This is a genomic window from Paenarthrobacter sp. FR1 (genome assembly GCF_051106045.1).
In the GTDB taxonomy this organism is placed as follows: Bacteria; Actinomycetota; Actinomycetes; order Actinomycetales; family Micrococcaceae; genus Arthrobacter; species Arthrobacter nitroguajacolicus_A.
Genome location: NZ_JBPFSF010000002.1, coordinates 343,807 through 459,149 on the forward strand (window position 1 = coordinate 343,807; position 115,343 = coordinate 459,149).

Sequence of the window (115,343 nt, forward strand, 5' to 3'; positions counted from 1 at the left end):
AAAGGGCGTCGTACCGGACCTCCCCTGGCTCTCCGCGGGCTGGGAGCTCACGGTGGTCCACCAGTGATTCCGGTGTGCGCGCCGGAGTTCCGGGGTCGTCGAAGTAGATCAGCTCTCGGCTGTCCGCAAGGCGGGTGCTGGTGATACGACTCATAAAGCCATCATCCCACAAGTGACCAAAAGCGCATAGTTTCTAACAAAAACAAACATTGTTTTCCGGTATGTGGGTGCTCATGAAGTACGGTAATGCCATGCCTGCCTCCCCATCATTCGCTGCTGATCAATCCGAGACCCGCCGGTTCGCCACCGGCCGCCAATTTGAGCTTCGCAGGGATGATGCGCTCGCCGTTATCACCGAACTAGCGGCCGGCCTGCGGCTCTACTCGCGTGCTGGTGTCCAGCTGACGGAAAGCTTCGGCGATGACGACATATCGCCCGGCGCCACCGGCATCACCCTGGCGCCGTGGGCCAACAGGGTGGAGGACGGGATCTGGTACCTCGACGGCAAAAAACAGCAGTTGGACATCACCGAGGCCTCGCGCAACAACGCCAGTCATGGACTCCTGCGGAATGCCGGGTACACGCTGGTGGACGAATCCGAGTTCTCCGTGACGCTCGAGGCCACCATCTTCCCCCAACACGGCTACCCGTTCCTGCTGCGTCACCGCGTCAGGTACGAACTGGATCAAGCGCTGGACCTCCGCGTCTCGCAGACACTGGTCAACGACTCCCAGGGCGCCGCACCCTTCGTCTTGGGCGCCCACCCCTACTTGCGCATCGGCGACGTAGCTCCCGAGGACTTGGTCCTGACGGTGCGGGCAAGCACACGTCTGGTGGCCGATGACCGTTTGATTCCACGCAGCACCGCTGCTGTGGCGGGGGACTACGACTTTTCAGCCGGCGCCGCGGTGGGCAGCCTGCTGGTGGATGTCGCCCTGACGGACCTCTCGTTCGACGGCGGTGTGGCCCGCCAGACGCTGACAGCACCCGATGGACGCAGCGTCAGCCTGGTACAGGACGAGAACTGCCAGTATGTCCATGTCTTCGTCACTGACACGTTCCCGGGCCGCTCCAAGGCAGTAGCCATCGAACCGATGACTGGCCCGGCCAACGCATTCAACAGTGGCGATGGCCTCCGCTGGCTGGCACCCGGCGAGGCCTTCACCATGAACTGGGGCATCACCGCATCCCTGTAGCCCCACGCGGCTGAAGTGAGAGCCGGTTTCCCATACGGCGCGGGCTACGGAATTATGGGTTCATGACGCCAACACCGGACGCCAAAACACGTTCAGACCGCCAAATTGCCGAGGACATCCCCTACGGGGTTCGTATTGCCGCCGCGTGGTCATGGCGGGCGGGTCTGATCCTGCTCATGATCGGCGCGCTTGTATGGCTGCTGGGCAAGGTCAGCTTCCTCATCATTCCAGTGATGGTGGCTGCCCTCCTGGCGGGACTGCTGTACCCGGTGGTGGCTTGGCTGCGCAACCGAAAGGTTCCCAATGGCGCCTCCGTAGCCATTACGGTGATCGGCTTCATCGGCGTGATCGCCGGTGCGCTGGCCTTGGTGGGCAGGCAGCTGGTCTCGGGCTTCGGGGAGCTCTGGCAAGAGGCGCTGGCCGGGATCCAGCAGATTCAGACCTGGCTGGCCGACGGGCCGCTCCACCTGACCGCGGACCAGATCGACCAATACATTGCGGACGGCGCCAATGCCCTCCAGAACAACAGCAGCAGCATCCTCAGCGGCGCCCTGTCCTTTGGCAGCACTGCCGGGCACTTCGCTGCGGGCCTGGTCCTTGCCCTGTTCATCCTCATCTTCTTCCTTCTGGAGGGAAGCCGGATTTGGGCATTCCTGGTCCGCCTCCTGCCCAAGACTGCGCGCAGGGCCACCGATGGTGCAGGTCGTCGTGGATGGACATCAATGGTCAGCTACGTGCGGATCCAAATGTTCGTTGCGTTCGTCGATGCTGTGGGCATTGGTGTCGGCGCTGCCATCATCCAAGTTCCCCTCGCTCTTCCGCTGGCCGTCCTGGTCTTCATCGGCTCGTTCATCCCCGTGGTGGGCGCACTCGTCACAGGCGCCATTGCGGTTCTCTTAGCCCTGGTTGCCAACGGACCGGTCAACGCCCTGATCATGCTGGCCATCGTCCTCTTGGTCCAGCAGCTTGAAAGCCACATCCTGCAGCCCCTGGTGATGGGCAAAGCCGTGGCACTGCACCCGGTGGCCGTGATCCTGTCTGTAGCTGCGGGCTCCTACCTGGCCGGCATCCCCGGTGCGCTGTTCGCGGTGCCATTGCTCGCCGTAGTAAACACGGCAGTTCGCTACATTGCCGGCCGGACGTGGGAACATGATGAAGGATTGGGTGGTGCGGTGCTCCAGCCGGCAGCTGGCTCGGCGGAGCCCAGTGGAGATGCGAACTTCAAGGAAGTCCACCTCCCACGGCCCGAATCCCGCCTTGGCAAAGGCACTACCAGCAAGAACAAGGCTTCGGGGAGCACCTCTGTTGAGGGCCCGGATGCCGACACCAATAAAGGAGAATAGTCAGTGAATACCCTCGAAACCCTGCCCGTCACGCTGGACGATGTCCTCAAGGCGCAGGAGCTGCTCGAGGGCATTATTACCAAGACTCCGGTGGAGTCGTCCCGTGCGCTGGGCAGCCTCGTGGGCGGCAACGTCTTTTTCAAATGTGAGAACCTGCAGCGCGCAGGGTCATTCAAGGTCCGCGGCGCCTATGTGCGGATGGCTCGGCTGACGGAGGACGAGAAAAAGCGCGGAGTAGTGGCGGCATCGGCCGGCAATCACGCCCAAGGCGTGGCAGTGGCTGCCAAAAGCCTGGGCATCAATGCGCGCATCTACATGCCACTCGGCGTGGCGCTCCCCAAGTTGGCAGCCACGCGCAGCCACGGCGCTGAAGTGATCCTCCATGGCCACAACGTGGATGAAGCATTGGCGGAGGCCCAGCGGTATGCCAACGAAACCGGCGCCGTCTTTGTGCACCCCTTTGACAATGTGGACGTCGTTGCCGGGCAGGGCACCATTGGACTTGAAATCCTGGACCAGATCCCCAACGTCGACACCATCCTCATGGGCGTCGGTGGAGGTGGTCTGCTGGCCGGTGTAGCCGTGGCCATCAAGGCCAAGGCCAAGGAACTAGGCCGCGAAATCCGGGTCATTGGAGTCCAGGCAGAAAACGCCGCCGCCTATCCGCCATCCCTGGCAGCAGATGCGTTGGTGCCGCTGAAGAAGGTCACCACCATGGCTGACGGCATCGCGGTTGGACGGCCTGGGCAGTTGCCCTTCAGCATCATCCGTGAGCTCGTGGACGATGTTGTGACAGTCAGCGAAGACTCGCTCGCGCGCGCACTGATCTTCCTCCTCGAGCGGGCCAAGATGGTGGTGGAGCCCGCTGGCGCCGTGGGAGTAGCCGCGCTGATGGATGGCAAGATCGAAAACCCGGGGAACACCGCCGTCGTGCTGTCGGGCGGCAACATCGATCCCATGCTCATGCTGAAAGTCATCCAGCGCGGCCTCTCCGCCGCAGGCCGTTTCATGACCGTGCGCATGATGCTGGACGACCGCCCAGGTTCGCTGGCTACCATTGCACGCATCATCGCTGAAAACGACGCCAACGTCACCGGCTTGGACCACACCCGCCTGGGTGGTTCCATCAGCATGGGCGACGTCTCCATCACCATCAACTTGGAAACAAAGGGCCACGAACACGGCGAACAAGTCCTCGGTGCACTGCGGGCCGAGGGCTTCCAGCCCATCGTGGTGCACTGACGGGAGGGCACATGGTGCTTGGAACGCCTGACGATTCAAAGGCCGAGGCCAAGGAATCGCTGGCCGGGCGGGCTAAGGGCGGCCTGCTGTTCATGGGCGGCTTCGTCATCCTGCTCTACGTCATCGAGTTCCTGAATACCCTCATGCGGCACGGTCTGAACTTCACGTTCGGCCTGCGCCCCCGCAGCATGGACGGCGTCCTGGATATCCTGACGTTTCCGCTGCTGCACGCGAATTTCAACCATTTGCTCTCCAACACGTTGCCGCTGGTCATCTTCGGCTTCCTGGCGTTCATGTCCGGCTTCAGGGTGTTCATCACGGCGTTGGCGTTCAGTTGGCTGGGCTCCGGGCTCGCGGTGTGGCTTATTGGCGGGGGAGGTGTGACGGTGGGCGCTTCCGGACTGGTGTTTGGCTTCTTCGCGTTCCTGCTGGTGCGGGGCTTCTTCAACCGTAACTGGTGGCAGATCCTGCTCTCGGTTGTCCTCTTCATGGCCTACGGCAGCATCCTCTTTGGAGTGCTGCCTACGGTGATGGGGTACGTCTCCTGGCAGGCGCACTTGGGTGGGGCTGTCGGCGGGGTCCTTGCTGCCCTCCTGCTCCGGCCAAAGCCCGCCATCTCCGGCCAAAGCCCGCCATCACCACCTGACCCAAGTGCGGGACGGCACGTGTCCCAATGAGACTCCATAGCGACCTTTGCTGTCCCCCGGTTGGGTGAGCCAGGCACGAAAAAACGCCGGCCCCCTCCACGAAGGAAGGGGCCGGCGTCGTGTATTTCAGGCCGGTAAGCCGCTGTTTAGGCGACGTAGGGCTTGGCGGAGACGATCTCCACCGGAATTTCCTTGCCGTTGGGGGCGACGTAGCTCAGCTTGTCGCCTTCCTTGTGGCCGATAATGGCGGCACCCAGGGGGGACTTCTCGCTGAAGACGTCGAGATCGGAGTCTCCGGCAATTTCGCGGGAGCCGAGCAGGAACTTCTCTTCGTCGCCGGCGATGCGGGCAACAACAAGCATGCCGGGCTCGACGATTCCGTCATCGGCCGGTGCTTCGCCTACCTGGGCATCGCGAAGGAGTGCCGTGAGCTGGCGGATGCGGGCCTCGATCTTGCCCTGCTCTTCCTTGGCTGCGTGGTAGCCGCCGTTCTCCTTGAGGTCGCCTTCCTGGCGGGCAGCTTCGATCTTCTGGACGATTTCCGCCCGGCCAGCGCCGGAAAGGTGGTCCAGCTCAGCCTTCAAGCGGTCGAAAGCTTCCTGGGTGAGCCAAGCCGCAGTGGCGCTGTTGGTGGTAGACACGGATTTCTCCTCTAGATCTGACAATGCAAAAGACCCCGCCGAGGTGGCCACTCGTAAAACTCAGTAACCAACTTAACGGGGTGAAGGTTTCATCCATTGTAGTAAATCCTTTGGACGAACCCAAACCGGTTGAGTCGTGGGTCACACGATTGTTATTTACCGCTGTCCACAATCCAGCAGCTGTCCACGACGCCGGACACGGCCGGCGATTCGGTTCGCAGGACGGTTCGCTGGGCAGTAGTGCTTCCCCCGTCGGCGCTTTCCTCGGGCTGGTTGGGACCGATCTCCACAACTTTCCAGCCCACCACCGCGAACTTGGAGTCCATGGCTTTAATGGCACATTTGGCGGTGGCCCCGGGGTATTTGGTGACTTGGTAGTCCACCTCTGCCTGGGTGCCATCCACCGTGCTGTATCCAATGTCCTTGAAGGTAACAGGGGCCTGGGCCGAGGACGTTGCCACCCAGGCTGCGAACGCAATCCCGACTACCAGCGCTGCCATGATGATGTTCCGCTTGGTTTTGCGGGTCATGGCGCGCTTTTGACCGCCGTAGCGATTGGCTAGGCTGGTGCTTGCCGGTACTTGGGTGGCCGATAGGTCCTCTGAAGTCACCCATCCAGTTTAGTGCCGATCCCGGCGCCCCATCACCGCCCCAGAGCTCGAACCATGAAAGAGGAGCCGTCACGTGACAGCGTCCAGCAGTTCCGACCAGCAGCTGCGGCTGCTCGCCGTCCACGCCCACCCGGACGATGAGTCCAGCAAGGGTGCAGCAACCATGGCGATGTACGCCGCTGCGGGAGTGGACGTCATGGTCGCCACATGCACGGATGGATCCCGCGGCGACATCCAGAACCCAGCCATGGAGGATGCCCCGCATCCCAAGCGGGACATGGCAGGAGCACGGCGACGTGAGATGGCGAATGCGGCTGCGGTCCTCGGAATCCAGCAACGTTGGCTCGGGTTCGTGGACTCGGGCCTGCCGGAGGGTGATCCCCTTCCGCCGCTGCCGCCGGGTTGCTTCGCGCTGCAGCCGTTGGAGCGCGCCACTGCGCCCCTGGTTCGGCTGGTTCGCAGCTTCAAGCCACACGTGATTCTCAGCTATGACGAGAATGGTGGCTACCCGCACCCGGACCACATCATGGCCCATAAGGTGGCAGTGGAAGCGTTCGAGGCCGCAGGCGATGCCGACCGATACCCCGGCATGGGTGACCCATGGGCACCAAGCAAGCTCTACTACGACCGTGCCTTCAGCCCTGAGCGGTTCCGGGCGCTGCATTTCGCCCTCGAAGAAGCAGGGTTGCAGTCTCCCTACGCCGAGCGCCTGGCAGCGTGGCTTGAAGCTGATGCAGAGGGCCACACCCCGGTTCCTCCGGGGCACCAGACCACAACACAGGTTGATTGCGGCGACTTCTTCGAGGCCCGCGACGATGCACTGAGGGCACACCGCACACAGATCGATCCCCTCGGGTTCTTCTTCGCGGTCTCGCCCGAGCTGCAGCGAACGGCGTGGCCGTGGGAGGACTACACGCTGGTCCAGTCACGGGTTCCTTCCAAGCTGCCGGAAAAGGACCTCTTCGCGGGGATAAGATAGGAACGCCGGTAGTTTCTATCGCTCGTAGAAATCGCCGGGTGGCCTGCCAGCATGCCGGCCACGCGCTGCCAGCCGGCACGCATCAGCTCCCACAGAAGGTTTGAACGTGCACCACTTGATTCTCGCCCTGACCGTCACTCCGTCGCCCAACCCCACGGGCACGCTGCGGCCTGGCCTGTCCGAGGATCAGGTGACGCCGGGCACCTGGGGCTTCGTCCTCACCGCCTTCATCGTGATCCTCACAACCTTCTTGATCGTGGACATGGTCCGCCGTATTCGCCGAGTCCGCTACCGGGCTCAGGTTGAGGAAGCGCGCCTGGCCGCGGAGGCGGGCGAACCTGCCGAGGCAGGCAGCTCAGTAGACGAGAATGGCGATGCCGGTTCCGGAACCCGCTGAGCACGGCGTCACCAGCTGGCCCGGGGCAAGCAACACCCTGGGGTCGGAACCTTCTGCCTATTTGCGGCAGCACGCGGACAATCCCGTCTTTTGGCGTCCCTTCGGTGATGAGGCCTTTGCCTTCGCCGCGGAGCGTGACGTTCCTGTTTTCCTCTCCATCGGCTACGCGGCGTGCCACTGGTGCCACGTCATGGCGCACGAGTCCTTCGAAGACCAAGAGACCGCCGACTACCTGAATGCGCACTTCGTGCCGGTCAAGGTGGACCGCGAAGAACGCCCGGACGTGGATTCGGTGTACATGGCGGCGACGCAAGCCATCAGCGGTGAGGGCGGCTGGCCGATGTCCGTCTTCCTGACGCCTGACGGCCTGGCCTTCCACGCAGGCACCTACTTTCCACCCGTTCCGCTGCCCGGCAGGCCGTCGTTCCGCAACATTCTCGAAGCTGTCCATGAGGCCTGGGTGGAGCGCCGCGACGGGGTGGAACAGAATGCCAGGGGCCTGGCGGCCAACATGGCCGACGCCCAGCTGTCCGGGGCAGTGCGGCTCGACGGTCCGCCGGAGGTCCTGGACGCCGCGCTGCTTCCGGACGCCCTGATGCTTCTTGCCCGCTCTGAAGACCCCGACGCCGGTGGTTTCGGGGACGCTCCCAAGTTTCCGCCGTCGGCGGTTCTTGAGTTCCTCATCCGGCACGCCGCGGTGCCGTCGGATACGGCCGATGCCGCACGCGACATGGCAGGCCGCGCGTTGGCGGGCATGGCCCGCTCGGCTCTGCGCGACCAGCTCGACGGCGGGTTTGCCCGCTACTCCGTGACGGCCGACTGGTCCGTGCCCCATTTCGAGAAGATGTTGTATGACAATGCGCAGTTGCTGCGGGTGTATTCGCATTGGGTACGGCTTGGGGGCAACGAGGTCTTCCCTGCCTTCGAGGCGGCCGCTGTCGCGTCGAGGTGTGCCGATTGGATGCTGGAGTCCTTGACGCTGCCCGACGGCGGGCTGGCATCCTCCCTCGACGCCGACACCGTGGTGGACGGTGTGCATCACGAGGGCGCCACCTATCTGTGGACTCCGGGATCGCTGCGTGATGCCCTTGGTCCGGGTGACGCCGAAGCGGTGGCTCGCATGATGAACGTAGGTGCCAAGGGGACGGTGTCCCACCTTGGATCGCCATTGCATCCCGCCCGTGAGTTGTCCGACGCCGAAGGCAGGCTCTGGGAGCGCGTCCGGCCGGAACTGCTAGCCGAGCGCAACCAGCGGAACCAGCCCGCCAGGGACCACAAAGTGGTGGCCGGATGGAACGGGCTCGCCGTGTCCGCCCTCGCTGAGGCCGGGGCCATATTGGATCGTCCGGACCTGGTTACGGCCGCAGAAACCGTGGCCGGGTACCTCGCCGTCGTTCACTGGGACAGCGGTTCGCGGTTGTTGGTGCGGGTTTCGCACGATGCCCGGGCGCGAGGCATTGGCGGTCTCCTGGAGGACTATGCGTTCTGCGCCGACGGTTTCCTGGCGCTGTATGCCGTGACGGGAACCAAACGCTGGTATTACCTTGCCGAGGAACTCATCGAAGCCGCGTGTTCGCGTTTCGTCGAGAACGGACACCTCGCCGACTCGACGGGGGAGTCCGCGCAAGTGTTCAACGCCCAGGGCCAGCACGCGGCTCTGGACCCCTTCGACAATGCGACACCCAGCGGCGCCGCCGGATTCGCCGGAGCCCTCTTGTCATACGCTGCCTATTCCGGCTCGCACGAACACCGACTCATGGCGGGCAACATCCTTGGCTTGCTCCCGCCTCTGGCCACACGCGCTCCGCGCGTCGCCGGGTGGCTTTTGGCCACCGCTCAAGCGGGCTTGGCTGGGCCGGTGGAGGCCGCCGTCGCAGGACCCGATTCGCCCTTGCGGCGCGAACTGCACCGTGCGCTGTTGATGTCGCCCAGTCCCGGGCTGGTAGTTGCGTTGCAGTCGGACGACGACGGCGGGTCCCCGGCCGATATGGACGAGGTGCCGCTCCTGCTCCACAGGTCGGGCGCGCCTGACGGCTCACCGCAGGTCTACTTATGCCGCGACATGGTGTGCGAGAGGCCTCTTGGCGAGGTTTCCCAGGTACAGTCCCGCTTGGTCGGGATGGCTTCGGGAGGCTGAGCCGTCCTCCGGGGCTAGCTCAGCACCGCCATCATGATCGCCACGAAGTGCGCCGCGAAGGCCAGCACCGTGAAAGCGTGAAAGAGCTCGTGGAAGCCGAAGTGCTGCACGCTGAAGTTTGGCTTCTTGATGGCATAGAACACGGCGCCGGTGATGTACAGGGCGCCCCCGACACAAATGAGGATCGCTGCGGGTGCGTTGGCGGCGAAGAACTGCGGCAGGTAGAACAATGCCCCGCAACCCAGGGCGATGTAGACAGGAACATACAGCCAGCGCGGAGCGTGGGTCCATAGGATCCGGAACAGGACGCCGACGATCGCCCCGGACCAAACAAGCCACAGCAGGGTGACAGCCTCGGAGCGTTCCAACAGTGACCACGCCAAGGGCGTATAACTTCCGGCGATCACCAGCATGATGTTGGTGTGGTCCAGCCGCTTGAGGACCATTCGGACCTTCGGCGACCAGTTGCCGCGGTGGTAGACGGCGCTCACGCCGAACAACAACACGCCCGTCAGTGCGTAGATGGCGGAGGTGATTCTGCGGTCGGTGGTGGGGGCAACAGTCACCAGGACGATTCCCGCCGCGAGTGCGAAAGGCGCTGCGACGGCGTGGATCCATCCCCGCCAGAGGGGCTTGGTTTCGAGGAGCTCAGCCATGGTTCAAGAATAACTTACGTTCCGGTAAGTTACCGTCGAGTAACAACGGGTGAATGGATTTTGACCGGCGACTGCACCGGCTCGGCAGCTCGGGAAGGTAGCCTTGGATGTGCGTCGTCGTCGTACAAGTAAGGAAGTCAGGTGAGAGTCCGGTGGAACTGCCCGGTTTCCTCTATGGCTTTTATGAGCGAAAACTCCTGCGCTCCCTCAAGCAGGACCAGATCCCGCGGCACATCGGCGTCATGGTGGACGGCAACCGTCGCTGGGCACGGCAGTTCAACGCGCCCACCAGCCAGGGTCACCAGGCCGGCGCGGACAAGATTCACGAGTTCCTGGGCTGGTGTCAGGAGCTCGGTGTCAAAGTAGTGACGCTCTACATGCTCTCCACGGACAACATGAACCGCTCCGGAGAAGAGCTGGACTTGCTGATGGGCATCATCGCCAACACCATGGACCGTCTGGACGAAGACGCGGACGTGTCAGTCCATGCCATGGGTGCCCCTGAACTCCTCCCGGACTACCTGGCCGAGCGACTCAACAAACTGACCGCACGTACCCCTGTCCACGAAAAAATCCATGTCAACGTTGCTGTGGGCTATGGCGGCCGCCGTGAAATCGTTGACGCCGTGCGGGAACTCCTCCACGATGCCGTCGCCAAGGGACGAAACATGTCCGACGTCGCAGATGAACTTTCGGTGGACGACATCTCCCGGTTCCTCTACACCCGCGGCCAGCCGGATCCGGACCTCGTCATCCGCACCTCAGGCGAGCAGCGGCTCTCAGGCTTCCTGATGTGGCAGAGCGCCTACAGCGAGTTCTACTTCTGTGAAGCCCTCTGGCCTGCCTTCCGCAAGGTCGATTTCCTCCGGGCGCTCAGAGATTATGCCGGGCGCCAGCGCCGCTACGGAACCTAGCTTCGGCGCGGTTCACCGAAAATTAACGAGCCCGACATGCGACTTGCCGACGACGGATTGCGGAAATGAATGTGTCGGGGATTACGTTAATCCCATCAGCAGGCAAAACCGCCCGCTGATCGGGGAGGCCAGTATATGGAGCGGAACATCGCACCAGTTACATGGGAGGCCACGCCCGGCCTTCCGGCCGAGCCGCTTCACCATTAGGCCGGGCGACCGCCCGGGGCTGGAGTCGATGTGGCTATTTCTGAGCAACTGCCCGCTATGGTTTCCGACGGGGAAAGTGCAGCTACCTCTCGCACCAAGCGGGTCTCACAAAAAGCGCGGACAGCAACGTCCGCCACAGGCCGCAGCTATGTGATCGATACATCCGTCCTGCTATCCGATCCCCACGCGCTGCTGCGCTTCGCCGAGCACGAAGTCATCGTCCCCATCGTGGTCATCAGTGAATTGGAAGGAAAACGCCACGATCCCGAACTGGGCTACTTCGCCCGGAAGGCACTGCGACTCCTCGACGATCTGCGGATCGAACACGGCGGATTGGACCACGCCATCCCGATCGGAAAAGATGGCGGGCTCCTTCGTGTGGAAATGAACCACATCTCCCCGGATGTGCTTCCCGCAGGATTCCGTGGCGGCGACAACGACAGCCGCATCCTGGCAGTCGCCAAGAACCTGGCCAACGAAGGCCACAACGTCACGGTGGTCTCCAAGGACCTGCCTATGCGCGTCAAAGCCTCCGCCATGGGCCTCCAGGCCGATGAGTACCGCAACGAACTCGTCAAAGACTCCGGCTGGACCGGAATGGCCGAAGTGGAAGCCAACGACGACGAGATCACCAGCCTCTACGGCCACGAACCGGTCTTCATCCCGGCAGCCGCCGAACTGCCCGTCAACACCGGGCTGGTCCTCCTGTCCAACCGGGGCTCCGCCCTGGGCCGGGTTGGCGCCGACAAGCAAGTCCGCTTGGTCAAAGGCGACCGTGACGTGTTCGGACTTCATGGCCGCTCGGCTGAACAACGGCTCGCCATCGACATGCTCATGGACCCTTCCGTGGGCATCGTCTCCATCGGTGGTCGGGCGGGCACGGGAAAGTCCGCGCTTGCCCTCTGTGCGGGCTTGGAAGCCGTCCTGGAACGCCGGGAACACCGCAAGGTAGTTGTGTTCCGACCCCTGTACGCCGTGGGCGGCCAGGAGCTCGGCTACCTTCCCGGATCCGAATCCGAAAAGATGAACCCTTGGGCGCAGGCAGTGTTCGACACCCTCGGCGCACTGGTGAGCCAAGAGGTTGTGGAAGAGGTCATGGACCGGGGCATGCTGGAAGTCCTGCCATTGACGCACATCCGCGGGCGTTCGTTGCACGATGCATTCGTCATTGTGGACGAGGCCCAGTCGCTCGAGAAGAACGTCCTCCTCACCGTCATGAGCCGCATCGGGCAGAACTCCAAGATCGTCCTCACCCACGATGTCGCCCAGCGGGACAACCTCCGGGTGGGGCGGCACGACGGCGTGGCGGCGGTGGTGGAGACGCTCAAGGGACACCCGCTGTTCGGACACATCACGCTGACCCGGTCCGAGCGGTCGCCGATTGCTGCTCTGGTTACTGAGTTGCTCGAAGGGGCTGAGATCTAAGCTCGTTGCTGCACGGTGGTCACCGCCGCGCGTCAACGGCCTCCCGCCGTCGCTTAGACACAACGCAAATGGACCCCGACGGTCGCTGGGCGACCTTCGGGGTCCGATGCGTTGCGATGCGCTCCTTTCCGGGAGACCGCAGCCGCGCTACTGCCTGAGTGCCGTTAGAGCTTCAGATACGTTCTCAGCTCTTCGTGGCCTTGGACCTTAAGGGTCCAGTCGGGGCGTTTGAAGGTGGTGGGGGTGAGGCGGACTCTTTGGACTTCCTGGACCGTGTCGCCCCAGCCGTCGCGGAAGATGCCATTGAGTTCGTAGCCCAGGCTGGCGGAGACGCCCAGCGACTTCCGGTTCCAGACGGCGGCGTCGGATTCGGCCACTTCGGCGCCAAGGTAGTCGAAGGCGTAGCTGACGACGGCGGCGCGCATCTCTTTGCCGAAGCCCTGGCCTTGCGCGGACTGCTTGAGCCAGGAACCCGTGCCTACTGTTTTGAGCGTCGCGAAGTTCTGGGCACCGATGTCCTGGACGCCGAGGAATTCTTCGTGGTGCCAAACGGCCAAGAGGAGCGTCCAGGAGTCCGGCGTGAAATTGGCGCGGCAACGCCAGTACCACTGGGCCATGTTGGGTGCGAGTTCATCATCCGGCAGTTCGGCCCACGGCATGCTGAAGGGGCTCTTGCCGGGTTCGTGGATGCCGGAGCGGGCGGCAGCTACGGCGGAGGGGATGTCTTCGTCGAAAACAGGACGGATGGTCAGCCTCGGGGTGGTGAGGGTTAGTCCGAACGGGGGCCATATTTCTGCCAGCGATGTCATCGCCGTAGCTTAGCCCGAATGTGGCCGTTGCTCAGGCAGCGGGCCCTATGTCCCAGGAGATGTGCCGCCGGACGTCCGTGAGGTTCATGGACTCTGCCAGGAAAAGGTCGTCCAGCATGTACTCGTCGACCGCAAGGATCTTCAACCAGTGGCCCTTGCCGGAGGTGTCCCCGTCGAGGCTCTGGCTGGCAACGCACACCCCGGTGCCGGCGTCGATCCGTATCAAAGTCCTGCCGGGGTGGGCCAAAGGCTCGGCCGGATCGGAGGGTTTATAGGTCCTGCTGGGGGTCACCACGGTTTCCAGGGCCGGCCGGCCCTCGTGGTCCACCTCCCGCGGCTCCTCCAGGAAGACCCGGTTGGTATCCGGGAATTCGAGGGGAACGGGTGCGTTGCCTGCCAGCTCCACGGGATCGAGTGCGGCGGCGAGCCGGCCGTTACCAAAGGAGGGCTCACCGTAGGCGGCCTCCGGTCGCCGGCGGACCAATCCGGCGTCGTCATAAACGGGGGTGACCAGATGGGCGGGAAGCAACCACGAACGGCGTGTGGCGGACACGTACAGATCGTCCCGGGAATCGTTGATACCGGTGGTGCTATGCAGTAACTGGCCATCCGGTGTCTCCAGGCGAAGCGCGCCCGGGCGCCGCAGCCAGGCACGGACCATGGTGGCGCCGGTCCCGGGCCGCTCCAGGTACTCGAAGCGGAGGCTTGTCCATTTCCACGGTGAAGAACGGCAAAGGTTCCTGAATGTGGAGGACATGTCGAAACCTGATCCAGCTGCACTGTAGCGCCCCATATCCACAGTTTACCTAGGCGTTCAAGCAGGGCTCTCAGCGAAACCGGGATAGCATCCGAGGGTGATCCGACGACTCTCCGAACTCTGGGATGCCAGCCCACTGGGCTTCTGGCTCGTGGTGGCCGCGGCCCTCTACTTCTTGGTGATGGCTGTCAGGCTCACGGTGATCGACGTCCGGAGCCACCTGTTGCCGAACCGCATTGTGTTCCCGTCGTACGCAGTGGCCGGGGTGCTCCTGGTGGCTGCGGCCGTGGTGGCGTTCTTAGCTGACGCGGGCCCGGACGCCGGCGGCGTGTTGTTCGGGGTGCCGGGTCTTGGACCAATCGCCGGAGGCGCTGTCCTTTGGCTGTTCTACTTCCTGTTGCGAGTCATCCACCCGCCCGGCATGGGCTTCGGCGACGTCAAACTCGCTGGTGTGTTGGGCCTGTACCTGGGCTACTTGGGGTGGAGCCATGTGTTCGCAGGGACATTCGCTGCTTTCATCCTGGGCGGCCTGTGGAGCTTGGTCATCCTGGTGTCGCGCCGTGGCACACTGAGCTCGGCCATTCCCTTTGGGCCGTTCATGCTGGCCGGAGCTGCCGCCGCAATGGTGCTGCTGCCCGCTTGAGGCTAGCCTGTCAGCAAGGCTGCAAGCGCGGCAGGATCGATCATTCTTGTGAGGAACGCTGAACCATGGGTGCACCGGATTTTGTGCTCAAACTGCGGGAAAAGATTGGCAATGACCCGCTGTGGCTGCCTGCCGTGCGGGGAGTGGTCTTCGATGATGACGGCAGGGTGCTGCTGGGCCAACGTGCCGACAACGGCCATTGGGCGCTCATCACCGGAATGCTGGAGCCCGGGGAGCATCCTGCGCCTGGGCTGGTGCGGGAAATCTTCGAAGAAACAGCGGTGGTGGCCGAGACCGAGCGCATCATCGGCGTCGGAGTTGTTGGGCCTGTGACCTTCCCCAATGGCGACGTCTGCGACTTCCTGGACATCACCTTCCGTTGCCGCTATGTGTCGGGTGAAGCCCGGGTCAATGACGACGAATCACTCGACGTGGGATGGTTCGCATTGGACGACCTCCCGGACATGAGCGCCGGCAACCTTGAGGCAATCAGGCTCGCCACGGAGCCCGAAGGCCCCGTGGCGTACCAGTTGGAAGACTAGCTACTGACGTCCCGCGGAGGCCGTGGGGCGGTCCTTATCGAGCTCGTCCGAGGCTGACGCGTCGGCTTCCAGGTGCTCGGTCTCAAGACGCTCGGCTTCACGCCTTTCAGCCTCAAGCCTGTCCGCTTCCTCGCCGCCCACAGCTTCGCCCCGAGCCACCATGCCGGCGGTGTCGGAGAGTGGGATCTGCTTCAGGGTGATGGCCAGGATCAAGGCGATGGCGATGAAGGGGACCAGGTACCAGAACACCGGTGCCAGAGAGTTGGCGTAGGCGTTCACGATGGCGTCCCGCAGCTGTTCAGGCAGCTGTGCCAAGGCTTGGGGGTCAAGCGTGCTGGTGGACTGCGAAGCCTGCTCAGCCGAAGCGCCGGCGCCGGTGAAGGCCTCGGTCAGCGATTCGGCCAGGCGGTTGGTGAAGATCGCACCGAACACGGCGACACCCAGCGATGCACCTACCTCACGGAAGTAGTTGTTGGTGCTGGTCGCCGTACCGATCTGGTCAGCCGGAACAGAGTTCTGCACCACCAGGACGATCACCTGCATAATGAGGCCCAGGCCAGCGCCGAAGATGAAGAGCTGCACACAGATGACCCAGATAGGCGTTGCGGCCGTGAGCGTGGTCAGCCAGAGCATCGCGGCGATGGTCAACGCCGCACCCAGGATCGGGAACATCTTGTACTTGCCGGTCTTGGAAATGCGGATACCCGAGTAGATGGACGTACCCATCAGGCCCACCATCATCGGAAGCATCAACAGTCCGGATTCCGCTGCGGAAGTCCCGGAGGACATCTGCAGGAACGTAGGAACGAAGGCGATGGCAGCGAACATGCCCAAGCCCAGCGTGAAGCCGATGGCTGTTGCATTGATGAAGATCGGGTTCTTGAACAGGCTCAGCGGAATGATGGGGTCCTCGGCACGCCGTTCAACCATCACGAAGGCGAATGCTGCCAGGACCATGCCGGCACCAAAGGCCCAGGTGAGGGGCGAATCCCAGCCCTCGTCCTTCTTGCCGCCGAAGTCGGTGAAGAAGATGAGGCAGGTGGTAGCCGCGGAGAGGAAGACGACACCCAGAATGTCGATCTTCTTTTCGGCCTTCTTATTGGGAAGCGTCAGGGTGAACCACGCGGTAATAAAGGCCGCGATGCCAATGGGGATGTTGATGTAGAAGGCCCATTCCCAGGTGAGGTGGTCCACGAAGAACCCACCCAGAAGCGGTCCGGCTACGGCAGAGAGCCCGAAGATGGCGCCCAACGGGCCCATGTACTTGCCGCGTTCCTTGGCGGGAACAATGTCCGCGATGATGGCCTGCGAGAGGATCATGAGGCCGCCGCCGCCCAGGCCCTGAACGGCGCGGAAGATCACGAAGCCCCAGAAATCAGTGGCGAAGGCGCAGCCCACGGACGCGAGCGTAAACAAGGCGATGGCAACGAGGAACAAGTTGCGACGCCCCAGGATGTCACCGAACTTGCCGTAGATGGGCATCACGATGGTGGTGGCAAGGAGGTAGGCCGTGGTGATCCAGGCCTGGTGCTCTACGCCGCCCAGTTTGCCCACAATGGTGGGCATGGCGGTGGAGACGATGGTCTGGTCGAGGCTGGACAGGAGCATGCCTGCGATCAGCGCCGAGAAGATGATCCAGATCCGTTTCTGGGTCAGCAGCAGTGGTTCTGCCGCCTTCGAGAGTGTACTCATGCGGGGTCCTTCGGTGTCTGTGCAGGAGTGGTGTCCAGCGGTTGCGATAAGAGTTTCCGGGCTGCGGCAAGGTTCTGGTCCAGGAGCTCGCGGTAAGGCCGCGTGTTGTCCTCCGAGAAGAACTGATGGGATGTCTTCTTGGAAACAGCGCCGAACACGGCTGAGGCCATGATGATCTCCGGATGTCCGGGGGAGAGGCCCTCACGGGCGGCGATCAGTTCCATGAACTGCCGCTCCCGGGCTTCGCCTTCAAGGGTCATGCGGCCCAGGAGCTGGGGCTCAGCCTTGATGGCAGCAATCAGTTGCTGGATCTCGGTACGGCTGATGGTGGAACGCTCCACGATGTCCACGGTGAGGTGGTACAGGGCAGCGAGCAACGTGGCGGAGATGCCGTCTGGCAGCCGTTCAGGATCCCGGTTGAAGTTATCCAGCGAATCCTGGGGCAGGTCATCGGAGAATGCTCCGATGACTGCGTCTTCCTTGGAGTGGAAGTAGTTGAAGAAGGTCCGGCGGGAGATGCCCGCCTCTTCGCACACCTCTTCCACGGTGTAGCCATTCAGGCCGCGTTCGGCGGTCAGGGTTCGTGCGACTGCCGTGATGGCCAGCCGCGTGGCGGCGCGCTTGCGCTCGCGGAGGCCGCCCTCAGAGTTTGCACTATTACTCACAAAGTAAAGTTTTGCACTTATCGCCGTAGAGTGCAAAATCTCGCCCGGAGGTTTTGTGCACCTGATGCCGCTAAGGAGGTTTCTTGAGGGCACCTGCTGTACAAAAACTCCCGGGTACGACGACGGCCGGTACCTTCCGTGGGAAGGTACCGGCCGTCGTCGTGCTGTGAGTATTAAGCCTTGTGGGCCGGGGACGTCATGGTGGTGACGTCCAGGGCCTTGTCGAGTTCAGCCTCGGTGACCTTGCCTTCGCCCTCACCGACGAAGCCGAGCTTCTCGGTGGCCTGGCGGATGGTCAGGCCTTCCTTGACAGCGATCTTGGCGATCTTGGCGGCATTCTCGTAACCGATGAACTTGTTCAGGGGCGTCACGATGGACGGGGAAGCCTCGGCCAGGAAGCGGGCGCGCTCCACGTTGGCGGTGATGCCGTCAATCATCTTGTCGGCCATGACGCGGCTGGTGTTGGCCAGCAAGCGGATGGATTCGAGAAGGTTGGCGGCCATAACGGGGATGCCGACGTTGAGTTCGAACGCACCGTTGGTGCCGGACCAGGCAATGGCGGTGTCGTTGCCGATGACCTGGGCGCAGACCATGATGGATGCTTCACAGATGACCGGGTTGACCTTACCCGGCATGATCGAGGAGCCCGGCTGAAGGTCGGGGATGGCGATCTCGCCGAGGCCCGTGTTGGGGCCGGAGCCCATCCAGCGGAGGTCGTTGTTGATCTTCATGAAGGAGATCGCAATGTTGCGGAGCTGGCTGGAGCCTTCGATCAGGCCGTCGCGGTTAGCCTGTGCCTCGAAGTGGTCGCGAGCCTCGGTCAGCGGCAGGCCGGTGTCCGCTGCGAGCAGTTCGATGACGCGCTCCGGGAAGCCGGCAGGGGTGTTGATGCCGGTGCCGACGGCGGTGCCGCCCAGGGGAACTTCGGCAACGCGGGGGAGGGCGGCGTTGATGCGTTCGATGCCGTAACGGACCTGTGCTGCGTAACCACCGAACTCCTGGCCAAGCATGACCGGGGTGGCATCCATAAGGTGCGTGCGGCCGGACTTGACGACGTCCTTGAACTCCACGGCCTTGCGGTCCAGGGAAGCTGCCAGGTACTCAAGGGCCGGGATCAGGTCGTTGATCAGGGCGGAGGTGGCCGCAACGTGCACGGACGTCGGGAACACATCGTTGGAGGACTGTGAGGCGTTGACGTGGTCGTTCGGGTGGACAACCTTGTCGCTCCCGGCAGCGGCGAGGGCGCGCGAGGCGAGCTCGGCGATGACCTCGTTGGTGTTCATGTTGGAGGACGTACCCGAGCCGGTCTGGAAGACGTCAATCGGGAAGTCGCCGTCGTACTTTCCGGTGGCAACCTCATCGGCAGCGGCGGCGATAGCCTCGGCGAGCTCGCCATCGAGCACCCCCAGTTCGGCGTTCGCCAGTGCAGCAGCCTTCTTCACGCGGGCCAGGGCCTCAATGTGGGTGCGCTCAAGCGTCTTGCCGGAGATCGGGAAGTTCTCCACAGCACGCTGCGTCTGGGCGCGGTACAGGGCGTTCACGGGGACGCGAACTTCGCCCATCGTGTCATGTTCAATACGGAACTCAGTGGTGGAAGTCATGGGGCTAGCTTAGGGCGATTGGTCGCCTCACAGAAAACCCGAAGGGGAGTGCTACGTGCTCCGGCTCAGGGGCCGGAGCACGACCTCCTAGAGCTTGCCGATCCCGGAAACGAGGGCCGCGCGGCCCTCATCGAGCTTGTAGGACAGGCCGATCACAGCAACGCGGCCGTCGTCGATCGCGTCGGAAATCACACGTGAGCTGTCAGCCAGGCGGGCAGCGGTTTGCTTCACGTGCTCCACCACCATGTCGTTGACATCGTCCTGGTTATTGCGCCTGGCCGTCAGGACGGACGGTGTAATGCGCTCGACGAGGTCGCGGATGAAGCCCGGAGGCATTTCACCCGTTTCCACTGCTGCCTTGGTGGCCTTCACGGCACCGCAGCTGTCGTGGCCCAGAATGACGATCAGCGGAACGCGGAGTTCGCTGATGCTGTATTCGAGGGAGCCGAGAACGGCGTCATCGATGACCTGGCCCGCGGTACGGACCACGAAGGCGTCGCCGAGGCCGAGGTCGAAGATGATTTCTGCAGCAAGCCGCGAATCCGAGCAGCCGAAGATCACGGCAAACGGATTCTGGTTCTCAATGAGGGAGGATCGTCGCGAAGCATCCTGGTTGGGGTGCAGGGATTCGCCGGAAACAAAACGTTCGTTGCCCTCGCGGAGACGGCGCCACGCCAGGGCTGGAGTCAGGTAAGTAGGCACGAGCCTTACTTTACGATGCGGACGGGCCAGTCCGTGAAACTGTTGCGCCGCTATGCCGTTAAGCGGACGGGGTGGCGGACGCTGACGGTGCGGCGCCCTCGTCAGCAGACGTCACGACGGCGGCGGCGAGCTTTGCGAACTCATCCAAGCTTGCGGTGCCGCTCAGGATGAGCGTGGTACCGCGGTATTCCAGCACCATGCTGCGCTTTTCCTTGCCTGAGTCACGCAGCTCCCAGTCCTGGCCCCCCGCATTGCGTGTGCCGGTAACTGGAAGGTTCCCGGTCTGCTGCAGAACCCAGGTGGGGTTGGCTTGGCTGGTCTGGGTGAGGCCAATGAAGGCTTCCTTGGGAGTCAGGAAACCAATCTCCCAGGTGGGCACGCCGGATCCGGTACCTGAGTCCCATCGGGCATAGTTCGGAGTGAATGTGTCGCCGGTATCAGGGGTGACGGGTGTGAATCCCGCCACACCTTCGGCGTTCCTGGCGGCGGAAGACACATCGACTGCCGGCCTGAACCCCTCACCCTTGGGGGCTGGGTTCATCAAGACGATGGGAAGGAAAGCCAACACGCAAACCAGCAAGGCAATGACCATGCCGATGACGGATGCGTTGGCCCGCTTGGCGGCTTTCGCCGCAATGACGGGCTTGTAGGGGGCCTCCGGGGCACTGGTTTGGTGGGCCGCGGCAGCATCCGGTTGGTGGCCGGCGGCGGGCTTGTCCTGCGTTTCACTCACCCTTCCATGATCCCTTATCGCGGCAGGGAACACACATCGGCCAACCTCGCCGCCGGTATGGCGGCCTGTGGTCATTCAACGACTCTCAGTGGACGCGGCGACTATGATCGTTGGTAGAGGAACCACGGGTTGCCACGTGCAACCATGTCCGGTCCCGTGAATCGTCACTCGAAGAAGAGGTTCAAGTGTCTCCTGCACCAATGACCCAGCAGTATTCCACGATTTCGCCGTCGCTCGCCGTCGGCATCGACGAACCCGACCGCAACCTTGCGCTTGAACTCGTCCGTGTCACCGAAGCCGCGGCAATTGCCGGTGGCCACTGGGTAGGTTTCGGCGACAAGAACAAGGCAGACGGCGCCGCCGTCGACGCCATGCGTTCGTTCCTTCACACTGTCCACTTCAATGGCGTCGTGGTGATTGGTGAAGGCGAAAAAGATGAAGCCCCCATGCTGTTCAACGGCGAGCAGGTTGGTGACGGCACCGGTCCCGAGTGCGACGTCGCCGTCGATCCCATCGACGGAACCCGCCTGACCGCACTCGGTATCAACAACGCCCTCGCCGTGCTTGCAGTCGCTGAGCGCGGCTCCATGTTCGACCCCTCAGCTGTCTTCTACATGGAGAAGCTCGTCACCGGCCCCGAAGCCGCGGACATGGTGGACCTTCGCCTGCCCGTCAAGCAGAACCTGCACCTCATCGCCAAGGCCAAGGGCGTCAAGGTCAACCAGCTCAACGTCATGATCCTTGATCGCGATCGCCACCGTCCCCTCGTGGAAGAAATCCGCGAAGCCGGTGCCCGCACCAAGTTCATCATGGACGGCGACGTCGCCGGCGCCATTGCGGCGGCCCGGTCCGGCACCGGAGTTGACGCCCTCATGGGTATCGGCGGCACGCCCGAAGGCATCGTTGCAGCCTGCGCCATCAAGTCCCTTGGTGGCGTCATCCAGGGCCGTCTGTGGCCGACGTCGGACGAAGAGAAGCAGAAGGCCATCGACGCCGGACACGACCTCGACCGCGTCCTCTCCACCAACGACCTCGTCACCTCCGACAACTGCTACTTCGCAGCAACGGGCATTACCGACGGCGACCTCCTCCACGGCGTGCGCTACCAGAAGGACCGGGTCCTTACCCAGTCCATCGTGATGCGCTCGAAGTCCGGCACCGTTCGCTTCGTTGACGCTGAGCACCACGCATCCAAGTGGGAGACGTACGCGCGCAAGCCGTAACCTCCGCAGCTCACAGAAGGACGGCGAGCATCGCTCGGCGGCTATCTCCTCGTACCTCGTCGATTTGATGCCGCTGTCGCGATACCCGTCGTCCTTCTCTGTGTCCGGCCGGCTTCCGCTTCGCGCTGTTGTGGGGTGTGCCGGGCGCGGGTGGAGCGGGGAAAGGCTTAGCGGAGTTTGTCGCGGAGCTTCCTGGCCAGCTGGTAGGCGCCGTAGCGGAGTTTGTTGACCGGGAGGTCCCAGGTGCCGGGGTAGGAGACTTCGCGGCCTCCGAAGGATTTCTTGAACGCCGTGAAGCCCGCCCATTTGTGGTCTGGCTGGTCCTCGGGTGCGACGCCCCAGAGGTCCACGTGCTTGAGGCCCTTTTCCTTGGCGTCTGCCATGAGGGTTACCAGGAGGGGGATGCCTGCGCTGAGCTTGCGGTGCGTGTCATCGAGTGCCGCGTGCGCGTAGACCCGGGTGTCTGCCGAATCGTAGGCGAAGGCGGCCGCGATGGGCTCACCTTCCAGTTCGGCGATGAACAAGGTTCCGGCCCCTGCAGGCAGCAATGACGCCGCAACCTGGGTCAGGTATTCGTCGCTTTGCGGCTTGAAGCCGTTGCGGGCCGCAGTCAGATGCAGGAAGTGCAGGAGTACCGAGACATCGGCGGGATCCTGTGAAGCCCGGAAGGTCACGCCTTTCTTGTGGATGTTCCTGTAGAGGTTTCGGTTGGTCGGCTTCATTCCGGCGAGGACATCCTTGAAGTCCCCGTCCAGATCCACAATCCAGCTCAGCTCCGGCTGCTGGTTGACCGGCGCAGGCCGTAAGCCGCGCGCGCGAAGGAGGGGACCGGCGTCGGCCGCTGTGAATCCTGCCGCAGCGGGCTCCATCCGGACGAAGACCGCACGCTCCTCCTTGGCCAAGGCCACCAAAGCCGCAGTGGCGGCGTCGAACGCTTCCACGGAGTCCGCCACCGGCCCGTAGGGGGCGTAGATGACCTTGCCGGCCGGATTCTTCTCCTCAATGGCCAGGAAGCTCCAGCCCGGGCCCGCCTTCTGGTGGACACGACGGCCCAGGGAACGCTGGACATCGGCCCACGCAGGGGTCTGCAGGAAGAACTCCATGGATCAGTTCCCCAAGCCGGTGGTCACTGCGAAGGCGATGCTGGTGTCAGTGGCACCCTGGACAGGATGGACGTTCACAGGAGCCTCGGCGTCCGGGATGAAAGCTGCGGCGCCGCGCTTGAGCAAGAGGTCGCTCTTGGGGGAGTCGAGCATGACCGCACCGGACACCACCACGACGACGGCTGGCCCGGTTTGTGCCAACGGAACCGGTTCGGCGCCCGGGCCAAGTTCGATGCGCTGGAGTTGGAATTCCCTGAACGGCGGGCGGTACAGTTCCTGGCCGAACTCCGTCCCGCTCGCCTCGACGCGGGGGACCCCAAGTGCTTCAAAGCGGACAGTCTTCAGTAGCTCGGGCACGTCGACGTGCTTGGGTGTAAGCCCACCGCGGAGAACGTTGTCAGAGGAAGCCATGACTTCCACGCCCAGCCCGTGGAGGTAGGCGTGGATGTTGCCGGCAGGCAGGTACACAACGTCGCCGGGTTCCAAGGACAGGTGGTTGAGGAGCAGGGAGATGAGGACGCCCGGGTCGCCGGGGAAGGCTTCGTTGATATCCAGCATGGCCGTGAGCGCTTCGCGGTGCGGTTCCAGTGGAGCGCCGGCTGACAGAACGGCCACAATCTCGGCGATGGCATCGGAAACCTCGCCACCCCCCTGGATCAGCCGGCTGAAGGCAGCCCTCAGCGCTACAGGCTGATCGGCCTGGTCCAGATCGGAGATGACGTCCTTGACGACGGCGGGGACATCGACCGCCGCGGAATCGAGGACGTGCGCCAGATGCTCGAAGATGCTGCGGGACGCCGACGGAGAACGGAAGCCGCACAAGGCCTTGAACGGCGTGAGGGCGAAGATCATCTCCGGCTTGTGGTTGTCGTCCCGGTAATTGCGTTCGGGGGCGTCTGCGGGAAGTCCCGCTGCGTTCTCCCGGGCAAAGCCAACCCGTGCCTGGTCAAGGCTGGGGTGGACTTGCAGCGACAGGGGCTGCTCGGCTGCCAGCAGCTTGGTGAGGAAGGGCAACCGCGGCCCGAATTCAGCGAGGCTGTCGGAACCGAGGAAATGCAAGGGATCGGACTCGATCAGGGCGTCGAGAGGCTGCGTGACACCGTTGGGATGAACGGCTGTGGAAGGAGAGTCCGGGTGCGCCCCGATCCACATTTCCGCTTCAGGCCCGCCCGAGGCCGGCCGCCCCAGCAACCCGGCAATCGCCGTCGTCGAACCCCACGCGTAGGGTCGCAAAACATTCTCAATCTGGTACACGAAAGAAAGTCCTTATCGTTGCGCTGAACGGGATGGGCCGGAAAGGCAGTTTACAGCGGTGCGCACTGTCCATTGGTGGCCACGAGGTCACGGATGCCTTGCTCGTCACCCTGGGCCTTGAGGCCATTCAGCAGTTCGACGGTGATCGGTGTGCCGTCCGGCGTGGTGGTGACCGGCGTGAAATCGGCAGAGGGCGAGGGCAGGTTGCTCGCGGGGACGGCCCCGGCAGCCGGACCAGCGGCCATGACGGCACCGGCGGCGGCTCCGTCGTAGGAGACGACGGCGTCACTTGCCTTGGGCGTGTTGGACGACGCCAGGACTTCCTGGACCTTGGAGTGGATCAGGTCGAAGTCCGGAACTGTGGAGAAGGAGGCATCAAAGTCCGGCGGGCCGATGGTGAGGCGCTTGACGGGCTGGTTCTTGGACTTCAAGGCCAGATCAACAAAGCTGCCCAGTTGGTTGGAAGAAATATTGGAATCCACCACCTTGGTGCCGGCGTTCGCGATGTCCTCGAACTTGGTCAGGAGGGTGGCTGGGTCCAGTTGCTTGAGCATGGCCTGCTGGACGCACTGCTGGCGCGCAATGCGGGCATAGTCGTCCACGAACTCGCGGGAACGGCCATACCAAAGGGCATGGAAGCCATCCAAGTGCTGGTCGCCTGCGGCGATCCAGCCGTCAGGCATACCGTGGATGCCGTTGGCCTCGTCAGTGACGGGACCGCTGATGGGCACCCAGCCGCCGGCCTTGATCCGGATGCCACCCATGGCGTCGATGAGCTTGGCGAATCCATCCATGTCCACCAGGACATATGCCTGGACGGTGATGCCCAACGTGCCGGACACCGCTTCCAACGTGGCTTGGGCGCCGGGATCGGCAACACCCGGGTACAGGTCCTGGTAGTTGTTGGTGACTTCGGTGTTCACGGCGTTGATGAGGCATTCGTCGCCGCAGTTGTAACCCTCGGGGTAGACCTCGCGCATCGGCGAGCCCTCGCTGAACTGGGCATTCTGAAGATTGCGGGGGACGGAGATGATGGCGCTTTCACCGGTTTTCGCATCGACGCTGATGACCGACAAGCTGTCCGGGCGGCGGCCCGTCCTGTCATCTCCGGCGTCGCCACCCATCATGAGGAAGTTGTAGCGCCCGTCCACAGGATCGATGGCCGGACCGGCGTTGAAGATGCTGCCGATCGCGTTGCGGCTCACGTTGAGGACGTAGGCGATGTACCCCAGGGATCCGCTGGCCAGGATGGTGGAGACCGCCACCACCACGGCAATGATGGGCCGCATGCCGGGTGCCAGGAGTGCTGGCCGGATGATCCGCAGGGTGTTCAGGAACAGGTAAGCCCAGCCCAAAGCCAGGGCCACCAGGACCACGATGATGACCAGGGAACCCACAGGGTGGGTGAAAATGCTCAGCAGCATGGTCCGGTTCAGCAACGCAATGAGCAGAGTGACCAGCACCAACGCCCACACCGTGAGCGTGACGCGCAGCGCCACTCTGCCAAGTTTGCGGTCTCCGGCCACGATTTGGGCACTGCCGGGGATGAAGAGGGTGAGGAGGACCAGCACAAAGGCGCGTTTGGTCCGCACCGGAGCGCTGGCCCCGGACGGATAGCGGACGGGATCAGTCAGGGCGGAACCGGGCTGAGTCTGGGTCTTGTGCATGGTGGTCAACCGCTGCCTTCCTAGCGGGAGCTCCGCGCTGAAGCGTTGGCAGGGGAGAAGACTTCCTCCACTTTGTGGCGCAGGTTTTCGCCCTTCTTGGTGGCCACGTCGTTCAGCTCCTGCGCAAAGGCGAGGAGGTCGTCGCGGAGCTTCGCGGCAAGTTCGTCGGTTCCCGATGCCAGCATCCGGACGGCAAGGAGTCCTGCATTGCGGGCGCCTGCGATCGACACCGTGGCGACCGGGACGCCAGCGGGCATCTGGACGATCGACAGCAAGGAATCCATGCCGTCCAGCGTCTTCAGGGGAACCGGAACACCGATCACCGGGAGCGGCGTCACCGACGCCAGCATGCCGGGGAGGTGGGCTGCACCTCCGGCGCCGGCGATGATGACGCGCAGGCCGCGTTCGTGGGCGGTCTGGCCATAGCGGATCATCTCCGTGGGCATGCGGTGCGCGGAAACAACGTCGGCCTCGAACGGGATGCCAAACTCGGCCAAAGCGTCAGCAGCGGCCTCCATGACCGGCCAATCCGAATCCGAACCCATCACGAGCCCTACGAGCGGGGCTGTTGATTCTGGCGTCATGCGGTCTCCTCAAGGGTGGTCTGCTCCGGCTTGCGGCCGTCACGGATGATGTTGGCCACAACAGTGGCGCGCTGGCGCACGGAGTCAACGTCGGAAACCGAGCTCCCAACGAGGTTTACGTGCCCGATTTTCCGACCGGGCCGGACGGACTTGCCGTAGGAGTGAACTTTCGCGGCCGGCTCGTAGGCCAAGGCCAAGGGGAAGGCCTTGAAAAGATCCTGGTTGTCTCCGCCCAGGAAGTTCTTCATGACCGTCACCGGGGCCAATGCATCGGTAGCGCCCAGAGGAAGGTCCAGGACCGCGCGCAGGTGCTGCTCGAATTGGCTCGTGATGGAGCCGTCCTGAGTCCAGTGACCGGTGTTATGCGGGCGCATGGCGAGCTCGTTGATGAGGAAGCCCGCTCCCACTCCGGGGGTTTCGAACAGCTCGGCGGCCATGACGCCCGTGACGCCCAGCTCATTGGCGATGCGAAGCGCGGCTTCTTCCGCGGCAGCAGCCACTTCCACGGGAATGTTCTGTGCAGGTGCAATGACTTCGTCGCACACACCATCCACCTGGATGGTGTGGACAACGGGCCAGGCTCGGGATTCGCCGCTGGGGGTGCGGGCAACCAAGGCCGAGAGTTCGCGGCTGAACTCCACCTTCGCCTCAGCCAACAGCGGGCTCATCGCCTGGAACCAGTCCTCGGTTTCCAAGGCATCGTCCGCGGAATCGACGATCCTCACGCCTTTGCCGTCGTAGCCACCGCGAGGCGTCTTCAGAACAACGGGCCAGCCAATCTGGTCGCCAAAAGCGACGAGCTCGTCGACAGTGTGTACTGCGGACCACTCCGGGTTGGGGAGACCGAGGCGGTCGATCGCAGCCCGCATGACCAACTTGTCCTGCGCATTTACCAAGGCATCGGGTCCAGGCTGGACGTTGACGCCGGCATCCAACAGCGCCTGCAGGTGTCCGGTGGGGACGTGCTCATGGTCGAACGTCAGCACGTCCAGGCCTTTGGAAAATTCAAGGAGGGCGTCCAGGTCCTTGTAATCGCCGATCGGGGCAGTGGCCACCGCGGCCACGGCCGAAACGTCCTCACCCTCAGCCAAAACGCGGAGTTCGAAGCCCAAGGCGGTAGCGGGCGGAGCCATCATTCGTGCGAGTTGGCCGCCGCCAACAACGCCAATTACTGGAAAAGTCACAATGTTCAGCCTACCGAACCGGCGGCACGTTGACTGATTTGCCGCTCTTTCGGTGCCGTCTTATAGGATCTGAAGATGCCCGATAACGGCTGAACCGGTCGCAGTATCGGCGTTCTCACAGCCTTCTACGGGGCAACGCTTGGAAATCGGCGCTAAAATGGGTTTGGCCCATCGGCCCATTTTTCAACGGCCATGGAGGGTCATGATCACCACACTTGCAGATCGCATCCGCGGACTCGCGTCGCTTTTCTGGCGTGAGGTAGCCAAATTCGGCGCCGTCGGCGGTGTCGCCTTTGTTATTGACTCGGCTGTCTTCATCTGGCTCTTCTCGGGCCCTATGCATGGCAGCGAGGTCTGGGCGAAGGCTCTTGCGACGATCGTGGCAAGTGTGTTCTCGTGGGTGGCCAACCGCTTCTGGACATTCCGCCACCGCAAGCAGGCCAACGTGGTTCGTGAAGCAGTGTTGTTCGGCGTGATGAACGTCATCGGGCTCCTGATTGCCTCGGGCTGTGTTTGGTTCGCGAAGTACATCCTTGAACTCAATGACAAGCCGTCGCTCTTCATCGCTGGAAGCGTCGTCGGCCTCATCCTGGGCACCATCTTCCGCTTCTTTGCTTACCGCTTCTGGGTCTTCAATGAAGAACTGGATGCCGAGCCGGCCTACTCCCACGACCACGAGATCCTGGAAGTGCACCACAAGCACAAGACTGTCGCGGAAGCCGCTTCCGCCAACCCGGCAACCGGCGAGGTCCCGTCCATCAAGAACGTCTGATCTCCCTGGCTTCCGGCGCTAGGGTCGGCTGACGCGCTCGTTCTCCAGGAGATGCTCGGTGACCTCAAGGTCCGGATGCACCAGCACCACCGAACCGTCTCCTTTCCATGCTCCCAAGGACGCGGACAGGCAGGATTCCAATCCGTCGGCAGCGCGCACCAGCAGCCTGACGCCGGGTTCCTGGGCTGAGGCAAAGCCTTCAATGAGGGCTTCATGGGAGAGTGCCGAGGCGCCCCTCACAGCCGGCAGTTCCGCGTCTGGTTCGTTATGGGCCATGAAGACGTCGCCATGGGAGCGGACTTCGGCCGCATAATCCACGACGCCGGATGGCAGCTCACCCGGCCAGCGCATCGCAAGTGCCGCGAGGGGTACGGCGACCACCGCGTCAAAGCCGGCCCCGGCGTCGTCGGGCTTGTCCGTGACCAGAAGGTCCGCGGGGGTTTCGTCGAAGACGACCTCCATCCCAAGCTGCCACGCCGCCAAAGCCCACACGAAGGACTTCCAGTGCGCGGGAAGGTCCAGTCGTACGGCCATCCCCGGCTCGGCGTCCAGCTCGTCCTGCAGCAGGTTGCTGGTTTTGGCCACCCAGTTGTCCAGCACCCGCCCTGAGAGTTCCACGCGTTCGGAGTCGGGGCCGTACCAGGTCAGTCGTGGTGACGTTGAATGTCCTGACCTCAAGGCGGTCATCAGGGTCGCTGCCGGGATGCTCATGGCTCAATCTTGCCACGGGGCCCCTGCCTGGTCGCGGTGGAATGTGAATTGGCTCACACTGCCGTTACTCCATACGGTGGACGTCGTGGGACGGGTTTACGAATTCCGCGGAAATTCAATGAAAGTTCATGTAAATCGATGCGTGACTACCGGTTGCCGCGGGCGCTGGCGGGGGCACGTCCAAAAATGATGGGCGTGGCGCGTCCCACTTTTCTACAGTTTCTTGATTATTATCCCGGCGCGGCTTGACTGGTGGGTAGTTACACGCGTGTAATTAGTAATCAACGCCGCTGCACAGATGACCGGAACGCCACCGGGAATCGGAAATTCATCCAAGCAGCAGCTGCAAACTCAGGAGGGACGCCATGGGGCAAGCGTTGCGTATCCAGGAAGATGCAGTCGTCGCAGAACATGCGTCGGTGAAATACCGTTCGCGGGAAGTACCGGGGGACTGGTACGTAGACCCAGCGGATCCGGAAGCGGCAGACCGCTACAACCAGAATGTGCAGGAGTCTTTGGAGGATCAGGCAACTGCCCTCCTGGCGGCGCACGAAGCATTGATCGGCGACCTGCCTGCCGGGTCGGACGACGACGTGGACGACCCTCCCATGGAGCTGCGCCGTCCGCTTGAAAATCCGGGGCAGCCCGTCTGGATCGGCCTTCCCAGCCAGGGGGACTTCGATGACGAAGGTGAACTCGGTTGGCAGACGGACGCGCTGTGCGCGCAGACGGACCCGGAAGCATTCTTCCCTGAAAAGGGTGGATCAACGCGGGACGCCAAGAAGGTCTGCGGGGCGTGCAACGTGCGTTCGCAGTGCTTGGAGTACGCCCTCGCCAATGACGAGCGGTTCGGTATTTGGGGCGGACTCTCTGAGCGGGAACGTCGTCGGCTAAGGAAGCGAGCGGTCTAATTCTCAAGGAAGTGCACGTTACCGCCGTCGTGGTTTCCCACGACGGCGGCAACTATCTCCCCAGGACATTGGCGGCATTGTCGGACCAGACGCGTTCGGCAGATGCCGCCATTGGCATTGATACAGGTTCCACGGACAACTCATTGGACTTGCTCCGCGAGGCCTTTGGCCAGGGCAATGTCACCACCTTCCACCACGCGAAGTCCGGCTTCGGTGCAGCTGTGCAAGCAGGCCTGCAGGAACTGGCTCCGGCCAAGGCGGCGATTGACGACACCGCCAAGGAAGGCAGTAACGCCCGGGAAGCCGACTCCGTCAGGTGGATCTGGCTCCTGCATGATGACGCAGCTCCGGCGCCCGACGCGTTGGCGGAGCTTCTTCATGCCGTTGAACGTGCCCCTTCGGTTACCGTGGCCGGCTGCAAGCAGCTCGGGTGGAACAACAAACGGCATTTGGTGGACGTGGGGCTCTCGACCAGCCGCTGGGCCGAGCGCTTGACGTTGATTGACGCCGACGAAGTGGACCAGGGCCAATACGATGCCCGCACAGACACTTTCGCCGTGAATTCTGCCGGCATGTTGATTCGCCGGGACGTTTGGGAACAGCTGCAGGGCTTCGACCCCGCGCTGCCCGGCAGCGGCGATGACGTCGACTTCTGCTGGCGCAACTGGCTTTCAGGCAATCGCGTGGTGGTTGTCCCTAGCGCGAAGATGTTCCACGTGGAGCACCGACCCCACGGTCTGGGCACCTCCTCGGCCGCGCGCAAAGCCCAGATCCATATGCGGCTCAAGCACACACCCTGGTGGAATGTTCCGTTTCAAGCCGTTGGTGCTCTGTTCGGGGCCGTAGTTCGCTTGTTGCTGAGCATCCTGGTCAAGGAACCGGGCTACGGCTTCTCCCAATTCACATCCACCGTCGCTGCGTTGGCCCGCCCCCGGGCCATAGCGAAGGGCCGCCGGGTTGCCGCCAGGACGCGTCGTGTCCACCGGTCCGTGGTTCGTGGCCTGCAAACGCCCACCCGTGAGGTCCGCGCCAACAGGCGGTCCTTGTTGGAGGCAATCCGCCCCAGTGACGAAACCCCGGCTGTTTCGGACCTGCTGGCGCCCGAACCCAGCGGCGATGCTGCTGACGACTTCGCGGCGCTGGCCACCAACGAACGTGGCTGGGTAGGAACCGGCGCTGTTGCGGCAGCCTTGGTAGCCCTCGCCGCAGCACTCGTGGGCTTGCTGGGCCTGCTTCGCTCCGGCATTGTGGCCGGCGGGGGGCTCCTTCCTTTGTCCACATCACCCGGTGACATTTGGTCCAACGCTTCGACCTGGTGGATTTCCCTCGGCGCAGGACTTCCCGGGCATGGCGACCCCTTCGGCTACGTCCTCTGGCTGTTGTCGCTCTTCGGTGGCGGCGACGGCAATGCGGCCATGGCATGGCTCCTGATCCTGGCCATGCCCCTGTCCGGCATAGGGGCATGGTTCGCCGCCGGTGCCCTGACCACCAAGCGACGCTTCCGTACCGTAGCCGCCTTGGCATGGGCCGGCGCGCCTGCACTCCTTATCTCCATCAACGAAGGCCGCGTCGGTGCCTTGGTGGCACACATGATGATGCCGCTGCTTCTTCTGGCCCTGTTGCGTGCCTCCGGATCCGCCATAGGGCAGGGGCATTCGCCTGCCGGCACGGCATTGAGCAGGCGGCCCACGCCGATTACGGGCAAGCCGGGCATCAATGGAACACCGTCGTGGACGGCCGCCGCTGCTGCCGGCCTGGCGATGGCCGTTGTCACAGCCTCTGCACCATCGTTGCTGGGCCCAATCGCCGTTGCCGTGATTCTCGCCGCGGTTGTCCTGGGACAACGGGGCAAAACACTGTGGTGGTCGCTTTTGCCCACTGTTGCCTTGTTCCTACCTTTCGGGCTCTCCGTACTCGACAGGCCGCGCTCGTTGCTCGCCGACCCGGGACTGCCACTCACCTTTGCGGCGGCGCCGTTGTGGCAGCAGCTTCTCGGTCAGCCGTTGGCGTTCGACATCGACGGCGGCATCACCGGTCTGCCGTTCTTTGGCCCTGGCGCTGTGCCCTGGGCTTTGTTGCTGGCTCTGCTGGTCAGCGCTCCAGTCCTGATCCTCGCCATAACGGCCTTGTTCCTGCCCGGGAGGCGCACCGCACTGGCCAGGGTCTTCTGGCTGGCCGCGTTGGCCACCCTGGCGAGTGGCTGGTTGGTGGGGCATGTGGCCACAGGGGTCAACAACAACGTGATTGTTGGACCGTTTACCGGCCCGGCCGTCTCGGCAGCAGGCATGGTGCTGCTCGGTGCTGCCGTCATCGGTGCCGACAAGCTATTTGCCGCGCCGCGAAGGACCCCGGATTCCGCCCGTCGGACGCTACCGGTCCGGCATGCCGCGTCTGTAGTGGTCATGACGCTCCTTCTCGGAGGCCCGCTGGCAGGCATGGGTGCCTGGGCAGTCCAGAATGTCCTCCAGCCCTCACCGGCGCCGGGGGCGACCACAGCGCCAAAGGCTACCGAGCCGGCGTCGAGCCTGGGCTCCGAACGCCAGGTCTGGCCGGTGGATTACGGCACCCTGCCTGCCACCGCCGTCGACCGCGGACAGGGCCCCGAGCGCACGCGGACGCTGGTCATCACCAGTGGCGAGCAGGGGGCCTTCACGTCGTCCCTGATGCGGGGCGCCGGTACTACTTTGGACAGCCTGTCCACCATCGCCTCCGCCAGGACCATCATCGGTGCCCCTGGGCGCGAGGAAATCGCCGACGATGACGCTGCCACCGCGTCCCTCCGCAGGGCCGTGGCCACCATCGTGGCAAGCACAGGGGTTGACCCCCGTGCCGACCTGGAACAGCTGGGTGCCGGCTTCGTGGTCCTCAAGGCCGCGGATAGCGCAGCCCAGCTGACTGCCAGCAGGATCGACGCCGTCCCGGGGCTCGTTGCTGTCGGCCAGACCGACGCCGGATGGCTGTGGCGCGTCACGCCGAGGAACCAGCCTGCGGCAACTGCCGCGGATACGACGCACCGTGTGCGGATTGTGGACTCCCAAGGCGCGATGGTGGGTTCGCTGCCCTCCGAGGAGGTCTCCGTGGACGCTGCCGTGCCCGCAGGCGACGATGGCCGCAAGGTGGTCCTGGCCGAGCGGTCCGATCCAGGGTGGGCCGCGTGGGTGGATGGCCGCCAGCTGAAAGCCACCACTTCCGGATGGTCGCAGGCCTTCGAACTCCCAGCCAGTGGAGGCGACCTGGAGATCCGCTACACCAACCCCTGGGCCCTGTGGGTCGGGATCCTGCAGGCCGTGGTGATCGGATTGACGGTCCTGTTGGCCGTTCCGATGCCCGCACGCCGCACGCGCACCGGCATGTCGAGGGACGAAGTCTCCCTCCGTAAGGAGTACAGCAGTGTCTGAGGACCAGAAGCAGCCGCTCGACGCGAAAACGTCCCGCAGCGCCAGCAAAGGCTCCCGGAGCTCCAACAGGGGCGTTATCACGGGGGTCCTCTCCGCCGTGGCAATCCTGGCGGCAGGTGGAGGCGCTGTTGCCGCTGCGTCGATGGTGCCCGAGCCCTCCGGCGGAATAACCATGGACCTACGGCAAGCGGACGTCCCAGCGGGCCGTGCCTTGGGTGTTTGCCCGGAACCGGCGAGGCTGGTGAACGGGACCGTTGTGGGAACTGATGCCGACTTCAGCCCTGTCTCCACAACTGCAGCCAGCGCCCTCAACGCCGTGGTGCTGAGCAACCCGGCGGGTACAGTTCCCGGAAGCAAGGTGACCTCGCTGGGCGGCGATGCGGTGGAAGAAATAGCGAAGGCTCCCACCAGCACCCCCACCCCAACGGCAGGACCACCCGTGCTGGCCGCCGGAGTGGCCTCCGTGAGTCCGGTGACGTCGCCAACAGTGGTGACGGCCGATCCTGTGGGGAACGAACAGGCGTCCCTGGCGGCCAACCTCAGTTACTCCGCCACCGACGGCGACCTCCGCGGACTGGCCTCTGCCCAGTGCCAGCCATCGGGAAATGACGCATGGCTGGTGGGAGCAAACACATCAGTTGGCCGTACCGCCGTGCTGAACCTGAGTAACGCCTCCGAAACTCCAGCCACAGTCAACCTTGAGCTCTTTGGCAGCCAGGGCCAGATTCAGGCGCCCGGTGCACGCGGCCTGTTGGTGGCTCCTGGAACCACCCGATCCGTGAACCTGGCAGGGCTTGCCCCCGGTGAGACACAACTGGCCGTCCACGTGCGCAGCACCGGCGGCCCGGTGGCCGGAACCATCCAACAGAGCGTGCTGCGCGGCCTCGCTCCCGGCGGCGTTGAGTACTTGTCACCCGGTGCCGGGCCGTCCAACCAGCAGGTGATGTCCGGCGTCGATATCCAGGACCCGGCGGCCACCAAGGCACTTGCCGGCAAGTCCGGCTTCTCGGACGCTGTACCAGCCCTCCAAATCGCCGTCCCTGGATCCACCGATGCTGTGGTGCAGGTCAGTCTTTACGGCTCCAATGGTGAACGCAAAATTCCCAACGGGGGAGTGGTGACAGTCAAGGGCGGAACGGTGGCCACCATGAACCTCGATGGCATTCCGGCAGGCAGCTATACGGTCAAGGCCACATCCGACGTGTCGTTCGTGGCATCAACCCGCGTAACCCGTGGAGCCAAGGCTGAGGAGGCAACCGACTTTGCCTGGTCACCGGCCTCGGCCCGCCTCGGCAGCCAACACCTCGTGGCGGTTCCCCGGGACGGCCTAAGGTTCCTGAGCTTCGGCGTACCCGAAGGCCGCGGCACGGTCACCTACGCTCCTGTGACGGCTGATGGGAAAGTCGGCAAAGCCGTGGACGTCGATATGTCCGGAGGGACCACATCCATGATTGAACTTCCGGCAAAATCCGGGGACGCGCTCATAGCGGGCTACGTGGTGTCCGCATCTGGTGATCCGGTGTATGGCGCGCTTGTCCTCGGCAAGGAGGGCCGGGCCGATGTCTCGGTCGTGGCAATCCAGGACGCGGCCGCAGGCCTCGAGAAAGTTCCGGTGTCGGTGGGCTACTAATCCACTGGGGCGGACCGCCCGAGTGGGTTGCCGCCGTCGTTATTGATATCGACGGCGGTACACCGGGTCCAGGGTCTCCGGCGGTACGCCGAGCATTTCGGCGGTGTACTCCACCACGACGTCGTGGACAAGATCCTGCAGTTCCTCGCGAGTCGCGGACCCTTGTTCCACCACCCGACGATAAACCGTGATCATGGGGGCCTCGCCACGACCGCCCGGTGTGTAAGAGCCCATGGGGGCGGCGTTCCCGGCAGCGACGAGTTGCTCCAAGTTGGGCGGAATTTCATCCACGGCAAAGAGGACGCCATCCAACTGCTTGCCCCACATGTCCTGGAGCCGCTCCGCAGAGTCCAGCACCATGTCGTCGAAGCGCTCTGAGCGTGTCCGGAAGCCGGGAAGATTAGGGAGCATCAGTTCTCCGCGCAGTCCGCGTCCGTGCCGATTGCGCCGGCGCCGACGAAAGCCCCGCACGCTCGAATCGGCATGTTGCTCCACCTGATCGCCATCGGCGTCAGTCCACCGGATGGTGAACCCGGGAACATGTGGCTGTGACTGCATATATCGACTTTAGTCGCGAGGAACCGCCAGCGCGACATCTCTGCCGGTACCGCGCCGCGGATGTTGCTGCAGCCGTTGACGCCGCATGTTGTTGGTGGGCCACGGACGCCCAATGCACGAAGTAGGTGCCAAGTGGCGCTAATCTGGGATGTTGTGGGTGCTATTCGTCAGTGTTCAAGGTCAGCCTGCCGCCAGTCTGCGGTGGCCACTTTGACGTACGTGTACGCAGAGTCAACCGCAGTCCTCGGTCCGCTCGCCACGTATGCGGAACCCCATGCCTACGACCTTTGTTCGCAACATGCGGAAAGCCTGACGGTTCCGCGGGGCTGGGAAGTCCTTCGCCTGGCGATGCCCACCACTCCGCCCGAGCCCGGGCCGGATGACCTGCTGGCACTTGCCAATGCCGTCCGTGAGGCAGCCTCCGCTGCGCCGGAGACACCTGCCCGGCACAGCCATGCTCAGATGGAGCCGCCCGCCGGCGTCGAGGGAACCCGCCGCGGCCACTTGCGAATCCTCCGCGAACCGTCGTAGCCAGCCCGTCCGGGAGGCTGCGTTCGGCAGCGGGACGCAAATCGTCGCGGTGATCCAAACGGGATGATGGTGCGCGGTAGGCTGGAATCTGCAGATAAATCCGCCAGCGGCGCCACGCCGGCGCCACCCAGGGAGCATCATTCATGCCAAAGGTCAGTCCTGAACTGTTGTCCATCCTGCGCTGCCCCGTGACGGGTTCACCGCTGGTCCAGGAGGGCGAGGAGCTGGTCTCCACCGCTGCCACTGCGGACGGTGAAAAGCTCCGCTACACGATCGAGGACGGCATTCCGCTGCTCCTGCCTCCGGAACTGCTGGCGGCGGCCAATGCCGCCACCTCCGGCCAGCACGATTCCAAGGCCTAAACACTTCTGTTTCCCAAACTCGCACGGTACTCCTAAGGATTTCCATGACTTTTGACTTCAAAGTGGCCGACATCACCCTTGCGGAGGCAGGCCGCCACCAGATCCGTCTCGCCGAACACGAAATGCCGGGCCTCATGTCGCTCCGGGCAGAGTTCGGCGCCTCGCAGCCGTTGAAGGGCGCGCGGATCGCCGGTTCGCTCCACATGACCGTGCAAACAGCCGTCCTCATCGAAACCCTCACCGCGCTGGGCGCGGAGGTTCGCTGGGCATCCTGCAACATCTTCTCCACCCAGGACGAAGCCGCTGCCGCCGTCGTCGTCGGCAAGGGCACGCCGGAAGACCCGCAGGGTGTGCCGGTCTTCGCCTGGAAGGGCGAAACCCTGGAGGAATATTGGTGGACTGCGGAGCAGATCCTCACCTGGCCCGGCGCCGACGCCAACCCGGAGTTGGGTCCCAACATGATTCTCGACGACGGCGGCGACGCCACGCTGCTGCTGCACAAGGGCGTCGAGTTCGAAGCCGCTGGTGCCGTTCCGGCCGCCACTGAGGAAGATCCCGAGGAGTACGTCCTTATCCTGGACCTCCTGCGCAGGACCCTCGCCGCAGATCCGCAGAAGTGGACGCGACTGGCTGCCCGCATTGAGGGCGTCACGGAGGAAACCACCACGGGTGTCCACCGCCTGTACCAGCTCGCCGAGCAGGGCAAGCTGCTGTTCCCGGCCATCAATGTCAACGACTCCGTCACCAAGAGCAAGTTCGACAACAAGTACGGCATCCGCCATTCCCTGCCGGACGGCATCAACAGGGCCACCGACGTCCTCATGGGCGGCAAGGTCGCCGTCGTCTGTGGTTATGGCGACGTTGGCAAGGGCGCCGCAGAGGCGCTGCGGGGCCAGGGCTCCCGAGTGATCGTCACCGAGATCGACCCCATCTGTGCCCTGCAGGCCGCGATGGACGGTTACCAGGTGGCGAAGCTCGAATCAGTGCTGGCGCAAGGTGACATCTTCGTCACCACCACGGGCAATAAGGACGTCATCATGGCCGAGCACATGCTCGGGATGAAGAACAAGGCGATTGTGGGCAACATCGGGCACTTCGACAACGAGATCGACATCGCAGGGCTCGCGAAGATCCCCGGCGTCCAGAAGGTGGAAATCAAGCCGCAGGTCCACGAGTGGGTCTTTGAAGCCGGCACGGATTCCGAGCGGTCCATCATCGTGCTGTCCGAAGGCCGTTTGCTGAACCTTGGTAATGCCACGGGACACCCGTCGTTTGTGATGAGCAACTCGTTCGCCAACCAGACCATCGCTCAGATCGAGCTCTGGACCAAGAAGGACCAGCCGGCAGGTGAGCGCGAGTACCAGAACGAGGTCTACGTTCTTCCCAAGATATTGGACGAGAAAGTGGCTCGCCTGCACCTGGACGCCCTGGGCGTCGAGCTGACGGAACTGAGCAAGGACCAAGCCGACTATCTGGACCTGGATGTGGCAGGCCCCTACAAGCCGGAGCACTACCGCTACTAGCAGCCCCGCGAAACCCAAAACGATGGCGAAAGGCCGGACGCGCGAGAAGCGTGGCCGGCCTTTCGGCTAGAATTGGGTGTTCAGTATTGCTTGCCGGGGGACAGGAAGACGGGAACCATGACGGAAGTCGCCAAACGGAAGACGGGCAAGATCCTTGCCATCATAGGGATCTGTGCCGCCATTGCCGTGGGCGGAATCGGAGTGGCCACGGTGCCGGGACTCCTCGCCGGCTCCACGCAGAGTGCAACGGAAAACCCGTCACCGGCTCCCACCGTGGAGGCGAAGCCCGTGGAGCTGGGCATCACCCCCCTGGACGGTGCAGTGGAATGGAACCCGGTGGTGGGTCCTCAAATCAAAGCGGTCAACGGCAAAGTCAAGGACGTCGTGCTGACTCCCGTTGGCGGCGGCACGCCCGTTCAAGGCAAGACCAGCCCTGATGGCAGCACGTGGACCACGCTGGAAGTACTGAAGTTCAAGACCCAGTACAACTACTCCTTCACCGTGGTGGATACCGCGGGGAAGGAAACCAAGAAGACCCAGACCTTCACTACAGTTTCTGCCGCCTACGAGGCCGACGCTTCCATTTACCCGCGCAACGGCACCACAGCAGGCTCCGGCCAACCGATCGAGATCAACTTCAGTGAGCCGGTAGTGGACAAGGCCGCCATGGAGAAGCGCGTCGCCATTACCGTGTCTTCCGGCCAGCCGGTGGCCTGGCACTGGTACTCGGACAAGAAGGTCCGGATCCGCCCTGAGGCGTTCTGGGCTTCCGGAACCACCGTCACCGTCGACATGAAGCTCCTGGGCGTCAACTTTGGCAACAACATGATCGGCAACGCGGACGTGGTCTCCACCTTCACCACCGGTCCCCAGCGCGTGGCTGTGGTGGACGACAACACCAAGACCATGAACGTGTACTCCGATGGCCAACTGGTGCACACTGCGCCTGTGTCACTCGGCGGCGAAGACTGGCTTTCGCCGACGGGCTACGCAGTGATCATGGAGCAGGAACGGCATTCCAACTTCAACGCCGGGACCATTGGGCTCAAGCCTGGCGACAAAGGATATTACCCGCCCCTGGTGGTTGAGTACGCCAACCGTTTGACGTGGTCCGGCGTGTACGTGCATCAGGCCCTTGAAGCTGCCTGGAGTTCCATTGGCGTGGCCAACGTTTCCCACGGCTGCGTAGGCCTGCTCCCGAAGGACGCCGCCTGGTTCTTCAACAACATGAAAACCGGCGACGTTGTCCAGATCCTGAACACAGGCGCCCCTCCCGTAGAACCTTTGGAGGGCTTCGGGGATTGGAACATCCCCTGGGCGAGCTACGCCCAGCGGTAGTCCTGCTGTTAAGATCGTTGCAGTGATTATTTCCTGCGCGCTTTGACCCAAACCCTGTGTGCTGACCCTGCGTTGGCCCTCCATTTTGTGCTGCCATCTTTGGTGATTCCGGGTGTCCCGCCGGGGAACCCGCTGACGGGTTCCCCGGCTCCTTCCACCGGACCCTCTTTCATCACCTGGAGCACACATGACCATTTCACCCACCCTTCGCCCGGACTGCGGCAACTGTTTTGCCCTTTGCTGCACCGCCCTCGGATTCGCCCGCTCGGTTGACTTCGCGATCGACAAACCGGCAGCCACGCCCTGCCCGAACATGGCCGAGGACTTTTCCTGCGCCATCCACCAAAGCCTGAGGCCCCGTGGTTTTCGAGGCTGCACGGACTTTGACTGCTTCGGCGCGGGCCAAGTGGTGTCCCAACACACCTTCGAAGGAACCAGCTGGACTCAGGACCCCTCGACGAAGTCCTCGATGTTCGCCGTGTTCAAGATGGTGAGGCAACTCCACGAGATGCTCTGGTATTTGGTCGAAGCCCAGCAACGCACCTTCGATCCTGACCTCGCAGTGGCCGCGGGGCACCTGTCCGATCACATAGCAGCCACCGCCCAAGGTGACGCCTCCGCAATTCTGGGTGCCGACGTCGAAACCTTGCACAGCGAGGTCCGGCACCTCCTGATGGAGGTCAGCGAAGAACTGCGAGCCTCCTATGGAGCCGAGGACCAGCAGACTCCCGACGGCGGCCCCCGGGACGGCGAACTGAGTGGCGCCGACCTCATGGGTGCCGACCTTGCGAACCGCCGACTGTGCGGAGTCGACCTCCGCGGTGCCTACTTGATCGGAGCGCGGCTGAGGGGCAGCGACCTTACCGCGGCGGACCTCCTGGGCGCCGACCTCCGAGGAGCACAACTCCACGGTGCGGACCTTTCAAGGGCCCTCTATTTGACCAATTCCCAGGTCAACTCCGCCGAAGGCGACCCCAACACACTCCTGCCCCCGCGTATAGCGAGGCCGTCTCATTGGACGTAGAACGGGGAGGTTGGTGCGAGGTTCAGGCCTCGGTAAACGGCAACTTCCGCAACCGTTCGCCGACGGTCGCGTTCCTCTGCTCCGCCTGCCGCAGGCGGGCGAGTTCGCGGTTGCGCCGTTCCCCGAGGACGGCACCGATGTAATCCTCGGGGATAGTCCACGCCGGCGGGGGAGGGGCCACGTACCGGGCGAGTTCCGATGCCAGGGAAGCAGCCATGTTGACGCGCGACGCCGGCGCCATGAGATAGGCCTGCTGCACGAAGGTTCCTGCCCGGCGGGCGGTGGCGTCCGGGACCCTGCCGATGTCTGCCATAGCCACCCATGATTGCAGATAGTGGGGTGCCACCGGCATGATGCGGGGCTTTGACGGTACGCGTTGGCGGAGTGAATAGGTGCCGGCAACGATGTCGCCGAGGCGTTTGGACTTGTCGTTGAACAGCGCTACGCCGATCGCCAGGCCGCCGAAGGTCATGTAGATCTCCAGGAAACCGATGAGTCCGCGGATGACGGCATGCCGGAAGCGGATGGAACCGCCGTCGTCGCGCACAATGCGCAATCCTGTGGCGAGCTTGCCCAGGGACCGTCCGCGGGTGAGTGTCTCGACGGTTACGGGAACGATGACGACGGAGAAAACGATGCTGCTGAGGACGAGGGCCTGGATGGCGGAATCGTCAAGGTCGCGGGAGGCGGCGCTGATCAGGATGATGAGGAGGATGGCGAGGAGAACCTGGGAGATGACGTCGAGGATGAGCCCCAGTGCCCGGGCCGCAAAAGACGCGGGGCGCAGCTCAAGGACCACTGCCTCGCCTGTGATGATCGAACTCATGCCAGCCCCCATGCTTCGCAAACTCCGCGGGCGTTCGGCGGGCCCGCACCAACGAGTCTAGCGGCGGTTCAGGCCCCGCGGGTGGAGACAAGCGCTAGGGTGGTGGCGTGGACATCGATGCCTTCTCGGCCGTACATGGGGACAAATGGTCGCGGCTGCACTTCCTGGCGCACAAGCGCCGACTCACGGGAGCCGAGGCGGACGAACTGCTGCGCCTGTACCAAGCGGTGTCCGGTCATTTGTCCTTGATCCGTTCGGTGGCTCCGGAAAGTGGGATGTCGGCCTCCCTGTCCGCGGCGTTGGCCCAGGCCCGGACCAGGTTCACCGGGGCACGTTCGAACTTCATGGAGGATTTGGCGCGGTTCTTCGTCATTTCCCTGCCAGCCGCCTTTTATCGCATCCGATGGTTGACCCTGTGGTGTGGGCTGGCTTTCGTCGTGGTGGCTGGAGCGTATGCCCTGTGGATCGGTACCTCACCGGAGGCGCTACGGGCGGTGGCCAGCGAAGCCAAAGTGCAGCAGTACGTGGAGGAAGACTTCATTGACTACTACTCGGAGAATCCTGCGGCCTCGTTCGCTGGTGCCGTATGGACCAACAACGCCTGGATTTCTGCCCAAGCCGTGGCGTTCGGCATCACCGGATTCTGGGTACCGTTCATCCTCTTCATGAACGCGCAGAGCTTGGGGCTGGCAGCAGGTCTATTCCTTGCCACAGGGAAGATGGATGTTTTCTTCAGCTACATCCTCCCTCACGGCCTGATGGAGCTCACCGCCGTGTTTATTGCCTGCGCGGCGGGGCTGAAGATTTTTTGGGCCATGGTTCGGCCTGGTCCGCGAACCCGGCTGCAGGCGGTGGCTGATGAAGGGCGTTCCCTGATCACGGTTGCCTTGGGGCTGGTGCTGGTCCTGCTCATCTCGGGGATTGTGGAAGGCTTCGTGACACCCAGCCAGCTACCCGTGTGGGCCAAGATCACGATAGGTGCCTTGGTGTTGGCCGCTTACTGGGCCTATACATTGATTCTCGGTGGCAGGGCGGCCCGCGCCGGAGTCACTGGGGACCTGGATGCCAACGACGCCGGATACCGCAGCATCGCGGCCTAGAGCTTACAGTTGCGTTTCGATCTGGTCGCAGCCGGGGTGGCACCGCGTGTCTGCGTAAAGCCGGGCGGTAGGCTCGAATGCAGACAAGAGAGCCGGCAGCAAGCAATCGCCGGTGGATGCCTACGGAAGTGAACCCGCTGTGAGCGACAAGAGCCCAAAACCACAAGAACCGGACACGGATCTCCACGAGGACCCCAACGAACCGGCCTTCGACTGGATGAAGCCTAAGACGTCCAGCGGTGCTTCTGCGGCTACGCCTGCCACTAGCGCTACGCCTGCCACTACCGCTACGCCTGCCACGGGCCAGCCGGAAAGCCGCGCCGACCGGAAGGCCGCCGAAGCAGCCGACGTCGAGGCCGAGCCGCCGCTGTTCGCTGACACACTCGCAGGCGCTTCGACGGACAAGCAGCCCTCACACTATTCGGAACCCCTGCCGACGTCGGCGCTTCAGGTCCGTCCGCCCGAAGACGAAGTAGCCCGCCGCAATGCAGAACGCGAGCAAGCAGCCAAGGTAAAACCGATCGGTCCCCGGATCTTCCAGGTAATGTTGGCCGTTTTCTACCCGGTGATCCTCTTGGTGCTGGCCGTTCGTGCGGTGACCAGTCCGCTGTTCCTTTGGGTGGAATACAACCGTCCGGGTTTCCCCGGCGACGGTTACGGTTTCAATACCGATGACCGCATGACCTACGGTTCCTACGCTGTGGACTACCTGAGCAACTGGGCAGGTCCCCGATACCTGGGCGGCTTGGTCAATCAGGACGGGGCCAAGCTGTTCAAAGACAGCGAAGTCTCGCACATGGCCGACGTCAAGCTCGTCATTCTGTCGTCATTCGGCGCCGGGCTGCTGCTCATCATCCTCAGCATCATCGCCATCATGTACCTGCGTAAGCGGAGCAACGGCGGAGTACGTCGCGGTCTTTTTGCCGGCTCCATCGTGACGCTGTTGATCATCATTGGCCTCGCCGTCCTGGCAGTACTGAGCTGGCAGCAGTTCTTCACCGAGTTCCACCGGATCTTCTTTGCCAACGGCACGTGGACGTTCTCACTGGAGGACACTCTCATCCGACTCTTCCCGGGGCAATTCTGGGTTGATGCGGGCATCGTGATCGGCGCCCTGGTGTTCCTCGCAGCGACTGTGACGTTCATCCTCACCTGGCCCACGCGGAAGCGCCGGGGGCTGGCGTCCCAGCAGGAGCCCGAGCAGGCTGAAACGTCCGCGAAGCAAGCCGACGAGGAGCCCGAAGCGGCTGACATCCGCCAAGAGGCGACCGAATCCCGCCGTTAGGACACGGCCGAACGGACACGAAGCCGCGTATCTCGGCCTGTGTCCGTTCCGGGGTTACTGAGCCATCGCGAAGGCCATTTTGATCCTGAAGTGGCGAAGGCCGAATCCTGCGGAGTAGACGGGGGACTTGGCCGGGATAGTGAGCAAGGACAAGGCCGCCAGCATGGCGACTTGAAAGCTCCAGATCCCCAGGAACAGCGCGATGCCCGTGTGGAGCGAAACGCCAAGAGCAAACCAGAGCAGCCGGTACCTGACAGGCGTCAGCAACGTCACTGCCAGGAGCAGCTCGATCAGGAGTGCACCCCACGACATGGCGAGGGATATCACCGGGTTATCCGTCAGCAGGGCAAAGGCATCCTTGAGGGCTCCGGAGGGGCCGAAGAAACCCGAGCCGATGTAGTAGAGGGCCGAGCCCTCTGCCCACTCGGTCTGAAACATCTTTCCGGTCATGGAGTAGAAATACAACACCGAGACTTGGATTTTCAGGGCGGCCAGGGAAACAACAGCAATGCCGGCCCGGTGTTGCAGGCACCAGGATCCGGCCCTGGCCCGCGACCAGTGGTTCAGTCGTGGATCCGTGAGGCAGATCGGAACCAACAGCAGTGCCAGGTTTGACGTAATCTGGTCCCCGCCGTCCGGGATTGAGATACCCGTTGCCACGCTGAAGGCCACCCACGCATGCAGGACCCCCGTGAGCTGGGGCAAGACCCCGGAAATCACCAGCAACAGGATGACAACGCCGAGTGCCTTGGCGAGGCCGAGCTGCTCATGCGGAATGACACAGAACAGGCCGAACGATTCAACTCCGCGGCAGAGTGGATAGTTGCCTACGCCAAGAACTGGCCGGAATAGTGCGTCGTTGCTCGTGAAAATCAACGTCAGCAGGGTGCCTACAGCCAGAACGCTCCGCATCATGCCCATGAAGGGCGACCAGACCACGGACAGCGTGATTCGCGGAATCACCACGATGGTTGAGAGCTTATTGGCCATTGCAGTCCACACGCAGCTTGATGACCTTGTCTGCCTTTTCCCTCATTGGCGTTTGGTGCCTGAATGACCAGGGCACGGGAGTGGTCTGTACGAGTACGACATCACCGCAAAGCGTGGGGGAGGCAACGGTATTGGTAACGACCGCCGAGGGTGTGTCATGCACGAGTTCCGCGCATTCCTGTAGGACCGGACTGGAGCAATCCATCCAATTCCCGGCCCCGGACCCACCGGATATCAAGGCGACCTCAACGCCTTGGGCGCGGCCTTCCCGGCTGACACCAAAGAGGTTCTCCACCCGGGTAGTTGGAAGTTTGCTCAGCGACGTAAAGGAGCCGTTGGCATTTTCGCGGTACGGAGCAACGGAAGGATCGCGGGGCGACTTGGAAAAGAAGGCCCACCCTTGAGGCATGGCTGACACGGCGTTTGGTTTCACTTGGTCAAAGTAGGGCAGCGTCAGGATCGTTGAAGGAATTGACGACAAAATGGAGTACGTCCCCAGGACCAGGAGGCCAACTACGGGGGCCAGCACATGAAGGGGGCTTACTTGCGGTCCCTTTGAGGGTGTCCATCCAGCAGCGGGGACACCCTCAACGGTGTGTACGGAGGTCATGTATGGGGCCGGGATCAATCCTGCGACAGGGCCGCTGTGAACTGGGAGATGCTGTTCTCGCTCTCCAGTTGTGAACCCGCGGTGCCCGCGGAGGGCCAGAAGGCCACTTTGGCGTACACCACCACGACGGCGGCAGCGGCAACAGAGACGTTGACGCCCACTGCGTAGTTGACGGCCGCGGCGACATCCCATACTGCTGCGGCCCAAATGAAGACAGGGACGGCCGCCAAGGGGTTTGCGGTGTCTGACTTTGCCAGTGCCGTAACCTGCTGCGGTTCAGACTTCAGGAGGTCCGTCATGATCTTCTGAACTTGCTTGAATTTCGCATCAACCCGCAGGACATCGCCACTGGTGAGGGCTGCGTGGAAGGTGGCGAAGAATTGAGGACTCTTGGCTTCGATGGCAGACACCACCGCGTCTGCTGCCTGGACTTGTCCCTCTTGGTTGGCTGCGGACTGCGCGAATTCTTCGTAGGAACCATCGTTCAGCTTTTCCCGGACTTCAGCTACCTGTGGTCCGACGCCAAAGTAGATTGCCTTGAAAAGCCCTTTGCCTTCGGACGTGGCATCCTTCACTACATGCCGCGTGACGGCGTGGGTTTGCGGGGGTGCTGCCGAGGCGACTCCGCTTGAGCCCAAGGCGATGGCCGCGGTCAGTGCCACAGCTCCTGCTGACAGGGGCCAGGTTCGTTTCGACAATTGGTTCTCCTCTTTTAGTGGTTTGCTTCGGTCAGAACACGAATGAGCTGTTCAGGGCGGTCCGTGCTGGCGATGACGGTCTTACCGCTTTTCATCTCGATATTGATCTCGGGACCGCCGACGAGGTACCCGACCATGCCGGGCCCCATGTATCGGAATCCGTACCCACTGGGACCGGCCGCGTTGTCCGTGGTCAACGTCGCGATTTCATCCCTGGGCAATGTCCGTTTGAAGATGTCGCAGAAGGCGATCACGACGTTCTGCGAGTCGACCTTGACGGTGACAGTCATGAAGGCGATGAATGAACCAGCTGCGGTGGTGACCAGCGGTGCGAAGAGCACTTCCGGTGTGTTCTTCAGGACGATCAGCACGAACAGCACCGGGCCCAGCGCAACCATCGTGAAACCCGCAATTCGCGGTATCAAGGTAGCCCGGACACGCGAGTAGTAGAGAGCCGGTGTCGGTATGCCTGATGGTGTTGCCATGAGTTCCCCTTTGAACGTGTGGTTCGTGAGGAAAACGCTACGTGGACAACAACGGCACCTAGGCAGGGACCGGCCTATCTAGGTGGTGATTATGGCCGAATTAGGTGCTGGATAGGTAGCACTAGGTGGTGATTAGAGGCGGCCTAGGTGGAGGGACTACTTCTCGAAAAGTTTTTCCACAACTGAAGAGAAATCGCCAACCACAGCTGCCCGCTTGAGCTTGAGCGACGGCGTCAGGTGTCCGGATTCGACGCTGAGCTCCGCCGTGATGAAGGCAAACTTCTTGATCGACTCAGCTGCGGAGACGAGCTTGTTGGCCTCATCCACGGCCGACTGGACGGCCGCCCTCACCCGGTCGTCGCCAGCGGCTTCCTTGAGGGTCAGGTCGCCGTACTTGTTCTGCTCGCACCAATCGGCCAAGCCGTCGGGATCGAGGCTCACCAGTGCCGCGACGAAGGGGCGGCCATCGCCCACCACTACTGCCTGACCCACCAAGGGGTGTTCGCGCAGCTTCTCTTCCAACGGACCAGGAGCCACATTCTTGCCCCCGGCTGTCACCAAGAGGTCCTTCTTCCGGCCTGTGATGGTCAGGAAGCCGTCGGCGTCGAGTTCGCCCAGGTCGCCGGTGCGGAAGAACCCGTCCACGAAGGCGGCCTCATTAGCTGCGTCATTGTGGTGATATCCCTTGAAGACGCCGATGCCCTTGACCAGGACCTCGCCATCCTGAGCAACCCGGATGGTGGTTCCGGGGAGGGGAATGCCAACAGTGCCGATGCGGGACATGCTGGGCGTATTGACGGTGCAGGGCGCCGTGGTTTCCGTCAGGCCATAGCCCTCCAGCACGGGGACACCGGCGCCGTGGAAGAAGTGGTTGTCCCGCAGGCTGAGGGGGCTGGCCCCGGAAACCGTGTAGCCCACATTACCGCCGAACACCTCCCGCACCTTGGGATACAGGAGCTTGTTGAACGTGGTGTGCTTGAGTCCCAACAACCAACCCGGACCGGTCCCTTGGCCACGCGCGGCGAGATCCATCGCCGTCGAATATTCCACAGCGGTTGCGGAGGCCGCCGAGAAGAGCGCGGACTTCCCGCTCATGGCCGCTTTGTGGTCGGCTCCTGCGTAGACCTTCTCGAAGATGCGGGGGACCGCCAGAAGGAACGTGGGCTTGAACGAGCCCAGGTCCGCCATCAGTCCGCTGGCGCCCGCACTGTGACCGAGTGTGATGCCTGCGGTGAGGCAAACAACCTGGACCGCCCTGGCAAGGACATGGGCCAGTGGCAGGAACATCAGCGTGCGTGCGCCCTGCTGCATGAGCAGTTCGGGGAGGAACGGGATAACGTTGCGGGCTACGAGGACAAAGTTGCCATGGGTGATTTCGCAGCCCTTGGGCTTGCCAGTGGTTCCAGACGTGTAGACGATCGAGGCGACGTCAGCCAGGTTCGCAGCGCTGCGTTGCCGCTCCAGTTCGGCGTCCATAATGCCGATTCCGACGGCGGAGACGCTGGTCAGGTTGGGGGCGTCGCCGTCGTGTTCCATCCGGACAATAGTCACGGGGTCGTCGCCAAGTTCCGTGGACTGGTCCACCAAGGTATGGACCAGACCGGCCTTCGCAGCGTCCTCCACGAAGATGCGCCTGGCTCCGGAATCGGCCAGGATCCACTCAATCTGGCTCGCGGACGACGTCTCATAGATGGGTACGGTGACACCGCCGGCCATCCAGATGGCGAAATCGACCAGCGTCCATTCGAAGCTTGAACGGGAGAGTACCGCCACCGGATCGCCGGGGTTGAGGCCGCCGGCGATCAGGCCCTTGGCCAAGGCGGTGACGTCGGCAAGGAACCTGGCTGCGGAAACGTTAAGCCAACCGTTGGCCGTCTTGTGGGCATAGAGGATGCCGAACGGATCCTTGGCGCAGCGTTCCAGGAGGAGGTCCGTCACGTTGGTGTTCGGGTCGGCCTCGACCAGAAGCTCCGTGCTTGCTTCCCTCACAACTCGCTCACTTCCTGTACGGCTCTTTTGTTCCTAGATCCACGATGGCATCCACATTCTCATCCGCCACTCCTGGTAGCTGATCACTTCAGCCGTCAGCACCGGATAGAAGAAGGCCGTTGCCAGGACGGCCAGCACCAGGACAAGGCCCACGACGTAGAGACCGGACCGCCTCCGCCACGGTGGATCGCTGCTGCGGCCGAGCACCAACCCCAACACGTAGGTCAGGCCAAGCACCAGGAACGGCTCGAAGGACACCGCGTAAAAGATAAACATGGTGCGTTCCGGGTACATGAACCAAGGAAGATAACCCGCGGCTACTCCGGCCAGAATCGCACCGGCGCGCCAGTCCCTGCGGCCTGCCCACCAGAACAGCAGGATGACCAAAGCGATGGTCCCGCCCCACCACACCACTGGATTTCCCACGGGAAGGATGGCCGAGGAACAGGTCTCTACGACACAGCCGGCGGCGCCCTCTTTGGGGGACTGATAGTAGAACGACGTGGGACGGCCCATGAGCAGCCAGGTCCACGGGCTGGATTCGTAGGGGTGGTCCGAGCTGAGGCCCTGATGGAACTTGTACGCCTCAAGGTGGTAATGCGCCAGGGACCGTACCGAGTTGGGCAGCCAGTCCCAGCCCGGCGCTGGGTTGGTGGCCGCCCATTGACGGTAATAAGCGTCCTTTGAGAGGAACCAGCCTGTCCAAGTGGCGACGTACGTAACAGCGGCAACCGGAATGATGGTCACGAAGGCGGGCAAGCCGTCCTTGATGATGGCCGCGCTGAACCAACTACGGATGCCGGCTACCCGGCGCGCGCTGATGTCCCACAGGACCGTCATGAGGCCGAAGGCGGCCACGAAGAACAACGCTGACCACTTGGTGCCTACAGCCAGGCCAAGGCAGAGGCCTGCCACGAGTCGCCACCATCGCATTCCAAGCCACGGTCCGGCCACCAGTTGGGTGGGTGAGGGGCGGCCTCCCGGGGAAGCAGCCGCTTGAGCGGCGAGCCTGGAAGCAAGACGACGGCGGCCGTCGTCGCGGTCCAACAACAGGGCGCCGAAAGCGGCGAGGATCCACAACGCAAGGAAGACGTCCAACAAGGACGTCCTCGACAACACCAGATGGTGCCCGTCGATGGCGAGCAGCACGCCCGCCACGACACCGAGCGTATGCGAGCGGAACAGTTTCAGGGCGATGAGGGACACCAGGAAGACGGTGAGCGTGCCCGCCAACGCAGCACCGAAGCGCCAGCCGAAGGGATTGTCCCCGCCAAACAGCCACATCCCGAACGCGATCATCCACTTGCCCACGGGAGGGTGGACTACATACTCCGGAGTGTTGAGGAGGACATCCGGGTTGCCGGCATTGAAGGAGTCGTTGGCCTTGGCGGGCCAGCTGCGTTCGTAGCCGCTCACCAGGTAGGAGTAGGCGTCCTTGACGTAATACGTTTCATCGAACACGAGGCTGTGCGGAGCTTCGAGCCGGAAGAACCGGAGAATTCCCCCCAGGATTGCCGTGATGGTGGGGATCAACCAGAACCACAAGCGCAACGATGCCGGGTAGTCGCGCCAGCTCTGGATCCCGCCGATCAGGCGGGTCCTCAGCGCTTCGGCGGTGAAGGCCTCGGCCGGCCGGGCGATCCAACTGTGGCGTTCCAAACCCCGGCCCGGCAGCAGTCCGGAGGCACCTTCATTGCCTGAGTTCCGTCGCGCAAGAGGCCCCATGCCGCTTTTCGGGTCCACGCCCGTCTGCCGGGCGCTGGCATCCGCTGCGTCTACGGCCTCAGCAGGTGCGGGAGACGCCGGAGGATTGCCGGAAGCGGCGGCAGAAACGGGCGACGGGTTCACCCGCCCATGCTACCTGCCGATCTTTGCTGCAGCGTTGAACCCCGCGCGGCATTAGGCTTGGCAGGTGGACGAACAACGCAACACCCAGGACGAGACCTCCTTCAGCGATGACATGGAAGAGGCGACTCCTGCAGGAAGTCCCGATTCCGCCGCCACCACCGGAGTCGGCAGGATCGTGCTGGCGGCCACCCCCATCGGTAACGTGGGCGACGCATCCTCGCGTCTGGTGGAACTGCTGGCGACATCCGACATCGTGGCTGCAGAAGACACCCGCCGGTTGCACCGGCTCGTCACGGCGCTTGGTGTTGAGGTCTCTGGACGCGTCATCAGCTATCACGAACATAATGAGGTAGCCAAGACCGGTGAACTCCTGGACTATGTACGCGCCGGTAAGACCATCCTCATGGTCAGCGATGCGGGAATGCCTGCGGTCTCGGATCCGGGGTTCCGCCTGGTGGAGGGGGCAGTGGCGGCCGGACTGACGGTGACCGCCGTACCCGGCCCGTCCGCAGTCCTGACGGCCCTGGCTCTCTCCGGGTTGCCGACGGACCGTTTTTGTTTTGAAGGGTTCCTGCCGCGCAAATCGGGGGATCGGAACTCACGCCTCGCCGATCTAGCCGGTGAACGCCGCACCATGGTGTTCTTCGAGGCGCCACATCGGCTCGAAGTGATGCTGCGTGCCCTGCATGAGCGCTTCGGTGCCGACCGCCGCGTAGCGGTCTGCCGCGAACTGACCAAGACCTATGAGGAAGTCATCCGCGGTACCCTGCGGGAACTTTTGGAGTGGGCTGAAAACAATGAAGTCCGCGGCGAAATTGCCGTGGTGGTGGGTGGTGCGCCTGAACAGGCACCCGGCAAGCCGGAAGACCATGTGGCGGCGGTGAACGAACTCATTTCGCAAGGCATCCGGTTGAAGGAAGCCGTGGCAGCAGTGGCCGACGACGCCCGTGTCAGCAAGCGGGAGCTGTACTCCGCCGTCCTGGCGGCACGCTGACGGAGGCTGTGCAGGTGCACAAATTGGCGATCACTTGGCAGTGCGTGAAGGCGTAGACACTGCTTCTCGCGGGGCAGTACCGTGGCAGTAATTCAAGCCACTTCCGGCAACGAACCCCAGTGGTGCAATTCTCCAAAGCACCCAAGACGAAGGAGTCGCCATGACTGTCACGGTTGAACGCGAAAGCGAACTGCTGGCTTCCGTCCCCACCGGCCTGCTGATCAACGGTCAGTGGCGCCCGGCCGGATCCGGAAAGACCTTTGATGTTGAGGACCCTGCCACGGGCAAGGTCCTGCTCAGCATCTCCGACGCTGGCGCTGAAGACGGCGCCGCCGCCCTCGACGCCGCCGCTGCCGCCCAGGCTGACTGGGCCCGCACCGCGCCGCGCGAACGTGGCGAAATTCTGCGCCGCGCCTTCGAGCTCGTCACCGAACGCGCCGAAGACTTCGCACTGCTCATGACCCTCGAAATGGGCAAGCCCCTCGCCGAAGCCCGCGGTGAGGTCACCTACGGTGCCGAGTTCCTGCGCTGGTTCTCGGAGGAAGCCGTCCGCGTGTCCGGCCGCTACTCCGCAGCTCCGGACGGCAAGAACCGCCTCCTCGTCCAGAAGAAGCCCGTGGGTCCCTGCCTGCTGATCACCCCGTGGAACTTCCCGCTCGCCATGGCCACCCGCAAGGTAGCCCCCGCCGTCGCCGCTGGTTGCACCATGGTGCTCAAGCCCGCCAACCTGACCCCGCTGACCAGCCTGCTGTTCGCCCAGGTCATGCAGGAAGCAGGCCTCCCCGCTGGTGTCCTGAACGTCATCCAGACCTCCACCGCCGGTGCCGTCACGGGCCCGCTGATCAAGGACGACCGGCTCCGCAAGATCTCCTTCACCGGCTCCACCCCGGTGGGCCAGGCACTGATCCGCGAAGCCGCGGACAAGGTCCTGCGCACCTCCATGGAACTCGGTGGAAACGCCCCGTTCGTCGTCTTCGAAGACGCCGACCTGGACAAGGCCGTTGAAGGCGCCATCGCCGCGAAGATGCGCAACATGGGCGAGGCCTGCACCGCAGCGAACCGCTTCATCGTGCACGAATCCATCGCGGATTCCTTCGCGGAGAAGTTCGCCGCCAAGATCGGTTCCCTCACCACGGCCCGCGGTACCGAGGCAGAATCCAAGGTGGGACCGTTGATCGACGGCAAGGCCCGCGACGGCGTTCACGCCCTGGTCACTGAAGCCGTGGAAGGCGGCGCGACCGCCGTCACCGGTGGTGCGCACGTGGATGGCCCCGGCTACTTCTACCAGCCCACCGTGCTGAAGAACGTCGCCGCCGACGCCCGCATCCTGCAGGAAGAAATCTTCGGACCGGTAGCGCCGATCATCACCTTCTCCACCGAAGACGACGCCGTTCGCCTGGCGAACAACACCGAATACGGCCTGGTTGCCTACGTCTTCACCAAGGACCTCAACCGCGGCCTGCGTATCAGCGAACGCCTCGAGACCGGCATGCTGGGCCTCAACGCAGGCGTCATTTCCAATGCCGCCGCACCGTTCGGTGGCGTCAAGCAGTCCGGCCTGGGCCGCGAAGGCGGCTCGGAAGGCATCGAAGAGTACCTGTACACCCAGTACGTAGGTATCGCGGACCCGTACGCCGACTAGGCTGCGCAGGCTCCAGTCCGCCGCTCTCGCAACAAGAACGGCAGACAAACGCAAGGGCCCGGCTCCGGAACCACAAGTTCCGGAGCCGGGCCCTTCGCTGTCCCCTTAGCGGCGTTGCGGCAGCAACCCTCGGAGCGCCCGCCACCCTCGGGCCACTGCCCGTCCTGCTGTTCTTGCCAATGTTCCAACCGCCCGGAAAGGCGCACCGAGGGCATGGACCCAACGCTGCATCATCGACGGCGGCAACCAGTCCGCACGGAAGCGCACCAGCCAGCGTGCATTATTCCGCAATGCTTCGCGGACGACGGCGATGCGGGCCGCCGCTGCCGGTGCCACCGCTGCTTGGCGACCATAGCGTTGCCGTTCGAAGTCCGAGGTGAGGGAGGCAACCGCGGCGTGAGCGGCGTCGTCGATTCCTCCTATGTCTCCCAAGGCGGTGCTTGAGCGAAGCCTGGCGGAGAAGTGCCGCGGGGTCTCGCTGGGCGCGGACGGTACGCCGTAGTCGGTGGCCAGGTCCTGCAACTCCGCCCACGCCAGCTCCGGGGCAGGATCCGTGAAACCGGGGGCTCCGGGCTCGGCTTCATCCGGCGGTTTCCGGTTCAGGCGGCGCCGCCGCAGGACCGTCCTGCTGAGCCTTGGGGACCAAAGGAATCCAACGAGGAGCAACACCCCGGCTGCCGTGGCACCTATCGCGGGGAGCGGGTTCACGCTGGCGGAACCGGCGGCTGGCGTCTCGACTCCCGGGATCGGTACAGGAGCAGTTGCGGGCGGCGCCGGAGTGGTCAGGACCTCTTTCTCATCCGCGTTGGTGCTCAGGTTGCCGGCTACGGAGCTTTCCGTGGCGTATTCGGGAACAACGCCCCGTGAAGGCGTGGGCTCAAAGGGAACCCAACCGAGCCCTTCAAAGTACAGCTCAGGCCACGCGTGCGCATCACGTGCGTCTACCTCGTACTCCGGGAACGAACCCTGGCCCACCAAGGCAACCGACTCGCCGGTGAGGCGACCTGGGGCATAGCCCACGGCGATTCGGCTGGGGATGCCTTCGGCCCTTGCCATGACGGCCATGGCGGAGGAGAAGTGGACGCAGTAACCGCTCTTCACTGCCAGGAAGTCAGCCAGGACGGAGAGGCCATTGCCGTCGTAGCCATTCTGCACAGGCGCCTGCAGGGAGTATGTGAACTCGGCGGAACGCAGGTATTTCTGGATCGCCAGGGCCTTGGCGTAGTTGCTGCCCGCCGAGGCCGTCACTGTGTCGGCCGTCTGGCGGACGATGTCCGGCAAGCTGCCGGGAATCCTCAGGAAGTCCTCCGAGATGCCGCTCGGGGCGGTCGTGGCTTGGGACAACGCCTGCGCCGTGACCTTGGGAGCGGCAGAGAAGACCACGTACCGCTGGGCACGGGTGGTGGTCTCCGTGCTCATGATGCTCAAGGTGGCCGGATCCCAGGTCCAGCGTCCGTTGAGGCCGTTCACCGATGCTGGCGCGAACGGAGCCGGGAGGTACGGGCTGGTGAACAGCCCCGCATTGACGGACGTGACGGCATTGACCACTTCACCCTGGACGGCGTACCCCGTCTCGATCCTGTCGGCACCTACGCGCCGCTCTGCCGCACGGTCGTCAGGGGCCCAGGTTTCGCCGTCGAAGTGGTCAATGGTCACGGACCTCAAATACACGGGCGCGCTGGAGCTCGTGGCGTAGGTGATGCGGCCTGACCCTGTGGGACTGCGGAGGCTGTTGCCCAACGTGATCATGGGGTTGAGCCCGTTGGAAGTGCCCCACGGACTCAACCGGGAACCCTGCGGGAAGGTTCCGGTCTCGAAGCCTGGAATCGCCAAAGGGACCACCATGGTCAAGGCCAATGCCAGTCCGCCGGTTACCACCGATCGCCGGAACTGGCCGGCGCCCCGCCCGGAGCCGGACTGCAGCCGTGCGTCCGGCGCGAACCAATGGCTGCAGCCGAGAATGAGGAGATAGCCCACGGCCGCGCCAATGAACCCGGCCATTCCGACGCTCTGGGGTTTGATGGTGGCCGGAACCACCATGACGGCAAGGAGCCCAATGCCGCTTGCCGCCGGCATCGCCAGGGGCACGGCCAAAGCGTCGATCAAGATCACCAGTAGGCCCAGGCAGGCGCACATCACGAAGACGATCCCTGCGTTCGGTGCCACCGGGGCGCTCTCGGACACGACTGTTTCTGCCGCCCGCTTGATCAGGCGGCCGACGGCGGTAAAGGTCCCCGTGGTGGGGATGAAGCCCGCCAGGCTGTCCTGGCGGGCGAAGATGAAGCTAAGCACACCCGCGAGAGTGGCAAAGGACCCCAGGGTGGCAAGGAGCGGTTGGGCGCGGACGGCCCTGAGGATGGCCAGCGCCAGCGACACCGCAACTACCGTGGTGATCAGGGGCATGAACCATGCCCAGCCCCTGAGGACGCCGTTCAGGGACAACGCGGCGCCCAGCACCGCCAATGCGATGGATCCCGCCATGACCCATGGGTAGGGCCCTGGTCCTGGCGCTTGCGGGCGCCGGGGACTCTCGGGTTGGTCCCGTGCGGCGCCACCGGCCGCAGCGGTTGCTTCGGGCGTGCCCCGGTGGGATGTAGCGGTCATCGTGGCACCGCCGCTCCGCGCCGTACGTCCATCGCAGCTCCTGCCGCGGCCACGATGCCACCCTCATCGAATGCCGACCAAGCCGCCGTCAGGTGGGTTTTGGACGTCACTGCGGCCACCCGCCAGCCCGCGATGCGGAGGATCTCCAGCACATCATCGTTATTTCGTGAAGCGTCCGTCACCACCAAGGCGAAAGCGTTGGCGCCATAGGCTGCCGCGGGTGCCAAGGCCTTGGCTTCGGCGAGCGTCATGTTTCCCACCAGCGCCAGGAGGGGACCTCGCAAACGGTGAGCCGAGAGCTTATCCATGAGGTGGTCGTCAAAAGCTGAGTCGGCAGTGTCCCCTTGCGCGCCGGGGTCCCGGTGCTCGCCGCCATGTTGCTCGGACCGGTGATGTTCAGCCCTTGCGTGCCGGGGGCCGCTGAGCTCTATGGCGGCCAGTCCTTCTGCGATGGCCTGCAAGCCACCCGCACCGGAGAACTCCTCCGTGTCCGGCTCCGGTGCAGAACGCGACCGGAGGAACGCAGGGTTGCCAAAGGCGTCAAGGACCCGGAGAGAGTAATTCCATTCCGCCAAGTGGGCAGTGACGGACATGGCGGCCGTGACAATCCACTCGAAATTGGGACTGGTCACCAGGTCCGAGTCTTCGTCGTGGCTGCCGAACACTGACCCCGCTCCGGCAGCGAAGGCGGTAAAACGTTGGTCCAGTATGAGGGTGGCTTCCGGCGTGGTCACCGATTCTTCCTGGCGCACCATGAGTTGCCCGTGACGTGCCGTGGCCGCCCAATGTACGCGGCGCATGGGATCTCCGTGCCGGTATTCGCGGGTCATGATGTCGTCATCACTGGGGTTCGCGCGGATGCGCGTTGCCGTCACACCGTCGTTGCCGCGCGCTCCCGCCAGGCCCGTGACGGGAAGTTCGACGGCGGCCGGCGTCACGGTGAGGATGTCGCCGTCGTCGATTGAATGCCGGCGCAGCGACAAACCGAAGGGATCACTGAACTCCGCAGTCACCGGACCAATCCGGAACTGTCCCCGCTTCCCCGAGCGCAAATGGTACTCGTAGCGGCTGGTGCCGCCGGAGGCGGATCGCGCCGGGAAACGGAAAGCGGGTGGCTCGCCAAATCGGGGAGGCAATTGCTCCTCCATGATCACGTGTCCCGTGGAATACGAAGAGCGCGCAACGGCCAAGCGGACAGTGGTGGTACTTGCTGTTTCCACAGTGGACGGATTGAACTCCCGGTACACCTGGAATTTTGGTTTGAGTACGCGGACACCGGCCAGGGAGACCAGTGGCAGGAGGAGCAACAGCACAGCCAGCGTCAGGAGGTCGCGCCTGCCCATGACGTAGGCACACCCCAGGGAAAGCGCCCCGGCCGCCAGCAGTCCCCAGCCACGGTTGGTGAACAAGTGCTTGGGAAGCCGATCCACGAGTGCCATTAGCTGCCTGCCTCCTAAACGGCGTGCCTGTCCCTGCGCCACGCACCGGGCGGTTCCTGGGCAACCGGCAGGGAGGCAAGGATGCCCCGAAGGATGCTCTGCGGGGTATCGCCCGAGCTTGCTGCTTTGCGGTCCAGGATGATGCGGTGGGCGAGCACCGATTCGGCCACGTCCACCACATCATCCGGGAGAACGAAATCACGGCCATCCAGTGCGGCTGTGGCCTTGGCCGCCCGCAACAACTGCAGCAAGGACCGGGGACTTGCGCCCAGGCGGAGCCGTGCGCTGTCGCGGGTGGCACGGCCGATGGCCACCGTGTACTCCTTGATGGCAGTGGACACATATACCTGCTGGACCGTGGAGACCATTGCAGCAACGTCGCTGGCCGTGACCACCGGAGTCACCTTGACCAGTGGCGAGGACGCCTGGTGCGTCTCCAGCATCTCGATCTCGGCGTCCTTGTCCGGGTAGCCCATGGAAATTCTCGCCATGAAACGGTCGCGCTGGGCCTCGGGCAACGGATACGTGCCCTCCATTTCAATGGGGTTCTGGGTCGCTACCACCATGAACGGCAACCCCAGTTGGTACGAATGTCCATCCACCGTGACCTGGTGTTCCTCCATGCATTCAAGGAGGGCGGACTGGGTCTTGGCCGAAGCCCGATTGATTTCATCGCCGATCACGATGTTCGCAAACACTGCTCCGGGGCGGAACTCGAACTGCCGGGAGGACTGGTTGTAGATGGACACACCGGTCACATCGGAGGGCAGCAGGTCCGGGGTGAACTGGATGCGGGAGACCGTACAGTCCACCGTCCTTGCCAGGGTCTTGGCCAGAAGGGTCTTTCCAACGCCGGGAACGTCCTCCAGCAGAAGATGGCCTTGGGCGAGCAGGACGGTGAGCGCGAGCTTGGCAGCCTCCGCTTTCCCGTCGATGACCTTGTTGATGGAACCGAGGATGCGCTCGCTGGCATCATGGAACCGTTCCGCGTCCATAACCTGCGGCTTGTGCCCGTTGAGTCCGGCGCCATCCCGTGGCAGCGCGGTGTAAGCCTCGCCCTGGAGAGGGGAGGGTTCAACGGTGACTTGTCGCTTGGACTCCATGAAATGCCCTTCAGCCGTGGCCACGGTGGCAACAAAACTCCCGGTGTTGGCCGCCTGTCCGTTCCAGACTACCCAGCAATTGGCCCTAGCTGACATAGTGCTCCGGGGAATTTATGTGCCAAGTGGAATTTATCGCGGCCGGGGGAGGACCACGGTCCGAATAAAGTGGAAGCATGTGCAATTCCCTCGCCCCTGCTCCGTACCGTGCGTCATCAGGCGCAACAGAAGAAACAGATTCCCGCAGGGAATACCCGCCGGCACCTGAGCCACTGCCCGTGCCGGTGATGGATAACCACACCCACCTGGACTTCCGGCACGGCCTGCTGGAGGTCTCCGTTCGGGATGCGATGGACTCGGCGGAGGCCGTGGGCGTGCAGGGGGCCGTGCAGGTGGGCTGCGACCTCGAATCCTCCCGTTTCACCGTGCAGGCCGTGGACGCTGATCCGCGACTCCTTGGCGCCGTGGCGATCCACCCCAACGACGCGCCGGTTTATGCAGGCCGCGGGGAGCTGGAATCGGCGCTCGCCGAGATCGAAGAACTGGCAGCCCACCCGCGTATCCGCGCCATCGGCGAAACCGGGTTGGACTTCTTCCGTACCCACGGCGACGGCCTGGTGCATCAGCGATACTCCTTCCGTCGCCACATTGACATCGCCAAGCGGCTGGGGCTGACCTTGCAGATCCACGACCGTGACGCTCACGACGACGTGGTCCAGGTACTGCGGGAAGAGGGAGCGCCCGAGCGCGTCGTTTTTCATTGCTTCTCCGGGGATGAGGAACTGGCCCGGATCTGCAACCGGAATGGTTGGTACATGTCCTTCGCTGGGACCATGACCTTCAAGAACGCGGGAAATCTTCGCGGAGCACTCGCCATCGCCGAGCCTGCCAGGGTCCTGGTGGAAACCGATTCGCCGTTCCTGACGCCGCACCCATACCGTGGCCGGCCGAACGCGAGCTACATGGTTCCCTACACGGTTCGATCCATGGCGGAAGTGACAGGAGACGACCTTTCCGAACTCTGTTCACGACTGGCTGACAACACGCTGCAGGCCTACGGATCCTGGGGCTAGAGAGGCTTTGACGGTTCCCCGGCCGCCCTTGGCGTGGATACCGGGTATGCAGAAATCTTGGTTGGTTTATAACGGATCGGTTACTGTGTTAAACAAGTAGCCGGGGTCGGGGAAGGCCTGCGGACAACTGGTTCGGTTAATTCCGGACCCATCAGTTGAATGTATTTTGGCGGCGCAGATGCCGGCAGCAAGAGTGGGACCAGGCTTTACGGCCTGGCCCCTCAGTTTTGCGGCTGGCATTACCTTTGTGCTTTTCCCCGTGCCCGGATGGTCTGAGAGTTATGGGCAATCGTGATCAAGTTCTTCACAACGGATGGCAAGTTCAGCTTCCTCAAAGTTGGTGCCCAGTTGCTGGTTGTCGCAGCGCTGGTGGTGGGTGTTGTCGCCTTTGTGGGCAACAACAAGACAGTCACCCTCAACGTTGATGGCAAGGTGAGCTCCGTCCAGACCTTTGGCGGCACCGTTGACCAAGTGGTCAAGGCAGCCAAAGTGGAACTGAAGGACTCCGACCGCATTTCGCCCGCCCTCGACGCCCGCGTTGAAAACGGCTCCGTGGTGAACATCAACCTTGCCAAGGCCGTGTCCATCGAGTTGGACGGCGCCCGGAAGACCGTCAACACGACTGCCCCTGACGTAGCCGGCCTGGTGAGTGAACTCGGCGTCGCCAGTTCCTCCGAAGTTTCCCAGCCGAAGGAAGCTTCGCTGGAAGTGACCGGTTCCTTCGTCTCCATCTCCACGCCCAAGACCATCAGCGTGGTGGCCGACGGCAAGGACACCAGCACCACCACGACGGCGGCCGATGTCGCCACCGTCCTCAAGGACGCAGGCATCACCGTGGGCGCCAATGACCGCATCTCCCAGCCCGGGAACGCTCCCGTCATCCAGGACATGGTGATCAAGGTCTCCCGCGTGGACACCAGCAAGACCGCCGAGGCCACTGAAGAAGTGCCGTTCGAAAGCGTCAAGACCGAAACCGCCGAACTCTTCAAGGGCGAAGAGAAGGTAACCCAAAAGGGTGTAGCCGGGTCCTTGGTCAAGAGCTTCAAGCTGGTCCTCGTTGACGGACGCGAAGCTTCCCGCACGCTGGTCTCCAGCAACGTGACCACCAAGCCGGTATCCGAAAAGGTCAGCGTCGGCACTAAGGCACGCCCCGCAGCTACGCCCACCAAGGCAGCTGCAGCGGCCAGCAGCGGCCCCACGGGCGCCCCGAACGAAGCCATGTGGGACAGGATCGCCCAGTGCGAATCGGGTGGAAACTGGTCCATCAACACGGGTAACGGGTACTACGGTGGGCTGCAATTCTCCAGCCCCACCTGGCTCGCCAACGGTGGCGGAGCGTACGCTCCCAACGCCAGCCTCGCCTCCAAAGCACAGCAGATCGATATCGCCAACCGCCTCTACGCCAAGAACGGCCTCCGCGACTGGGGCTGCGCGCACGCAGCCTGACCCCGCACAGGCGATACGATACCTAGGTGACTGAACCGAATTCCGAACCCGCCGCCGTCGCGCCTTTGCTGGGCGCCACAGACATCCGACGGCTTGCCGAGGAAATCGGTGTACGCCCCACGAAGACCTTGGGGCAGAACTTTGTGATTGACGGCAACACGATCCGCAGGATCGTGGCGGCTGCCAATATCGACGCCGGCGAAACCGTCCTGGAGGTCGGTCCGGGGCTGGGTTCCTTGACGCTCGGTTTGCTGGACGCAGCCAAAACCGTGGTGGCGGTGGAGATCGACCCCGTGCTGGCCGAAAAGCTGCCCGAAACCGTGCGTACATGGCGGCCCGAGGCGGAAGACAACTTCCACCTGGTCCTGTCGGACGCCATGAAGGTGACGGAATTGCCTGTGCCTCCCACTGCGTTGGTGGCCAACCTGCCCTACAACGTGGCCGTTCCGGTGGTCCTGCACCTCTTGCAGCATTTCCCCAGCCTCCAGCATGGCCTGGTCATGGTGCAGGATGAGGTGGCCGACCGCCTTGCTGCAACTCCTGGTTCCAAGATCTACGGCGTGCCGTCGGTTAAGGCGGCTTGGTACGGACACATGCGCAAGGCAGGTGTCATTGGCATGAACGTTTTCTGGCCGGCACCGAAGATCCACTCGGGGCTCGTGGCGTTCACCCGCCACGATCCGCCCGAAACCCACGCCACCCGCGAGCAGGTTTTTGCCGTTATCGATGCCGCCTTCGCCCAGCGTCGGAAAACCCTTCGGGCCGCACTGGCCGGTTGGGCCGGAAGCGCTGCAGAGGCCGAGCGGTGCCTTGTTGCTGCAGGCGTCGACCCGACGGCGCGCGGCGAGGTCCTGGACATCTCTGCCTACGTCAAGATCGCCGAAGCCCGCCACCCCGTGGACGCATGAACCCGGGCACCCGCAAGCCAAGCAGCCTCCCCTTCGTGGGGGAGCGCTTTCATGCCCGGACGGTCCGGGTCAAAGCTCCCGGGAAGGTCAACGTCTCCCTGAGCGTCGGGCCGCTCCGGCCTGACGGTTACCACTCGGTGGCCAGCGTCTACCTTGCCGTTTCCCTGTACGAGGAAGTGGCGGCCACCAGCACCGAGGCTGAAGGAATTACCGTCAGCATCAGCCCCGACAGCACGCTGGACCTGGACGGCGTCGACATCCCGTTGGACGAGCGCAACCTCGCCTACAAGGCCGCAGCCATCATGGCGGAGATGTCCGAGAAACCAACCGGGGTGCACCTCGAAATCACCAAGCGCGTGCCGGTGTCCGGCGGCATGGGCGGGGGCTCGGCAGACGCCGCAGCAACCCTGCTTGCCTGCGATGCCCTGTGGAACAGTGGTCTGTCCCGCGAAGAATTAGCTCATCTGGCAGCCGAGCTGGGTGCCGACGTGCCGTTCTCGCTCCTGGGTGGCACCGCCGTCGGGCTTGGCGTGGGTGACAAACTGTCGCCCGCCTTGGCCAAGGCGCAAACGGATTGGGTCCTTGTCTTCGCAGACTACGGACTCTCGACACCCGAAGTCTTCCGCACCCTTGATGGACTCCGTGATTCCGAAGGCGTGGAAATTCCCGAGCCCGTGGACGTGGATCCCACCATCCTCCAGGCACTACGCAACGGCGATCCCGAGACTCTGAGCCGGGTGCTCATCAATGACCTCCAGCGCGCTTCCATCACCTTGGCGCCGCAACTCCGTGACACGATCGGACTTGGCGAAGCGCGGGGCGCCCTGGCCGGCATGGTGTCCGGCTCCGGTCCAACCATCGCGCTGCTGGCCAGGGATTCCGTGGCTGCCAGCGTTCTTGCAGATGAGTTGACGCACCGTGGCCACACAGCCCTGGCGGTGCACGGCCCGGTGCCGGGCGCCCGGATCATCTCCGATACCCTCCTTTAGTACCTCCCGCATTCCAGCCTGAGAAAGTAGTACCCATTGGCCCACCTGCTTGGCGGCGAAAACCTCACCGTTTCGTTCGCGACCCGCACTGTCCTCGACGGCGTTACCCTCGGCTTGGAGGATGGCGACCGCATCGGCATGGTGGGCCGCAATGGCGACGGTAAGTCGACCCTCATGCGCCTCCTGGCCCTCCGGTCCACCCCGGATTCGGGCCGCGTCACCAAACGTGGTGACGTCAACGTCGGCTACTTGGACCAAGGCGACGTACTCGACGGCGACCTGACCGTTGGCGCTGCGATTGTGGGCGACCGCGCGGATCACGAATGGGCGGCCAACGCCAAGATCCGCGAAGTCATGGGTGGCCTTGTGGGCGACGTCGATTGGCACGCCAACGTCCATGCTCTCTCCGGCGGACAGAAACGCCGCGTTGCGCTGGCCAAGCTCCTCATCGAAGACCACGACGTCATCATGCTGGACGAACCCACCAACCACCTCGACGTCGAAGGCGTCGCCTGGCTGGCCCGGCACCTGAAGACACGCTGGCGCGCCAACCAGGGCGCGTTCCTGGTGGTCACCCACGACCGCTGGTTCCTCGATGAAGTCTGCAATTACACCTGGGAAGTCCACGACGCCATGGTGGACATGTTCGACGGCGGATACGCCGCCTACGTCCTGGCGCGCGCCGAGCGGGACCGCATGGCCGCCGTCGTCGAAGGTAAACGCCAGCAGCTGGTCAAAAAGGAACTTGCCTGGCTGAGGCGCGGCGCGCCTGCCCGTACCGCCAAGCCGAAATTCCGCATCGAAGCCGCCAACGACCTCATCGCAGACGTGCCGGATCCTCGTGACTCGGTAGCGCTCAGCAAGATGGCCACGGCCCGGTTGGGCAAGGACGTGCTGGACCTAGAAAACGTGACGTTGGACTTCCAAGGCGGCGAGGACGGCCAAAAGCTGTTCAACAACATCACTCTGCGACTTGCCCCGGGCGAACGACTCGGGCTGGTCGGCGTCAACGGAGCCGGCAAGTCCACCCTCCTGAAACTGCTCAACGGTGAGATCCAGCCGACCTCCGGCAAGGTAAAGCGCGGCAAGACCGTGGTCACCGCCGTGCTCACGCAGGACGTCAAAGAGCTGGACGACGTCTCGGATTTGCGCGTAATCGAAGTCATCGAGCGCGAAAAGCGGTCCTTCAGCGTGGGCGGGAAGGAATTCACCGCCGGACAGCTGGTGGAACAGCTCGGCTTCACCAAGGAAAAGCAGTGGACCCCCGTCAGCGATCTCTCCGGTGGTGAGCGACGCCGACTCCAGCTCTTGCGCCTGCTGGTGGGGGAGCCCAACGTGCTCATGCTCGACGAACCCACCAATGACCTGGATACCGACACCCTTGCCGCCGTCGAAGACGTCCTGGACGGATGGCCCGGGACGCTCGTGGTGGTCAGCCACGACCGCTACCTCCTGGAACGCGTCACAGACAACCAGATGGCTTTGCTCGGCGATGGCAAACTCCGTGGCCTGCCCGGGGGTGTGGACCAGTACCTCGAACTGCGTGAAGCCGCCTTGGCGTCGGGCGCTGTTGGTGGGGGATCCGGTGCGCCGACTTCTGCCAGCGGCTCTTCTTCGCCCGCTGCCGCTCCGTCCGGTGCCAGTGAAGCCGAGAAGCGCGAAGCCCGCAAGGACCTCAACAGGATCGATCGTCAGCTTGGCAAGATCGCGCAGCAGGAGGAGAAACTCCACACGCAGATGGCAGCGAAGTCCGAATCCGGTGACTTCGATGCCCTGGGTGAGCTCAACGCCAAGCTGCAGGAGTTGCTGGAGGAGAAAGAGGGCCTCGAGCTCGAATGGCTGGAGGCCGCCGAAATCCTCGGCGAGTAGGGTAGGGGCTGCCAGCGCCGCTCCGCGACCCCCGGTTCCCGACGCTCTCTCACGTCCCGTCGGTTTTGGGGGTCGCTCTCTCACGTCCCGTCGGTTTTGGGGGTCGCTCTCTCACGTCCCGTCGGTTTTGGGAGTCGCTCTCTCACGTCCCGTCGGTTGACGACGCCGGCTCGTAGCCGATGAGCCAACGCAATCCGTGGCGATCGACTACTTGGCCGTCTGACGCACCCCACGGCTTCGGCTCAAGCGGGTCCAGAATTCGACCGTCGACTGCGAGCTTGTCGAACCATTCGTGGAGGACTGCGGGTTCGGCTGCTCCCAGCAACGAGAGCATGGCGCCTTCGATCTTGACGGCCTCTTCGCCATCCGCGGCATCCGATCCACCCAAGGAGACGATTCCGCTGAGGACTCCATGGGCGATGGCCTCGGGAGGCCCATCGGTACGTCCGAAGTCCCGGTACGAATGCAGTGAAAGTTCGCCTCCGAAGACTTCTGCGTAAAAGCCAAGAGCATCGCGAGCTGTGCCGGGAAAACTGATGTAGATCTGGGGCGCCGTCATGAGCAAAGCATACAAACTGACCGGTGCGTTAGGGATGTGAGCGAGCGTTGGGTGGGTGGGGGTGGGATGTGAGCGAGCGTTGGGTGGGTGGGGGTGGGATGTGAGCGAGCGTTGGATGTCACCCGGGGATTAGCTGTCGGAGCGGAGTTCGGGCTCCTTTTGCAACCCGGTCAGCCCGTTCCACGCCAGATTCACCAGGTGGGCGGCAACGGCCCTCTTGTCCGGCTGGCGGCTGTCGAGCCACCATTGGCCTGTCATCGCCACCATTCCGACGAGCATCTGTGCGTACATGGCACCGTCTGCAGCGCTGAAGCCCCGGCGCGCGAACTCGTCGGAGAGCAGGTGTTCCACCCGGGCAGTGACGTGCGAGAGCAGCGTCGAGAAGGCGCCTTCGGGCTGTGAGGGCGGGGCGTCCCGCATGAGGATCCGGAAGCCATCGGTCCGGTCTTCGATGTAGCCGAGGAGTGCCAAGGCGGCGCGTTCAACCAGGACGCGGGGCTTGGCCTCGGTGCTGAGTGCCTCGGTGATGGAGTCCAGGAGGATCCGGAATTCGGTCTCCACGACCTGCCGGTACAGCCCTTCCTTGGAGCCGAAATGTTCATAGATCACAGGCTTGGAAACCCCGGCAGCGGCGGCGATTTCCTCGATGGTGGTGCCATCCAAACCCCGCGCTGCAAAGAGTGCACGGCCAATGCCGATGAGCTGTGATTTTCGTTGCTGCCCGGTCATCCTGACTCGAGCTGCCGGAGCCGTGGGAGCGTGCTCGACGGGGTTGATGATGGCCGCCGTGCGGAGGAATTCAGTGCGCTTGCTCACATGACCATCATGCCCCAGGTGGCCGCAGGAGCGGGTGTTGGATGGGGGCAGTGGTGCGTCGGGGGACCGGTTCGGGTGGTCAAGTCGCGAAGCACGCAATGGTCATGGCAAACTAGATTCTTGTGTGTGCATCCCGGTGATCCGGGAAACCTTCAGGCCCTGCCGTCTGGGGGTGTGAATCATGCACGGTCCGCTCTGGTGTAATGGCAGCACCCCGGCCTTTGGAGCCGTGGAGTATAGGTTCGAATCCTATGGGCGGAACGGTCGGAAAATGCGCTCCACTCTGTACCTGGCAACGGTTGAAACGGTCCCTGGGTCCATTGATGGATGGCAGTATTCCGAAGCCGGGTTACCCGGGACATACCGAGCAAGGAGAGCCAGTACGTGAGCCCCGAATCCACCGGTCCCGCAGCGGTCATTGTTTTGGCTGCAGGCGCTGGAACGCGCATGAAGTCCCGGACCCCCAAGATTCTCCACGAAATCGGCGGACGCTCCATGGTGGGCCACGCTCTCCTCGCAGCCCGGTCCATCAATCCGTTGAAGCTGGCTCTGGTTGTCCGCCACGAGCGCGACCGGGTGGCCGAGCATGTCACGGCCCTGGACCCGGAAGCACTGATCGTTGACCAGGACGAGGTCCCCGGCACCGGGCGTGCGGTCCAGGTCGCCCTCAACGCGTTGGACGCCGGCGCGGAACTTTCCGGCACCGTGGTTGTTACGTACGGCGATGTCCCGCTGCTGACGGGCGATCTGCTCGGCGAGCTCGTCACCACCCACGAGGCTGAGGGCAACGCCGTCACGGTGCTCACCGCCGTCCTGGATGACGCCACCGGATACGGCCGGATCCTCCGCGCCGAAGACGGCACCGTCACGGGCATCCGCGAGCACAAGGACGCGAGCGAGGCTGAGCGAACCATCCGCGAGGTCAACTCCGGCATTTACGCCTTCGACGCTGCGGTGCTCCGGACCGCGCTGGCGAAGGTGACCACCGATAACGCCCAGGGTGAGATGTACCTGACGGACGTCCTCGGATTGGCGCGCGACGCTGCCGGCCGGGTTGCCGCCGTCGTGACTGAAGACCGCTGGCAGGTTGAAGGCGCCAACGACCGCATCCAGTTGTCGGCCCTCGGCGCCGAACACAACCGGCGCATCATCGAATCCTGGATGCGTGCCGGTGTGACCGTGGTGGACCCTTCCACCACCTGGATCGACTCCACCGTCACCCTTGACGAAGATGTCCGTTTGCTGCCCAACACCCAACTGCACGGTTCAACCACGGTGGCGCGCGACGCCGTCGTGGGTCCGGACACCACGCTGACCGACGTCAACGTGGGCGAGGGCGCCAAGGTGACCCGCACCCACGGTTCCGGTTCCACGATTGGTGCCAAGGCGAGCGTCGGCCCCTTCACGTACCTCCGCCCGGGCACTGTGCTGGGCGAGACCGGCAAGATCGGCGCGTTCTACGAGACCAAGAACGTCACCATCGGCCGCGGTTCCAAGCTCTCCCACCTGGGCTATGCCGGTGACGCCGAAATCGGTGAGGACACCAATATTGGTTGCGGCAACATCACAGCGAACTACGACGGCGAGAAGAAGCACCGTACGGTGATCGGCTCAGGCGTCCGCACCGGTTCCAACACGGTCTTCGTGGCTCCCGTCACCGTGGGCGACGGCGCTTACAGCGGTGCCGGGGCCGTCATCCGCAAGGATGTTCCCGCAGGTGCCCTCGCCCTCAGCCTGGCCGCGCAGCGGAACGTCGAAAGTTGGGTTACGGCCAACCGCCCGGGCACCGCTTCGGCGAAGCTGGCCGAGGCCGCACAGGAACTGGCCTCCGCCTCCACATCCTCACAATCCCCGGCAACCACAGAAGAGGGCAAATAGGCATGAGCGAAATTACCGCACACGGAGAGAAGAAGTTGATTCTCGCCGCCGGACGGGCGCATCCGGAGCTGGCGCAGGAAATCGCGAAGGAGCTGGAGACCGAGCTCCTGCCCATCGACGCCTACGACTTCGCCAATGGGGAAATCTATGTCCGTTCGGCCGAGAGCGTGCGAGGCACCGATGCCTTCGTCATCCAAGCCCACCCGGCCCCGCTGAATAACTGGCTCATGGAGCAGTTGATCATGATCGACTCGCTCAAGCGCGCCTCTGCCAAGAGGATCACGGTTGTTTCGCCGTTCTACCCGTACTCCCGCCAGGACAAGAAGGGCCGTGGCCGCGAGCCGATCTCCGCCCGCCTCGTCGCGGACCTCTACAAGACGGCCGGCGCGGACCGCATCATGTCCGTGGACCTGCACACCTCGCAGATCCAGGGCTTCTTCGATGGCCCGGTTGACCACTTGATGGCTATCCCGCTGCTGGCCGACTACATCCGCACCAAGGTTGAAGCCGACAACATCACGGTGGTTTCCCCCGACACCGGACGTGTCCGCGTTGCCGAGCAGTGGGCTGAGCGCCTGGGCGGTGCCCCGCTGGCGTTCGTGCACAAGAGCCGCGACCTCACCGTGCCCAACCAGGCTGTCTCCAAGACGGTCGTGGGCCAGGTTGAAGGCCGCACGTGTGTTCTGATCGACGACATGATCGATACCGGTGGAACCATCTCCGGCGCCGTCCAGGTGCTGAAGAACGCCGGTGCCAAGGACGTCATCATCGCCTGCACGCACGCCGTCTTCTCCGATCCCGCAGCCCAGCGCCTCGCCGATTCGGGTGCCCGCGAAGTTGTGGTCACCAATACCCTGCCGATCCCGGCCGAGAAGCGCTTCCCGTCACTGACGGTGTTGTCGATCGCACCGCTGATCGCCCGCGCCATCCGTGAAGTGTTCGACGACGGTTCGGTCACCAGCTTGTTCGACGGCAAAGCTTAGCCTCGGACTACTGAAGCGGAACGGGCCATCCGTCGCCTCCGGGCGTGCGGGTGGCCCGTTTTTATTGCCCGTTTTCAGAAACGGCGTGATCCGCTGCTAAACTCTTGGGGATACCTTGGCGAGGGAGAGCACATCCGGTCCGCATCAGTGGACCAGGGTTGCGGGTCTCCGTTATCGACTGGGTCTGCATCTCCTTCAACACAGGCGGAACGGCTGCTTAGCGGCCGCCCTCAGCCGGGCGTAGAAGGTCTCCAGACCTCCGCCCTTGCTGATAGACCAGCCCGGACTTTTCCGGGTGCCACAGTAATCAAGGAGTACACATGTCTGAGCAGAAGCTCACCGCAGAACTGCGCACCGAATTCGGCAAGGGTTTCGCCCGTCGCGCACGCATGGCCGGCCAGATCCCGGCTGTCATCTACGGCCACGGCGCAGAGCCGATCCACATCAACCTGCCGGGCCGCGCCACCACGCTGGCAGTTCGCGTTTCCAACGCCCTGCTCGCCATTGACGTCGACGGCGAGCAGCACCTGACGCTCGTCAAGGACATCCAGCGCGATCCCGTAAAGCAGATCATCGAGCACGTTGACCTCCAGACCGTGAAGGCCGGCGAGAAGGTTACCGTCGACATCGCCATCCACGTTTCCGGTGAAGTTGCTCCGGGTGCTGTTGCCAGCCTCGAAGCCACCACGGTTTCCCTCGAAGCCGAGGCAACCCACGTGCCCACCGCCGTCGAGGTCAACATCGAAGGCCGCAAGGCCGGCGAGAGCATCCACGCTTCCGACCTCGAGCTGCCGAAGGGTTCCACCCTGCTCACCGAAGGCGACACCCTGGTTGTCCGCATCGCTGAAGAGGCCGGCGCTGAAGAAGAAGAGACCACGGAAGCAGCTGCCGAGTAATCTTTTGATTGCTTGAGGCTGACGCCGTTGAGTGGCCGGGTCCCTTTCTGGGTCCCGGCCACTTTCCTTTGCCCCCGCCTCAAAGTCCCCGTTGGATCAACGAAGCCTCCCTAGGATGAGACCATGACTGACACCTGGCTGATCGTCGGCCTTGGCAACCCCGGCAATGAATACAGCAACAACCGCCACAATGTGGGCCAGATGGTGCTGGATGAGTTGGCCTCCCGCATGGGCGGCAAATTCAAGGTCCATAAAGCACGCGCCCAAGTGGTGGAGGGCCGCCTGGGCATTGGGGGTCCCCGTGTGGTGCTGGCCAAGCCCATGACGTACATGAACGTCTCGGGTGGTCCGGTTGCAGGCCTGTGCAAGTTCTTCGATATTGCCCCGGATCACGTGATCGCTGTCCACGACGAGATCGACATTCCATTTAACACAGTCAAGCTAAAAATAGGCGGCGGCGAAGGCGGGCACAACGGCCTGCGGGACATCTCCAAAGCACTTGCCACCAAGGATTACCTGCGCGTTCGGGTGGGAGTCGGACGGCCTCCGAGACGCATGGAGACCGCGGACTACGTCCTCCGGGATTTCGCTGCAGCGGAGAAGAAGGAGCTGCCCTTCCTCCTGGATGAGGCGGCCGACGCCGTGGAACTGTTGATGGCACAGGGCCTGCTGGCCGCGCAGCAGAAACACCACCCCGCCAAAGCTTGAGCAAATCTTGAGGAAAGCCTGATCAAAGCCTGACGGTCCCGAGGACCCTAAGGCCTACAAAGTGTGGGCGCCCGACGGTAGTGTGCATGGTACGCAGGGTAAGCGGTGGGGGACTGTCGCGGATGTGTAGCTAAGGATGCAGATGTCGGCGGAGTTGCTAAACAGGAGCGGTGGAGGCGCAGCGAGGGCTGCGGCTCCTGATCTTGTGGGCGGCCCAACAGATCGGCAAACGTGGTCGCTTCTGGCCCGGAGCCATGATCTGTCCAAAGCGGGCAAGTACCTGGAGTCGCCGGAGTCCTACGGAGTAGTCCTGACCGGCGAACGGGGGATCGGCAAATCCGGCTTGGCGCGTGCCGTGGTGTCGTCGCTTGGTCCCAAAGTGCACAGCCTGCAACTGCGCAATACTGTAGCCGGTGGTCAAACCCCCTACGGATGCCTTGGGTTCCTGTTGGCCCGCTTGCCGTCCGAGGCAGTCAGTTCGCCCACCAACATCCTGCACGCCGTCACCAGTCTGATCAGGACTGAAGCCGCGGGCCGGGAGACGGTGTTCATCGTAGACAACGCCGGCGGCATGGACCCCATGAGCACCGGCGTACTGTTGAACCTCATGGCCACAGGCACCGCGAAGGTGGTAGCTACTGTCCAGCGTGCCAGCGACCTCCCCGCCGATTTCCACCGGCTGGTCCTTGAAGGGGAACTCGGCGAGGTCCACCTCAATACCCTCAGCGAGGAACAGACCAAGCAAGTACTTGGCTCGGTCCTCGGCCACTACGTCTCGTCAACGCTGGTGGGTTCACTGCACTCGGCCGTCGGCGGCAACCCCATGCTCCTGCACGCTCTTCTTGAGGAGCTGAGGCATTCGGGCAACCTGGTCCTGAACGACTCCGTCTGGACACTTCGGGACCGGATCAAACTTGAGGGCGCCACGGTGGTGGAGGACTTCGTCCGTTCCCGTTTGGCGCGGGAGCCGCAGGCCAACAGGACCGTCGTCGAAATCCTGGCGTGCGCGCAGCGGGCCACCCTCACGGAGCTCGCGGCCATCTTTGGCACCGAGGTTCTGGTGGACATGGAAGAATCGGCGCTGCTCACCGTTGATCGGTGCGGGGATCACTGGGTCTCGCTCCGGGACCCCTACGTTGGGGAGGTAGTCCGGGGCTGGCTGAGCACCCGCCGCATGCGGGAATTACGGCTGATGCTGCACGGACCCGATGAGCCGGAGTTGGATGCCCTGGCTCCGCAGGACCTGCTGAGCTATGCAGCGTGGATGCATGCCTCGGAGGACGAGCCCACGCCGTCGCCTGCCCATGCACTCGCGGCCGGTCGTGCGGCGTTGGATGACTATGACCCCACTTTCGCCATCCAGTGCACGCAGTCCCTGGATCAGAAAGACGGCGAATGGGTACCCGGGCAGCGCCTGAAGGCCGCCGCCTACCTCATGCTTGACTTGCCGCTGCACGCCGCGCAGGCGTTGGACGAGGTGTCCGAGCCGCAGATGGCCTCCTTGGACCCGATGGAGTTCGCCGAAGTCACTGCGGCAAAATGCCAGGCCATGACGTGGATAGACGGCCGGTCGGCCATGGTGCCGGGAGTGATCTCCGACGGACTGGAGGTGCTCGACGCCATGGACGGGGCCCACCCGGCAGAGACGATGACCAAGGCACGCAATCGTCTCCTTCTTTGCAGCTATGAGTACAACACCTACATGGGCGAGTACGCCTCCATGATCGACGCCTTGGAAGAGGAAGTGACCAAGGACCCGACCGAGGACCGCGAGCACTGGCTCAGGTCCTCTTTCTTCCTGATGGAGGCCCGCTGCATTTTGGGCAGGGAGCTTGAGGCGCAACAGCTTGCGCGGACAGTTTCGCGGCACTTGGGGGATGCGGACCGGCCGGCGCAAATGGAGGAAGCCTTCGCCAGGCATGCTTTCCTGGTCCTGTTGTTGTCGGGACAATGGCGGAAATGCATCGAACTCATGCGCCGTACGCCCTCGAGGTCATCACGCTTGCAGTACCGGGGCGCGCTGACTGAACTGGGTATAGGGCTGGCCTACGCCTACGCCGGCAAGCCAGCCAGCGCACTTGAACCCCTGCGGTCGGCCGTTGCGCAGCTCGAATTGCGTCCGGCCATGAACATGAACAAGGTTGCCTACGCCGCTACCGCCTTCGCCTACGCCCAATTGGGCAATGCCGTTGAGGCAGGCCGGTATCTGGACCTCTACCGGACCTGCAGGGGAGTGGGTACGTATTTCTCCGAATCCGTTGCCGAGTTCTGTGCTGAGATGGCCGGACGGTGGATGGGCGATCGGGAAGTGAAGCAGCGACTCATCGTCCGGGTCCGCAGCGACATGGACAAGCAGCGTTTCACCACTGCGGGGATTTGCCTCTTCGGGGCCACCGTGGAAGGGACGGATGAGGAATACCGGCTGCTGGAAGAGATCGCCGGCCATCGCCAAGGGCAACTCGCCGAGATTTCAGGCAACCTCGCGCGCGGCGCACGGAACAAGAGCTCCCGGTCACTGCTGGCCGCCGCTGATGCTGCAGCGGCCCTGGACCTGCTGGTGGTTGAAGCCAGGTGCGTGGCAATGGCACTGGACTTTGCCCGGGACGCCGGCGAGACCACGGCGGCCAGGACAGCCCAGCTCAGGCTGGAGCGGCTGGAGCATTCGGTCTCGGCGTTGCCCATCCAACCACGCAGCGATGCGCCGGTATTGACCGAGCGGGAACGCCAAATTGCTAAACTCGCGGGGAAGGGTGTCAGCAATCGTGAAATCGCGATGGATATTGGGGTGTCTGTGCGAACTGTGGAGGGCCATCTGTACCAGGTGTTCACCAAGCTGGGTGTTTCGTCTCGAGGCGAGCTCAATGGGCTCCTATGAGGCTGTACCCGCTACATCCGTAAAGCCGGCGCGGGTTGCCCATGCGGGCTGAGCACCTTGTAGGCCGGGATGCCGAACTGGACCTGGCCACGGAGATACTGCGACAGGAAGGCGCGGGGGCCGTTCTCCTGTTGGCGGACCCCGGCATCGGCAAAACTGCATTGGCGGCCGAAATTGCTGCCCGCCTGGCAGGAGAGATGGTGGTGATGCGGGTCCATGGCAGCCCCGCTCTGTCCACTGTGCCCTATGGGGTGTTGGCGCCCTATTTGTTGGACCTCCCTGTGGAGCAAGCGACGTCGCCTGTTGCCATCCTCCGGGAGTTCTGGTCCCAATTCGAGAAGCGGCGGGGCGGGGAGGGTGCGCGCCTGCTGTTGATCGTGGACGACGCCCACGATCTCGATGAAGGCAGCACCCAGATCCTGGCGGAGCTGGTGACGGCTGGCTGGGCGCGGCTGGTGGCCACCAGCAGGCCGAGGCCCGGCCTGCCCCCGGCCTTGCTTCAGCTGTGGTACGACGGACTGGCGGAGCGGTTGGAGCTCCACCCGCTGGACAAGGAAACTGTCACCGAGCTCGCGGAGAAGACCCTTGGCGGGACGGTAATGGCCAGCGTCGCCGACGTCCTGCATTCTGTGTCCGAGGGAAATCCCTTGCTGCTTCGTTGCCTCCTGGACGACTCGAGGGCGGACGGGAACCTGGTCCGTCGTAACGGTGTGTGGTTCTTGACCCGAGCCTTGTCCGGCAGCGGCGAAGGTTTGGCGGAAGTAGTGCGGAACAGGGTCCTCCGGACCAGTGAGGCTGAGCGGGAGGCGTTGTACGTCATTGCCTTATCCGAGCCCGTTCCTGCAGCCGTGCTGGACACGCAGGTAGGCAGGGACACAGTACGGGCATTGATGGACAGCCGGCTGGTGCTCTCTACCAACGGACCGGGCAGTCCCCTCAAAATGTGGCACCCCATGTACAGCGAAGCTCTACGCCAAATTGTTTCGCCTGCCCGGAGCCTGCAGATCCGCCAACGCATGGTGGCGCATTTGCTTGCAGAGCCGCCAACAGCTGAGGGACTCCTCCGAAGGGTGAGCTGGGCACTGGACTGCGGTGCCGACGTCGACGATGAACAACTGCTGCAGGCAGCGTTCCTGGCCGCCAAGCTGCTCCAGAATCCCTTTGCGATGGCCGCCGCCGGCAAGGTCCGCTCGGACGCACTGCGGCCCCGCGCCCGCGCCGTCATGGCTATGGTCAAGTACAACGACGGCGACTTCCGCAGTGCAGTGCGGCTGCTCGAGGAAGACTCCGTGTTCCTGGACGCCGACCCGTCCGGCCCAGTAGGAGCGGGCTTGTTATGGGCGGCTGTGCGGTCGGCTTTAGGGGACTCGTCGGCGGACATAGCAGCCGATGCCCAGGCGGCAGCGTCTGCCTTGATTGGCAGCCGACCCACGACTGACCCCTTTGTCCGTCTTGTCAGCAGGCACGCCCGGGCCATCGGGCTGCACGCCCTGGCCCACGAGGGCCATTATGACGATCTGCGCAAGGGCCTGGAACGGTTTGCGGAGGGCTCCGGTACTGATGAACCGGACAACGTCATGAGCCGCGTCTTCCTGCTGGCCATGCAGTGCGAGCTCCAGACAGTCGAGGGCCAGGCCGTGCAAGCGCTCGAAGCAGGCCGGGAAGCCTTGGCCCTGCTGGATGAGACCGGCAACGACCTCCTGTATTATCCGGATTTCGTGCTGGTCCGTTACGCGCTGGCCGCCTTGGAGTCGGGCGACTGGGTAGCCGCCGGTGACGCACTGGACCGGTATGCTGCCAGCTCGGCCATGGGACTTATCGTCTTTGGCGGTGACATCGAGACGCTGCGAGGCTTGTCGCTGTTACGGCAGGGGCGCCTGGAGCAGGCCACTGCCTTGCTGACGCCTGCCGTCGAGGCGCTCAGCGTCAAGGACCCGCAACGGCTTCGACGCTTGGGCAACTCCCTGGCGTTCTACGCCGCGGCCAAGTCCGGCGCCCTGGACCTGGCTCAGCGCCTTGCCGGCGAGCAGGACGTGGATGCAGCCGGGGGAGCCTACATCGACGCCCTCGCGGAGCTCTATACGCTGGCGGGCAAGGAGCTCCTGGATAAAGGGGCAGGTTTGCCGAAGCTTCGGGACCTCCCGGAATCCGTCCCCGTGCATGCCTTGCCGGGTGTGTTGCTCCAGAACTTGGTCCTTCGGGCGGAGCTTGGAGACCTGGAGTCCATGGAGTCCATCAAGGAAACGGCATCGTCCATGGCCGGAGCCTGGGCAGCGGGCTGGCAGTCGCTGGCTGCGGCACAGTTGGGCGGCGCGGGCCAAGGCTTCGTGAACGCGGGCAACCTGTTGGCTGCTGCCGGAATGCCTGGTCCCGCAGCGGTCGCCTTCGACAAGGCTGCCGTCACGTTCGACGCCGAAGGCAAGCGCCCGGAGGCCCGGCAGGCTGCGGTTCTCCGGGATGTCAGTGAGGCAAGCCTGGGCGACGCCTTGGTCCATGACCCACAGGCGGACGCCGATCGATCCGTGGCGCTAACCCGACGCGAACAGGACATCGTGGCGTTGGCGGTGTCAGGACTGACCGACCGGCAAATCGCCGAGAAGCTCATGGTCTCGGTGCGCACCGTGGAAGGCCACTTGTACCGCAGCTACGCAAAGCTGGGTATCCGCCGGCGTGAAGATCTCGGAGCCGCTGTCCGTCATTGACGGTGCCGGCTTTTGAGTACCTGCAACACCTCCTTGGGCCACTTGTTCCCGGAATCCCGCGGGATTTAACCATTCACTGGAGTAATGCGCGGGTGTTACGCCACCAAACCAAGTAGTGCCCCGTCCGGGGACTGAGTACAACAAAGTATCGGGGCCCCAAAAGCCACCAACTATTCGAGTACCAACTACTGATGTACGCCCTTCGCCACCCCGGCAGTATTGATCTTGGAAGAACGGTTCAGCCCCAAGCATCCCCGGGATTCCGAAAGTCGCATCATCCGCATCGGTGGTCTCTTTGAGCCGATGCACCGGCCACCGCAAGGTGGTTCGGCCCTGGACGAAGCCGGCGGCGACAGAGTCTTCTGAGACCGAGACTCTCCCCCCAGCCGCCGCCGGCTTCTAGGCCAGGGACCCCGCGAATCGCGGAAATCCAAACTTCCCGGACCAAGGGACTGCTGCTATTGGAGTGTGCATGTTGCCGGATCCCTGGCTGGACGAAGACACCGTCACAGTCGGGCTGAGGCCATCACCGTTCCCGGACCGGACGCAGTTGCTGGAGATTATCCTTTCCGCAGTACCGTCACCCACCACCAGCGGCATCGTAGTGGCAGGAGACAGAGGATCCGGAAAGAGCCACCTGTTGCTCTCCGTCAAAGCCGGTCTTCCCGACACCATGGATGTCCGCTCGTTCGCCGGGACGCCGGAACTCAAGGAAATCCGTTACGGTGCCTTGGGCGCGGTTTCCGATCCCGACGGCGATGGGACAATGCCGCCGGGACTTCACGTCCTCCGCGCCCTGACCAGTACCTTGGGCGAAGCCGGATACCGTTACGTACCAGTTCCGGGACGACGCAGGAACAAGCGCACCGCGCAACAGGCGCGGCCCCCGCTGGTCCTGTTGGTGGACGACATCCACAACCTGGATCCGGAATCGTTGGCTATCCTGCTCCAGCTCATTCCCGGCTTCGGGGCAACGCTGGTGGCCACGGCCGACAGCCGCCAACCCCTCCCTCAGGACCTCTACCAGCTCTGGGAGGATGGTTTCCTGGAGCAGTACCTGCTTCCACCGTTCACGTTCAGTGAGGCACACGCCTTGTGTGAGGCCCTGCTTGGAGGGAAGGTCCAACGGCGCACCAGCAGCCTCTTCGCAGCCATGAGCGGCTTCAACGTGGGGTTGCTGTGCCTCGCCCTCGACGACGCCCGCAGCGCCCGGCTCCTGGTACAGCGGGACGGCTTCTGGACCATCGATGTCAGGGCACACTGTGATTGGCCCGGCGTGGTTTCGCAGGTCAGGGCCGACAACGCCTCCAGACCACCGGAAGAACGCCAGGCACTGGAACTCATCGCGCTCGCAGAGCCTGTGTCCCTTGAGGTGGTGGAGCGCCACTTTGGCCAGCGGGCCGTTGAGCAGCTTCTGGCCAACCACCACATCAGGTTGCTGGCCGGCCGGACACCGCTGGTCCGCACGAGTTCCTGGCTGCGGGGGGAAGCCACCCGTCTCTCCGTGCCGCAAGCCACCAGTCGTGCCCTGCGACTGGGAGTCGAAGGGCCGGTGCTCACCCGCGAAACAGCGCCCGCGATGCTGCGATGGGTGACGTGGACACTCGACTCCGGCCTGACCCTCTCCGATGAGCTTCTCCTGGCCGTGGCGCCCGCTGCCGACAGGCCATCAACCGCTGACCTGGCCATGAGGGCTGCCGCAGCGGTGACGGAGCCGGGCCGCCGGGACGAGGCCAGGTTGCTTAAGGCCAGGGCGTTGGTGGCCGAAGGCCAACTCCGAGAAGCTGCTCCGGAACTGACGGAATTGGCAACCGCCGGCAAGTCCCCGGATGTGCAAGCCGACGCCGCGCACCGCCTCCTGGCGTTGGGGCTCCTGGGCGCGGCTCCGCTTGGCGCCACCGCCGGCGGGAATCCTGCCGACCCGTCGTCCATGCTGGTCCAGGATGTCATGGAGGCCGAACATCTGTTGGTCTCCGGTGCCGCTCCCGAGGCGTTGCAGAGGTCCTCGGCGGCGATGTCGGCGATCGGTGCAGACCCCGCCCTGGAGATGTTCCGGCCCGGGGCGCTGTTGCGACACGTCGTGTGCCTGAGGAACAACCTGCAATGGACCCAGGTTGATTCGCTGTTGGAGTGTCCTGCGGCGTACGCCCTGCCCCTGCACTTGGCTGTGTGTTTGGATGTCGCCCGTGGATACGCCCAGCTGAGCCAAGGACTTCCGCGGGCAGCGCGCGGAACGCTGGAACCCGCACTGGCAGAACTGTCCGACGCCGGCCTGCCGCCCGTATTCTCGCTGGCTGCGGCCATGCTGGCCTACTCAGAAGCGCTGTGCGGCAACGCAGTGCAAGCCATGGAGAGGGTCCAGCAGAGCCTGGCGGCTACGGCCCTCGCATACCCGGCTCCGGATCCGGCGGAACTGCTGCCCCAGCTCAGCGCCCTGTACATCGCAGCGGCCCAGGACCAAGCGTCCGGTAAGCCGTACCACTTGATCGAGCTGGCAGATCGCTTCCATGCACAGAGCGGCACGCTGATGGAGGCTGAGGCCTTGTCCCTCCTGGCGCTCAACCAAAGCAGCGCCGCCGTCGACGATCTTGTGATCCTGCGCCGTCTTGCGGGCCTGGCGACAGGCATCCACGGTGCACGTGGCGCATCGTTGGCGGCCTTTGCGTCAGCCGTGCGCGACAACGAGCCGAAGTCGCTGGAGGCGGCAGGACGGAGCTTGTCAGCAGACCGGCAGTTCGCCCATGCGGCCCTGTGTTTTTCAAGGGCGGCCACTGGGTATGAGGTAAGGACCCGCAGTGCAGCGAGTCGTCGGGCAGCGTTGCTTGTTGAACGGCTGCGCAATGCTTTCGACAGCGAGGTGGTTCCGCCGCTGGGATGGGTGCCGGGGAAGGCTGGCAGTTGACGTGCTGTATGGCACACCGCCCGTTGGGGTCCTCCGTGGGATAATTAGGAGTCCCTGAAGGATTTCCAAGGAGCGCCCCTTGACTGCCGTATCAACTCCCGCCTCACTGCAACAGTCCGTGCATGCCATGGACAACGCGGAGGTGTTGCGGATCCGGAATGATTTCCCGGTGCTGGACCAGCTGGTCAATGGCAAACCCTTGATCTATCTCGACTCCGGCGCCACGTCGCAGAACCCGCTCAGTGTTATCGAAGCCGAGCAGGAGTTCTACGAGCAACGCAACGCCGCCGTGCATCGCGGTGCCCACCACTTGGCCGTGGAAGCCACGGAAGTCTTCGAGGACGCGCGCCAAACCGTAGCTGACTTCGTGGGTGCGCAGTATGAGGAAACCGTCTGGACCTCCAACGCCACCGAGGGCCTCAACCTGATCAGTTATGCACTCTCCAACGCGGCACTGTGGGCCGCGCAAGGAAGGGGAAGTTCCGCGCTGAACGCGCTGGCCATTGGTCCCGGCGACGAGATCGTGGTCACGGAGATGGAACACCATGCCAACCTGATCCCTTGGCAGGAACTCGCCTTCCGGACAGGTGCCACACTCAAGTACATCCCCATCACGGACGACGGCTCCTTGCGACTCGACGCCGCAGCGGACATCGTGGGGGAGCGGACCAAACTCCTGGCTTTCACGCACGCATCGAACGTCCTGGGCACCATCAACCCCGTGGCTGAACTTGTGGCCCTTGCCCGCCGTGTGGGCGCCCTGGTGGTTCTGGACGCCTGCCAGTCGGTTCCGCATATGGCCGTCAACGTCAAGGAACTGGATGTCGACTTCGCTGTGTTCTCAGGGCACAAGATGCTGGCGCCAACGGGGGTCGGCGTGCTGTACGGCAAGCAGGAGCTCCTGGATGTCTTGCCTCCGTTCCTGACGGGCGGTTCCATGATCACCACCGTCACCATGGAGAGGGCTGAGTACCTGCCCGCGCCACAGCGCTTTGAAGCCGGAACGCAGCGCATTTCGCAGGCCGTGGCCTTGGCAACGGCTGTGAACTACCTGGCGGAGACCGGCATCGACCGCATCCACGCCTGGGAAGCCACGCTGGGACAGCGACTGGTGAAGGGTCTGGAGAGCATCGACGGCATCCGCGTTGTCGGTCCCGCAGCCGGGTCCGAACGGATCGGCCTGGCGGCGTTCGACGTTGCCGGTGTCCACGCCCACGACGTCGGGCAGTTCCTCGACGACCGTGGCATCGCCGTTCGCGTTGGGCACCACTGTGCCCAACCGCTTCACCGCCGCCTGGGGCTTACGGCAACCACCCGGGCCAGCACGTATCTCTACAACACGACGGACGACGTCGATGCTTTCCTTGACGCCGTGTCCGGCGTGCGGGCCTACTTCCAGGCCTGATATCAGGCACCTTTTGGCCGGACAGCCGGCCACCGACGAATTTTCTCAGAACGGGCACCAAGCATCATGAGTCTTGACCAGCTGTACCAGCAGATCATCCTGGACCACTCCAAGCAGCGGCACGGCAGCGGGCTCGCTGAAACGGCTGCTCCCGCAGGGGCGGCCACCGGCCAATCACACCAGCTGAACCCGGTTTGTGGGGACGAAGTCACTCTGCGGCTGGCTGTGTCGGACGGAACTGTCCAGCAGATCAGCTGGGACGGTGCCGGCTGCTCCATCTCGATGGCCTCGGCCTCAGTGCTCAGCGAGCTGGGTGAGGGAATGTCCGTGGAAGAGCTGCACTCCGTGATCGACAACTTCCGCGAGGTTCTCCGATCACGGGGAAAGGTCCAGGCCGACCCGGAAATCCTCGGTGACGCCGCAGCGTTCGAGGGAGTGGCCCGTTATGCGGCCCGCGTCAAGTGCGCCATGATTTCATGGGTGGCCGCCGAAGACGCCCTCAACCAGGCAACCGCCTAGGCGCTTCGAAGCACCCCAGGATCAGCTGCGGGCAAAGACGTCAGGCACGCCGTCGCCGTCGTCGTCCCGTTCTTCGTCTGCCTGCACCTGGCGGTACCGCCGGTTACGGGCCTTGAGTACGACGGCGGCCAGCAGCGCCGAGATCAGGGAACCTGCCAGGATGGCCACTTTGGCGTGATCGTTATGCGCGGAGCCGGCGCCGAAACTCAGCTCGCCGATCAGCAGCGAGACGGTGAAGCCGATGCCGGCCAGGAGGGCCAGCCCGAAGAGGTCGATCCAGGCAATACCGGAATCCAAGCTGGCGCGCGTGGTTTTGGTGACCAGGAACGTGGTGCCGAAGACGCCCACGGCTTTGCCCACCACCAACGCCGCCACAATGCCCAGCGCCACCGGATCCCGCAGAGCAGCGCCCATGCCGTCCAGCCCGCCCAAGGCAACACCGGCGGAGAAGAACGCGAAGACCGGAACGGCAAACCCTGCCGAGAACGGGCGCAGGCGGTGCTCAAAGTGCTCAGCCAGACCCTCAGCCGGTTCACCCTTCTTACCGCTGGCGAAGACCGGCACGGCGAAGCCCAGCAGGACCCCAGCTACGGTGGCGTGGATCCCGGAGGCGTGGACAAAGCCCCACGTCGCCAGGGCCAGCGGCACCAGGAGGTACCAGCTGCGGACCCGCTTCTGGACAAGGAACGTGAAGAGGGCCAGCGGAACGAGCGCGGCCAGCAGCATGAGCGGCTGGAGCCCCGTGGAGTAGAAGAAGGCGATGATGCCGATGGCGATGAGGTCGTCCACCACGGCAAGGGTCAGGAGGAACGTACGGAGCGCGGCGGGGAGGTGGGTGTTGATGACGGCAAGCACGGCCAGGGCGAAGGCAATGTCCGTGGCCGTGGGGATGGCCCAGCCCTTGAGGGTTTCGGGTGACCCAAGGTTGAAGAGGACGAAGATGAGTGCCGGCACCACCACGCCGCCGATGGCCGCGGCCACGGGGACAACGGCCCGGGCTGGTTTGCGAAGCTCGCCTGCCACGAATTCCCGTTTGAGCTCAAGCCCAGCGAGGAAGAAGAACACCGCCAGCAAGCCGTCTGAGGCCCAATGGCCAAGGCTGAGTTCAAGGTGCCAGGGTTCATAGCCGATTTTGACGTCGCGGAGGGCGAAGTAGCCGTCGGCCGCGGGGGAGTTGGCCCAGATGAGGGCCACCACCGTCGCTGCGAGGAGAAGTGCGCCGCCGACGGTTTCCGTACGAAGGATCGACAGGATTCGCTTGTACTCCGGGTAACTGGAGCGGGTGAAGACCTTGCTGGAGGGCGTTTTGGCGGAGGGTGTTTTGGGCGAACCGGGAGGCAGCTGGGCCACGGAGGGCTCCTAACAGTGAGTGGTCACGGGCGGGTACAGCAAATACACGCCGACCAGACTTCCCGGCACACCACTGTCCATCTTACCCAAGTAGCTGGCAGTAGTGGTTGTTCTGAGGCCTCAGAACAACCACTACTGCCAGTCAGTTGGGTGAACTTAGGCGACGAGGCCCGCGATCCCGATGGCCGCCGTCGCGAGTCCCAGCACCATGGAAATGGTGACCAGCACGACGTGGACCGTGAGGAACTTGGTGGCCTTGCCTGCTGCATCGCGGGCGCGGGGATCCTTCATGACGCGCTTGAGGAACTGCGGCCAGACAACCAAGGACCACACGCCGGCAACGATCAGGACAACCGCCAGGATTCCGGGGATCTGCATATTAGTGGCTTTCGAGCCAGGCCTGCGCCTGCTGCGACTGGATGTTCAGTGCCTTGCCGACCATGGGCTCCGCTGCGTCGGCGATCTTGCCGCCGAGGAACGGAACTGAGGAAGACACCGTGCCTTCGAGTTCGATCCGGGTGCTGGCGCCGTCGGCCACGAGACGCTGGACAGCGGTCACGTCCAGCGGAGCGCCCGAAATCTTGAGGGCAATGTTGCTGGAGCGGGAGCCATCAGCGGCAGGGGCTTCCCACTGCTCCTTCTGGGTCACCGTCAGGGTTTCGCCGACGAACTTGCGGGCAATATCCGGCAGGCGGGTGGTGGGCAGCGTACGAACGGTGGTGGTGCTGAAGGCACCGGCGGTGTCGCCGTCGATCGTGAACGATTCCAGGGAGCCGCCCACCAGTTCGCTCGTGTGACGCAGGAATTCCTCGTCGACAAATACGGCCGCAACGCGGTCGACGCTGTGCGGCAGGGTGGTGGATGCACTCAGGGCCATGGGTCCTCCGTGGATGGTGGTGATGAAGCTGTTTTAGCTCCCAACATCCTACGGGTTGTCCGTGGCCACCCCCGAACCCTGCCGTTGCTCCGCCTCCTGGAGCGCCATGGCGGCTGCCGAAATGTTCCGGGCCATCGACGGGAAGATCACCCCATGGAACGGGTAGACGCCCAGCCAGTAAAGCCTTCCTGCCAAGCCTCGGGGGAAAAAGATGGCGCGCTGCTTGTACAGGCTGCCGCCGCCGTCGGGCTCTACCGCCAACTCAAGCCAGGCGCCGCCGGGGGCCCGCATTTCCGCCCGCAGGCGCAGCAGGTGTCCGCGGTCAATGGCTTCAACCCGCCACCAATCCACCACTTCGCCCGTGTTCAGCGTCTTGGGGTGTCGGCGACCCCTCAGCAGCCCGGCACCTCCCTGCAGCTTGTCCAGCCAGCCGCGGATCCGCCATGCCAAGGGAAGGGAGTACCAGCCGTTCTTGCCGCCGATGCCCTCGATGATGGTCCACACATGCTCCGGCTTGGCCTCGCTGTGGAAGGTCCTCTCGTCGAGGAACACCTTGTAGCCGGCCCAGTCGGGGTCGCTCGGAAGGGGATCGGCGTCGACGCCGGCGGTCGCCCAGGTGGTCTCCACCTGCCCGTCCCTTTCCTTGCCAAGCGCCAGGGCGACGGCTCGCCGGTAAGGCGTCAGGCCGCCGTCGGGCTGCTGAAAGTAGCTGTCGACGTCGTGCTCCCGCGACACCGCGTCGTGCTGCAGTGACTGCACCAATGGCAGGGACATGGACAGGGGAATGGGAGTCACCAGAGCCACCCATAAACCGGCGAGCTTGGGAGCCGGCACAGGAAGTGCGATGACCAACCGCCGGGGCAGACCACGCTCCACTGCATACTCGTTCATCATGTCCTTGTACTTCAGGACGTCGCGCGAACCGATATCAAAGGAGCGGTTCAACTTCTCGGGGAGCGCGGCGGCCGCAACGAGGTAGTGCAGGACGTCGCGGACAGCGATGGCCTCGATCCTGTTATTAACCCAGCTGGGCGCCGGCATCACGGGAAGGGTGTCTGCGAGGTGCCGGATCATCTCAAAGGAAGCAGACCCGGACCCGATCACCACGCCGGCCTGGAAGACTATCGAGTCCACGGGGGATTCAAGGAACACCCGGCCCACGGTCTCTCGTGAACGCATGTGCGTGGAAAGCTCAGTGTCTTCCGGGTGCAGCCCGCCCAGATAGACGATCCTGTCCACACCCGCCTCTGTCGCGGCCTCGGCCACGAGCCGGGCCATGGCTTCTTCCTTGGCCTCGAAGCCACTGCCCGAGGCCATGGAGTGCACCAGGTAATACAGGACGTCCACGTCGTTCAGCGCCTGGGTGAGGCTGCCGGCGTCGGACAGGCTGTTCTCGACGATCTCAACATCATCATGCCAGGGAACATCGGCAATCTTCTGCGGAGTGCGGACCAAGACCTTGACCTTGTGCCCGGCTTCGAGGAGCCGGGGGACCAAACGGCCACCGATGTAACCGGTGGCGCCGGTGACCAGCACTGTCCTGGTGTCCTGCGTGGTGTTGGAATGCGTGGCTTCCGAAGGCTGCAAAGGAACTCCTGTGGCTGGGGGTAGAGGTAGGCTGGAATGACCCGGCATTCATCTGAATTTCCGGGCATTTGTGTTGCCTGCCCTTGGACCCACCCTAGGAGTTTCTGCCATGAGCCTCAACGGTCTGCGCCGCGCACTGGCGGAGGACAAGACTTTCGCGCGCGTTCGTACGGAGGCGCAGCGGTCCTTCAGCGACCGGAACGCCGACTACCAGATCAGCGCCCCCACAGGGATGCGTGCGGTGTTGCTCGCCGAAATGGCAGATGCCTTGGCTGGCGCCGGCGCCGATGGCGCGGGAGCGCCGGTAGTCCTGGCCGTCACCGCCACCGGCCGCGAAGCCGAAGACCTCACCGCGGCGCTCTGCTCCTACCTGCCCTCCGATTCGGTGGCCACCTTCCCCAGTTGGGAAACCCTCCCGCACGAGCGCCTCTCGCCGCGTTCGGACACGGTGGGCCGCCGCCTTTCCGTCCTGCGGCGCCTGACCCACCCGGAAACCTCGACGGCGGCCCCGTTGCGCGTGGTGGTGGCCCCGGTTCGCGCTGTGGTCCAGCCCATTGTGGCCGGCTTGGGCGACCTTGTTCCGGTGACGCTGCAGGTGGGCCAGGAACGCTCCTTCACCGAGGTTGTCCGTGCCCTGTCCGACGCCGCCTACGCCCGCGTTGATATGGTGACGCACCGCGGCGAATTCGCGGTCCGCGGCGGCATCCTCGATGTCTTCCCGCCTACCGAGGACCACCCCATCCGGGTGGAATTCTTCGGCGACGAGGTAGACCAGATGCGCTGGTTCGCCGTCGCAGACCAGCGCTCGCTGTCCGCCCCCGGCGTTCACCACCCCACAGAACTGCATGCCCCTCCGTGCCGGGAAATCCTGATCACTCCCTCAGTGATGTCGCGTGCCTCGAAGCTGAAGGGCGACATGCCTGCCGCGGCCGACATGCTGGAGAAAATCGCCGGCGGCATTGCTGTTGAAGGCATGGAATCCCTGGCCCCGGTCCTGGTGGATGCAATGGTCCCGTTCGTGGACCAGCTCCCGGCCGGTTCGCTGTCCGTAGTCATCGAACCTGAGAAGGTGCGCACCCGCGCGCACGACCTCGCCGCCACCAACGAAGAGTTCCTTGAGGCTGCTTGGTCAACAGCGTCCGACGGCGGCGCGGCGCCCCTCGATTTGTCGTCACAGGCCTCCACGGACTTGCACGCCGCCAGTTTCCGTTCCCTGACCGACACCCGCTCGGCAGCGCTGGAACACGGCGTGTCCTGGTGGTCCATCACCTCGCTCGCAACCGACGAGGACCTGGTCCTGGACATCGATGTCCTCAACATGCGTGCCCGCGAACCACGTGGCTACCAGGGTGACGTTGCCGAAATGCTGGAATTCATTGGCTCACGCGTCCGCGAGCAGTGGCGTGTGGTGGTGGTGACCGACGGTCCAGGGCCAGCGCAGCGCTTAGCCGAGCTGTTCCACGACGCAGACATTCCTTGTTCCCGCGTGGAATCGCTCGATAAGGAACCCCAACCGGGCATCATCGAGGTGACCACCGCCGCCGTCGGGCGTGGTTTTGTCCTGGACGGCCTCAAGCTGGGCTTGTTGACCGAAGCCGATCTGCTGGGTCGTGCCACCGCGAGTTCCACCAAGGACATGCGGCGCATGCCGTCCAAACGGCGGAACGCCGTGGACCCACTGCAACTGCACGCAGGCGACTTCGTGGTGCACGAACAGCATGGCATCGGCCGGTTCGTGGAGCTGATCCAGCGCAAGGTGGCCGGTACGTCGTCGTCGGACGCCGGTTTGCGCGAGTACCTGGTACTGGAGTACGCGGCGTCCAAACGCGGCGCTCCTGGGGACCGGCTTTTCGTACCGACCGACCAACTGGACCAGGTGACCCGCTACGTCGGTGGAGATACCCCCGCCCTCAGCAAGATGGGCGGCGCGGACTGGGCCAGCACCAAGTCCAAAGCACGGAAGGCCGTCAAGGAAATCGCCGGGGAGCTGATCCGGCTCTATTCCGCCCGCATGGCATCCCGTGGCCACGCCTTCGCACCCGACACCCCGTGGCAGCGCGAGCTCGAAGAAGCATTCCCCTATGTGGAAACGCCGGACCAGTTGACGACCATCAACGAGGTCAAGGCCGACATGGAGCGTGAAATCCCCATGGACCGGCTGGTATCCGGCGACGTGGGCTACGGCAAGACCGAAATCGCGGTCCGGGCTGCCTTCAAAGCTGTCCAGGACGGAAAACAAGTAGCAGTCCTGGTGCCCACAACCCTCCTTGCGCAGCAGCACTACGAGACGTTCACCGAGCGCTTCTCCGGGTTCCCCCTGCGTGTCAAGCCGCTTTCAAGGTTCCAGAGCAGCAAGGAAGCCAAGGAAACGGCCGAAGGCGTCAAGAGCGGCGCCGTCGATGTGGTGATCGGTACGCACCGGCTTTTGTCCAAGGACTTCGAGTTCAAAGACCTCGGCCTGGTGATCGTGGATGAGGAACAGCGCTTTGGCGTGGAACACAAGGAAGCGCTCAAGAAGATGCGCACCAACGTGGATGTCCTGGCGATGAGTGCTACGCCGATCCCACGAACCTTGGAAATGTCCCTCACCGGAATTCGGGAAACATCCACGCTGGCCACCCCTCCGGAGGAACGCCACCCGGTGCTGACCTATGTAGGTCCGTACACCAACAAGCAGACCTCGGCGGCGATCCGCCGTGAGCTCATGCGCGAGGGGCAGGTGTTCTTTGTTCACAACCGGGTGTCCTCGATTGAACGTATTGCCGCGCAGATCCGTGAACTGGTCCCCGAAGCCCGGGTGGAAGTGGCGCACGGCCAAATGTCCGAGAGCCGCCTGGAGAAGATCATCGTGGACTTCTGGGAGAAACGCTTCGACGTGCTGGTCTGCACCACCATCATTGAGACAGGCTTGGACATCTCCAACGCCAACACGTTGATTGTGGACGGGGCCGACAAGTATGGATTGTCGCAGCTGCACCAGCTCCGAGGCCGAGTAGGCCGTGGCCGTGAGCGCGCCTACGCCTACTTCCTCTACCCCTCGGAAAAGCCGCTGGGCGAGGTGGCACTGGAACGCCTCAAGGCGGTGGCAGCGCACAACGAGCTCGGCGCCGGCATGCAGCTGGCCATGAAGGACCTCGAAATCCGGGGTGCAGGAAACCTGCTGGGCGGAGAGCAGTCCGGTCACATCCAGGGTGTCGGGTTCGACCTCTACATCCGTTTGGTGGGCGAGGCTGTAGCCGAGTATCGCGGCGAAGCCGAAGAAAAGGCCGCGGAGATGAAGATCGAACTGCCGGTCAACGCGCACCTGCCGCACGACTACGTCCCCGGGGAGAGGTTGCGCCTGGAGGCCTACCGCAAGCTGGCTGCCGCCGTTACCTACGAAGCCATCGACGAAGTCCTTGCAGAACTGGTGGACCGCTACGGGGAGCCACCGCTGCCCGCCCAGAACCTCATAGCCGTGGCGCGCTTCCGGGTGGGTGCCCGCGAAGCCGGCCTGTCCGACGTCGCGCTCCAAGGCAACTTCATCCGCTTCTCGCCCGCGCAACTGCCCGAATCCAAAACCATGCGCATGAACCGCATGTACCCGGGTTCGCAGATTAAGCCAGCGCTGGATGCCGTGTTGATCCCCAAGCCCAAGACGGCCCGAATCGGCGGACGCGACCTCCAGGACGCCGAGATCCTGCAGTGGGCGAACAACGTCATCGAAGCGATTTTCGCTGAAGTCCCCGTAAAGGCGGGCTAACCGAATGATGGGAGGACACCACGCCGCGTCGGGAGCCGCGGCGTGGATAGCTATTGCCTCGACCGGCCCCTACGCCCTGGGCTGGTACCCGCTGGATTCCACGGGAATCCTGATCGGAGCCTTGGCGACGGCGGGCACCGCCTTGGTTTGCGACTGGGACCACCGCCACAGCACCATTGCCAATTCCCTGCCGCCGCTGTCCAACGTGATTGCCGTGGGGATCGAGAAAGCAAGCGGAGGGCACCGGCAAGGGACGCACTCGCTGCTCGGGGCCTCGGCATTCGTGGTGCTCGCAGCCATGGCTGCACAATTCCAAATGGTGACGCCCGTGGGGAAACTGTCTGTGGGCGCAGGGCTGTTGTGCATGTTCATGATCAACCTGGCTGCCAAGGCGTTGAACCTTTTCCCAAAGTCCGGCTGGATTACCAACTGGCTCTTCGCAGTGGTAATGGCCGGCCTGGTGACCTGGTTCGCGCCGGATCAGTGGGGATGGTTGCCGCTGTCCATGCTCACTGGAGTGGTGGTTCACATCGTGGGGGACATGATCACCGTAGGCGGAGTGCCGCTTTTGTGGCCCATCGTCATAAAGCCCCCCAAATTCCTTCGCAAATCCTTCATCAGTGGCATTTGGCGGGCAAACGGCGCCTTTTCCATTCCGCTCCTGGGTCGCGCCGGTTCGCGGCGCGAATGGTTGGTCCTTATTCCTGTCAGTGGATATGCCATGGTGGGCATGGGTGTTGCCGCATGGACGTTGGCCCAGCAGCATTGGCCCGGTGTTTTGGCGGCTCTTGGGGGCGTGGTGCAGTTGCCGTGACGCCACGGCAGGCATAGTATTTGACACAGCAAAGTGCGGATCATGTAACGCGATTGGAATAATTCCAGCGGAACAATACAAGTAGTGCTCCGCTGGGAAAACTGCGTACATTCCCACGGAACCAAGAGACCGTGGCCAACTTTTCGAGTATCGACTACTCGTGCCCTTTGTTCGGAACCACACATAGCTTGGACCTCGACGTCAAATTCTTTGACTAAACGGAGGTTCAGATGGATCTGCTCCACCCGCACAGTATTCATACCGGCATCAGGGGGAGTTTTCAGGCACGGCGACATACTGAGTCAATGCGGCGAACGCAGGTTGATCTCGAAGTCGTCATTCCCGCCTACAACGAAGCTGCAAGAATTCCCAGCACACTTGTCCAGACGGCCGATTTCCTTGCACAACAGCCATGGTCGTCACGCATTGTGGTGGTGGATAACTGCAGTGCGGACGAGACCGGGGCCGTAGTCCGCCAAATTTCCCGCGACAAGGGAACCGCTGTTCCGATTTCCGTAGTGGGCTGCTCCCTCCGCGGCAAAGGAGCCGCGGTCCGCCGTGGGTTGCTGAGCGGTTCCTCGAAGTACACAGGCTTTTTCGACGCCGACCTCGCCACACCGCTGAACACCCTGGTGGCGGCCATGGAGCATCTGGAGCAGGGGGCCTCGGCCGTTATTGCCTCACGCCACGCTCCCGGTTCCACTTTCGTCCAGCCGCAACAACTGGGTCGCCGCGTAGGCGGAACGGCCTTCCGTGTGCTGACGAAATCTAAAGTCAAGGGCATCTTCGATACACAATGCGGTTTCAAATTCTTCGAACGCGACGCCCTCACGGCGGCCATGGTGCAGTGCCGGGCTACGGGCTTTGCCTTCGACGTTGAGCTCCTGCAGCGGCTGCAACACGGCGGTGCCAGGATCATTGAACTCCCGGTTGCCTGGACAGACGGAGCGGCATCGACCTTTCGGCCATTCAAGGACGGAATTTCCAGTTTTGCCTCAGTACTCCAACTCCAAAAGGCGATGCAATGACGGAATCTTTTGTGCCCGGGAACATGCCCGCCCAATTGGCGGGCAAACGGATCCTGGTGCTGAATTGGCGTGACATCAAGCATTCCCAAGCCGGCGGGGCCGAACAGTACATGCACGAAATATCACGCCGCTGGATAGAAAATGGTGCCGAAGTTACATGGTTCACCGGGCGCGAAGAACATCAAGCCGCTGAAGGTGTGGTGGACGGCATTCGGATCATCCGGTCCGGTGGTCCTTTGGCCCTCTACGGCCAGGCCGCCCTTAAGCTGCTGCAGACCCGGAACTGGTTTGACGGGGTGATCGATTGCCAAAATGGGATTCCCTTTTTTGCGCCCCTTTTCCTTCCACGGCAAATGCCGATCGTCCAGTTGATCCACCATGTACACCAGGATCAATTCCGCACCAGGTTTTCGGCGCCAATGGCAGCTGTGGGGCGATTTCTTGAAGGCACGGGAGCAAAGGCCGTTTATGGCAACCGGGCCATAGCTGCAGTCTCTCCCTCCACCCGGTTCGAACTTCGCAAGCTGGGTTTCTCCGGTCCCATCCATGTGGTGCCCAACGGAACCATCGAGGTTCCCCACACCGTCGGTCCCCGCGACCCGGAGCCCACCGTCGTCGTCGTCAGCCGTTTGGTGCCGCACAAGCGGCTGGACCTATTGTTGGGCCAGTTCGCTGTAGCTGCCCGCAGCGTCCCCAAACTGCGCCTGGAGATCGTCGGGGACGGCCCGGAACGCCGTCGGCTGCAGCAGCTTGCCATGGACTTAGGGCTCGACGACATCGTGACATTCCACGGATACCAGCCCAACGAGGTTCGCAACAGCCTCTTGAACCGGGCGTGGTTGACGGTCTCCACCTCAGCGTCAGAAGGTTGGGGCTGTTCCGTGATCGAGGCCGCCGCGTGGGGCGTCCCATGCCTGGCCCTTCGGGTCCCGGGTATCCGCGACTCAGTGGTTGATGGCAGCACGGGGTGGCTGGTGGACACCGCCAAGGACTTCGGGACGGCCATGGTGGACGCCCTGAAGACCCTGTCCCGGCAGGACGTGGCACGTGACATTTCTGCGCAATGCCAGGAGTGGGCCCGGTGCTTCACCTGGGACCGCAGCGCAGCCCTCCTTGCGGGGGTCCTCCTTGAGGAGGAAGCCCTCAGGCGCGGCGGTGACGCACAGGGCATTGCCCGTTCCGACATGTCCACCCTGGTTCACTTCGATTTGCCGGCCGGTGCCAATTTGCAGGCCATCCTGCGGCCAACGGACGAGGTAGCCGAAGACCAAGGGCGTGTGTCGGTGCTGATGAAGGGAAGGGACGAATTCGAAGCCTTCGCTGTCATGAGGCGCATCGGAGTCGTATCGGCAGAGCTGCGGGCCGTGGGTCGCAGCACGCTCCTGGCCGGACCCGGCAGCACGTTCACGCCCGTCGACGCTGTCGATGGACTGTAGCCGCGATTCGGTCGTGGGCGAACACAAGGGGGAACCATGAGCAACACTGTGCGTGAACGCGGGGCAGATTCCAGCGTGGAAGTGAGGGCAGCGGAAGTATCCTCTGAGGCTGGGGGAAAGGTCGCAGAGAACAGCGGCTTCCTGTCCGTGGCCGCCGGGTTGGTAGGCGTGGTCAGCTACGCTTGCTCGTTGCTGATGGCCAACATGCTGGGAACCGCGGACTACACACAGTTCGCGGCCGCGGCGATGCTCCTGGGAGTGGTCGGCATTGTGGCCTCCGCGCTTGTTCCCCTTCCGTTGTCGCATTTCGTGGCCGTCCACCCTGCAGGTTCGGACGGGCGGAGGGATGGAATGGCCTTCTCGGCGTTTGTCTCCTGCCTCGCAGGCATCGCTGCCGCAGCAGTAACCGGGGCCCTGACAATGGCTTTCGCGACGCCGGCCTTGGCCGCCGCCGCAGCGCTGGGCGCGCTGGCTATCTTCCTGGTGGCGGCGCCGTCGGGCTGGCTGCAGGGTGAGCTGCGCTTCAAGTGGTATGCCCTGACAACCATGGGGGAAGTCATCCTTCGGCTGGCTTTCAGCCTCCTGGTGGTCCTTCTCGCGTGGGGCGCAGTGGGGGCGATCCTCGGGTTCGCTCTCGGAGCGCTCGCGCTGGTGGTGGTGCCCTGGTCCTTCTATCGGGATCTACAGTGGCGCCCACATGTTCTGCGGCAAAGGTGGCGGTGGGCCGAGACCGGCGACATCGCCTCAGTCCTGTGCGTGGTCTCAGTCCTCGTGGGCGTTGACGTCGTTATGGTGGCGTTCCTGGACGAAGGGCCCGCCGCGGCAGGCTTCCAGGCCTTGGCCACCATCGCCAAAGGCCCGGTGTACGTAGCTGCGGGGACTGCCTTGGTGGCGTTTCCTTTGCTCCGCCGCCCGGGAGTCAACGTCCGTGCGGTGCTTGGTGCCGCGTTCGCTTCGTTCAGCCAGTTGGCGGTGGTGGCCTTCGCCATCATTGCTACGGCACCCCATGCCTTGGCTGGCGTGATCATTCCTGAGAAGTATCACGGCTCCCTTGAATTGCTGCCGTGGCTTGCGGCCGCCGGATTGGGCTACGCCGTGCTGACGGTCCTTACCACCATTCTGCTCGCCCTGCGGGCGTACCGCCGCTGCCAACTCGGCTTGGCCTGCGCCTGCCTTCTGGTGGTTGCCGGGCTGTGGACAGGATGGCAAGTGAACGCCGTGAGTGGCCTGGCCATCGGATCAGCCGTCGGTGCCGTGGCCGCCGCGACAGTATTGGCCTTCATTTCCTGGCCGGTCCTCTCCGCCGTTGGCCCCGCCAAGGGCGCCGGACGCTCCATGGCCGGTGCAGGCATCCTGCTGTTGGCCCTGGCAGTGGCCAGCCAACTCCAACCCATCGTGTGGCTCGCCTTCGCTACGATCGCCGGCCTCGCAGTGCTGGCCCATCAGCGCGGCTTGCTGCCGCGAACGCTGGGTTGGGGGACCTTCCGACGGCGGTTCGAGGCACCTTCCCGGGGTGCCGGACGGCGTTCGAAGGTCCAGGAGCCTCCCTCCAACCTGCTGGTGGCAGCCCTGATTCGAGTGGTGTCCAGCTCCGCGGCGGCCTTCATTGCGGTGTCGGCGGCGGCATTCGGTGTCCGGGCTTTCGGCTTGGAGCGCGGTTTCGAATTATGGGTGGATGAGCTGCTGTATGTCCGCCTGGGGGAGTCGCTCACCACGGGCCAGGTGCCCACGTTGCCCGATGGGCCGTTCTTCCTGCACCCACCCGGCTTCTTCCTGCTGGAAGCCGGCACCATCAAGCTCCTTGGCATCTCGGGCGACATCGTCGAGGTGGTGTTGCAGCTCCGCTGGCTCAACGCCGCGCTTGGAGCCATCACTGTTGGCTTGGGATTCCTGTTGGTCAGGAAACTGGCAAGCACGACGGCGGCATGGCTCACCGCCCTGGTCCTCGCCTTTGAGCCCTTTATCCTGCGCAATAACAGCCACGCCTTCCTGGAGACGTCGGCCATGGCCTTCGTGCTCGCCGGCTTCCTCGTCCTGTTGGGTACCCGCCAGGTCCTGACGCGTACCCTGCAGCCGAAGCGGAGGTTGCCTGTTATCCTGCGGCTCGTGGCGGCTGGGCTTCTGTTGGGCTATGCCGTCGTGTGCAAGGACTTCTTCGTCATCTGCACGGTTGGTCCGGTTGCAGTCGCCGTGATTTGGAAGAGGACGCTGCCGTGGCGGCAGGCCGCCGTCGTGCTTCTTGCGTCGGCAGTGCCGTACGCGACGTACTTGGCCGTAGCGGCATCCCAAGCGCATCTCCCGGATTGGATCGAGGCGAAGACCAGCGGCCTGCTGCGTGCGTCGGGCCTGGAAAAGAGCACCGGCTTCACGGCGGAAGGGTCACCCAATATCGTCACCCGGCTGATCGAACAGAGCAGCCACTTCGGTAGCAGCTACCTTCTGCTGGCCTTGTGTCCGCTGGCCGGTGCCCTTCTTTGCTTCAGCCATCGCGCGGATCGGCGACTGATCGGTCTGGCTGGCCTCGCCTTGGGTGCCGCAGGTGCTTACAGTGCCGCGTTTGGCACCTTCGAAGAACAATACGGCTACGGCGTGATGATTGCCGGGGTGTTGTGCTCCGTGCTGGTGGTGGTGGAACTGCGGGAGAGATTCGCCAGGGGTCGCACGTTCCTGCTCGTCGCCAGCCTCTGCTTTGTGGTGTTGACCGTGATTCTCGGAGCCCGGACGGCGCTCACAGTGGACAACGGCTTTGTCCAGGCCAAGGACTGGGTGAAGACCACCCTCCCGGCGGATGCACGGATCAGTGTCACCAACAGCACGGGTGAATTCGCCTTCGCCGATGACCCACGATTCGGCGTATGGCCGTCGGCGCCCCTGATGCAGGAGGCCGGGGCCAATTACATCCTGACGCAATCGCACCCCACCAGCCAGGGTTACGGTTACGCTAACCCTGACATGCTCACCTGGCTCAACGAGCATGCGATACCTGTTTTCAGTGCGGAGGGGCCCACCAACGGCTCCACAACGGTCTGGTTGGTGCCACCAGCCGAACTCAGCGTGGGGGCGGCCAACGGAACGGGCAGTCCCTCCAAAACGTACGAGACGGAACGGTAGGGCCAGTGAGGATATTGCATCTGGGGTTTGAGGATCCCCGCATGCCCGGAGCGGGCGGGGGATCGGTCAGGACCCACGAAATAAACCGACGCCTGGAAGCCAACGGTTTCGACGTGACAGTGCTGACCACACGGTACCCGGGTTGGCAGGAACGGATCCAGGACGGTGTCCACTACGTGCCGATCGGTTGGGGAGCAGGGACCAACCGGTGGGTGAGGCTCGCCGGGTACGTGGTCCGGTTGCCGTTCGAGGTGCGCAAGCGCCGAGGCGCCGCCGACTTGGTGGTGGAAGACTTCTTCGCCCCGTTCTCCACCATGGCAGCCCCGCTGTGGACCAGGAAACCCACCATCGGCGTGGTTCAGTGGCTGCACGCCCGCGACAAGGCCAGGCAGTACAAACTCCCGCTCCACTGGGTGGAACGGTTCGGAGTCCGGCGTCATCGGCGGACCATCGCCGTGTCCGAGGGAATCAAGGACCAACTGACGGCCATAAACCCCGGCATCCATGTGGACGTCATCGGCAACGGCGTTGACCCCGAGGCCTGGAAACCGGCGCCCCGGCTTGGCCGGAACGTTCTTTGCCTCGGCAGGCTGGAGTTCACCGGCAAGGGACTGGATTTGCTGCTTGCGGCCTGGGCGGAATGCCACCACCGGATTGACGGCAAACTGTTGATTGCAGGGATAGGGCCGGATGAGGCGCGCTTGCGGTCAGCCATTGAGGCCGCCGGGCTCTCCGACTCGGTGAGCCTCCTGGGATGGCTTTCGGGCGAGGCAAAGTTCCAAGCACTGAGCGAGGCAAGGCTGGCGGTGGTTCCCTCGCGGCAGGAAACCTTCGGCCTCGTAGCCATCGAGGCCCTGGCTGTGGGGACGCCAGTGATCGCTTTCGACATCCCCTGTCTGCGCGAGATTGTGCCACCCGGTGCGGGATGGCTGGTTGAAGCGTTCGACGTCGGCCACCTCGCCACCGCGCTCGCGGAGCACTACTCAGGGGTCGGGCTTGGTGCTGGCGAACAGGGTCGAGCGTTTGCTGCCGGATACAACTGGGATCGGTTGGCGGCGTTGCAGGGTGCGGCATACAGCGCAGCGCTTTCCGAGATCGGTGGGGGCCATCGCGAAACCGCAGTATCCAGCACGCACACAGAAAGGTGATGACACGCTGATGCAGTCCAGACTTGATCGTTCCCTGGCCGGAGATGCGCCATGGCTGTTCCTCTCACCGCACCTCGATGACGCCGTACTTTCCTGCGGCGCACTGATCGAGGCACAGGCCCAAGGGCGCGAGGTGATCGTGGCAACGCTCTTCACGGAAGCTTCGCCAGGACCCCACACACGGGCAGCGACCTCATTCCTCCGCCAGTGCTCCGGAGCCGATGCAGGGAGCTTGTTCGCGGCCCGCCAGGAGGAGGACAACTCCGTGTTGGACCAGATGGGTGTCCAATCCCTCCATCTCGGGCAGGTAGACGCGCTGTTTCGCAGGCGGCGGCCACCCAAGCTGGGAAGCTCGGCGTGGGCCAGGTTGCTGCCCGAGATGACCCACCGCTATCCCACCTACAGGTTCGACATTGCCCTGGGTCGCATCGCCCGCGGGGACCAAGTACTCATCCGGCAACTCCGCACTGACGTGGCTGCGTTGATGGGACTGACGGGGGCGGAGCTGCTGTTCTGCCCTGTGGGTGTGGGTAAGCACGTGGACCACTTGATCACCCGTGAAGCGGGCATGGCCCATCCGGAAAACCTGGTGCTCTACTCCGACTTCCCGTACGACCTGGTGTCTCAACCCGACCAGGCGCGGTTGGCGCGGTTGGGCTATGTCCCATTGAGCTGGGATCAGGGCCTCGAGTCCAAGACTGCCAGAATTCGGCAGTATGGCACCCAGGCGGACGCGCTCTTCCCAACAGGCGATATTCCGGTGAAGGCAGAAACCTATTTCGTCCCCGCTTTTCAGTAGCAGTCGGGCTTCAGCGGCGGGAGCTAGCAGCCTTCCCGGTTATTTGAGACGACGTTGCCCGGAGCCTCGCCGAGCTTCATAGCCCCGCTCTGGCAGACGACGTTGTCCGTCACCGTGATGTTCTTCAGGTCGCCTTGGAAATCCAGCCACGGTCCCGGAGTATCGGTGACGGAGTTGTTCTTCACCACGATGTCGTGAACGGCAGCGTTGCCGTCGTAGTACCCGATTTTCACGCCGTTGGGGGAGCCCCAGAACCGGTTGGCCTCCACCGAGATGTTGCGGATTTCATGCTTTCCCACCGCCAGCTGCATCGCCGAACCGTGAGATCCGCCGCGGACCTTGTTGTTCTTGTAGGTCACGTCATAGACCGGAGCGCCGATGGTTTGAGCCACGAGGCCGTCGTCGCCGTCGTCTCCTTGGCGTTGGTCAACAGTGTTGCCTTCCACTATGCCGCCGTGTGAGTCGGTGATGTGGATGCCGTCCAATTGGTCGTACTTTCCGCTGCTGGTCACCAAAGTGTCATTGTTGCGGATGCAGAAGTTACTGCTGGCGACCACCGCGATGGAGTAGGTGAAGGGGTTCCGCGTTCGGACATCCTCTACCAAGGCATTAGTGGTGTGGCGGACGTCGATCAGGTATTCGGTGAGGCGCCCAGGAGTGTTGCCGTCCAGCTCCTCACCGCTTTGGTCCGCCGTCAAGTGGGAGATGGTGACATTCTGGGCGCCGTTGGTGGTAATCAGCGGGTGGCCACCGAAGGGGCCCTTGGTCTCCAGGAACTCCGGGCCGGCCTTCAGCACGGTGGCTGCTCCGGTTCCCTTGAGGGCAACGTTGCTCTTGAGCACCAAAGGCCGGCCAAGAGTGAAAGTTCCTGCGGGCAGCTGGACGATACCCCCACCGTCTTTGGAGGCTGAATCGATGAGCTGCTGGAGTGATTTTGACGTGTCCTCCGGGTCCAGGTACTGCTGGGTGGTGAACTCCTTGACCTGTGTGGCCTGGCTCCCGGGAGCCCTGCAATAGTCCGTGGCCACCGGCGTCTCCGCACCCGGATTCGCGGCTACCACGGCAACCCCCAGCCCGGCAGCAGCGAGGGCAAGGACCAGGACCGCAACTTTTGGGCCGGCAGACTTCATGGCACCACCCTATCCTCAGGGGGTTTCCGGCAGGTTAAAGAGGAATGGCCCGGGCAGCAGCCCGGGCCATTCCGAAACAAAGGAGGTTTAGCTTTCGCCAGCGGAATCGGAGCGACCAAGAATGGTCTGCGGGATCCAGAACGCGAGGGCGAAGAGGCCAAGGCACACAGCCATGGGCCACGGGTTGTCCAAGCTCAGGAAGGACAGCGAGTAGATGGCGCCCAGGAAGAGCACAATCATGACCAGGAACAGGACAATGCTTGTAACGAGGTTGTTTTCCCGTTCAATGGGGGCACTTGAAGCGTTCTTGGACATTCATTCCTCCTCGGCCCCGCAGGGCTCAAAATTCTTGGGCTGTTGCGGAAGCCTTAGTAGGCAGATGAACCCTGTTCACCTTTGACGATCGCAATTCCGGAACTCGCGCCGATACGTGTTGCACCAGCAGCAATCATAGCCTGTGCGTCGGCCAGGGAGCGCACTCCGCCGGAGGCCTTGACGCCGAGGTCGGGCCCGACGGTCCTGCGCATCAGGGCAACGTCTTCAACCGTGGCGCCGCCGCCGTTGAATCCCGTGGACGTCTTGACGAAATCTGCTCCGGCTTCCACGGCGGCTTCACAGGCTATGACTTTCTGCTCATCCGTCAGCATGGAGGTCTCAATGATGACCTTCAGGATGGCCTCGCCTGCGTGGACTGTCTCGGCCACGGCCCTGATGTCGTCCACCAGTGCACCTTTGTCGCCTGCGCGGCCGGCGGCCATGTTGATCACCATGTCGATCTCGTCGGCGCCATCCAGTACGGCGCCACGGGCTTCGAAGGCCTTGACGTCGCTGGGCGTGGCTCCGAGTGGGAAACCGATCACCGAGCAGGTCAGCACTCCCGAACCCTTGAGTGCCTTGGTGACCGTCTTGACCCAGACGGGATTCACGCACACCGACTTGAACTTGTACTCGACAGCCTCGGCACAGACCTTGAGGACATCAGCCTCGCTGGCTTCCGGCTTCAACAGCGTGTGGTCGATGTAGGAGGCGATGTTTGCAGGGGCGACGGCTTCGTTGCTCATGGGATCCTTCCGTGCAGGGCGTGGCCGGCCCGGTGGCCGCAGGGTTGTCACTGCCCGTCAAAGGACCATCTTGCCACATGCTCTTCGGGTCAGCCGGGGTTGTCCACATAGGCCAAGTAGGGCCTGATGGTGGCTGTTGCTGGCTGGAAGAGTCTGGGTATGGATCGGACTCGGGACGGGCACGCGGGCGCAGACGCAACGGTCGCGCCGGACGGTGTCGTGCGTCGTTGGTCCAGTGCTTCGCCGCCCCGGGTGTCTGGTCTCATCACCCTCCTGCGCTCCGTCCCCCTGGGTATCGGCAGCGGTGAGTTGATTGATCAGGTCCGGGGGGGGTGTAGTTGTGCTCGGCCATAACCAATTCGTAATGCTGGCCGTTCTCGCGGAAGCGCGATGGTTTGTCGAAGATGGAACCCATGCACTGAGTTTAGGCGGGGAATGTCGTGTCCGTTGTGTACGTTTGGGCTGTGGATCAAGAAACGATACGCCTCATTATTACCGCCACTGCGGCACTTCTCGCTGGCTGGGGCGGCTCGGGACTGACCGCCTACATAAACCGCCGCAATACGACCGATACGCTTGCGGCCTCCGAACGCAGTAGGAACGAGCAGTGGGACCGGACGGAAAGCCGCGAGCACGAAGTTTGGGTTCGGGATCAGAAGCAGCAAGCATATGCCGACTTTGTTCTAGAAGCGGACAAGGCTGTTAGCGACGCTAGGAGCATGTGGAAAGGCGGGTTGGATGAGTCCAGCGTGAATATTTCGGGGGCTAGGATGCGGATAAGAATGGTGGGTTCACCAGTGCTTCGCACTGTGGCTTGGGAGGTTGAGCAGGCGCTCAAGAAGTTGCTGGAATATTCACGTCCCGAGGTAGACCAATATGGCATTCCTCGTCAGCGTTCCGGCAGCTATGAAGAACATTCGTTCTTGGCTCTCGAAGTGGAAGCCCTGCTCCAGGACTTCGTAGCGAAAAGCCGCCGGGACCTCGGGACTGCGTCACCAGGCGATAGCTCGGTAAGGGACGGGGTTGGAATTCAGGCTGATGAGGACGAAGACTAGAAGTGGCCCCACAGACGCTGACGCTTACCAGTCAACTGATCACAGGAAGCGTTGCACTGATTGCCGGGCTCGGCGGAGCCGGACTGACGACCTTCGTCAACCGCAAAAATACCAAGGACTCCATGGCGGCGGCGCGCCTCACTGCGGAGGAGCAGTCGATCAAGGCCCAGGAGCAGGAACATGCAGCCTGGCTCCGCGATAAAAAGCAGGAAGCCTACGCGGCGTACCAAGCCGAGGCTGGAACATTGTTCCGTAAAGTGAATGGCTGGTACGGCGATGACGAGCCCGTTCCATCGGTTGATGGCCTTCCTCCTATTCTCGGGCGGGTGCGGCTGATCGGGAGCGAAGATGCTGTACTACTTGCCAACGCCATGAGCGTGTCGGTGAGTTCATCCTGGTCAAACAGGGTGTACGAACGCACGTATCGGAAGGGAGGGAAAACGGAGGAAGCGAAGAAGCAGCGGGACGAGTCGAATCGACTGCGAACGCAGTTTAATGACCTGTTGGCGAAGTACCTCACGGTTGTTCGACGAGAGCTTGGCGCACATGGCTCCAACAGGAACGCCCAACCTTAGCGGTTGTGTACGTTTGGACCATGGATCAACAGACGGCGACCTTGCTCTCCCAAATCATCACTGCCTGCGCAGCGATCGCAGGTGGACTTGGTGGTGCAATGTACACCGCGCACATGAATCGCCGGAACACTGGAGCCACGCTAGAAGCTACGCGCCAGTTAAGTGAGGACAAGTGGAGGAGGGCTCAGGACCAAGAGCATGTCACCTGGCTGCGCGGACAGAAGCAGGAGGCTTATACAGACTTTCTTTCGACGGTTGATTCAGTGGTCAAAGAAATCCTTGGGAACATGACCGAACGAGACACGTTGCTTCCGGGACTCCACGACGTAATCACAAAGCTCACCAGACTACGGCTCGTCGGCAGCGATGACACCAACACCATTGCGAAAGACATAGTCGCATCGATAGGGGATGTCATTGATATTGCGCGTGCAACTCAAAAGGAGCTTCAATCCGGCACACGATCGGAAGCCTCCGAAATGGCTCTCACGGAGGCCATGGTCAACCTGTATAAGCAGGTAGCAGAACTAGTTGGCGCCGCCCGGATGGAGTTCGGCACAGACTTTCTACCCAGTGAATTCGATATAGCGCGAGGCAAGTAGTGGATCAGGAAACAATTAGGCTCGTCGTAACGGCGAGCGTGGCCTTGGTAGCCGGTTTGGGTGGGGCGGGACTTACTGCCTGGATTAACCGGAAGAACACGGTAGAAACGCTCGCCGCTTCCGCGGAACGCGACCATGCTACGTGGCTTCGAACCCATCAGCAGGAGGCCTACGCCGAGTTCCTTGCCAAAGCAGTAGCTGTAATTCACGTAGCGAACTCCAACCCCAACTCACGCATGCCCGCTGCTCCACCGCTCGATGACATGTCCATCGCCCGCGGACGGCTTACGCTCGTGGGCGGCGCCGAAACCATTGACTGGTCAAAGCGGATCGACTTTGAAGCCAGGAGAGCGGTCATAGTGAGGATGCAGATGGACGAGGCGAAAGATCATTCTGCCGAGGAGATGCAGGACTGGATATCGCTCACCAGCGCGAGCAGAGATTTTCATTCTCTCGTCGGCAGATTTGTTGATGCGGCCCGGACGGAACTTGGCACTGGGCCGGCTCCTGAAACAGAGAACGATCCCGGAGAAGACGACTAACCTTTGGGTCGTCCAGCTGCCAGGGCAAGAGCCTCGGCGGGAAAGTGCTAACTACGCTCTGCGGCCACCGTATTGTCATTGGTCTTTCGGCGTGCGCGGAGCTGCATCATGCGGTCTTCACCCTCAGCGGTCAGTTTCCAATACCGCCAACGGTCGTTGACGCCACGCTTCTGTGTTCCCCTCGCAACCAATTTCAGAGCCATCAATTGGATCACAACCTCGTCCAACATGCCTGGCGTAGTAACCTTGGTACCCAAGATTTCGCGAACCTTAACGTCGGGGAGAATCTCCGAAAAAATCTGAACTCCGAGCGACGCCAGATGCGTGTTTAGCGCCCTTTCCAAATCGCGGTCAGAAACTTCATGGAGCATTTTCGGCGCTATGCCGCCGAAAATCTCATTCCAAGTCGCAAGGACCTCGTAGTCGCATTCGTAACCAGCTCCGTCGGCATCATCAAGGTAGTCGATCTGCACGGCGAACTCGACTTTGTCCTCGCCATCTTCAAGGTCCGGGAAAAGGGGCGTTGTCCCAGCCGTTGCGGATTCGTTAGCCTTGGCGCGCAACTCAGCCAGCTCGCCCCGTATCTCAGGTGTCATGGCCAGGTCGCCGCGGACCCACCCTATAGCGGGCTTCTTCTTCTGGAGCGCAACCAGAGACGTGGCAATCTGGGCGGCAAGGTCGTCCTTGCCGTCGAAGTACCGCACAGTGCGCTTGGACTCGGCCTTCTTTCGGAACTCCTCCAGCTTTTCGGCCTTTTTCGGGTCCAGCTCAGTCTTTTGTTTGACCACCGAATCTGGGTCCCGCTTCAGGAAGGCCATGACCGGAGTCTGTGTCTCGATGGCGTAGTCGTACTCCATCTCGGTGTAGCTCACATCAGTCTCGGCGTCTACTGAGCCGTACTTCCCACCCAGAATGAGAATGTAGTAGTCGGAGTCATCAATGACTCCTTTGATGAGGTCCATCTTGTCGTCATCGCCTGCGGGGAATAGCTCCATGCCAGCCGGGAAGCAGTTCAGCTCCAGCAATATTCGTGTAACGGCTTGTCGCTCCTCGACCAGATCAAGGTAGGTGGAGCTTACGAAAACCTGCGGGCGGACGTCCATGAAATTCCCCATTCTGACACTGCAGTAAACCAGCCACCAATCCTATCCGCCGGTAGCGCCCTTTCTGCGCAGGGCGGGCGGTACCCGGCCATCTCGGCTACCGCCTGCCCGCGCTGTTTCAGGCGCCCTGGGGGCGACCTTGAGTCGGACCAAGTAGGCGGCAACAGAGGACAGGACGGCCTTGATGATCAGCACGCCGAAGCCAGCCCAGAACAGGCCGCTGGTAACGTCCTGCTCGACCATGGTCAGGCCAACGCCGAGGGCGCTGACAATGTCGATGCCCACGGCAACCCTGAGGGTGCGGAGCGCCCGTTCGAATGCGTCAGAGTGCCGGGTTACGGCCACGTCAACGGCCACCGCTGGCGCCGCTGGGGGCGTCAAGGCGACACCATCACGAGGCTCGACACCGTCCCGAGACGCACGACGATGGCTGCGCCACCGTGCTTAGGCGCTCAAATACACTCGTCGCGCACGGGTTCCTGCTGACTCACTGCCAAGCTGCAGCTAAGCCGCCATGGGTACCTGCTGGTCCCTGTTCGTCGCCCCCAGCAGCATGCCCGAAGCACACAGCATTGCGGAGGACTCCGCGGAGAGGAGCAGGCCCAACCGGAGTCCGTCGCAGGAGGCGGCATCGCCAATGGCCCAGATCCCAGGAACGGAAGTGGCAAGGTCGCGCCCGACGGCGATGCCGCCATCGGGAGCTGTCAAGAGTCCGGCGCTCTCAGCAAGGTCGTTGCGCGCGGCGCGTTCCTCGGCGATGACCACGAGGTCGCCGTTCATGCTGCTGCCATCCTCGAACAGGATGCCGGTGGCGGGCAGCGAGGAAGCGGGCATCCCGGCGGTGGCAGCGAAAGGAATCACTGCGGCGGGGCGGAGGGTGGTTCGGACGGGGCGTACTCCACGGGCGCGGAGTACGGCTTCTGCCTGGCCGGCCGCGGGTCCGTTGCCCACGAGGATTCCCAGCGGCCGCCGGCCCACCAGCCGGGTGACGTCCTTGACTGCTTCACCGATGTTCGCGGCGTCGTCGATGGTGGAGTAGCTCAGGCTGGATTCAGCGCCGGCTACCGGGGGCAGGACGGGAGCCGAACCCGTTGCGATGACCAACTGATCGTAGGAGAACTCCATGCCGTCAACGGTGGTGACGATTTTGGTGTCGGCATCGATGAAGCTGGCTGCCTGGCCGAAGCGGACGGAGACCTGGGGGAGTTCTGCAAGTTCCAGGAGCGCCTCCGGGCAGTCGTCCCGGTTGCTGAGCACGGTGATGTTTCCATCGAAGGGCCGTTGCCGCGAGCCGGACGTGCCAGCCAGCCGCCGAACCAAAGCCTGAGCCGCGGGACCTGCGCCTGCGATGACGATGTGGAAGGAAGCTGCGGACGGGGTGGCGGACATGGTGGGCCCTTTCGCTGATGACCTGTTTGGTGCTGTTGATCATTAGCGTAGGGGGCCGGTTTTTCGCGGGTGTTTCCCCGCTGTTGCCATCTTTGGCTGTTTCGTAGCGTGGTGTTTACCCGCCGGTAATAACGTGCGTCACACTGTGGTGGACCAACAGCCGGCCGGGGATTCAGTAACGGCGCAGGAGTTCGCGGAACCCGTTTCCAGCGAAGCCCGCCACCGCCGCTGCCCTGTCCACGAAACCGTGGGCGCCCACCGGCTCAATGGAAGCCAAGAGTCCGGCGGCGTCCGCCAGGCTCATAGTGAGTTCCGCAGACAAATCACCGGCCTTCAGCAGTGCAATCCTGGAGTCCGCCCAGGCATCCGGACCGGGGTCGTCCCGCAAGGTGCGCGTCACAGTCAGGTCCTGCCACCCGCCGTCGAGCTTGATCCTGGCACGGTACGCGACGTCGTCACCGTTGGCCTCCACCTGGCCGTTCGCCAGGAACACCCGGCCGAAGCGCGGGTGTTCAAGGTAGCCGGTGACCTGCGGCAGTTCAGGACCGGGTACGGAAGGCATCACGACGGCGGCCCGGAACCGCAGGGGTTCACCGTCCACGACGCCGGTCAGGACGTCGGTGAAACGAACTCCGGGAGCGGGCTCTGTCATGGCGGTGCAGCCGGAATCCTTGGCGACCCCGGCCGGAGTCATTGATTCCAGATACGCGCGGGCATCGCGGTAGCCCATGCCAATCAGCGTGTCGGCGTCGATCCTTCCCAGGTAGAACTCCGGATCCAAAGGAAGCGGATGCTTGGGCCGGACCACGTGCAACACAAACTCACGCCCAGCAGCGGCGGCTGCCTCGAAGTCCGCCAACAACGCACCCATGGCACTCATCTCGATCATGTGCACGTACTGCTCAAGCGGTCCGTCCCCCCAGTAAGGGGAATTGCCGATGCACCAGATCAGCCACACTTCATCGGCACCGCGGCGCAGGGCTTCGGCAACGTTGGCGTCGCGTACCCAGACGGCGTCCGTCCAGATCTTTCCGTCGCGGCGCAGTGGCGTGAGGAAAATAGGCAACGACATACCAGCGGCCATCAACTCAGCGTCGATGCCGGTGGCGTCTATGGCGTGGCACTTCTTGCCGATGAACTCCACCACGTTGAAGGAGCCTTCGACGGCGTCAGGTTCCGCCGCGTGCGCACGGATGGTGGCGTCGTCAATTCCCAAGGTGGGAAAGACTTTGGCGAGGATGCCGTCGGCATCGCCCACCGCGGGGAGTGCCCACGGGCCCTTGACGTAGTCGCCAAGGGGCAGGGCCGATCCGAAGTCCTTGACGTTCACGCCTGACCAGCGCGTGCACATCTCCTCCGGTGATACCCCGGAAAGCAGCATCCCGGCCGTGAGAATGCCGCCAGACGTGCCATCGACGTGGTGAAATTCCAGGCCTTCCTCGGCGAGCGCTTTCATCACACCGGCCTGCCACGCCACGCGCATTCCACCGCCGGCCAGGACCAGGGACCGTTTCACGGCGTGTTTCCTGTGGCCAGCCCGGTGCTGACTGGCTCCGAGCTGGTCCGACGCCAGTAGATGAACAGGAGCACCGCCGTCGCGAGGTCAAAGAAGGCGACCAGCAACGCCAGGGGTGAGAAGACGCCGTTGAGGACCCCTATCCCTACTGCCCCGAACGCCCCTGTTTTCTGTACCCCGGACCACAGCACTACTTCGGGGGAGGGCACGGCGTTGAGGAGGGTGTGGAGGAGCAGTCCGCCTACCACCACCATGAACATGCCCACAGTGCCGAAGAGTTGGCGGGTTTCGGGGGTTGGTTCGGCGCCGAGGAGCTGGAGGATCGGGCCGCCGAAAGGGACCTGTACGGCACCGGTGAGGACGGTGATGATGGCGATAACGGCGAGGACGGCCCGGAGGGGGTCGGCGAGGGCCCACGCCACGGTTCCGGGAGGGTGTGTTTTCTGTGAGCGTGCTGGATGACCCGGTTGGGCTGGCTGCTGGGCGGTCATGCGAAGGACTCCAAGAGGCGCCCGCGGTCCACCAGTAGCCACACCATGGCTGCCCAGGTCAGGGTGGAGACGTAGAAGCGGATGTCGTTGAGCATCATCCATCGCTTCAGCAGGGAACGGAGTTCGGTGTCGTCGGCGAAGTCACCGCCACGGATCCGGACGTTGATGGGGATGATGATGCCTTGGCCCACCCAGGTGAGCACGATGATTCCCACCAGGCAGATGATGGCGGGGATGACTCGGACGGTGCCCCATTCGGACCACACCAGAATGCCGCCGGAGATAAACATGATGGGCACCACGATGGTGAAGAATTTGGTGGCCGCCCGGGTGGGGATGCCGAAGTGCATGTCCACGTTGTCGCGCGCCAAGGATTCCCAAGTGGGGTAGAGGAAGAACTTGAGGACCCACATGGTGCCCACGTACATGGTGGCACCGAACAGGAAATAGAGGGCGTTGATCAGGAGCAGCCAGTTCATTGGGCACCCCCGGAAGCGTGGCCAGTGGCTGTGGCGGCCCCCGGCACGCGGCTACGGTCCGGTGGGGCGAGCCATTCCTGCCCCTGCCCCAGACTGACGACGCTGTCCAGCATGTCCCCGCCCCTGAGGGCCCCGGCCTCGGCTTCCGACGGAGCCGTGAGGAACCAGGCCTCGTAGTGGTCGTCCAGCACGCCGTGCGCCTGTGGCAGCCAGGCAGTGAACACCGGTTTGTCTTCGACCTGCAGTTTCTTCAAAGGTCCGACGCCGGGTGCGTCACCCAGGATGAGACGGGCCTTCGCCTGTGCTCCGAGGGCGATGTCCCCGGTGGCTTCGAAGTAGATGTCCGATTTCCAGAGCATGTTCCGGAAGACGCAGTAGTTGGACGCGGCGAGCTTGAGGGGGAGCGCGAGGGGTTCCGGCCGTTCGATTTCGATGTAGCAGCCCAGCTCACCGTCCTTGTCGTATTGCGCGGACACTGTGGAGTCCGTAACCACGAAGTCGAGGTTGGCTTGGTGTTTGGGCATGCCCCAGATGCCCTTGCCGCCTTTGACGGAGATTTCCGAACTGACGGGCAGGTCCACCACGAACTGGCCGAGTTTGAAGGTCTTCTGGAATATCAGCGGCAGGATGGGTGGGGCTGGCCTGCTGCCGTGGGTGATGGCGATGGCCAGGGAGTATTCGATGTACTTGCCAATGTCCGTGGATTTGTAGTTGACCACCGTGACCACCAGCAGTCCCTTGCCGCCCAGGCTGAACGGCCGCATCTCGGATCCCGGCAATGCCGCCGCAGCGGCGCGTTTGTTGATGGGGAAAGCGGCCATCAGTACAGGGGAATCGTCGGAATTGACGGGCATTACGTACTTGATCCCGTCCGCCAGCGCATGCTGCCCGCGGAGCCGTTCCTGTCTCCGTGGAACCGGCGAAGGGATGAGCTTGAGTAAGGGGGTGACCAGCTCGGTGAGGGTTTTCATGAGTGCAGCTCCTGGTCGGTGGCGGTTTTTTGGGTTCCGTTGAGCTCCTGCACAATGACCGGGAAGGTGTCCTGCCACGCGTGGTCGCCAAAGAAAACGTCCAGGTGGCCGTAACCGGGAATGAGGTGCAGCGAGTCTTTGCCGGGGCGGTGTTGCTGGAAGAACTCGTAGGTTCGTTGCTGGCTTTCGGGAAGGAAACACCGGTTGTCGAGGCCGGCGATAAAGGCGAACCGGGCATCGGTCTGCGGAGCATCGGCTACAAAGTTGTCCGGTAGTTCCGGATGGTCGCCGGCGGCCACCATGTGTCCGGCTTTGATGCTGCGGCCCATCTCCTCGAAGAACGTCACCGGCACCTCCGCGAACTCGCCGCTGAGCCATTGGTGAGTGGCGTCGTCGAGGTTTTCGTGAGCCCACAGGGCCGGCCGACCGCTGCCATAGGTGAAACTGACCATTTTGCAGACGGTGTTGTCGCACTCGTGGTGGGTGGCTTTCACCAGCCCTCGGATGGCACGGGTGAAGTAGCCCTGCGACTTGTAGCCCCACGAGGGCGACAGGTAGGGGGTGAAGGCTTTCACCACGGGTGTCAGGTAGTCGATTTTGAGGCGTGAGAACGCGGGCACCACCGGGTGCAGGGACACCGCGTTGGACACGATGGTGTCCACTTGGGGAAGCAGTCCGGCGACGGCGGACATGGTGAACGACGTGGATCCCTGGCAGTGGATCACGGCTTTCATGGTCTCCGCGTCCGTAGCGTTCAGGACGTGTTCGACGGCGGCGGGATGGTCGTACACGGCGGCGTCCGCGAGCGTCCAGGACAGGGGATCGAGGTCGATGGAGGCGCGCCAGTTCAGCATCCACACGTCCCACCCGTCCTCCAGGAGGACATCGACGATCGTGGTCCGGACGGGGGGCCGGAACAGCTCAGCCCTGACGCCGGAGCCATGGACCAGTATCACCGGTCCTTTGGTGGGCTCCAGGGGTGACGTGACGTGGACCAGGCTCAGTGGTGTGTTGTCCCGGGCACGGATCGGGATGACCTCGGTCCGGTGCTCGGCACGGGTGATGATCATGGTGTGGTGCCTTTCCGTGCGATGGTGATGGGTTCTTCAAGCAGCCGCATGGCGGGCAGGCCGGCTTCCGGAACCAGCCGCGCGCCGTCGTCGTTCTTCGCCAGCCGCCAGTCGCGGCAGACCGTGTCCACCATCAGCGGGTACACCGTGAGGTCGCCGTCGGAGCCGAGGTGCATGCGGAGGAAGCCCTTGTGGTCCTCGATGGCTTGCCCGGACATTTTCCACGACGACACCTCGCCCGTGGGCGTAGCCAGGATGAACAGGGCAAAAGCCTCACTGCCAAGCGCCCACCCGCCCAGATACACCAGCGCAAGCGCCAGGAGCAGGACCACGACGCCGGGCCAGCCGTCCGGCCAGGGAACCAGAATCACGACGGCGGCACTCACCGCGAGCGCGGACAGTTGGTAGAGCAGGCCGCGCATGAACACGACGAGTCCTGCCGTGGCCAGCCCGAGAACCCGGGCGATGATCGCCAGCAGGGCGAGCAGAACGGGCATGGCGAGGATCAGGGCGCCCAGGAGCAAGAGGGTATTCCCTGTCCGCACGCTGCGCAGGCTGTCCACGAACGGCTCCCCGCGGAAGGCACTGAAGACCGTCCACAGAGTGAGGGCCGCGATGACGTGCACGACGCCGAGAGACACCCCTATCCCAGGGTTGCGCACAGGCAACCAATACTGCGAGAAGGGGTTGGCCAGCTGGGGGCCGAGCAGCCGGGAGTCACTTTGGCCGGGGAACGTGGTGGGCATGCGGGTGATGTGCCGGGCTTTGTCGGTGGGCTTTTTGTGGTTGCTCGAGGTAGCCCCCGGAGCTGCGGCGTGGGCGGGAAGGGTGATGTCTTTCGGGAGCCAGTGCGTTTCCGACAGGTAGGCGCCGCCCAGTCCGCAGGTGATCAAGTGGGTGCTGCCCGGACTGGGTGCTGCCTGCGGTTGCTGGCCTGGCTGGCTTGGCTGCGAGTACCGGGAGTAGTGGTGGAGGTCGCCGGTGAGCCAGAGTCGGACGCTGGCGCCGGTGTCTTCGAACAGTTGCGTGTGGGGGTCGAAGCGACGGCGGAGGTAGTCCTGCTCGAAGAAGTTGACCTGGCTGAATTCCTTGCTGCCCTTGACCCAGAAGGGAGCGGCGACGCAGAGGATGATCGCGTCGCCGGGCTGTAGCAGCAAGGTGACGTTCCGGTAGAAGTAGTCCAGTTGTGGCTCGTCGATGTATTGGCCCAGTTGGCTGTCGAGGCCTACCAGCCACCAGCCGGGCGTGCCTGTCCGGCCGTTCCCCGGGGACTGGCCCGTCAGCCGTACGGCGAAGTAGCTGCGCGTCTGGATGGTCCGCCACCCCCCGATGCTCCGTTGCCGCGTGAACATCCGGATGAACGAGGTCAGTCCGTCGTACCAGTCGTGGTTGCCGGGGAGGGCCAGCATGATGGGTTGTTCGTCGGGGCGCAGCGAACGCGCCGGCAACGCCATCCGGTACGGACCCGCCATCCGATCCTCGTACGCAGCCGGAGAGGCTACCGGGTAGACCTCGTCGCCTCCGAGGACCAGTACCTTGCCACGGGGGAGTCTGTGTCCTTCAACGGTGAGCGACTCCTCAGCCAGCAACGAGGCCATAGTGTAGGTGGCGTCAAAGCCGTCGCCGAGGTCAGCCGTGAAATCGAGCCACAACTCGGTGGGAGTTACAGGGGCGTGCCCCTCCAGTTCTCCGGGACGTGGAAGACCGCGACTGCTCACCACCGGTTGCGCCGGTTGGCCCGGGACAGGCAGCTTGTCCAGACGCAGGGGATCCGAAGGGAAGCTGCCCTCCAGCTCACGCTTGTCACCAAAATCGGCGAACACGGTGGCTGCCATCACCTTCAACGCCGTCCTGGCCAACGACCTCGGTGAGAGCCAGCGGACCGCCGCCTGGGGAGTGAAACCCAGGACAGCGTGGTGTTCCGCGAGCTCCCGGGTTTTCATCGCTTCGGCTTGAGCGGGAACGGGACGCGCTTGAGGGCCCGTCCGTAAACCTGCCACAGCTCGCCCCCGAACAGTCTGCCGAAGGTCACCAGACCCGCTGCAGGGGCGGGTCCTTCTGCGCGGAACGTGGTTAGCTGCTTGGCGAAGTCGAGCGGCCGGATGTAGAGGATCCCGGCGCCGACCACCCCGTCCTGCTGTTGTGTCTGCGCTGAATCGGGCGTTGTATCGGCCGTTGCAAGGGCCTTTTCCGGGGGCGGCACGTGTCCCCGCAGGATGGTCGCGTACAGCGTGGTGGTGTCCGGCCACAGGTCAAAGCCGGCCTCGTTGTGGATGAGCTTGTGGCCCGTGAACGTGAACGGCGTCCCGCCCGGGTCCCGCAGCCACAAGCGGTACAGCATGCGCCTTGCCGGCCTGCCGTCGCTGGAGGTATCCGTGACGAACAGGTTGAACCATCCCCGTTCCACCGGCATCCGTCCTCCGAAGTAATCCGCCAGCACGTAGCCTTCCGCCGTGGCAGGGTGGCTCGGATCCGCGGCAAAAGCGTCGATGTCCTCCGCAGTGATGGTCAGCTCGAACATGACCTTCCGCGACCGGTCCCGGCCCAGGCTGCGCCCTTTCTCCGGGTCGGTGACGCCAGGACTGAACCAACCGTGCATCTGCTCGGTGAAGCGAACCGAGGTGGGGTCCTTCGTTGCTGTGGCCGGCATCCCGAGACCTCGGCCGCGCTGCGTCGGTGCATCAACCACGGCGCTCGCAGGCTGCTCCTCCTGCGCGCCCTTACCTTTGGTCGCGTCCGGCGCCAGGGCGCGCGGAGCTGATGCACCGACGTCGACGACGGCGCCAGCAGCCTCCTGCTCCACTGTTACCGCATCGCGGGGACTGATTTCCCTGGTGCTGATTCCCTCGGGGCTGGCGTGGTCGGCCTCCTCCAGAATGTGCGCGCAGGTGCGCTCCGCAAACGCTGCAATGGTCAGGGACGGGTTGGCGCCAACCGGCCCGGGCATCGCGGCGCCGTCGACCACGAACAGGCCGGGATAGCCGAAGACCTCGCCGTAGGAATCGCAGACCGCCTCGCCAGGATGTCGCCCGGAGGGCGCGCCGCCGATGGGATGGACCGTGATGACACGCTTTGCCCACCACAGCGGATTGTCGATGAAGTCGCCGTCCAGGTCCTTGGAGATCGACTCCATCGTTTCGCGGACGCGGCCGAAGTACTCCTTGGACGTGGCCATGGTCCAGGCGATGGCGAGCCTGCCGTCGCGTAGGGTCATGACGCCGTCGGGAATGTCCCGGCCCATCCCGAGCAATGGGACGGAACTGGAGGACAAGCGGCCGTCGCCCAAGGCAGCGGCGAGGTCGGCGGAGACGTTGGACCGGCCGGCGTCGAACAGCCTGTCCTTGAAAAGCTGCCCTGCCACCTTGGCAGTGCGCTTGATGGTGGTTCCCAGCTGGGCCGTTTCGATGAGCCAGTTCATGAAGGCCGGATACCCGGCGTCCTCTACGTAGTAGCCTCGACCATCGCCGTCGTCGTCGTTCGAATCCGGAACCCTGATGGCAGTGGTGATCACCGGCCCCTTACTCCCGGCGAGGGTGCGCACGCCCGGCCGCGAGCCGTTGGCCGGGGGAGTCTTGGCGCCCATGATGAACGTCAGGAGGTCGCCGTTGCCGCTGAAGCGGGTTCCCAGGGCGTCGCTGAGCGCGGGAAGGGAACCACGGTTGCGGAGCAGGAGGAAGTTGGTGCCGAACGTGCCTGCACCGAGGATGAGCCTGCGGCAATGGATGATGCGTTCGGTGAGGAGCTCGCCTTGCAGGTCAGGATGGTGGACCACGTAGCGGACTTCGTAGCCTCCGCCGTCCAGCGGCCGGAGGCCGCGGACATCGTGGAAGGTTCGGACATCCGCACCCTTGAACGCCGCCGCGGACACGTAATTATGGTCCAGGGTGTTTTTGGCGCCTGCGTTGCAGCCGATGTCGCATTCGCCGCTGAGCGTGCACGTGGTCCTGACCGTGGTGGGGCCATGGATGCTGCCGTAACTGGGCAACGGGAGCGCCTGGTTGGTACGCGGTTCTGTGTTTGGCGTGGCCGAGAACGTCACGGCGATGGGCGGCCGGGTGATGGAGAGCCCGAGGTTGGCGGCGGATTTCTCCATGGCCATGGTCTTGGCCGTGTCCTTGTACGGGTACGGAACCGGTTGGAGCATGGCCTCGGCGGCGTCGTAGTAGGGGTCCAGGTCCGCGCGGGTGAACGGCCAGTTCTCGTAGCCACCGCCGGGAATGGGTGACTCGTTGACGAACCACTTCTCGTCCTTGCGCAGCAGCACGTTGGCGTAGATCAGCGAGCCGCCGCCGAGGCCACTGGAAACGAGGCCTTCGGTGCCGCGGAAGGTCCATGCGTCGAAGAGTCCGTACAAACCGCGGTCCGGGTCCCAAAAGTTTCTGCCCATCTCCGACGGGGTACGCGCGAAACTGCCGGGCGGGTACGGCTTGCCGCGCTCCATCAGGACCACGGACTGGCCGGCCTCTGCCAGGCGAAGGGCCGCTACCGAACCGCCGAAGCCGGAACCCACCACCACAGCATCAACCTTTTCGATGCCGGTCGAGCTGCGGCGCGGCGGATCAGAAGCGGGTTCAAAACCTGCATCCCCACTGTTCCCGGTCCCCAGACGACCCATGGCCGTTCCTCTCAGAGGAGAGCTGACAACATAGCTGCTGCAGAGGGTACCGGGCTTGGCCGGGCGATGCCTCCGCGGACTATGGGCCTTATGTTCCCACCGGGCAGGGGATCTGTAAATGAGGTGGAGTAAGCACCCGCAGTCTCAGGGCGCGCTGATCCGGGTGTACACCATGTCAAAGTCGTGTTCCAAGGGGCCGCCAGGGTAGGTTCCCCGTTCCAGCCGGGCGTTGATGGTGTTGCCGTCGGCGCTGAAACGGCCAACGAAGCGCTGGGGCCAGTCCGGTCCGTCCCGGAACAGGGTCCACTCGTTGTCCTTGAGCGTCATGTCGTAGATCCGTGCGACGCCGCGGGAATCGAAATAATGCTGCTGGAAAGCACCGTCCGAGCCGGTGGCGCCGATGATGCTCACCGCGTTGGGGTACTCCGGCCGTTGGACAGTGGAACGCTGGATGAGGAAGCCTCCGTTTTCCAGCCATTCGAAGGTGGTCCGGCCGGGGGCTTCCAATCCCGGGATGGACGTTTCCCACTCGCCGATGAGGATGTTCAGTTGCTCCAACGTGGGTTTTGGATCCCGTGCCATGGCCGCCCTCTCTTCGCGGATGTGAACAGGTTCAGCGTAGGACCCGTCCTATCCCGCGCATAGGGCCGAAGCGTTGCGGATGTGGTGCTCGACCCCGGCGATAACCTTCAGCGATTGAACCTTCCCAGGCAGTGGTTCCTATGCGGCCAGGGACGACGGTGGCAGGATGGGCGCATGAGCCAAGTCACCTGCGATCTGACGGTTTCCCTGGACGGGTTCGTTGCCGGTCCCAACCAGTCCCTCGAGCAGCCGCTGGGCGAGCGCGGCGAAAGCTTGCACCGTTGGCAGTTCGAGGAGCGGGAAACCAACGCCGCAGAGATCGAAGGGATCCTCGCCGCAGGTGCGTTCATCATGGGCCGGAACATGTTCGCGGGCCCCGGCCCCGGCCCCTGGGGTGCCGATTGGCATGGATGGTGGGGAGAAGAACCGCCGTATCACGCACCGGTTTACGTCCTCACTCATCACGAACGTGAGCCGCTGGAGATGCAGGGCGGCACAACTTTCCATTTCGTCACGGACGGAGTCGAAGCTGCACTGGACCGCGCACGGGATTCCGCCGGCGGCAAAGATGTTGCCATCGCAGGTGGAGCGCAGACGGCGCGCCAATTTCTCGCGGCGGGGCTGATCGACGAGCTGCGGCTTCACATCTCACCCATGATTCTCGGTGGCGGTGAGCGGCTGCTGGACGGCGTGGGGGACCTGACGCTTGAGCCTGTGGAAGTGAGCGGCACTGGGCTGGTCACCCACGTGCGGTACCGCGTCCTTCGCTGAGCGGAGCCGCGCAGCAGAGCCACTCCATAGCCTTCCGGTCACGGGGTGCTGCGGCGTTTGATAGCACAGGTGCTGGCCATCGCAGGCCTCGCTGTTCGGAAAGGCATGAACACCTCTTCGCAACCCAGGTACACGCCGCGGCAACAATGTCCGTCATTCGCTGTACACTCAAGTATCGAACATATATTCGAATAAAGGTGTGTTGTGGGCGTGATAGTCGGCCCCCGCGTGATAGATGCGGGCTTTTCCTTGATGTCGGTACTGCTGGCTCCCATTCCGGTGTCGGCGGGGTACCCGTCGCCCGCCCAGGATTATTTTGACGGCAGGATCGACCTCAATGAGCACTTGATCAAGGATGTGACCAGCACTTTCGTGGTGAGGGTGACGGGGCAATCGATGGAAGGCGCGGGTATCAGTGACGGCGACGAGTTGATCGTCAACCGGGCGCTGGAGCCCAAGGATGGATCCGTCGTCGTGGCCGTCCTTGATGGCGAGCTGACCATCAAAAGGCTCCGCGTCACACCCTCAGGGGTCATCCTTCAGGCGGAGAATCCAAAGTATCCGGACATTCGGGTGCCAGCCTTGTCCGAGCTGACCATCTGGGGCGTTGCCACCACGTGCCTCCATCACATCTAGGGTGCCGGCGGCGCTGTCGAGTCGCGGACTACCAATTCCGGTGTGAGCCTTTTGTCTGCGACAGGTGCTTCGGGATCATTGAGCCGCTCCAACGCTATTGTTCCCGCTGCTTGGCCCAGGGCGATGGCATGGAGGTCCACGGACGTGAGGTCGATGCCGTGCAGTTTTGCGGTCCTGGAATTGTCATAGCCCACCAGGGACAGGTCGCGCGGGATGGCCAGGCCGAGGCCGTAGGCGGCCTCCCGGGCGCCCAGTGCCAGTTGGTCGTTGTGCGTGAAAATTGCCGTTGGTCGCTCGGCCTGCGTCAGGAGAAGGGTCGCGGCCCGCTGCCCCGCCTCCTGCGTGAAGTCGTCGGCAGCCAGCGTTAGGGGCTTCAGTCCGGCGTCGCGCATGGTCTTTTCATAACTCTGCCG

General features: G+C 63.6%; 101 protein-coding genes and 1 tRNA gene (2 of these 102 only partly in view). 53 read left to right on the forward strand and 49 right to left on the reverse strand.

The window, feature by feature from the left end; genetic code table 11:
• Positions 1–154 carry the 5' end (the start) of a galactose-1-phosphate uridylyltransferase gene (gene galT, locus ACR30Z_RS06290; RefSeq protein ID WP_434371621.1) on the reverse strand. It extends 998 nt beyond the left edge of the window, so 154 of the gene's 1,152 nt are visible here — the first part of the coding sequence; its start codon is at positions 152–154; its stop codon lies beyond the left edge, outside the window.
• Positions 155–233: 79 nt separating this feature from the next.
• Between galT and ACR30Z_RS06295 the strand changes: the two genes are divergently transcribed.
• The 4 genes from ACR30Z_RS06295 to ACR30Z_RS06310 all read left to right on the forward strand — a co-directional run bounded on the left by ACR30Z_RS06295 (position 234) and on the right by ACR30Z_RS06310 (position 4,458).
• On the forward strand, positions 234–1,196 hold the full coding sequence (locus ACR30Z_RS06295; protein WP_144647596.1) for an aldose 1-epimerase family protein: 963 nt from the start codon (positions 234–236) through the stop codon (positions 1,194–1,196).
• Positions 1,197–1,258: 62 nt separating this feature from the next.
• On the forward strand, positions 1,259–2,539 hold the full coding sequence (locus tag ACR30Z_RS06300; RefSeq protein ID WP_144647594.1) for an AI-2E family transporter: 1,281 nt from the start codon (positions 1,259–1,261) through the stop codon (positions 2,537–2,539).
• A 3-nt stretch (positions 2,540–2,542) separates the two neighbouring features.
• Positions 2,543–3,781 carry a threonine ammonia-lyase gene (ilvA, locus tag ACR30Z_RS06305; RefSeq protein ID WP_144647592.1) on the forward strand — a complete coding sequence of 413 codons (1,239 nt, stop codon included), beginning with the start codon at positions 2,543–2,545 and terminating at the stop codon, positions 3,779–3,781.
• An 11-nt stretch (positions 3,782–3,792) separates the two neighbouring features.
• Entirely contained in the window at positions 3,793–4,458 is a 666-nt protein-coding gene (locus ACR30Z_RS06310) for a rhomboid family intramembrane serine protease (RefSeq protein ID WP_434371624.1), read from the forward strand.
• 116 nt (positions 4,459–4,574) lie between these two features.
• Here ACR30Z_RS06310 and greA read toward each other — a convergent pair whose 3' ends face one another.
• Both greA and ACR30Z_RS06320 read right to left on the reverse strand, forming a co-directional pair.
• Positions 4,575–5,069: a transcription elongation factor GreA gene (gene greA, locus ACR30Z_RS06315; RefSeq protein WP_144647587.1), complete on the reverse strand. Its 495-nt coding sequence runs from the start codon at positions 5,067–5,069 to the stop codon at positions 4,575–4,577.
• Between the two features lie 152 nt (positions 5,070–5,221).
• On the reverse strand, positions 5,222–5,680 hold the full coding sequence (locus ACR30Z_RS06320) for a DUF4307 domain-containing protein (protein WP_434371626.1): 459 nt from the start codon (positions 5,678–5,680) through the stop codon (positions 5,222–5,224).
• Between the two features lie 73 nt (positions 5,681–5,753).
• Here ACR30Z_RS06320 and mca point away from each other — a divergent pair, with 73 nt between their 5' ends.
• The 3 genes from mca to ACR30Z_RS06335 all read left to right on the forward strand — a co-directional run bounded on the left by mca (position 5,754) and on the right by ACR30Z_RS06335 (position 9,193).
• Positions 5,754–6,659, forward strand: a complete 906-nt coding sequence (gene mca / locus ACR30Z_RS06325; RefSeq protein WP_434371627.1) for a mycothiol conjugate amidase Mca — start codon at positions 5,754–5,756, stop codon at positions 6,657–6,659.
• A gap of 106 nt (positions 6,660–6,765) precedes the next feature.
• Positions 6,766–7,056 carry a hypothetical protein gene (locus ACR30Z_RS06330; RefSeq protein WP_144647581.1) on the forward strand — a complete coding sequence of 97 codons (291 nt, stop codon included), beginning with the start codon at positions 6,766–6,768 and terminating at the stop codon, positions 7,054–7,056.
• On the forward strand, positions 7,028–9,193 hold the full coding sequence (locus ACR30Z_RS06335; RefSeq protein WP_434371629.1) for a thioredoxin domain-containing protein: 2,166 nt from the start codon (positions 7,028–7,030) through the stop codon (positions 9,191–9,193). Before ACR30Z_RS06330 ends, ACR30Z_RS06335 begins: the two co-directional genes overlap by 29 nt.
• Before the next feature lie 14 nt (positions 9,194–9,207).
• Here the strand turns inward: ACR30Z_RS06335 and trhA are convergent, their stop codons facing one another.
• Complete coding sequence (gene trhA / locus ACR30Z_RS06340; RefSeq protein WP_434371630.1) at positions 9,208–9,849, reverse strand: PAQR family membrane homeostasis protein TrhA; 642 nt, start codon at positions 9,847–9,849, stop codon at positions 9,208–9,210.
• Between the two features lie 107 nt (positions 9,850–9,956).
• Between trhA and ACR30Z_RS06345 the strand changes: the two genes are divergently transcribed.
• A complete protein-coding gene (locus ACR30Z_RS06345; protein ID WP_434371631.1) occupies positions 9,957–10,763 on the forward strand; it encodes an isoprenyl transferase in 807 nt (268 codons plus the stop codon).
• Positions 10,764–11,000: 237 nt separating this feature from the next.
• Positions 11,001–12,395, forward strand: coding sequence for a PhoH family protein (locus tag ACR30Z_RS06350; protein WP_434371632.1), 1,395 nt, complete (start codon positions 11,001–11,003; stop codon positions 12,393–12,395).
• Positions 12,396–12,559: 164 nt separating this feature from the next.
• On the opposite strand, the gene ACR30Z_RS06355 is transcribed toward ACR30Z_RS06350, so the two are convergent.
• Entirely contained in the window at positions 12,560–13,204 is a 645-nt protein-coding gene (locus tag ACR30Z_RS06355; RefSeq protein ID WP_434371633.1) for a GNAT family N-acetyltransferase, read from the reverse strand.
• Positions 13,205–13,235: 31 nt separating this feature from the next.
• On the reverse strand, positions 13,236–13,961 hold the full coding sequence (locus tag ACR30Z_RS06360; RefSeq protein WP_434371634.1) for a hypothetical protein: 726 nt from the start codon (positions 13,959–13,961) through the stop codon (positions 13,236–13,238).
• A 97-nt stretch (positions 13,962–14,058) separates the two neighbouring features.
• On the opposite strand from ACR30Z_RS06360, the gene ACR30Z_RS06365 reads away from it, so the two are divergent.
• Positions 14,059–14,604: a prepilin peptidase gene (locus ACR30Z_RS06365; RefSeq protein WP_434371636.1), complete on the forward strand. Its 546-nt coding sequence runs from the start codon at positions 14,059–14,061 to the stop codon at positions 14,602–14,604.
• 65 nt (positions 14,605–14,669) lie between these two features.
• Entirely contained in the window at positions 14,670–15,146 is a 477-nt protein-coding gene (locus ACR30Z_RS06370) for an NUDIX hydrolase (protein WP_434371638.1), read from the forward strand.
• On the opposite strand, the gene ACR30Z_RS06375 is transcribed toward ACR30Z_RS06370, so the two are convergent.
• The 5 genes from ACR30Z_RS06375 to ACR30Z_RS06395 all read right to left on the reverse strand — a co-directional run bounded on the left by ACR30Z_RS06375 (position 15,147) and on the right by ACR30Z_RS06395 (position 20,539).
• Positions 15,147–16,838 (reverse strand): DHA2 family efflux MFS transporter permease subunit, encoded by a 1,692-nt coding sequence (locus ACR30Z_RS06375; RefSeq protein WP_434371639.1) that lies wholly within the window; start codon positions 16,836–16,838, stop codon positions 15,147–15,149.
• The gene (locus ACR30Z_RS06380) at positions 16,835–17,503 is read right to left on the reverse strand and encodes a TetR/AcrR family transcriptional regulator (protein WP_434371641.1); all 669 of its coding nucleotides are present in this window, start codon (positions 17,501–17,503) and stop codon (positions 16,835–16,837) included. The genes ACR30Z_RS06375 and ACR30Z_RS06380 overlap by 4 nt, the downstream gene beginning before the upstream one ends.
• 173 nt (positions 17,504–17,676) lie before the next feature.
• Positions 17,677–19,104, reverse strand: a complete 1,428-nt coding sequence (locus ACR30Z_RS06385) for a class II fumarate hydratase (protein WP_144647559.1) — start codon at positions 19,102–19,104, stop codon at positions 17,677–17,679.
• Positions 19,105–19,191: 87 nt separating this feature from the next.
• Positions 19,192–19,806: a carbonic anhydrase gene (locus ACR30Z_RS06390; RefSeq protein ID WP_026542810.1), complete on the reverse strand. Its 615-nt coding sequence runs from the start codon at positions 19,804–19,806 to the stop codon at positions 19,192–19,194.
• 58 nt (positions 19,807–19,864) lie between these two features.
• Positions 19,865–20,539, reverse strand: a complete 675-nt coding sequence (locus ACR30Z_RS06395; protein ID WP_244296403.1) for a DUF4245 domain-containing protein — start codon at positions 20,537–20,539, stop codon at positions 19,865–19,867.
• Positions 20,540–20,739: 200 nt separating this feature from the next.
• On the opposite strand from ACR30Z_RS06395, the gene glpX reads away from it, so the two are divergent.
• Positions 20,740–21,762: a class II fructose-bisphosphatase gene (gene glpX / locus ACR30Z_RS06400; protein WP_208759896.1), complete on the forward strand. Its 1,023-nt coding sequence runs from the start codon at positions 20,740–20,742 to the stop codon at positions 21,760–21,762.
• A gap of 167 nt (positions 21,763–21,929) precedes the next feature.
• Here glpX and ACR30Z_RS06405 read toward each other — a convergent pair whose 3' ends face one another.
• From ACR30Z_RS06405 to ACR30Z_RS06425, 5 genes are read right to left on the reverse strand one after another with little or no spacing between them, the layout of a single operon-like run.
• Positions 21,930–22,865 (reverse strand): lipid II:glycine glycyltransferase FemX, encoded by a 936-nt coding sequence (locus tag ACR30Z_RS06405; protein WP_434371644.1) that lies wholly within the window; start codon positions 22,863–22,865, stop codon positions 21,930–21,932.
• A 3-nt stretch (positions 22,866–22,868) separates the two neighbouring features.
• Complete coding sequence (gene manA / locus ACR30Z_RS06410; protein ID WP_434371646.1) at positions 22,869–24,119, reverse strand: mannose-6-phosphate isomerase, class I; 1,251 nt, start codon at positions 24,117–24,119, stop codon at positions 22,869–22,871.
• A gap of 50 nt (positions 24,120–24,169) precedes the next feature.
• A complete protein-coding gene (locus ACR30Z_RS06415) occupies positions 24,170–25,786 on the reverse strand; it encodes an LCP family protein (RefSeq protein ID WP_434371746.1) in 1,617 nt (538 codons plus the stop codon).
• Positions 25,787–25,806: 20 nt separating this feature from the next.
• The gene (gene purE / locus ACR30Z_RS06420; protein ID WP_144647551.1) at positions 25,807–26,370 is read right to left on the reverse strand and encodes a 5-(carboxyamino)imidazole ribonucleotide mutase; all 564 of its coding nucleotides are present in this window, start codon (positions 26,368–26,370) and stop codon (positions 25,807–25,809) included.
• Complete coding sequence (locus tag ACR30Z_RS06425; RefSeq protein ID WP_144647549.1) at positions 26,367–27,554, reverse strand: 5-(carboxyamino)imidazole ribonucleotide synthase; 1,188 nt, start codon at positions 27,552–27,554, stop codon at positions 26,367–26,369. The genes purE and ACR30Z_RS06425 overlap by 4 nt, the downstream gene beginning before the upstream one ends.
• A gap of 202 nt (positions 27,555–27,756) precedes the next feature.
• On the opposite strand from ACR30Z_RS06425, the gene ACR30Z_RS06430 reads away from it, so the two are divergent.
• Complete coding sequence (locus ACR30Z_RS06430; protein WP_144647547.1) at positions 27,757–28,326, forward strand: GtrA family protein; 570 nt, start codon at positions 27,757–27,759, stop codon at positions 28,324–28,326.
• 18 nt (positions 28,327–28,344) lie between these two features.
• On the opposite strand, the gene ACR30Z_RS06435 is transcribed toward ACR30Z_RS06430, so the two are convergent.
• Positions 28,345–29,037 carry a TIGR03089 family protein gene (locus tag ACR30Z_RS06435; RefSeq protein WP_434371648.1) on the reverse strand — a complete coding sequence of 231 codons (693 nt, stop codon included), beginning with the start codon at positions 29,035–29,037 and terminating at the stop codon, positions 28,345–28,347.
• A gap of 365 nt (positions 29,038–29,402) precedes the next feature.
• Here ACR30Z_RS06435 and ACR30Z_RS06440 point away from each other — a divergent pair, with 365 nt between their 5' ends.
• From ACR30Z_RS06440 to ACR30Z_RS06450, 3 genes are read left to right on the forward strand one after another with little or no spacing between them, the layout of a single operon-like run.
• A complete protein-coding gene (locus ACR30Z_RS06440) occupies positions 29,403–29,948 on the forward strand; it encodes a WhiB family transcriptional regulator (RefSeq protein ID WP_434371650.1) in 546 nt (181 codons plus the stop codon).
• Positions 29,949–29,959: 11 nt separating this feature from the next.
• The gene (locus tag ACR30Z_RS06445) at positions 29,960–33,346 is read left to right on the forward strand and encodes a glycosyltransferase family 2 protein (RefSeq protein WP_434371652.1); all 3,387 of its coding nucleotides are present in this window, start codon (positions 29,960–29,962) and stop codon (positions 33,344–33,346) included.
• Positions 33,339–34,976: a DUF5719 family protein gene (locus ACR30Z_RS06450; protein WP_434371654.1), complete on the forward strand. Its 1,638-nt coding sequence runs from the start codon at positions 33,339–33,341 to the stop codon at positions 34,974–34,976. The genes ACR30Z_RS06445 and ACR30Z_RS06450 overlap by 8 nt, the downstream gene beginning before the upstream one ends.
• Positions 34,977–35,015: 39 nt before the next feature.
• On the opposite strand, the gene ACR30Z_RS06455 is transcribed toward ACR30Z_RS06450, so the two are convergent.
• Positions 35,016–35,534, reverse strand: a complete 519-nt coding sequence (locus ACR30Z_RS06455) for a metallopeptidase family protein (RefSeq protein ID WP_144647537.1) — start codon at positions 35,532–35,534, stop codon at positions 35,016–35,018.
• A 153-nt stretch (positions 35,535–35,687) separates the two neighbouring features.
• Here ACR30Z_RS06455 and ACR30Z_RS06460 point away from each other — a divergent pair, with 153 nt between their 5' ends.
• From ACR30Z_RS06460 to ACR30Z_RS06480, 5 genes are all read left to right on the forward strand, one after another.
• Complete coding sequence (locus ACR30Z_RS06460) at positions 35,688–36,065, forward strand: DUF3499 domain-containing protein (protein WP_208759909.1); 378 nt, start codon at positions 35,688–35,690, stop codon at positions 36,063–36,065.
• Between the two features lie 143 nt (positions 36,066–36,208).
• The gene (locus tag ACR30Z_RS06465; protein ID WP_144647533.1) at positions 36,209–36,427 is read left to right on the forward strand and encodes a Trm112 family protein; all 219 of its coding nucleotides are present in this window, start codon (positions 36,209–36,211) and stop codon (positions 36,425–36,427) included.
• 44 nt (positions 36,428–36,471) lie between these two features.
• Positions 36,472–37,950, forward strand: a complete 1,479-nt coding sequence (gene ahcY, locus ACR30Z_RS06470; protein ID WP_434371656.1) for an adenosylhomocysteinase — start codon at positions 36,472–36,474, stop codon at positions 37,948–37,950.
• 117 nt (positions 37,951–38,067) lie between these two features.
• On the forward strand, positions 38,068–39,288 hold the full coding sequence (locus ACR30Z_RS06475) for an Ig-like domain-containing protein (protein ID WP_434371657.1): 1,221 nt from the start codon (positions 38,068–38,070) through the stop codon (positions 39,286–39,288).
• A gap of 187 nt (positions 39,289–39,475) precedes the next feature.
• Positions 39,476–40,312, forward strand: a complete 837-nt coding sequence (locus ACR30Z_RS06480) for a pentapeptide repeat-containing protein (RefSeq protein WP_434371658.1) — start codon at positions 39,476–39,478, stop codon at positions 40,310–40,312.
• Positions 40,313–40,334: 22 nt separating this feature from the next.
• On the opposite strand, the gene ACR30Z_RS06485 is transcribed toward ACR30Z_RS06480, so the two are convergent.
• Positions 40,335–41,138 (reverse strand): RDD family protein, encoded by an 804-nt coding sequence (locus ACR30Z_RS06485; RefSeq protein WP_434371659.1) that lies wholly within the window; start codon positions 41,136–41,138, stop codon positions 40,335–40,337.
• A gap of 107 nt (positions 41,139–41,245) precedes the next feature.
• On the opposite strand from ACR30Z_RS06485, the gene ACR30Z_RS06490 reads away from it, so the two are divergent.
• Together ACR30Z_RS06490 and ACR30Z_RS06495 are read left to right on the forward strand one after the other, a co-directional pair.
• The gene (locus ACR30Z_RS06490) at positions 41,246–42,238 is read left to right on the forward strand and encodes a stage II sporulation protein M (protein WP_208759895.1); all 993 of its coding nucleotides are present in this window, start codon (positions 41,246–41,248) and stop codon (positions 42,236–42,238) included.
• Positions 42,239–42,377: 139 nt separating this feature from the next.
• Positions 42,378–43,523: a TIGR01906 family membrane protein gene (locus ACR30Z_RS06495; protein WP_434371660.1), complete on the forward strand. Its 1,146-nt coding sequence runs from the start codon at positions 42,378–42,380 to the stop codon at positions 43,521–43,523.
• Positions 43,524–43,577: 54 nt separating this feature from the next.
• Here ACR30Z_RS06495 and ACR30Z_RS06500 read toward each other — a convergent pair whose 3' ends face one another.
• The 6 genes from ACR30Z_RS06500 to ACR30Z_RS06525 all read right to left on the reverse strand — a co-directional run bounded on the left by ACR30Z_RS06500 (position 43,578) and on the right by ACR30Z_RS06525 (position 50,020).
• Positions 43,578–44,513, reverse strand: coding sequence for a sporulation-delaying protein SdpB family protein (locus ACR30Z_RS06500; protein WP_434371662.1), 936 nt, complete (start codon positions 44,511–44,513; stop codon positions 43,578–43,580).
• Positions 44,503–45,123 carry an SdpA family antimicrobial peptide system protein gene (locus ACR30Z_RS06505; protein ID WP_434371663.1) on the reverse strand — a complete coding sequence of 207 codons (621 nt, stop codon included), beginning with the start codon at positions 45,121–45,123 and terminating at the stop codon, positions 44,503–44,505. Before ACR30Z_RS06505 ends, ACR30Z_RS06500 begins: the two co-directional genes overlap by 11 nt.
• A 14-nt stretch (positions 45,124–45,137) precedes the next feature.
• Positions 45,138–45,821: a hypothetical protein gene (locus tag ACR30Z_RS06510; protein ID WP_434371664.1), complete on the reverse strand. Its 684-nt coding sequence runs from the start codon at positions 45,819–45,821 to the stop codon at positions 45,138–45,140.
• Positions 45,822–45,835: 14 nt separating this feature from the next.
• The gene (locus ACR30Z_RS06515; RefSeq protein WP_434371665.1) at positions 45,836–46,306 is read right to left on the reverse strand and encodes a hypothetical protein; all 471 of its coding nucleotides are present in this window, start codon (positions 46,304–46,306) and stop codon (positions 45,836–45,838) included.
• A 156-nt stretch (positions 46,307–46,462) separates the two neighbouring features.
• Positions 46,463–48,295, reverse strand: coding sequence for an AMP-dependent synthetase/ligase (locus tag ACR30Z_RS06520; protein WP_434371666.1), 1,833 nt, complete (start codon positions 48,293–48,295; stop codon positions 46,463–46,465).
• Positions 48,296–48,328: 33 nt separating this feature from the next.
• Positions 48,329–50,020: a dolichyl-phosphate-mannose--protein mannosyltransferase gene (locus tag ACR30Z_RS06525; RefSeq protein ID WP_434371747.1), complete on the reverse strand. Its 1,692-nt coding sequence runs from the start codon at positions 50,018–50,020 to the stop codon at positions 48,329–48,331.
• Positions 50,021–50,255: 235 nt separating this feature from the next.
• Here ACR30Z_RS06525 and rsmI point away from each other — a divergent pair, with 235 nt between their 5' ends.
• Both rsmI and ACR30Z_RS06535 read left to right on the forward strand, forming a co-directional pair.
• Entirely contained in the window at positions 50,256–51,137 is an 882-nt protein-coding gene (gene rsmI / locus ACR30Z_RS06530; RefSeq protein ID WP_144648063.1) for a 16S rRNA (cytidine(1402)-2'-O)-methyltransferase, read from the forward strand.
• 160 nt (positions 51,138–51,297) lie between these two features.
• Complete coding sequence (locus ACR30Z_RS06535) at positions 51,298–52,779, forward strand: NAD-dependent succinate-semialdehyde dehydrogenase (RefSeq protein WP_144647512.1); 1,482 nt, start codon at positions 51,298–51,300, stop codon at positions 52,777–52,779.
• Positions 52,780–52,884: 105 nt separating this feature from the next.
• On the opposite strand, the gene ACR30Z_RS06540 is transcribed toward ACR30Z_RS06535, so the two are convergent.
• Genes ACR30Z_RS06540 through ACR30Z_RS06550 form a run of 3 tightly spaced genes read right to left on the reverse strand, consistent with a single transcriptional unit; the run spans position 52,885 to position 57,925 of the window.
• Positions 52,885–55,383: a transglutaminase TgpA family protein gene (locus ACR30Z_RS06540; RefSeq protein WP_434371667.1), complete on the reverse strand. Its 2,499-nt coding sequence runs from the start codon at positions 55,381–55,383 to the stop codon at positions 52,885–52,887.
• Complete coding sequence (locus tag ACR30Z_RS06545) at positions 55,380–56,822, reverse strand: DUF58 domain-containing protein (RefSeq protein WP_434371668.1); 1,443 nt, start codon at positions 56,820–56,822, stop codon at positions 55,380–55,382. The genes ACR30Z_RS06540 and ACR30Z_RS06545 overlap by 4 nt, the downstream gene beginning before the upstream one ends.
• Positions 56,823–56,836: 14 nt before the next feature.
• A complete protein-coding gene (locus tag ACR30Z_RS06550) occupies positions 56,837–57,925 on the reverse strand; it encodes an AAA family ATPase (protein WP_144647506.1) in 1,089 nt (362 codons plus the stop codon).
• A gap of 173 nt (positions 57,926–58,098) precedes the next feature.
• Between ACR30Z_RS06550 and ACR30Z_RS06555 the strand changes: the two genes are divergently transcribed.
• The 5 genes from ACR30Z_RS06555 to ACR30Z_RS06575 all read left to right on the forward strand — a co-directional run bounded on the left by ACR30Z_RS06555 (position 58,099) and on the right by ACR30Z_RS06575 (position 64,207).
• Positions 58,099–58,995, forward strand: coding sequence for a TatD family hydrolase (locus tag ACR30Z_RS06555; protein ID WP_144647504.1), 897 nt, complete (start codon positions 58,099–58,101; stop codon positions 58,993–58,995).
• A 291-nt stretch (positions 58,996–59,286) separates the two neighbouring features.
• Positions 59,287–60,441: a transglycosylase family protein gene (locus ACR30Z_RS06560; protein ID WP_434371670.1), complete on the forward strand. Its 1,155-nt coding sequence runs from the start codon at positions 59,287–59,289 to the stop codon at positions 60,439–60,441.
• Positions 60,442–60,467: 26 nt separating this feature from the next.
• A complete protein-coding gene (rsmA, locus tag ACR30Z_RS06565) occupies positions 60,468–61,349 on the forward strand; it encodes a 16S rRNA (adenine(1518)-N(6)/adenine(1519)-N(6))-dimethyltransferase RsmA (RefSeq protein ID WP_144647500.1) in 882 nt (293 codons plus the stop codon).
• A complete protein-coding gene (locus ACR30Z_RS06570; RefSeq protein ID WP_434371671.1) occupies positions 61,346–62,338 on the forward strand; it encodes a 4-(cytidine 5'-diphospho)-2-C-methyl-D-erythritol kinase in 993 nt (330 codons plus the stop codon). The genes rsmA and ACR30Z_RS06570 overlap by 4 nt, the downstream gene beginning before the upstream one ends.
• Before the next feature lie 36 nt (positions 62,339–62,374).
• Complete coding sequence (locus ACR30Z_RS06575; protein ID WP_434371672.1) at positions 62,375–64,207, forward strand: ABC-F family ATP-binding cassette domain-containing protein; 1,833 nt, start codon at positions 62,375–62,377, stop codon at positions 64,205–64,207.
• Positions 64,208–64,349: 142 nt separating this feature from the next.
• On the opposite strand, the gene ACR30Z_RS06580 is transcribed toward ACR30Z_RS06575, so the two are convergent.
• Together ACR30Z_RS06580 and ACR30Z_RS06585 are read right to left on the reverse strand one after the other, a co-directional pair.
• Entirely contained in the window at positions 64,350–64,766 is a 417-nt protein-coding gene (locus ACR30Z_RS06580; protein WP_434371673.1) for a VOC family protein, read from the reverse strand.
• 129 nt (positions 64,767–64,895) lie between these two features.
• The gene (locus ACR30Z_RS06585; protein WP_144648062.1) at positions 64,896–65,495 is read right to left on the reverse strand and encodes a TetR/AcrR family transcriptional regulator; all 600 of its coding nucleotides are present in this window, start codon (positions 65,493–65,495) and stop codon (positions 64,896–64,898) included.
• 276 nt (positions 65,496–65,771) lie between these two features.
• Here ACR30Z_RS06585 and ACR30Z_RS06590 point away from each other — a divergent pair.
• The 10 genes from ACR30Z_RS06590 to sufU all read left to right on the forward strand — a co-directional run bounded on the left by ACR30Z_RS06590 (position 65,772) and on the right by sufU (position 80,450).
• Positions 65,772–65,843, forward strand: a tRNA-Gln gene (locus tag ACR30Z_RS06590).
• A gap of 123 nt (positions 65,844–65,966) precedes the next feature.
• Positions 65,967–67,460, forward strand: a complete 1,494-nt coding sequence (gene glmU, locus ACR30Z_RS06595) for a bifunctional UDP-N-acetylglucosamine diphosphorylase/glucosamine-1-phosphate N-acetyltransferase GlmU (protein ID WP_434371674.1) — start codon at positions 65,967–65,969, stop codon at positions 67,458–67,460.
• Positions 67,461–67,462: 2 nt separating this feature from the next.
• Positions 67,463–68,443, forward strand: a complete 981-nt coding sequence (locus ACR30Z_RS06600) for a ribose-phosphate diphosphokinase (RefSeq protein ID WP_011774071.1) — start codon at positions 67,463–67,465, stop codon at positions 68,441–68,443.
• Between the two features lie 320 nt (positions 68,444–68,763).
• Positions 68,764–69,339: a 50S ribosomal protein L25/general stress protein Ctc gene (locus ACR30Z_RS06605; RefSeq protein ID WP_144647490.1), complete on the forward strand. Its 576-nt coding sequence runs from the start codon at positions 68,764–68,766 to the stop codon at positions 69,337–69,339.
• A 123-nt stretch (positions 69,340–69,462) separates the two neighbouring features.
• Positions 69,463–70,047: an aminoacyl-tRNA hydrolase gene (pth, locus tag ACR30Z_RS06610; RefSeq protein WP_434371676.1), complete on the forward strand. Its 585-nt coding sequence runs from the start codon at positions 69,463–69,465 to the stop codon at positions 70,045–70,047.
• A gap of 142 nt (positions 70,048–70,189) precedes the next feature.
• A complete protein-coding gene (locus tag ACR30Z_RS06615) occupies positions 70,190–72,922 on the forward strand; it encodes a LuxR C-terminal-related transcriptional regulator (RefSeq protein WP_434371677.1) in 2,733 nt (910 codons plus the stop codon).
• A 41-nt stretch (positions 72,923–72,963) separates the two neighbouring features.
• Positions 72,964–75,624 carry an AAA family ATPase gene (locus tag ACR30Z_RS06620; RefSeq protein WP_434371679.1) on the forward strand — a complete coding sequence of 887 codons (2,661 nt, stop codon included), beginning with the start codon at positions 72,964–72,966 and terminating at the stop codon, positions 75,622–75,624.
• 472 nt (positions 75,625–76,096) lie between these two features.
• Positions 76,097–78,526, forward strand: a complete 2,430-nt coding sequence (locus tag ACR30Z_RS06625) for an ATP-binding protein (RefSeq protein ID WP_434371681.1) — start codon at positions 76,097–76,099, stop codon at positions 78,524–78,526.
• Between the two features lie 79 nt (positions 78,527–78,605).
• Complete coding sequence (locus ACR30Z_RS06630; protein ID WP_434371682.1) at positions 78,606–79,931, forward strand: cysteine desulfurase; 1,326 nt, start codon at positions 78,606–78,608, stop codon at positions 79,929–79,931.
• Positions 79,932–79,997: 66 nt separating this feature from the next.
• Complete coding sequence (gene sufU / locus ACR30Z_RS06635; RefSeq protein ID WP_144647477.1) at positions 79,998–80,450, forward strand: Fe-S cluster assembly sulfur transfer protein SufU; 453 nt, start codon at positions 79,998–80,000, stop codon at positions 80,448–80,450.
• Between the two features lie 21 nt (positions 80,451–80,471).
• Here the strand turns inward: sufU and nhaA are convergent, their stop codons facing one another.
• From nhaA to ACR30Z_RS06655, 4 genes are all read right to left on the reverse strand, one after another.
• Positions 80,472–81,800 carry a Na+/H+ antiporter NhaA gene (gene nhaA, locus ACR30Z_RS06640; protein WP_434371683.1) on the reverse strand — a complete coding sequence of 443 codons (1,329 nt, stop codon included), beginning with the start codon at positions 81,798–81,800 and terminating at the stop codon, positions 80,472–80,474.
• Between the two features lie 156 nt (positions 81,801–81,956).
• Positions 81,957–82,178: an SCO4848 family membrane protein gene (locus ACR30Z_RS06645; RefSeq protein WP_144647473.1), complete on the reverse strand. Its 222-nt coding sequence runs from the start codon at positions 82,176–82,178 to the stop codon at positions 81,957–81,959.
• Between the two features lies 1 nt (position 82,179).
• Complete coding sequence (locus ACR30Z_RS06650; protein ID WP_144647471.1) at positions 82,180–82,677, reverse strand: DUF2505 domain-containing protein; 498 nt, start codon at positions 82,675–82,677, stop codon at positions 82,180–82,182.
• A gap of 48 nt (positions 82,678–82,725) precedes the next feature.
• The gene (locus ACR30Z_RS06655) at positions 82,726–84,312 is read right to left on the reverse strand and encodes an SDR family oxidoreductase (RefSeq protein ID WP_434371684.1); all 1,587 of its coding nucleotides are present in this window, start codon (positions 84,310–84,312) and stop codon (positions 82,726–82,728) included.
• A 61-nt stretch (positions 84,313–84,373) separates the two neighbouring features.
• Here ACR30Z_RS06655 and mfd point away from each other — a divergent pair, with 61 nt between their 5' ends.
• The 7 genes from mfd (at position 84,374) to ACR30Z_RS06690 (ending at position 96,342) form a co-directional block, all read left to right on the forward strand.
• Positions 84,374–88,006, forward strand: coding sequence for a transcription-repair coupling factor (mfd, locus tag ACR30Z_RS06660; RefSeq protein ID WP_434371685.1), 3,633 nt, complete (start codon positions 84,374–84,376; stop codon positions 88,004–88,006).
• Between the two features lie 4 nt (positions 88,007–88,010).
• Complete coding sequence (locus tag ACR30Z_RS06665; protein ID WP_434371686.1) at positions 88,011–88,820, forward strand: metal-dependent hydrolase; 810 nt, start codon at positions 88,011–88,013, stop codon at positions 88,818–88,820.
• A 305-nt stretch (positions 88,821–89,125) separates the two neighbouring features.
• The gene (locus ACR30Z_RS06670; RefSeq protein ID WP_434371687.1) at positions 89,126–89,848 is read left to right on the forward strand and encodes a glycosyltransferase; all 723 of its coding nucleotides are present in this window, start codon (positions 89,126–89,128) and stop codon (positions 89,846–89,848) included.
• Entirely contained in the window at positions 89,845–91,284 is a 1,440-nt protein-coding gene (locus ACR30Z_RS06675) for a glycosyltransferase family 4 protein (protein ID WP_434371688.1), read from the forward strand. Before ACR30Z_RS06670 ends, ACR30Z_RS06675 begins: the two co-directional genes overlap by 4 nt.
• A 36-nt stretch (positions 91,285–91,320) precedes the next feature.
• Positions 91,321–94,395: a hypothetical protein gene (locus ACR30Z_RS06680; protein WP_434371689.1), complete on the forward strand. Its 3,075-nt coding sequence runs from the start codon at positions 91,321–91,323 to the stop codon at positions 94,393–94,395.
• A 41-nt stretch (positions 94,396–94,436) separates the two neighbouring features.
• The gene (locus tag ACR30Z_RS06685) at positions 94,437–95,543 is read left to right on the forward strand and encodes a glycosyltransferase family 4 protein (protein WP_434371690.1); all 1,107 of its coding nucleotides are present in this window, start codon (positions 94,437–94,439) and stop codon (positions 95,541–95,543) included.
• 10 nt (positions 95,544–95,553) lie between these two features.
• Positions 95,554–96,342 carry a PIG-L deacetylase family protein gene (locus ACR30Z_RS06690; RefSeq protein WP_144647456.1) on the forward strand — a complete coding sequence of 263 codons (789 nt, stop codon included), beginning with the start codon at positions 95,554–95,556 and terminating at the stop codon, positions 96,340–96,342.
• 23 nt (positions 96,343–96,365) lie between these two features.
• On the opposite strand, the gene ACR30Z_RS06695 is transcribed toward ACR30Z_RS06690, so the two are convergent.
• The 3 genes from ACR30Z_RS06695 to deoC form a co-directional block, all read right to left on the reverse strand.
• The gene (locus ACR30Z_RS06695; protein ID WP_144647454.1) at positions 96,366–97,472 is read right to left on the reverse strand and encodes a right-handed parallel beta-helix repeat-containing protein; all 1,107 of its coding nucleotides are present in this window, start codon (positions 97,470–97,472) and stop codon (positions 96,366–96,368) included.
• A gap of 87 nt (positions 97,473–97,559) precedes the next feature.
• Positions 97,560–97,787, reverse strand: a complete 228-nt coding sequence (locus tag ACR30Z_RS06700; protein WP_144647452.1) for a hypothetical protein — start codon at positions 97,785–97,787, stop codon at positions 97,560–97,562.
• A gap of 53 nt (positions 97,788–97,840) precedes the next feature.
• On the reverse strand, positions 97,841–98,533 hold the full coding sequence (deoC, locus tag ACR30Z_RS06705; protein ID WP_144647450.1) for a deoxyribose-phosphate aldolase: 693 nt from the start codon (positions 98,531–98,533) through the stop codon (positions 97,841–97,843).
• A 464-nt stretch (positions 98,534–98,997) separates the two neighbouring features.
• Here deoC and ACR30Z_RS06710 point away from each other — a divergent pair, with 464 nt between their 5' ends.
• The 4 genes from ACR30Z_RS06710 to ACR30Z_RS06725 are packed head-to-tail and all read left to right on the forward strand — an operon-like array spanning position 98,998 to position 101,307.
• Positions 98,998–99,588, forward strand: a complete 591-nt coding sequence (locus ACR30Z_RS06710) for a hypothetical protein (protein WP_434371691.1) — start codon at positions 98,998–99,000, stop codon at positions 99,586–99,588.
• 2 nt (positions 99,589–99,590) lie between these two features.
• The gene (locus ACR30Z_RS06715) at positions 99,591–100,163 is read left to right on the forward strand and encodes a hypothetical protein (protein WP_434371692.1); all 573 of its coding nucleotides are present in this window, start codon (positions 99,591–99,593) and stop codon (positions 100,161–100,163) included.
• 20 nt (positions 100,164–100,183) lie between these two features.
• A complete protein-coding gene (locus ACR30Z_RS06720) occupies positions 100,184–100,765 on the forward strand; it encodes a hypothetical protein (RefSeq protein WP_434371694.1) in 582 nt (193 codons plus the stop codon).
• The gene (locus tag ACR30Z_RS06725; RefSeq protein WP_434371695.1) at positions 100,765–101,307 is read left to right on the forward strand and encodes a hypothetical protein; all 543 of its coding nucleotides are present in this window, start codon (positions 100,765–100,767) and stop codon (positions 101,305–101,307) included. The genes ACR30Z_RS06720 and ACR30Z_RS06725 overlap by 1 nt, the downstream gene beginning before the upstream one ends.
• Before the next feature lie 47 nt (positions 101,308–101,354).
• Here the strand turns inward: ACR30Z_RS06725 and ACR30Z_RS06730 are convergent, their stop codons facing one another.
• From ACR30Z_RS06730 to ACR30Z_RS06780, 11 genes are all read right to left on the reverse strand, one after another.
• On the reverse strand, positions 101,355–102,422 hold the full coding sequence (locus ACR30Z_RS06730; RefSeq protein WP_434371697.1) for a DUF4062 domain-containing protein: 1,068 nt from the start codon (positions 102,420–102,422) through the stop codon (positions 101,355–101,357).
• A gap of 30 nt (positions 102,423–102,452) precedes the next feature.
• The gene (locus ACR30Z_RS06735; protein WP_434371699.1) at positions 102,453–102,791 is read right to left on the reverse strand and encodes a hypothetical protein; all 339 of its coding nucleotides are present in this window, start codon (positions 102,789–102,791) and stop codon (positions 102,453–102,455) included.
• Positions 102,792–102,914: 123 nt separating this feature from the next.
• A complete protein-coding gene (locus ACR30Z_RS06740; RefSeq protein WP_144653173.1) occupies positions 102,915–103,799 on the reverse strand; it encodes an FAD-dependent oxidoreductase in 885 nt (294 codons plus the stop codon).
• Between the two features lie 172 nt (positions 103,800–103,971).
• The gene (locus ACR30Z_RS06745) at positions 103,972–105,315 is read right to left on the reverse strand and encodes a patatin-like phospholipase family protein (protein WP_434371700.1); all 1,344 of its coding nucleotides are present in this window, start codon (positions 105,313–105,315) and stop codon (positions 103,972–103,974) included.
• On the reverse strand, positions 105,312–105,806 hold the full coding sequence (locus tag ACR30Z_RS06750; protein ID WP_434371701.1) for a hypothetical protein: 495 nt from the start codon (positions 105,804–105,806) through the stop codon (positions 105,312–105,314). Before ACR30Z_RS06750 ends, ACR30Z_RS06745 begins: the two co-directional genes overlap by 4 nt.
• Complete coding sequence (locus tag ACR30Z_RS06755; protein ID WP_144653175.1) at positions 105,803–106,285, reverse strand: DUF1772 domain-containing protein; 483 nt, start codon at positions 106,283–106,285, stop codon at positions 105,803–105,805. Before ACR30Z_RS06755 ends, ACR30Z_RS06750 begins: the two co-directional genes overlap by 4 nt.
• Positions 106,282–107,256, reverse strand: a complete 975-nt coding sequence (locus ACR30Z_RS06760; RefSeq protein WP_434371702.1) for an acetoacetate decarboxylase family protein — start codon at positions 107,254–107,256, stop codon at positions 106,282–106,284. The genes ACR30Z_RS06755 and ACR30Z_RS06760 overlap by 4 nt, the downstream gene beginning before the upstream one ends.
• Positions 107,253–108,326: an esterase gene (locus ACR30Z_RS06765; RefSeq protein WP_434371703.1), complete on the reverse strand. Its 1,074-nt coding sequence runs from the start codon at positions 108,324–108,326 to the stop codon at positions 107,253–107,255. Before ACR30Z_RS06765 ends, ACR30Z_RS06760 begins: the two co-directional genes overlap by 4 nt.
• A complete protein-coding gene (locus ACR30Z_RS06770; RefSeq protein WP_434371704.1) occupies positions 108,323–110,269 on the reverse strand; it encodes a hypothetical protein in 1,947 nt (648 codons plus the stop codon). The genes ACR30Z_RS06765 and ACR30Z_RS06770 overlap by 4 nt, the downstream gene beginning before the upstream one ends.
• A complete protein-coding gene (locus ACR30Z_RS06775) occupies positions 110,266–112,941 on the reverse strand; it encodes a GMC oxidoreductase (protein WP_434371706.1) in 2,676 nt (891 codons plus the stop codon). The genes ACR30Z_RS06770 and ACR30Z_RS06775 overlap by 4 nt, the downstream gene beginning before the upstream one ends.
• A 144-nt stretch (positions 112,942–113,085) precedes the next feature.
• The gene (locus tag ACR30Z_RS06780) at positions 113,086–113,523 is read right to left on the reverse strand and encodes a hypothetical protein (protein WP_144653180.1); all 438 of its coding nucleotides are present in this window, start codon (positions 113,521–113,523) and stop codon (positions 113,086–113,088) included.
• A 174-nt stretch (positions 113,524–113,697) separates the two neighbouring features.
• Between ACR30Z_RS06780 and ACR30Z_RS06785 the strand changes: the two genes are divergently transcribed.
• Together ACR30Z_RS06785 and ACR30Z_RS06790 are read left to right on the forward strand one after the other, a co-directional pair.
• Entirely contained in the window at positions 113,698–114,294 is a 597-nt protein-coding gene (locus tag ACR30Z_RS06785; RefSeq protein WP_434371708.1) for a dihydrofolate reductase family protein, read from the forward strand.
• A gap of 204 nt (positions 114,295–114,498) precedes the next feature.
• Complete coding sequence (locus ACR30Z_RS06790) at positions 114,499–114,930, forward strand: LexA family protein (RefSeq protein WP_144653182.1); 432 nt, start codon at positions 114,499–114,501, stop codon at positions 114,928–114,930.
• On the opposite strand, the gene ACR30Z_RS06795 is transcribed toward ACR30Z_RS06790, so the two are convergent.
• Positions 114,927–115,343, reverse strand: partial view of a LacI family DNA-binding transcriptional regulator gene (locus tag ACR30Z_RS06795; RefSeq protein WP_434371710.1) — the 3' portion only. 594 nt of this gene lie beyond the right edge of the window; 417 of the gene's 1,011 nt are visible here — the last part of the coding sequence; the start codon falls outside the window, past its right edge — the gene reads right to left on this strand; its stop codon occupies positions 114,927–114,929. The genes ACR30Z_RS06790 and ACR30Z_RS06795 overlap by 4 nt on opposite strands.

Excerpts from the sequence above, each read along its gene's own strand:
- ACR30Z_RS06295 (WP_144647596.1), top strand. The coding sequence starts at position 234 with ATGAAGTACGGTAATGCCATGCCTGCCTCCCCATCATTCGCTGCTGAT.
- ACR30Z_RS06300 (WP_144647594.1), top strand. The coding sequence starts at position 1,259 with ATGACGCCAACACCGGACGCCAAAACACGTTCAGACCGCCAAATTGCC.
- ACR30Z_RS06310 (WP_434371624.1), top strand. The coding sequence starts at position 3,793 with ATGGTGCTTGGAACGCCTGACGATTCAAAGGCCGAGGCCAAGGAATCG.
- ACR30Z_RS06335 (WP_434371629.1), top strand. The coding sequence starts at position 7,028 with ATGGCGATGCCGGTTCCGGAACCCGCTGAGCACGGCGTCACCAGCTGG.
- trhA (WP_434371630.1), bottom strand. The coding sequence starts at position 9,849 with ATGGCTGAGCTCCTCGAAACCAAGCCCCTCTGGCGGGGATGGATCCAC.
- ACR30Z_RS06345 (WP_434371631.1), top strand. The coding sequence starts at position 9,957 with ATGTGCGTCGTCGTCGTACAAGTAAGGAAGTCAGGTGAGAGTCCGGTG.
- ACR30Z_RS06355 (WP_434371633.1), bottom strand. The coding sequence starts at position 13,204 with ATGACATCGCTGGCAGAAATATGGCCCCCGTTCGGACTAACCCTCACC.
- ACR30Z_RS06360 (WP_434371634.1), bottom strand. The coding sequence starts at position 13,961 with ATGTCCTCCACATTCAGGAACCTTTGCCGTTCTTCACCGTGGAAATGG.
- ACR30Z_RS06370 (WP_434371638.1), top strand. The coding sequence starts at position 14,670 with ATGGGTGCACCGGATTTTGTGCTCAAACTGCGGGAAAAGATTGGCAAT.
- ACR30Z_RS06375 (WP_434371639.1), bottom strand. The coding sequence starts at position 16,838 with ATGAGTACACTCTCGAAGGCGGCAGAACCACTGCTGCTGACCCAGAAA.
- ACR30Z_RS06385 (WP_144647559.1), bottom strand. The coding sequence starts at position 19,104 with ATGACTTCCACCACTGAGTTCCGTATTGAACATGACACGATGGGCGAA.
- glpX (WP_208759896.1), top strand. The coding sequence starts at position 20,740 with ATGACCCAGCAGTATTCCACGATTTCGCCGTCGCTCGCCGTCGGCATC.
- ACR30Z_RS06405 (WP_434371644.1), bottom strand. The coding sequence starts at position 22,865 with ATGGAGTTCTTCCTGCAGACCCCTGCGTGGGCCGATGTCCAGCGTTCC.
- ACR30Z_RS06415 (WP_434371746.1), bottom strand. The coding sequence starts at position 25,786 with ATGCACAAGACCCAGACTCAGCCCGGTTCCGCCCTGACTGATCCCGTC.
- purE (WP_144647551.1), bottom strand. The coding sequence starts at position 26,370 with ATGACGCCAGAATCAACAGCCCCGCTCGTAGGGCTCGTGATGGGTTCG.
- ACR30Z_RS06430 (WP_144647547.1), top strand. The coding sequence starts at position 27,757 with ATGATCACCACACTTGCAGATCGCATCCGCGGACTCGCGTCGCTTTTC.
- ACR30Z_RS06435 (WP_434371648.1), bottom strand. The coding sequence starts at position 29,037 with ATGAGCATCCCGGCAGCGACCCTGATGACCGCCTTGAGGTCAGGACAT.
- ACR30Z_RS06440 (WP_434371650.1), top strand. The coding sequence starts at position 29,403 with ATGGGGCAAGCGTTGCGTATCCAGGAAGATGCAGTCGTCGCAGAACAT.
- ACR30Z_RS06455 (WP_144647537.1), bottom strand. The coding sequence starts at position 35,534 with ATGCAGTCACAGCCACATGTTCCCGGGTTCACCATCCGGTGGACTGAC.
- ACR30Z_RS06465 (WP_144647533.1), top strand. The coding sequence starts at position 36,209 with ATGCCAAAGGTCAGTCCTGAACTGTTGTCCATCCTGCGCTGCCCCGTG.
- ahcY (WP_434371656.1), top strand. The coding sequence starts at position 36,472 with ATGACTTTTGACTTCAAAGTGGCCGACATCACCCTTGCGGAGGCAGGC.
- ACR30Z_RS06475 (WP_434371657.1), top strand. The coding sequence starts at position 38,068 with ATGACGGAAGTCGCCAAACGGAAGACGGGCAAGATCCTTGCCATCATA.
- ACR30Z_RS06480 (WP_434371658.1), top strand. The coding sequence starts at position 39,476 with ATGACCATTTCACCCACCCTTCGCCCGGACTGCGGCAACTGTTTTGCC.
- ACR30Z_RS06485 (WP_434371659.1), bottom strand. The coding sequence starts at position 41,138 with ATGAGTTCGATCATCACAGGCGAGGCAGTGGTCCTTGAGCTGCGCCCC.
- ACR30Z_RS06500 (WP_434371662.1), bottom strand. The coding sequence starts at position 44,513 with ATGGCCAATAAGCTCTCAACCATCGTGGTGATTCCGCGAATCACGCTG.
- ACR30Z_RS06505 (WP_434371663.1), bottom strand. The coding sequence starts at position 45,123 with ATGACCTCCGTACACACCGTTGAGGGTGTCCCCGCTGCTGGATGGACA.
- ACR30Z_RS06515 (WP_434371665.1), bottom strand. The coding sequence starts at position 46,306 with ATGGCAACACCATCAGGCATACCGACACCGGCTCTCTACTACTCGCGT.
- ACR30Z_RS06525 (WP_434371747.1), bottom strand. The coding sequence starts at position 50,020 with ATGGGGCCTCTTGCGCGACGGAACTCAGGCAATGAAGGTGCCTCCGGA.
- rsmI (WP_144648063.1), top strand. The coding sequence starts at position 50,256 with ATGGAAGAGGCGACTCCTGCAGGAAGTCCCGATTCCGCCGCCACCACC.
- ACR30Z_RS06535 (WP_144647512.1), top strand. The coding sequence starts at position 51,298 with ATGACTGTCACGGTTGAACGCGAAAGCGAACTGCTGGCTTCCGTCCCC.
- ACR30Z_RS06540 (WP_434371667.1), bottom strand. The coding sequence starts at position 55,383 with ATGACCGCTACATCCCACCGGGGCACGCCCGAAGCAACCGCTGCGGCC.
- ACR30Z_RS06545 (WP_434371668.1), bottom strand. The coding sequence starts at position 56,822 with ATGGCACTCGTGGATCGGCTTCCCAAGCACTTGTTCACCAACCGTGGC.
- ACR30Z_RS06550 (WP_144647506.1), bottom strand. The coding sequence starts at position 57,925 with ATGGAGTCCAAGCGACAAGTCACCGTTGAACCCTCCCCTCTCCAGGGC.
- ACR30Z_RS06555 (WP_144647504.1), top strand. The coding sequence starts at position 58,099 with ATGTGCAATTCCCTCGCCCCTGCTCCGTACCGTGCGTCATCAGGCGCA.
- ACR30Z_RS06570 (WP_434371671.1), top strand. The coding sequence starts at position 61,346 with ATGAACCCGGGCACCCGCAAGCCAAGCAGCCTCCCCTTCGTGGGGGAG.
- ACR30Z_RS06580 (WP_434371673.1), bottom strand. The coding sequence starts at position 64,766 with ATGACGGCGCCCCAGATCTACATCAGTTTTCCCGGCACAGCTCGCGAT.
- ACR30Z_RS06585 (WP_144648062.1), bottom strand. The coding sequence starts at position 65,495 with ATGACCGGGCAGCAACGAAAATCACAGCTCATCGGCATTGGCCGTGCA.
- ACR30Z_RS06600 (WP_011774071.1), top strand. The coding sequence starts at position 67,463 with ATGAGCGAAATTACCGCACACGGAGAGAAGAAGTTGATTCTCGCCGCC.
- ACR30Z_RS06605 (WP_144647490.1), top strand. The coding sequence starts at position 68,764 with ATGTCTGAGCAGAAGCTCACCGCAGAACTGCGCACCGAATTCGGCAAG.
- pth (WP_434371676.1), top strand. The coding sequence starts at position 69,463 with ATGACTGACACCTGGCTGATCGTCGGCCTTGGCAACCCCGGCAATGAA.
- ACR30Z_RS06615 (WP_434371677.1), top strand. The coding sequence starts at position 70,190 with ATGTCGGCGGAGTTGCTAAACAGGAGCGGTGGAGGCGCAGCGAGGGCT.
- ACR30Z_RS06620 (WP_434371679.1), top strand. The coding sequence starts at position 72,964 with ATGCGGGCTGAGCACCTTGTAGGCCGGGATGCCGAACTGGACCTGGCC.
- ACR30Z_RS06625 (WP_434371681.1), top strand. The coding sequence starts at position 76,097 with ATGTTGCCGGATCCCTGGCTGGACGAAGACACCGTCACAGTCGGGCTG.
- sufU (WP_144647477.1), top strand. The coding sequence starts at position 79,998 with ATGAGTCTTGACCAGCTGTACCAGCAGATCATCCTGGACCACTCCAAG.
- ACR30Z_RS06645 (WP_144647473.1), bottom strand. The coding sequence starts at position 82,178 with ATGCAGATCCCCGGAATCCTGGCGGTTGTCCTGATCGTTGCCGGCGTG.
- ACR30Z_RS06650 (WP_144647471.1), bottom strand. The coding sequence starts at position 82,677 with ATGGCCCTGAGTGCATCCACCACCCTGCCGCACAGCGTCGACCGCGTT.
- ACR30Z_RS06655 (WP_434371684.1), bottom strand. The coding sequence starts at position 84,312 with ATGCCGGGTCATTCCAGCCTACCTCTACCCCCAGCCACAGGAGTTCCT.
- mfd (WP_434371685.1), top strand. The coding sequence starts at position 84,374 with ATGAGCCTCAACGGTCTGCGCCGCGCACTGGCGGAGGACAAGACTTTC.
- ACR30Z_RS06665 (WP_434371686.1), top strand. The coding sequence starts at position 88,011 with ATGATGGGAGGACACCACGCCGCGTCGGGAGCCGCGGCGTGGATAGCT.
- ACR30Z_RS06670 (WP_434371687.1), top strand. The coding sequence starts at position 89,126 with ATGCGGCGAACGCAGGTTGATCTCGAAGTCGTCATTCCCGCCTACAAC.
- ACR30Z_RS06675 (WP_434371688.1), top strand. The coding sequence starts at position 89,845 with ATGACGGAATCTTTTGTGCCCGGGAACATGCCCGCCCAATTGGCGGGC.
- ACR30Z_RS06680 (WP_434371689.1), top strand. The coding sequence starts at position 91,321 with ATGAGCAACACTGTGCGTGAACGCGGGGCAGATTCCAGCGTGGAAGTG.
- ACR30Z_RS06685 (WP_434371690.1), top strand. The coding sequence starts at position 94,437 with ATGCCCGGAGCGGGCGGGGGATCGGTCAGGACCCACGAAATAAACCGA.
- ACR30Z_RS06690 (WP_144647456.1), top strand. The coding sequence starts at position 95,554 with ATGCAGTCCAGACTTGATCGTTCCCTGGCCGGAGATGCGCCATGGCTG.
- ACR30Z_RS06695 (WP_144647454.1), bottom strand. The coding sequence starts at position 97,472 with ATGAAGTCTGCCGGCCCAAAAGTTGCGGTCCTGGTCCTTGCCCTCGCT.
- ACR30Z_RS06700 (WP_144647452.1), bottom strand. The coding sequence starts at position 97,787 with ATGTCCAAGAACGCTTCAAGTGCCCCCATTGAACGGGAAAACAACCTC.
- deoC (WP_144647450.1), bottom strand. The coding sequence starts at position 98,533 with ATGAGCAACGAAGCCGTCGCCCCTGCAAACATCGCCTCCTACATCGAC.
- ACR30Z_RS06720 (WP_434371694.1), top strand. The coding sequence starts at position 100,184 with ATGGATCAACAGACGGCGACCTTGCTCTCCCAAATCATCACTGCCTGC.
- ACR30Z_RS06730 (WP_434371697.1), bottom strand. The coding sequence starts at position 102,422 with ATGGGGAATTTCATGGACGTCCGCCCGCAGGTTTTCGTAAGCTCCACC.
- ACR30Z_RS06740 (WP_144653173.1), bottom strand. The coding sequence starts at position 103,799 with ATGTCCGCCACCCCGTCCGCAGCTTCCTTCCACATCGTCATCGCAGGC.
- ACR30Z_RS06750 (WP_434371701.1), bottom strand. The coding sequence starts at position 105,806 with ATGACCGCCCAGCAGCCAGCCCAACCGGGTCATCCAGCACGCTCACAG.
- ACR30Z_RS06755 (WP_144653175.1), bottom strand. The coding sequence starts at position 106,285 with ATGAACTGGCTGCTCCTGATCAACGCCCTCTATTTCCTGTTCGGTGCC.
- ACR30Z_RS06760 (WP_434371702.1), bottom strand. The coding sequence starts at position 107,256 with ATGAAAACCCTCACCGAGCTGGTCACCCCCTTACTCAAGCTCATCCCT.
- ACR30Z_RS06765 (WP_434371703.1), bottom strand. The coding sequence starts at position 108,326 with ATGATCATCACCCGTGCCGAGCACCGGACCGAGGTCATCCCGATCCGT.
- ACR30Z_RS06770 (WP_434371704.1), bottom strand. The coding sequence starts at position 110,269 with ATGAAAACCCGGGAGCTCGCGGAACACCACGCTGTCCTGGGTTTCACT.
- ACR30Z_RS06775 (WP_434371706.1), bottom strand. The coding sequence starts at position 112,941 with ATGGGTCGTCTGGGGACCGGGAACAGTGGGGATGCAGGTTTTGAACCC.
- ACR30Z_RS06780 (WP_144653180.1), bottom strand. The coding sequence starts at position 113,523 with ATGGCACGGGATCCAAAACCCACGTTGGAGCAACTGAACATCCTCATC.
- ACR30Z_RS06785 (WP_434371708.1), top strand. The coding sequence starts at position 113,698 with ATGAGCCAAGTCACCTGCGATCTGACGGTTTCCCTGGACGGGTTCGTT.